107 protein-coding genes (2 of these 107 only partly in view) are annotated in these 115,343 nt (G+C 39.7%); 8 read left to right on the forward strand and 99 right to left on the reverse strand.

Annotated elements, in window-relative coordinates; translation table 11 throughout:
- The 3 genes in view from bhn_RS09300 to bhn_RS09310 are tightly spaced (at most 31 nt apart) and all read right to left on the reverse strand, a layout consistent with a single transcriptional unit that may run on beyond the window.
- Positions 1–733, reverse strand: the start of a protein-coding gene (locus tag bhn_RS09300; protein ID WP_071176438.1) for an ABC transporter permease. 1,589 nt of this gene lie to the left of the window's left edge; only the first 733 of its 2,322 coding nucleotides appear in the window; it begins with the start codon at positions 731–733; its stop codon lies off the left edge, out of view.
- An 11-nt stretch (positions 734–744) separates the two neighbouring features.
- Complete coding sequence (locus tag bhn_RS09305; RefSeq protein WP_071176439.1) at positions 745–1,443, reverse strand: ABC transporter ATP-binding protein; 699 nt, start codon at positions 1,441–1,443, stop codon at positions 745–747.
- Between the two features lie 31 nt (positions 1,444–1,474).
- A complete protein-coding gene (locus bhn_RS09310) occupies positions 1,475–2,026 on the reverse strand; it encodes a DUF3793 family protein (protein ID WP_071176440.1) in 552 nt (183 codons plus the stop codon).
- 133 nt (positions 2,027–2,159) lie between these two features.
- On the opposite strand from bhn_RS09310, the gene bhn_RS09315 reads away from it, so the two are divergent.
- Positions 2,160–2,591, forward strand: coding sequence for a flavodoxin (locus bhn_RS09315; RefSeq protein ID WP_071176441.1), 432 nt, complete (start codon positions 2,160–2,162; stop codon positions 2,589–2,591).
- A gap of 97 nt (positions 2,592–2,688) precedes the next feature.
- Here bhn_RS09315 and bhn_RS09320 read toward each other — a convergent pair whose 3' ends face one another.
- Complete coding sequence (locus tag bhn_RS09320; protein ID WP_071176442.1) at positions 2,689–3,210, reverse strand: hypothetical protein; 522 nt, start codon at positions 3,208–3,210, stop codon at positions 2,689–2,691.
- 194 nt (positions 3,211–3,404) lie between these two features.
- Between bhn_RS09320 and bhn_RS09325 the strand changes: the two genes are divergently transcribed.
- Entirely contained in the window at positions 3,405–4,160 is a 756-nt protein-coding gene (locus bhn_RS09325; protein ID WP_071176443.1) for a LytR/AlgR family response regulator transcription factor, read from the forward strand.
- Positions 4,160–5,488, forward strand: coding sequence for a sensor histidine kinase (locus tag bhn_RS09330; RefSeq protein WP_071176444.1), 1,329 nt, complete (start codon positions 4,160–4,162; stop codon positions 5,486–5,488). Before bhn_RS09325 ends, bhn_RS09330 begins: the two co-directional genes overlap by 1 nt.
- Before the next feature lie 738 nt (positions 5,489–6,226).
- On the opposite strand, the gene bhn_RS09335 is transcribed toward bhn_RS09330, so the two are convergent.
- Positions 6,227–6,583, reverse strand: coding sequence for a hypothetical protein (locus bhn_RS09335; RefSeq protein ID WP_071176445.1), 357 nt, complete (start codon positions 6,581–6,583; stop codon positions 6,227–6,229).
- A 256-nt stretch (positions 6,584–6,839) separates the two neighbouring features.
- Here bhn_RS09335 and bhn_RS09340 point away from each other — a divergent pair, with 256 nt between their 5' ends.
- Entirely contained in the window at positions 6,840–8,354 is a 1,515-nt protein-coding gene (locus bhn_RS09340) for an autotransporter outer membrane beta-barrel domain-containing protein (protein WP_071176446.1), read from the forward strand.
- Positions 8,355–8,429: 75 nt separating this feature from the next.
- Here the strand turns inward: bhn_RS09340 and bhn_RS09345 are convergent, their stop codons facing one another.
- The 3 genes from bhn_RS09345 to bhn_RS09355 form a co-directional block, all read right to left on the reverse strand.
- Positions 8,430–9,431, reverse strand: coding sequence for an asparaginase (locus tag bhn_RS09345; protein ID WP_071176447.1), 1,002 nt, complete (start codon positions 9,429–9,431; stop codon positions 8,430–8,432).
- Positions 9,424–9,783 (reverse strand): hypothetical protein, encoded by a 360-nt coding sequence (locus tag bhn_RS09350; protein WP_071176448.1) that lies wholly within the window; start codon positions 9,781–9,783, stop codon positions 9,424–9,426. Before bhn_RS09350 ends, bhn_RS09345 begins: the two co-directional genes overlap by 8 nt.
- A gap of 129 nt (positions 9,784–9,912) precedes the next feature.
- Positions 9,913–10,533 (reverse strand): zinc-ribbon domain-containing protein, encoded by a 621-nt coding sequence (locus tag bhn_RS09355; protein WP_071176449.1) that lies wholly within the window; start codon positions 10,531–10,533, stop codon positions 9,913–9,915.
- Between the two features lie 295 nt (positions 10,534–10,828).
- Here bhn_RS09355 and bhn_RS09360 point away from each other — a divergent pair, with 295 nt between their 5' ends.
- Positions 10,829–12,493 (forward strand): methyl-accepting chemotaxis protein, encoded by a 1,665-nt coding sequence (locus bhn_RS09360; RefSeq protein ID WP_083385876.1) that lies wholly within the window; start codon positions 10,829–10,831, stop codon positions 12,491–12,493.
- A gap of 166 nt (positions 12,494–12,659) precedes the next feature.
- Here the strand turns inward: bhn_RS09360 and bhn_RS09365 are convergent, their stop codons facing one another.
- Positions 12,660–13,811 (reverse strand): glycosyl hydrolase family 8, encoded by a 1,152-nt coding sequence (locus bhn_RS09365; RefSeq protein WP_071176451.1) that lies wholly within the window; start codon positions 13,809–13,811, stop codon positions 12,660–12,662.
- Between the two features lie 226 nt (positions 13,812–14,037).
- Here bhn_RS09365 and trxA point away from each other — a divergent pair, with 226 nt between their 5' ends.
- On the forward strand, positions 14,038–14,355 hold the full coding sequence (trxA, locus tag bhn_RS09370; protein ID WP_071176452.1) for a thioredoxin: 318 nt from the start codon (positions 14,038–14,040) through the stop codon (positions 14,353–14,355).
- A gap of 76 nt (positions 14,356–14,431) precedes the next feature.
- Here the strand turns inward: trxA and bhn_RS09375 are convergent, their stop codons facing one another.
- The 71 genes from bhn_RS09375 to lepA all read right to left on the reverse strand — a co-directional run bounded on the left by bhn_RS09375 (position 14,432) and on the right by lepA (position 89,734).
- Complete coding sequence (locus bhn_RS09375) at positions 14,432–15,472, reverse strand: hypothetical protein (protein WP_071176453.1); 1,041 nt, start codon at positions 15,470–15,472, stop codon at positions 14,432–14,434.
- An 8-nt stretch (positions 15,473–15,480) separates the two neighbouring features.
- On the reverse strand, positions 15,481–16,266 hold the full coding sequence (locus tag bhn_RS09380; RefSeq protein WP_071176454.1) for an FIST N-terminal domain-containing protein: 786 nt from the start codon (positions 16,264–16,266) through the stop codon (positions 15,481–15,483).
- A 17-nt stretch (positions 16,267–16,283) separates the two neighbouring features.
- Entirely contained in the window at positions 16,284–18,347 is a 2,064-nt protein-coding gene (locus bhn_RS09385; RefSeq protein ID WP_071176455.1) for an oxidoreductase, read from the reverse strand.
- Positions 18,347–19,183 carry a patatin-like phospholipase family protein gene (locus bhn_RS09390; RefSeq protein ID WP_071176456.1) on the reverse strand — a complete coding sequence of 279 codons (837 nt, stop codon included), beginning with the start codon at positions 19,181–19,183 and terminating at the stop codon, positions 18,347–18,349. The genes bhn_RS09385 and bhn_RS09390 overlap by 1 nt, the downstream gene beginning before the upstream one ends.
- A gap of 91 nt (positions 19,184–19,274) precedes the next feature.
- Positions 19,275–21,125: an EAL domain-containing protein gene (locus bhn_RS09395; RefSeq protein ID WP_161487316.1), complete on the reverse strand. Its 1,851-nt coding sequence runs from the start codon at positions 21,123–21,125 to the stop codon at positions 19,275–19,277.
- A 411-nt stretch (positions 21,126–21,536) separates the two neighbouring features.
- Positions 21,537–22,265 (reverse strand): glycoside hydrolase family 25 protein, encoded by a 729-nt coding sequence (locus bhn_RS09405; RefSeq protein ID WP_071176459.1) that lies wholly within the window; start codon positions 22,263–22,265, stop codon positions 21,537–21,539.
- Between the two features lie 63 nt (positions 22,266–22,328).
- Entirely contained in the window at positions 22,329–22,886 is a 558-nt protein-coding gene (locus tag bhn_RS09410; RefSeq protein ID WP_071176460.1) for a GNAT family N-acetyltransferase, read from the reverse strand.
- A 22-nt stretch (positions 22,887–22,908) separates the two neighbouring features.
- The gene (locus tag bhn_RS15780) at positions 22,909–23,076 is read right to left on the reverse strand and encodes a hypothetical protein (RefSeq protein WP_162493382.1); all 168 of its coding nucleotides are present in this window, start codon (positions 23,074–23,076) and stop codon (positions 22,909–22,911) included.
- A 49-nt stretch (positions 23,077–23,125) separates the two neighbouring features.
- Entirely contained in the window at positions 23,126–23,605 is a 480-nt protein-coding gene (locus tag bhn_RS09415; protein ID WP_071176461.1) for an AAA family ATPase, read from the reverse strand.
- On the reverse strand, positions 23,598–24,059 hold the full coding sequence (locus bhn_RS09420) for an NUDIX domain-containing protein (RefSeq protein WP_071176462.1): 462 nt from the start codon (positions 24,057–24,059) through the stop codon (positions 23,598–23,600). Before bhn_RS09420 ends, bhn_RS09415 begins: the two co-directional genes overlap by 8 nt.
- Positions 24,060–24,179: 120 nt before the next feature.
- Positions 24,180–24,899 carry an SAM-dependent methyltransferase gene (locus bhn_RS09425; protein ID WP_071176463.1) on the reverse strand — a complete coding sequence of 240 codons (720 nt, stop codon included), beginning with the start codon at positions 24,897–24,899 and terminating at the stop codon, positions 24,180–24,182.
- 149 nt (positions 24,900–25,048) lie between these two features.
- Entirely contained in the window at positions 25,049–25,564 is a 516-nt protein-coding gene (locus bhn_RS09430) for a P-loop NTPase family protein (protein ID WP_071176464.1), read from the reverse strand.
- A gap of 55 nt (positions 25,565–25,619) precedes the next feature.
- Positions 25,620–26,072, reverse strand: a complete 453-nt coding sequence (gene tsaA / locus bhn_RS09435) for a tRNA (N6-threonylcarbamoyladenosine(37)-N6)-methyltransferase TrmO (RefSeq protein ID WP_071176465.1) — start codon at positions 26,070–26,072, stop codon at positions 25,620–25,622.
- A 184-nt stretch (positions 26,073–26,256) separates the two neighbouring features.
- On the reverse strand, positions 26,257–27,843 hold the full coding sequence (locus tag bhn_RS09440; RefSeq protein ID WP_071176466.1) for a GDSL-type esterase/lipase family protein: 1,587 nt from the start codon (positions 27,841–27,843) through the stop codon (positions 26,257–26,259).
- On the reverse strand, positions 27,830–28,366 hold the full coding sequence (locus bhn_RS09445; protein WP_071176467.1) for a GNAT family N-acetyltransferase: 537 nt from the start codon (positions 28,364–28,366) through the stop codon (positions 27,830–27,832). The genes bhn_RS09440 and bhn_RS09445 overlap by 14 nt, the downstream gene beginning before the upstream one ends.
- A 75-nt stretch (positions 28,367–28,441) precedes the next feature.
- Positions 28,442–28,885, reverse strand: a complete 444-nt coding sequence (locus tag bhn_RS09450; RefSeq protein WP_071176468.1) for a GNAT family N-acetyltransferase — start codon at positions 28,883–28,885, stop codon at positions 28,442–28,444.
- Complete coding sequence (locus tag bhn_RS09455; RefSeq protein WP_071176469.1) at positions 28,882–29,295, reverse strand: GNAT family N-acetyltransferase; 414 nt, start codon at positions 29,293–29,295, stop codon at positions 28,882–28,884. Before bhn_RS09455 ends, bhn_RS09450 begins: the two co-directional genes overlap by 4 nt.
- A gap of 279 nt (positions 29,296–29,574) precedes the next feature.
- On the reverse strand, positions 29,575–30,777 hold the full coding sequence (locus bhn_RS09460) for an MFS transporter (RefSeq protein WP_071176470.1): 1,203 nt from the start codon (positions 30,775–30,777) through the stop codon (positions 29,575–29,577).
- 83 nt (positions 30,778–30,860) lie between these two features.
- Positions 30,861–31,424, reverse strand: coding sequence for a histidine phosphatase family protein (locus bhn_RS09465; RefSeq protein WP_071176471.1), 564 nt, complete (start codon positions 31,422–31,424; stop codon positions 30,861–30,863).
- A gap of 54 nt (positions 31,425–31,478) precedes the next feature.
- Positions 31,479–32,669 (reverse strand): ATP-binding protein, encoded by a 1,191-nt coding sequence (locus bhn_RS09470; protein ID WP_071176472.1) that lies wholly within the window; start codon positions 32,667–32,669, stop codon positions 31,479–31,481.
- Between the two features lie 192 nt (positions 32,670–32,861).
- Positions 32,862–33,308, reverse strand: a complete 447-nt coding sequence (locus bhn_RS09475) for a C15 family peptidase (protein ID WP_071176473.1) — start codon at positions 33,306–33,308, stop codon at positions 32,862–32,864.
- 46 nt (positions 33,309–33,354) lie between these two features.
- Positions 33,355–34,221, reverse strand: coding sequence for an NAD-dependent epimerase/dehydratase family protein (locus bhn_RS09480; RefSeq protein WP_071176474.1), 867 nt, complete (start codon positions 34,219–34,221; stop codon positions 33,355–33,357).
- An 89-nt stretch (positions 34,222–34,310) separates the two neighbouring features.
- Positions 34,311–34,907 (reverse strand): histidine phosphatase family protein, encoded by a 597-nt coding sequence (locus bhn_RS09485; RefSeq protein WP_071176475.1) that lies wholly within the window; start codon positions 34,905–34,907, stop codon positions 34,311–34,313.
- A gap of 98 nt (positions 34,908–35,005) precedes the next feature.
- A complete protein-coding gene (locus bhn_RS09490; RefSeq protein ID WP_071176476.1) occupies positions 35,006–35,602 on the reverse strand; it encodes a DUF1349 domain-containing protein in 597 nt (198 codons plus the stop codon).
- Positions 35,603–35,650: 48 nt separating this feature from the next.
- On the reverse strand, positions 35,651–36,529 hold the full coding sequence (locus bhn_RS09495; protein ID WP_161487317.1) for an alpha/beta fold hydrolase: 879 nt from the start codon (positions 36,527–36,529) through the stop codon (positions 35,651–35,653).
- A 53-nt stretch (positions 36,530–36,582) separates the two neighbouring features.
- Positions 36,583–36,966, reverse strand: a complete 384-nt coding sequence (locus bhn_RS09500; protein WP_071176478.1) for a VOC family protein — start codon at positions 36,964–36,966, stop codon at positions 36,583–36,585.
- A gap of 11 nt (positions 36,967–36,977) precedes the next feature.
- Positions 36,978–37,514, reverse strand: a complete 537-nt coding sequence (locus tag bhn_RS09505) for a histidine phosphatase family protein (RefSeq protein WP_071176479.1) — start codon at positions 37,512–37,514, stop codon at positions 36,978–36,980.
- A gap of 16 nt (positions 37,515–37,530) precedes the next feature.
- Positions 37,531–37,782 carry a TIGR04076 family protein gene (locus bhn_RS09510; RefSeq protein WP_071176480.1) on the reverse strand — a complete coding sequence of 84 codons (252 nt, stop codon included), beginning with the start codon at positions 37,780–37,782 and terminating at the stop codon, positions 37,531–37,533.
- Positions 37,783–37,838: 56 nt separating this feature from the next.
- Positions 37,839–38,456, reverse strand: coding sequence for a class I SAM-dependent methyltransferase (locus bhn_RS09515; RefSeq protein WP_071176481.1), 618 nt, complete (start codon positions 38,454–38,456; stop codon positions 37,839–37,841).
- Positions 38,457–38,596: 140 nt separating this feature from the next.
- A complete protein-coding gene (locus bhn_RS09520) occupies positions 38,597–39,217 on the reverse strand; it encodes a DUF4309 domain-containing protein (RefSeq protein ID WP_071176482.1) in 621 nt (206 codons plus the stop codon).
- Positions 39,218–39,360: 143 nt separating this feature from the next.
- Complete coding sequence (locus tag bhn_RS09525) at positions 39,361–39,798, reverse strand: cytidine deaminase family protein (RefSeq protein ID WP_071176483.1); 438 nt, start codon at positions 39,796–39,798, stop codon at positions 39,361–39,363.
- Positions 39,799–40,248: 450 nt separating this feature from the next.
- Entirely contained in the window at positions 40,249–41,070 is an 822-nt protein-coding gene (locus bhn_RS09530) for an ornithine carbamoyltransferase (protein WP_071176484.1), read from the reverse strand.
- Positions 41,071–41,127: 57 nt separating this feature from the next.
- Positions 41,128–41,727 carry a 5' nucleotidase, NT5C type gene (locus tag bhn_RS09535; protein WP_071176485.1) on the reverse strand — a complete coding sequence of 200 codons (600 nt, stop codon included), beginning with the start codon at positions 41,725–41,727 and terminating at the stop codon, positions 41,128–41,130.
- A 56-nt stretch (positions 41,728–41,783) separates the two neighbouring features.
- Entirely contained in the window at positions 41,784–42,437 is a 654-nt protein-coding gene (locus bhn_RS09540; protein ID WP_071176486.1) for an HAD-IA family hydrolase, read from the reverse strand.
- Positions 42,438–42,567: 130 nt separating this feature from the next.
- Positions 42,568–43,149, reverse strand: coding sequence for a histidine phosphatase family protein (locus bhn_RS09545; RefSeq protein ID WP_071176487.1), 582 nt, complete (start codon positions 43,147–43,149; stop codon positions 42,568–42,570).
- Positions 43,150–43,171: 22 nt separating this feature from the next.
- Entirely contained in the window at positions 43,172–44,089 is a 918-nt protein-coding gene (gene rsgA, locus bhn_RS09550; protein ID WP_071176488.1) for a ribosome small subunit-dependent GTPase A, read from the reverse strand.
- Positions 44,090–44,096: 7 nt separating this feature from the next.
- Entirely contained in the window at positions 44,097–46,136 is a 2,040-nt protein-coding gene (pknB, locus tag bhn_RS09555; RefSeq protein WP_071176489.1) for a Stk1 family PASTA domain-containing Ser/Thr kinase, read from the reverse strand.
- Positions 46,129–46,890 carry a Stp1/IreP family PP2C-type Ser/Thr phosphatase gene (locus bhn_RS09560; protein WP_071176490.1) on the reverse strand — a complete coding sequence of 254 codons (762 nt, stop codon included), beginning with the start codon at positions 46,888–46,890 and terminating at the stop codon, positions 46,129–46,131. The genes pknB and bhn_RS09560 overlap by 8 nt, the downstream gene beginning before the upstream one ends.
- A gap of 46 nt (positions 46,891–46,936) precedes the next feature.
- Entirely contained in the window at positions 46,937–47,977 is a 1,041-nt protein-coding gene (gene rlmN / locus bhn_RS09565; protein ID WP_071176491.1) for a 23S rRNA (adenine(2503)-C(2))-methyltransferase RlmN, read from the reverse strand.
- On the reverse strand, positions 47,974–49,362 hold the full coding sequence (gene rsmB, locus bhn_RS09570; RefSeq protein ID WP_071176492.1) for a 16S rRNA (cytosine(967)-C(5))-methyltransferase RsmB: 1,389 nt from the start codon (positions 49,360–49,362) through the stop codon (positions 47,974–47,976). Before rsmB ends, rlmN begins: the two co-directional genes overlap by 4 nt.
- Positions 49,363–49,379: 17 nt before the next feature.
- On the reverse strand, positions 49,380–50,750 hold the full coding sequence (locus bhn_RS09575; RefSeq protein WP_071176493.1) for a sodium-dependent transporter: 1,371 nt from the start codon (positions 50,748–50,750) through the stop codon (positions 49,380–49,382).
- 7 nt (positions 50,751–50,757) lie between these two features.
- Positions 50,758–51,465 (reverse strand): zinc metallopeptidase, encoded by a 708-nt coding sequence (locus bhn_RS09580; protein WP_071176494.1) that lies wholly within the window; start codon positions 51,463–51,465, stop codon positions 50,758–50,760.
- 32 nt (positions 51,466–51,497) lie between these two features.
- Complete coding sequence (gene fmt / locus bhn_RS09585) at positions 51,498–52,430, reverse strand: methionyl-tRNA formyltransferase (RefSeq protein ID WP_071176495.1); 933 nt, start codon at positions 52,428–52,430, stop codon at positions 51,498–51,500.
- Between the two features lie 107 nt (positions 52,431–52,537).
- On the reverse strand, positions 52,538–53,413 hold the full coding sequence (locus bhn_RS09590) for a transporter substrate-binding domain-containing protein (RefSeq protein ID WP_071176496.1): 876 nt from the start codon (positions 53,411–53,413) through the stop codon (positions 52,538–52,540).
- A gap of 45 nt (positions 53,414–53,458) precedes the next feature.
- Positions 53,459–54,199: an amino acid ABC transporter ATP-binding protein gene (locus bhn_RS09595; RefSeq protein ID WP_071176497.1), complete on the reverse strand. Its 741-nt coding sequence runs from the start codon at positions 54,197–54,199 to the stop codon at positions 53,459–53,461.
- A 12-nt stretch (positions 54,200–54,211) separates the two neighbouring features.
- Complete coding sequence (locus tag bhn_RS09600; RefSeq protein WP_071176498.1) at positions 54,212–54,886, reverse strand: amino acid ABC transporter permease; 675 nt, start codon at positions 54,884–54,886, stop codon at positions 54,212–54,214.
- Between the two features lie 40 nt (positions 54,887–54,926).
- Entirely contained in the window at positions 54,927–55,433 is a 507-nt protein-coding gene (def, locus tag bhn_RS09605; RefSeq protein ID WP_071176499.1) for a peptide deformylase, read from the reverse strand.
- A 140-nt stretch (positions 55,434–55,573) separates the two neighbouring features.
- Positions 55,574–57,820, reverse strand: a complete 2,247-nt coding sequence (gene priA / locus bhn_RS09610) for a replication restart helicase PriA (protein ID WP_071176500.1) — start codon at positions 57,818–57,820, stop codon at positions 55,574–55,576.
- Positions 57,821–57,839: 19 nt separating this feature from the next.
- On the reverse strand, positions 57,840–59,327 hold the full coding sequence (locus bhn_RS09615; RefSeq protein ID WP_071176501.1) for a UDP-N-acetylmuramoyl-L-alanyl-D-glutamate--2,6-diaminopimelate ligase: 1,488 nt from the start codon (positions 59,325–59,327) through the stop codon (positions 57,840–57,842).
- Between the two features lie 157 nt (positions 59,328–59,484).
- Positions 59,485–61,281: a single-stranded-DNA-specific exonuclease RecJ gene (gene recJ, locus bhn_RS09620; protein WP_071176502.1), complete on the reverse strand. Its 1,797-nt coding sequence runs from the start codon at positions 61,279–61,281 to the stop codon at positions 59,485–59,487.
- A gap of 1,118 nt (positions 61,282–62,399) precedes the next feature.
- Positions 62,400–64,685, reverse strand: a complete 2,286-nt coding sequence (secD, locus tag bhn_RS09625; RefSeq protein ID WP_071176503.1) for a protein translocase subunit SecD — start codon at positions 64,683–64,685, stop codon at positions 62,400–62,402.
- Between the two features lie 20 nt (positions 64,686–64,705).
- Entirely contained in the window at positions 64,706–66,142 is a 1,437-nt protein-coding gene (scfB, locus tag bhn_RS09630; protein ID WP_071176504.1) for a thioether cross-link-forming SCIFF peptide maturase, read from the reverse strand.
- Positions 66,143–66,227: 85 nt separating this feature from the next.
- Complete coding sequence (scfA, locus tag bhn_RS09635) at positions 66,228–66,374, reverse strand: six-cysteine ranthipeptide SCIFF (protein ID WP_013281386.1); 147 nt, start codon at positions 66,372–66,374, stop codon at positions 66,228–66,230.
- Between the two features lie 85 nt (positions 66,375–66,459).
- Positions 66,460–67,740: an HlyC/CorC family transporter gene (locus bhn_RS09640; RefSeq protein ID WP_071176505.1), complete on the reverse strand. Its 1,281-nt coding sequence runs from the start codon at positions 67,738–67,740 to the stop codon at positions 66,460–66,462.
- Between the two features lie 23 nt (positions 67,741–67,763).
- On the reverse strand, positions 67,764–68,078 hold the full coding sequence (gene rhaM / locus bhn_RS09645) for an L-rhamnose mutarotase (protein ID WP_071176506.1): 315 nt from the start codon (positions 68,076–68,078) through the stop codon (positions 67,764–67,766).
- 23 nt (positions 68,079–68,101) lie between these two features.
- Entirely contained in the window at positions 68,102–69,367 is a 1,266-nt protein-coding gene (gene hisS / locus bhn_RS09650) for a histidine--tRNA ligase (protein WP_071176507.1), read from the reverse strand.
- A gap of 73 nt (positions 69,368–69,440) precedes the next feature.
- Positions 69,441–71,393, reverse strand: a complete 1,953-nt coding sequence (locus bhn_RS09655; RefSeq protein ID WP_071176508.1) for an EAL domain-containing protein — start codon at positions 71,391–71,393, stop codon at positions 69,441–69,443.
- 2 nt (positions 71,394–71,395) lie between these two features.
- Positions 71,396–73,282, reverse strand: a complete 1,887-nt coding sequence (locus bhn_RS09660) for an EAL domain-containing protein (protein ID WP_161487318.1) — start codon at positions 73,280–73,282, stop codon at positions 71,396–71,398.
- A gap of 89 nt (positions 73,283–73,371) precedes the next feature.
- On the reverse strand, positions 73,372–73,632 hold the full coding sequence (locus bhn_RS09665) for a hypothetical protein (RefSeq protein WP_071176510.1): 261 nt from the start codon (positions 73,630–73,632) through the stop codon (positions 73,372–73,374).
- 90 nt (positions 73,633–73,722) lie between these two features.
- Complete coding sequence (locus bhn_RS09670) at positions 73,723–75,930, reverse strand: beta-galactosidase (protein WP_071176511.1); 2,208 nt, start codon at positions 75,928–75,930, stop codon at positions 73,723–73,725.
- 25 nt (positions 75,931–75,955) lie between these two features.
- Positions 75,956–76,954 carry a LacI family DNA-binding transcriptional regulator gene (locus bhn_RS09675; RefSeq protein WP_083385886.1) on the reverse strand — a complete coding sequence of 333 codons (999 nt, stop codon included), beginning with the start codon at positions 76,952–76,954 and terminating at the stop codon, positions 75,956–75,958.
- Between the two features lie 29 nt (positions 76,955–76,983).
- Positions 76,984–77,868, reverse strand: a complete 885-nt coding sequence (locus bhn_RS09680) for a sugar ABC transporter permease (protein ID WP_083385889.1) — start codon at positions 77,866–77,868, stop codon at positions 76,984–76,986.
- Positions 77,868–79,268 carry a carbohydrate ABC transporter permease gene (locus bhn_RS09685; protein WP_071176513.1) on the reverse strand — a complete coding sequence of 467 codons (1,401 nt, stop codon included), beginning with the start codon at positions 79,266–79,268 and terminating at the stop codon, positions 77,868–77,870. The genes bhn_RS09680 and bhn_RS09685 overlap by 1 nt, the downstream gene beginning before the upstream one ends.
- A gap of 95 nt (positions 79,269–79,363) precedes the next feature.
- Entirely contained in the window at positions 79,364–80,689 is a 1,326-nt protein-coding gene (locus tag bhn_RS09690) for an extracellular solute-binding protein (protein WP_071176514.1), read from the reverse strand.
- Between the two features lie 259 nt (positions 80,690–80,948).
- Positions 80,949–82,106: a DNA-processing protein DprA gene (gene dprA, locus bhn_RS09695; protein WP_071176515.1), complete on the reverse strand. Its 1,158-nt coding sequence runs from the start codon at positions 82,104–82,106 to the stop codon at positions 80,949–80,951.
- A complete protein-coding gene (locus tag bhn_RS09700) occupies positions 82,096–83,676 on the reverse strand; it encodes a YifB family Mg chelatase-like AAA ATPase (protein WP_083385893.1) in 1,581 nt (526 codons plus the stop codon). Before bhn_RS09700 ends, dprA begins: the two co-directional genes overlap by 11 nt.
- Positions 83,677–83,839: 163 nt before the next feature.
- Positions 83,840–84,901 carry a type IV pilus twitching motility protein PilT gene (locus tag bhn_RS09705; protein WP_071176517.1) on the reverse strand — a complete coding sequence of 354 codons (1,062 nt, stop codon included), beginning with the start codon at positions 84,899–84,901 and terminating at the stop codon, positions 83,840–83,842.
- A gap of 18 nt (positions 84,902–84,919) precedes the next feature.
- Positions 84,920–86,041 (reverse strand): HD-GYP domain-containing protein, encoded by a 1,122-nt coding sequence (locus bhn_RS09710; protein ID WP_071176518.1) that lies wholly within the window; start codon positions 86,039–86,041, stop codon positions 84,920–84,922.
- Positions 86,042–86,114: 73 nt separating this feature from the next.
- Complete coding sequence (yfbR, locus tag bhn_RS09715) at positions 86,115–86,711, reverse strand: 5'-deoxynucleotidase (RefSeq protein ID WP_071176519.1); 597 nt, start codon at positions 86,709–86,711, stop codon at positions 86,115–86,117.
- Positions 86,712–86,741: 30 nt separating this feature from the next.
- A complete protein-coding gene (gene hemW / locus bhn_RS09720) occupies positions 86,742–87,920 on the reverse strand; it encodes a radical SAM family heme chaperone HemW (RefSeq protein WP_071176520.1) in 1,179 nt (392 codons plus the stop codon).
- Positions 87,920–89,734, reverse strand: coding sequence for a translation elongation factor 4 (gene lepA / locus bhn_RS09725; RefSeq protein WP_071176521.1), 1,815 nt, complete (start codon positions 89,732–89,734; stop codon positions 87,920–87,922). The genes hemW and lepA overlap by 1 nt, the downstream gene beginning before the upstream one ends.
- Positions 89,735–89,939: 205 nt before the next feature.
- On the opposite strand from lepA, the gene rpsT reads away from it, so the two are divergent.
- Positions 89,940–90,203, forward strand: coding sequence for a 30S ribosomal protein S20 (gene rpsT, locus bhn_RS09730; RefSeq protein ID WP_071176522.1), 264 nt, complete (start codon positions 89,940–89,942; stop codon positions 90,201–90,203).
- Between the two features lie 73 nt (positions 90,204–90,276).
- Here rpsT and bhn_RS09735 read toward each other — a convergent pair whose 3' ends face one another.
- From bhn_RS09735 to bhn_RS09800, 14 genes are all read right to left on the reverse strand, one after another.
- Complete coding sequence (locus bhn_RS09735) at positions 90,277–91,290, reverse strand: putative ABC transporter permease (protein WP_071176523.1); 1,014 nt, start codon at positions 91,288–91,290, stop codon at positions 90,277–90,279.
- 29 nt (positions 91,291–91,319) lie between these two features.
- The gene (locus bhn_RS09740; RefSeq protein ID WP_071176524.1) at positions 91,320–92,279 is read right to left on the reverse strand and encodes a TIGR03943 family putative permease subunit; all 960 of its coding nucleotides are present in this window, start codon (positions 92,277–92,279) and stop codon (positions 91,320–91,322) included.
- Between the two features lie 6 nt (positions 92,280–92,285).
- Positions 92,286–93,482, reverse strand: coding sequence for a GTP-binding protein (locus bhn_RS09745; protein WP_071177494.1), 1,197 nt, complete (start codon positions 93,480–93,482; stop codon positions 92,286–92,288).
- A gap of 85 nt (positions 93,483–93,567) precedes the next feature.
- Complete coding sequence (locus tag bhn_RS09750; protein ID WP_071176525.1) at positions 93,568–95,442, reverse strand: hypothetical protein; 1,875 nt, start codon at positions 95,440–95,442, stop codon at positions 93,568–93,570.
- Positions 95,443–95,628: 186 nt separating this feature from the next.
- Entirely contained in the window at positions 95,629–96,123 is a 495-nt protein-coding gene (locus bhn_RS09755; protein WP_071176526.1) for a Gx transporter family protein, read from the reverse strand.
- 19 nt (positions 96,124–96,142) lie between these two features.
- Positions 96,143–96,535, reverse strand: a complete 393-nt coding sequence (locus tag bhn_RS09760; protein ID WP_161487319.1) for a NusG domain II-containing protein — start codon at positions 96,533–96,535, stop codon at positions 96,143–96,145.
- A 90-nt stretch (positions 96,536–96,625) separates the two neighbouring features.
- A complete protein-coding gene (locus bhn_RS09765; RefSeq protein ID WP_071176527.1) occupies positions 96,626–97,411 on the reverse strand; it encodes a CheR family methyltransferase in 786 nt (261 codons plus the stop codon).
- Between the two features lie 153 nt (positions 97,412–97,564).
- Complete coding sequence (gene rpsA / locus bhn_RS09770) at positions 97,565–98,707, reverse strand: 30S ribosomal protein S1 (protein ID WP_071176528.1); 1,143 nt, start codon at positions 98,705–98,707, stop codon at positions 97,565–97,567.
- A complete protein-coding gene (ispH, locus tag bhn_RS09775; RefSeq protein WP_071176529.1) occupies positions 98,688–99,542 on the reverse strand; it encodes a 4-hydroxy-3-methylbut-2-enyl diphosphate reductase in 855 nt (284 codons plus the stop codon). The genes rpsA and ispH overlap by 20 nt, the downstream gene beginning before the upstream one ends.
- Positions 99,543–99,550: 8 nt before the next feature.
- Positions 99,551–100,210, reverse strand: coding sequence for a (d)CMP kinase (gene cmk, locus bhn_RS09780; protein ID WP_071176530.1), 660 nt, complete (start codon positions 100,208–100,210; stop codon positions 99,551–99,553).
- A gap of 19 nt (positions 100,211–100,229) precedes the next feature.
- Entirely contained in the window at positions 100,230–101,495 is a 1,266-nt protein-coding gene (locus tag bhn_RS09785; protein WP_071176531.1) for a BaiN/RdsA family NAD(P)/FAD-dependent oxidoreductase, read from the reverse strand.
- An 11-nt stretch (positions 101,496–101,506) separates the two neighbouring features.
- Positions 101,507–102,448, reverse strand: a complete 942-nt coding sequence (locus bhn_RS09790) for a MurR/RpiR family transcriptional regulator (RefSeq protein WP_071176532.1) — start codon at positions 102,446–102,448, stop codon at positions 101,507–101,509.
- Positions 102,445–102,996 (reverse strand): TetR/AcrR family transcriptional regulator, encoded by a 552-nt coding sequence (locus bhn_RS09795; RefSeq protein ID WP_071176533.1) that lies wholly within the window; start codon positions 102,994–102,996, stop codon positions 102,445–102,447. The genes bhn_RS09790 and bhn_RS09795 overlap by 4 nt, the downstream gene beginning before the upstream one ends.
- Before the next feature lie 119 nt (positions 102,997–103,115).
- Positions 103,116–103,814, reverse strand: coding sequence for an MgtC/SapB family protein (locus tag bhn_RS09800; protein WP_071176534.1), 699 nt, complete (start codon positions 103,812–103,814; stop codon positions 103,116–103,118).
- A gap of 317 nt (positions 103,815–104,131) precedes the next feature.
- Here bhn_RS09800 and bhn_RS09805 point away from each other — a divergent pair, with 317 nt between their 5' ends.
- A complete protein-coding gene (locus bhn_RS09805) occupies positions 104,132–106,690 on the forward strand; it encodes a bifunctional diguanylate cyclase/phosphodiesterase (protein ID WP_071176535.1) in 2,559 nt (852 codons plus the stop codon).
- Here bhn_RS09805 and bhn_RS09810 read toward each other — a convergent pair.
- The 5 genes from bhn_RS09810 to bhn_RS09830 all read right to left on the reverse strand — a co-directional run.
- The gene (locus bhn_RS09810) at positions 106,676–107,206 is read right to left on the reverse strand and encodes a M48 family metallopeptidase (protein ID WP_071176536.1); all 531 of its coding nucleotides are present in this window, start codon (positions 107,204–107,206) and stop codon (positions 106,676–106,678) included. The genes bhn_RS09805 and bhn_RS09810 overlap by 15 nt on opposite strands.
- A 1-nt stretch (position 107,207) precedes the next feature.
- A complete protein-coding gene (locus bhn_RS09815) occupies positions 107,208–110,288 on the reverse strand; it encodes a DEAD/DEAH box helicase (RefSeq protein WP_071176537.1) in 3,081 nt (1,026 codons plus the stop codon).
- A gap of 59 nt (positions 110,289–110,347) precedes the next feature.
- A complete protein-coding gene (locus bhn_RS09820) occupies positions 110,348–110,848 on the reverse strand; it encodes a shikimate kinase (protein ID WP_071176538.1) in 501 nt (166 codons plus the stop codon).
- 133 nt (positions 110,849–110,981) lie between these two features.
- A complete protein-coding gene (locus tag bhn_RS09825) occupies positions 110,982–113,933 on the reverse strand; it encodes a carbohydrate-binding protein (protein WP_071176539.1) in 2,952 nt (983 codons plus the stop codon).
- Between the two features lie 464 nt (positions 113,934–114,397).
- Positions 114,398–115,343: the final stretch of a glycoside hydrolase family 2 TIM barrel-domain containing protein gene (locus bhn_RS09830; protein ID WP_071176540.1), read on the reverse strand. 1,385 nt of this gene lie beyond the right edge of the window; the window shows 946 of its 2,331 coding nt (coding positions 1,386–2,331); its start codon lies off the right edge, out of view; its stop codon occupies positions 114,398–114,400.

The following is a 115,343-nucleotide window of genomic DNA, read 5'->3' on the forward strand; positions in this document are numbered from 1 at the left end:
AGGTGATAGCCTGATCAAGATATCTTGGAATGAAATTCTCCAAAGTAACTTTCTTGGCCATGTGCTCCATGAGATCATCGGATACTTCTTTTTCCTTTTCTTCTGTAGTAGGTCTAACATCATAGATCCAACCGTAATTGTACTCAACATCATCTTCGTTATAAGTATTAAACTGATCCTTAGAGACTATTGCTACTCCAAAGGCTGATGAATCAAACATCATATCGTTGTTACTATAAAAAAGTGCACTGTAGTCAGATAGTGCCACAAGTCCTACGATGCTATAGTTCTTGCCCTCAGATACAAGACTGTCTCCAACCTTTAAGTCATTATTATCTGCATACATTCTGTCTATTGCTATTTCCTGCGGTTTCTCAGGAAGACGGCCCTCCATAACACAGACCTTATCTATTTCTTCTCTGTTTGCAAAGATCCTAAGCTTTGTCTCATTATCAAAGTTCTTTTCCACATAGAAATTCTCATAGACAGTAACGTTTTCTTTTTCTATCCAGTCTTTTTCAGTATCTGTGAGTTTATCTTCTGCCCTAAAATTACCATCCTCTACGTTGTACTTATCAAAGCTTTCGTTATATGCAGTTATCATACTGTCACCTGCAACCAAGAAGCCTGATACAAAACCGATTGAAAGTACCAGCAATATGAAGATGACTATGTATTTTCCAACATCGCTTCTAAGCTCTCTAAGGAGCCTTTTATTTAATGGATTCTTCATAAAATGCTCCTTTACCAGTCAAGTTCTTCAGCTGTCATCTTATTTTCATTTCTGTAGCTCTTTCTAATGACGCCGTCTCTTAGCTTCACCACAAAGTCAGCCATATTCTTGATGGCATCGTTGTGAGTAACCATGATGACTGTATTTCCATACTTTTGATTGACCTGTTCGATAAGGGCCAGGATTTCTTTTGACGTATTATAATCAAGGGCTCCTGTTGGTTCGTCGCATAAGAGGATATCAGGATTTTTTACTATAGCTCTTCCTATGGCGCATCTTTGCTGCTGTCCGCCAGATAACTGGCTAGGAAGCTTATTCTGGTGCTCTTTGAGTCCCAGAATTTCTATAATCTCATCGATATTAAGTGGATTGTGGGAAAGATATGCTCCCACCTCGATATTTTCTCTGACAGTAAGATTTGGGATCAGATTGTACATCTGAAAGATGTATCCCAGGTGTTCTCTTCTGTAGGACGTAAGAGCCTTTTCATCCATATCCGCCATGCTCTTACCTCGTATTACTATCTTGCCGGAATCAGCGTTATCGATTCCTCCAATGATATTAAGGAGTGTGGATTTACCAGAACCAGATGGTCCAAGAAGTACTACAAATTCCCCCTGCTCGATTCCAAGGCTTATATCCTTTAGTACTTCTATTCGGCTTCCACCTTCTCCATATGATTTTTTGATGTTTTGAAGTTCAAGTTGCATAGATTTTTTCTCCTCCTATCTGCTCATAAGATCAGCACACAACAGCAAGCTCTTCCAAAGTAGCCCCCTTTCTATGAGCATCGCTGTATATCTCCGTGCACTTTTTGTATCTGTCAAAGGTCTTAAGAGCTGACTCTTTATCACCATAAACTTTCCAGAAGCCTGTATACATGACGCCTTCTGCGGAACTGTTCATGAATCCCTTTACGTCTTTTACCGGATATCCCAGGAAAAGACCTATCTCATGAGGAAAATCCTGGTCCTCATTAAGGTGTCTTGCAAGCTCTGCAACGCAAAGGTCAGCGTTGGTACAAGAATAACCTTTCTCCTTAAGAATCTGGCAAACCTCTTCATTGGCAAAATCCCTTTTTAGAAATGATGGTCTGTAGAGATAAATAAGAGCATGGTCCTTGGTATACTTTACCGGAATCATTCTAAGACCTTTTTTGCATAGTCTTTGATTAAATTCCCTTACCTCCTGGATGAACTTTTGTCTGTCATCCATATCCACGTTGAATAGATTTCCTGTCTTGAGCCCTGCCAGGGTTGGTGAGCATAGGCTAACAACTAGTTGGTCCCCCATTGCTGTCCTCCGGTGTTTTAGTTTTTTGTGATAATTATTGTCATTTAAATTCCTTGATTTGAATGTTAGCATATGCTAACTTCTTTTTCAAGAGCACTACTATTTATTTGTTGCTCAGAAAGGATGAAACAGTATGAATAAAGTTAAAGTTGTTTTTTGGAGTGGAAGTGGAAATACACAGGCAATGGCTGATGCCGTTGCAAACGGAATCACAAGTGCTGGCGGTGAAGCTGAAGTAACTACCTTTGATGCACTTAGCCCATCTGAGGCTTCTAAGGATTCTGTAATTGCTTTTGGATGCCCAGCTATGGGCGCAGAAGTTCTTGAAGAAGGAACTGTAGAGCCATTCATGGCGCAATACGAAAATGTATGCAGCGGTAAGAAGATTGCCCTCTTTGGTTCTTACGGCTGGGGCGATGGCCAGTGGATGCGCGACTGGGTAGACCGCCTCAAATCAGCTGGCGCTACTATCATCGGTGGCGAAGGCGTCATTGCCAACAACGCCCCAGATGATGCTGCAATCTCCGAGTGTGAAGATCTAGGCAGAATGCTTGCCCAGGCTTAAGTCAAACTAAACAGGAAAGTGAGCCCCAGGGAGGTCGGTTAGGGCTCATTTTTACAAAAGTGAGCCCTAACCTCCGTCCCTGGGGCTCACTTTTTTGTTACTTCATGTAACGTCTTCTACAAACAGCAAGTCCCAAGATTCCCAAGACTATGAATATTCTTGAAATATTAGCTATCCATGCGGTATCGATATAATACCCTGGTTCAACCTGTTTTTTATCTGAAAGTTTTAGATTAACTGTAATGGGAATATCCGTGTAATTATCTGTCATTGCTGTAACAGTTATTGTTCCAGTCATGTCTTTTGGCCCAGCATCTACTGTATATAAGAGTTTGTCATCTATGACAGTGGGTGCTGAATGGAATGTCACATCCCCTACATAACTAAGTGCATAGCTTGTAAGCTCGCAATCTTCAGGCAAAAGTGCCATAAGATTTATGGTATCTGCTCCCCCTGTTGCATAAAAGTAAGTCTGTGTAACTGATGGAAATTTATCCAAGGTCTTTTTCCCATCTGAAGTTGCGTAAGTCAAAAAGCTTGTATCCTTAAACAAAAAAGCTATAACTCCAGCTAGTAACACAAATCTGCATAACATTTCCCAATTCTTTTTCATACTCATAAAGTATCTCCCTATACTTTTTCTAATCTCTTTTCGCCTCGATACATTTTATTGCACTAAATTGTTTTTTCAATGAATTAGGGATGAATGTCTAAAATTATGGGATGAATGATATCATTATTTCTTGAATATCGTTTGCAAGATGATATTATTAAAAAAGCTGTACGAAAAGACATTAAAAAGGGAATTAACGTATGAATATTGCTATTGTTGATGATATTTCTTTGGAAATAGATCGTTTGACCACAATGATTGAAAAATACATGGAAGAAAACCACCATTCTGTTAAGATCAGCTCTTTTAACAGCGCTGAAGAGTTCCTAGCTGACTACAGGCCACTTAAATATACGTTGATATTCATGGATATCTACATGGATCAGATGTCTGGTATAGAAGCTTCCAAAAAGATACGCGAAATGGATAGCGATACTCTCATCGTTTTCCTTACTACAAGCCTTGATCATACCTTTGATGCCTTTGGTGTACACGCTTTTCAGTATCTCATCAAATCGCCTGATGACGAGGCTTTGAAGTTTTCCGTTTGCAAGGTTCTTGATGAAGTCATCTCTCTTCGCTCAGCAGAGGGCAAAAAGATCTCTATTGTAGTAGATGGCGAAAATATCGACATTGCTTTTTCTGACATTGTATATGCTCAGAGTCAAAAGAACTACATTCAGCTAACAGACAGATTACAAAACGGATATCGTACTCGCATGACCTTTTCTGATATCTGCGAGCTTTTAAAGGCCGACAGCAGATTTTTGCAGATAAACCGCGGTATTATGATCAACATGGACCACATCACAAATTGGGGCAAGACAACCTGCGAACTAAAAGGCGGACACATGCTTCCTGTAAATGTAAGGGAACAAAAGACCTTGAACCAGATCAGGCAGAACTATGTGTTTGCCAAATTACATAGTAAAGGAACTATGGGAGGAGCAAAGTAATGGGACTAAAGGACTTTCTTCTACCTTTTATCAACTTTATGCTCTTTTTGCCAACAACTCTTTTGTGCCTTGCACCAGCTCACAATCACCTTAGAGAAAGGTGGTCTCACGCTGTTATAAGGCTTTCTATCCTGATCACATGTACTGCTGTAGCTCTCTCATTCTTTGCTTTGTACATTTCAAGGGATTGGAGCTTTTTATATCTTCCAGCGTTTATAATAATCTTTTGTGGATATCACTTTGCAATGAACGTGCACATATCACAGTCCTTTTCTATTTTCCTTTTGGTATGTGCATTTACCACTTCCATCAGTAACTTCTCTATAGTGTTTGATGCTTTCCTTCATCCAGACGGAAATCTCGCTGATTTTAGCTTCACAGCCAGTATCTTTGAGATTACTCTTGTGCTATTATTCTGTAGCTTAGCCGCTTATCCTGCTGCCAAATTTGGAGGCTACCTTATAGATCACCTGCAGCAACATGATGTATGGTGGTCCGCTGGAATTGTATCTACACTATTTTTCATCTTCAATCAGGTCATGGTAGTCCGTAAGTACTCTACTCTTCATACCAATATGGTTGGAGCAGCTTATATTGCCGTTATGTCCATTATGTTTATACTGCTAATATTCCTTTGTATTGTCTTTTACTTCATGGTAAGCGCCATCATCAAGAAGGCTGAACTCGATGATAGAAACCACATCTTAGAGATGCAGGAAAAGCAGTACGAGTCTCTTCAGCAGTACTTAAATGAAGATGCCAAGGTTCGTCATGACTTTAGGCAGACTATATATACGTTAAAAGAGCTCTCTTCTGCCAAGGATTATAACACTTTAGATGATTACTTAAGCCGTTATATCAACATTGTTCCTCAAAAGAACACTCAATCCTTCTGCCAGGATAATGCACTTAACGCCCTTTTAAATCACTACTATCAAAGAGCCTTAAAAGACAATATAAAAACTGATATTGAGGTATCACTTCCAGGTAAGCTCCATATGGACAGCATTTCCCTTTGCTCCATAGTTGGAAACATTTTAGAAAATGCCATTATTGCCTGCTCAGAGCTTCCAGAATCTAAACGCTTTATTCACCTCGTAATCTCCAAAGAGCAGGGACAAGAGATCTACATCGCTGTCTCAAACTCTTTTAACGGAAAAACAAGACAAAAAAATGGCCGCTACCTCTCCACCCACAAGGGAGGAAACGGCATCGGCCTTATCTCCGTTACAGCCACCTCAGAACAGCACGGCGGCTCAGCATCATTCACTCATGACGACAAAGTCTTCTATTCAAATATCATGCTTGTAGACAAAAATGAGCCCTAGGGAGGTCGGTTGTGACTCATTTTACTGTGATAGGGAGCATGCTATGGGGTGCCCGACCGCAGACCCACAGGCAGCTATCCTACAGTATATTATTTTCGAATCTCTGAGAATTTTGCTTATTTCATGAGCTTTTATTTTTCTTTTGAAATTCTGTTTTTGAAACACTGTCTGAGTCTTTGATGCCATTTTTGCTGTAAAGTTTTGTTTTGCCCTCATCAAGAAAACGATACTTTTCTATATGCTCATGCAGTTTTTGTTTAATACGCATGCTCTTGCTACAGACTTGCAGGGCGGAATTTATAATAAGTGGTCATAGGAGCTACTCTCCAATAACAGGAAAAGAGGTGATCTCGCAAGCTAGCTTGCAGAGTCACCTCTTATTCCTGTTTACAAAGCCCGCCAAAAGCGGGCGTGACCACTTATCATAAATTCTTTACGCCCTGCTTCAAACAACGCAAACCGCATGCGTGTCAAAAACTGCTTATGAGCATAAGAAAATGGCGTTTTCTTGACAATCGTTCAAACCCAAAACTTTACAGACAAAAATTTGCTTCAAAGACGAGTTTGTTTCAAAGAATTTCAAAAGAAAAATAAATGCCATGAACTACAAAATTCGAAGGAAGAGAAAAAATATACTGTAGGGTAGCTGCCTGTGGGTCTGCGGTCGGGCACCCCATAGCATGTTCCCTACCACTAAAAAAGTGAGCCCCAACCGACCTAGGGCTCACTTTTTCTCACTCAGTCTTTTTTGTGTCCAACTTTTTCAAGTGCACTTTTGATGATGAGTCCTGCTCCAAGAACGATTGGAACAAATACTAAAAGTACATCGATGAGTGAAACATAACTAAAGTAAATTTCGGTGCCAAGCATTAGTGCAAGAACAAAAACAACTAATGATGCGATAAGGCATCCGATTGTGAATTTATTTTTCTTTACTACAACTGCAATGGCAGAAAGAATAAGAAGCACCAGAACTATAGCTGCTGTATTAACTCTGCCTATGCTGTAGAATCCGAATGATGATATTCTCATCATCTTGAAAAGCATAAATAAACCAATACATACAAGTGCCCAACCAATATTTCTTTTTGTCATCTCACAGTACCTCCATATCTGTAAATATAAGTTTTCCCCTCAATAAAAAGTATAGATGAGAAACAACTATAACATAATACATAACCATGCAAATTAAAGTCAATATATACCGTTTTGTGCGCAAAATATAAGCGATAAAACGCAAAACTATACCCAAAAGCTGTTTATATACATTTTATTATACTTTTAAGTTGAATTTAGGTTGGCCATTCATAATGCACTCATAGCAAACAATTCATTTTTAAGGAGAAAAACTATGAAAAAAACAGAAGTAAAAAAGTTAATCCCATATGTAGGACTTATGGTTATGTGTGCAACTGTTACAGGCTGTGTTCAACAGGCTGCTACGCAGTCAACAACAGATACTACTATTTCTACAGAAGATATAAGTAGCAAGGAAATAAATGAGGTGCCTGAAGGCGAAGCTCCTGAGGATGCTCCTGAAAAGCCTGACGGAGAAGCTCCAAATGGAGAAAGGCCTGATGGTGCCCCAGAAAAGCCTGACGGAGAAGCCCCAGATGGTGCACCTGGAGGCGGTTTTGGTGGAGGCGGAATGAGTAGTGCTGATATAGATTATTCAGGTGCTGTAGAGATTACAAGCAGTGACTCTCAGATAGGAAAAACTTATTCAAGCACCACAGCTGACGAATCAGCTCTTTTAATAGAAACTTCTGAAGACGTTACTATCACAGATGCTACTGTTACTAAGACTGGCGACTCAGACGGCGGTGATAACTGCAACTTCTATGGTCTTAATGCAGCTGTTCTGGTAAAAGATGGCTCAACAACCACTATCACAGGTGGCACTATCACATCTGACGCTGACGGAGCAAACGGTGTCTTTTCCTATGGTGGTAACGGTGGTCAAAACGGGGCTACCGGTGATGGAACAACAGTTAACATATCTGATACAGCGATCACCACAACTGGTGATGGTTCAGGCGGAATCATGACAACAGGCGGCGGTGTTACAAATGCCAAAAATCTTACAGTTACTACAAGCGGTCAGTCATCTGCTGCCATTAGAACTGACAGAGGAGGCGGAACAGTCACTGTAGATGGAGGAACCTATACTACTAACGGTCTTGGCTCTCCTTCTATCTATTCAACTGCAGACATTACTGTTTCAAATGCAACACTAGTTTCAAACCTCTCAGAAGCAGTTTGTATTGAAGGTATGAACTCTATCACACTCACAGACTGCGACATGACTGCAAACAATACTCAGATGAACGGAAATGCTACTTTCCTAGACTCTATCATGATCTACCAGTCAATGTCAGGTGACGCCGACAGCGGTACATCAACCTTTGATATGACAGGCGGCTCACTTACAAGCAAAAATGGTCATGTATTCCATGTAACTAACACTAATGCTGTTCTCAACCTTGAAAACGTAAAGATCACAAATAAAGACTCTGACAATATTCTTCTTTCAGTATGTGACGATGGTTGGAATGGTGCTGATAACATCGCAACATTAAATGCAGTAGATCAGACACTTGAAGGAACAATCCTTGTAGGCGATAATTCTACTCTTACACTTAATCTCACTAAGGGATCAAGCTTTACAGGAACAATAAGTGGAAAAATCACTAATGCCAAAGGTGACACTGTTTCAACTGAGATTGGAGAAGTCAACGTAACTCTTGATAGCACAAGCACATGGACTCTTACAGCTGATACATACATCACATCATTTGATGGAAATATCTCAAATGTTGTATCTAACGGATATACTCTCTACGTAAACGGCGTAGCAATGAACTAAAATATATAACACAAAAGGGGTCGGTACTGTAAGTACCGACCCCCTTTTGTGAGCCCTAACCGACCTCCCTAGGGCTCATTTTCTGACAGTCATTTCGCCTGCCATATTTATTGAATAGTAATCCCTGATCTCTGAGCTGTTATCTGTCATGCCAAGGATCCACATGAGTTTGGTAAGAGCTGCTTCACTTGTCATATCGTGAGCTTCTAATGCTCCGATCTCGAGAGTTCTTTTACCAGTTTCATAGACATCCATCTTGGAGCCTTCGTATCTGCACTGGGTTCCCACAACTACTGTCATACCGCCCTTAATTAGCTTATCAAGGGTTCCGATGAAGTCGTGCTTAACAAATGGCATACCGCCAATTCCATAGGCCTCAATATAAAGACCTTTGTAGCCCTGATCAGCAATACTTTCAAGGAAGCTCCTGTGAATACCTGGGAACATCTTGATCATGCAGACTTTATCAGAAAAAGTATTGGAAAGCTTGAAGATTCCGCTTCTTTCTGGAACTGCTTTCTCATCTATTGTCATACCAAGGGAACTGATAGTAGCAATGTTCGGATAATTGATACTTTCAAAGGCATCAAAGCTAAGGGATCTTACTTTTGAAGCTCTGCAGCCCAGCATTACTTTACGATTAAATGCCACAAATACGCCTGGGATCTGGCTTGCTGCCATATGGATTGCACATCTGCAGTTCTCCATTGCATCGGCAATAGGATCAGTGATAGATAGCTGAGAGCCTGTGATCACTACCGGTATACCAATGTTTCTGAGCATAAATGATAGCATTGATGAAGTATATGCAAGTGTATCTGTTCCATGGATCACAACTATTCCGTCGTAATCATTTCTGCATTCGCTGATACGCTCTGCAAGTTTGCACCAGTCCTCTGGGAAAATATTGGCACTATCAAGGCTACAGAAATCTTCTATCTCGATGTCAGTATCACCTGATACCATCTGTAGTTCTTTTTGCATGTCATAAATGGATAAGCCTGGGATCAGACCATTACTCTTCATGACTGCTGACAATGTGCCGCCTGTATTTATTATCAAGATCTTTTTACTCACGTTTATATCCCCTTAAAAGTTCCATAGCTTTTTTATAAGATGCCGCCATATCTGACGGTCTCTGCACTTTATATCCTGAAATATTACTATCTGGTGAATAATCGCCAATGACTAATGCTTCATTTACTGAGACCTTAAAGTCTTCGCAATACTTCTGTATTGTAGTAAAAGATGCTCCCTCATTGCAAGTCAAAAACTCATCAAAGATATTTCCTAAAGAAGGTGCTGCCACCGCTTCTACGCTCCTTACCCCGATAACCCTAGCTTTATTTCTCTCTTTTAACATTCCAAGCTGCATCATCAAAATATCGTCTGGAGCCTTATCTACATCAACAAATATAAGTTTATACATCCGGTAATTACCTCTTTGACTGTATTCGATCAGCCATGTCAGCTTTGCTGCTAACACAGATTCCCTATTGTATAAAAAAAGAATGCCACAAAGGGCATCCTTTTTCAAATCTTATCTAATGATCAGAACTTAGTTTACAAATACATTTGCACGGTTATTGAAGTAATAACGGTTTACAAAGAACATAACAACTGAAACTAACAGCTGGATTATTGTGCTTGATGTAAATCCTGGAATTGATGTCATTACAGTAACAAGTAATGCATAGATAAGTGATAAAGCAAAGTTCAAAGCATAAAGTGCACAAACAAGCTTACCTGCATTAGCTTTGCGCTTGATGATAGAAATAGCTGCCATTACACCAACAACTGCAGTACCAAGTGTAAGAACACCTGCGATAGTATCAATTGGCTTAAGCGCGCTAAAGTATGAATATACATCCTCTGCTGAAACCCCTACAGTGCTATAAACTGAACCTGTTAAAAATGCTATACCAGAAACAAGATTTATAAGTGCTCCAACCCAAAGAACGAAGTATCCGAGGAAGTTAGCCCACTTCATTCCAAGTGGCTCCTGCTGAGGAACGTAGTTAAATGCTGAACCATCAACTGGTGCTCCCATAGGCTGACCGTTGTTTACAGGTGTCTGCTGAACTGGTGTTGCATTAACTACTGGTGTTACTGGATTACCGCAGTTTGGACAAACCTGTGATCCTTCTGGAATCTGTGCTCCACATGTGTTACAATTCATAATTTTTCTCTCTTTCCTATTTATAAGTTTCCTTTTGTTACGCTAATCGCAACATGTTTATCATAACGGAAATAAAATATTTTTTCAAGCAAAAACACAGTATCTGCATGCGAATGAACGCAGCAATACCATATATTGAAACATTATTTTATATTCACTCTTTATTTATACAATTTTAATTTCAGGCCATTTTGTCGGTATGTTAGTATATTTATTGAGAGTTTTTCGTTTTATTTTGCATAATTTTTCATTACACAAGTCGCACTTATCAACCCATTTTTCATGGAGGTAACATATGGAGGAAAAAAGTAGAATAACCTCGTTGCGTGTAATAATGAGCGGACTTGTAATGCTGGCTCTTATTCTTGTAGGTTCTATTGCTACTCTTATTGGCGTCATCAATCTTCGCCGTGGCATGGAAACCGAGGTCGAAACAGGTGTTAAGGCTGCATGCCAATCTTATGCCATGGTACTTCAATATTCCACAGAAAACTTAGATAATCTTGAAAAGAACTTGAGTGATCAGACAGGTTATGACTATACCTTCTTTAAGGGTGATACCAGAGAAAGATCAAGTATCTCAGGCGTAGTAGGTACTAAGGCAGGAGATGCTGTAATTGCTTCTGTTCTTAAAGGAAAGCAGTCCTATCAAGCTCAAAACGTTGTGATCAATGGTGAAAAATACTATGTAGCTTATGAGCCACTGATTGACAATGAAACTGGTGACGTTTATGGTATGGCTTTTGTAGGACTTAAGAAGATCAACATTTCAACTTACATTAATGACAGGATAAAGACCATGATCACTGTTGCTGGTCTCATTATCATTGCCTTTACTATCGCTACAGTAATCTACGTACTTCAGATCATCAAGGCTATTGATGAAAATGTACAGGCTGTACGCCAGATGTCTACAGGTAATCTTGAGATTCATTTAAGTGATAAGGTTAAGAATAGAAAAGATGAGCTTGGTGAAATGTCCAGTGCCCTCTTTGATATGGCTGAAAAGATAAGAAGCGTTATCGGAAATGCCAGAACATCTTCTGATGAAGTTGATGATTCAGCTGGATATCTTAGCGATACCGTTAATACAATATCTGAAACTGCAGAGCATGTAACTGTTGCTGTAGCTCAGGTTGCTACAGGAGCTTCTAGCCAGGCTGAATCCTTACAGGATGCTGTAGGTAGCGTAAGTGATATCAATGATGCGATCGAGCTTATCACAGCTAATACAAAGGAAATGCAGGGACTTGCTGATTCAATGCAGCAGAATTCTGTAGCCAGTCAGGAAAAGCTGGGTGAACTTAGAAAATCCACAAGAGAAAGTATTGAAGCCATCGATGGAATCGTTGAACTTATTGGTAATACCAATACTGCTGTAACAACCATTTCTGAAGCTGTTACTATCATCGATGCTATCGCTGCCCAGACCAATCTGCTTTCTCTCAATGCTAGTATCGAAGCTGCAAGAGCTGGTGAAGCAGGAAAAGGCTTTGCTGTAGTAGCTGAAGAGATCCGTCAGCTGGCAGATCAGTCTGCAGAAGCTGCTAGAAATATTCAGGAATCTATGAAGGGACTTGCTGCTGATTCTAATAAGACTATGGAAGAAGCTGGAAGTGTTCAGGAGATCATCAGTAATCAGCGCAGTACTATTCACAGAACAATTGAGCAGGTTGATGCACTTATTGAAGACATCAACAGATCTATTGCTCTTACAGGTGAGATCGTTACTAACGTTGATAAATCAGATCAGGCCAGCAAAGTTATCAGTGATGTTATCACTAACCTCTCTTCTATCTCTCAGGAGAATGCTGCAAGCTCAGAAGAAACAAGAGCTTCAATGCAGGAGCTTTCAGAGACAATGGAAACAGTATCTCAGAAGGCAAGTAGCCTGAACAAGATAGCCAAGATCCTGGACGAAGAAATGGCGTTCTTCCAGATTGGAGCTACAACAGCCTAACGGCTGTTGTAGGCGGAAGTGGACCTTGGGGACGGGGGTAGTGGGTAAGTGGACCTGGGGGACGGGGTTAGTGGGCCATTTTTCGAAGAAAAAATGGCCCACTAACCCCGTCCCCCAGGTCCACTTACCCACTACCCCCGTCCCCAAGGTCCACTTTCGCTTTTTCTTACCACACCCTATAGTTTCCAGAAAGTGCCAGCAGAGCAAACATATAGAGGCAGTTGTCATAATATCTGCGTACGCCTTTTCTAAGTGGCTGGTTCCAGAACCAGTTTACCCATCTTCTGGCTATTTCATAGTCGCTATCCTTTTCATCGCTATAAGAAACAGTAAGTGCGCTCTGAGCAATAGTAGCTACAAGTCCCACAGGATGAAGAACCGGTCTGTCTACAGGCGTTCCGTCAACTTTGTAGGTGCATCTTACAGCTTCAAGATCTGTTCCAAAGAATTTCATCATCTTAAGAGGAATAGACAAAAGCTCTTTATCCTCTCCAAACCACACTGCTTCAAGCCCAATATTTGCAGCTGTTCTGTAGGCATCGCTAAAGAAATCCCCATAATATCCCCAAGACAGCTCTTTATCCATAGGCGAACCATCAAAATTACCATATTCAGGACTAAGTCCTGTTTCCTTGTGGCAGGCTGTCTTCAAGTACTCTCTGCTGGCTTTTGCTGCTTCCTTAAAGAATTCTCTGTCCTCTTCATAAGCCCAAAGAGCAAATAATTCATAAAAATGTGGCAGATGATACGATGGATCCGTAAATGGACTTCCCGGCACAAATAAAATCTGCTTATTTTCATGATTCCACATTGGACAGCCTTCTCTTCCATTTTCACCCTTGTGGATGCAAGCCTTAAGTATCTCTTTGGCTTCTTTAGAATAGTTCATGATGCCTTCACCATCTCCCCATCTGTGGGAAGCGAAGAAAAGAGCCATTGCAAAAAACTCTTCTCCATCAGGAGCTGGTCCATATGCATTCTTGGTGCCATCAAGCTGACATGACCATGCAAAATAGCCTTCATTCTCGCCTTCTTCCATATACATGTACTTCTTGGCCCATTTCCAGATGCGGTCAAATTCCTCTTTCATATCAAGCTGAACACACATCATCATGCCATAGGACATTCCCTCTGTTCTGGCGTCATTATTACCGGTATCAACAAGATAACCCATATCCTTGTCTTCATGGTATATTCTCTCATTTTCATCATAAAAAAAGGTATTAACTGCCTCTTTTATCCTGGCAGCTATCTCTTCATCTGTCTTTCCTATCTCTTTAAAGAAATTTCTATAATTCTTACTTTCAAATGCCCCCATATTCTTTTCCCTTCCTATATATCATTTTGATTATCTTCGCATTTTACCCAAAAATAATCTTCCCTTTATTTGCCATATTCTAGCCACTTTTTGCGGTTTCAGATCACTATTTTAAAAATAATAAAATTTAATTGTTGACAATTTAAATATATTGTGTAAAATATAATTGTAATCAAAATTCAAACCACTACATATCATAATTAAGTAGACAAAGGAGATTATCGCTATGGAATATAAATTTACAGAAGCTAATTTCAATGAAGAAGTACTCGGCAGTGACATTCCAGTTTTAGTTGATTTCTACGCAGACTGGTGCGGACCATGTAAGATGATGATGCCTGTAGTTGAAAAGATGGCAGAGGTTTACGACGGCAAGATCAAAGTCGGAAAGATAAACTCTGATGAAGAAAATGCTCTCGCTGCAAAATACGGCATCATGTCAATTCCAAGCTTCCTTATCTTTAAAAATGGCGAAGTTGTAGACAGTGCAACTGGTGCAATGCCTGCAGACGCTCTTGCCAAGAAGCTTGACGCAGTTTTATAATTTGCCTTTTCCTATCTCCCCTTTATAAACATATAAAAAGAGCTGGCGCGCATTTTATGCACGTCAGCTCTTTGCTTTAGTCTTCCTGAACAATAGGTCTTATCTGCTCTAACAGATCTCCTATCTTTTCATAGATACTCTCATCAGTACTTACGTTACTGATCGCAGTCTTCATCTTATCCTGCAGTTCCTGAAAATCTTCATCTGCTTTTTCCATATTTACAAAGACTTCGCCTAAGCCCTTTAGCTTGGCATCTACGTTTTCACTGTTTTTCCTTGCTTTATCCCTGATACTCTGGGACACATCATCAAGAACAGCTCCTGCTCCAGCTAAGCTATCAACCTTATCCCTGCTTGTTTTTACCGCTGCATCTATCTCTCCAAGCTTTACCTCGACCTCTTTTGAGAAGTTTTGAGCTTTATCATTTATTTCTACAGCTTTGTCATCGATCAGCTTATCAATCCTCTCGTCAATGGCTTTTGTCCCCTCAGACAGCTCACAGACCTTGTCATATACTGCTCTTATATCTGATACGATGCCTCTAAGGTCTCCTGCCACATAGGCAATTGGAATAGCTGCGTCTCCTATCTTGGAGGATTCAATGGTTGCTGTAAGTGCCAGCACATCTCCTCTTGATGCTATGTTCTTTAGTGAAAGAACTTCCTCCATTATGCTATTCTGGGTTTTTCTGATATTTTCAAGCTCTGCCTTGATATCTGAAAGTGATGACTTTTCAGGTGCCGCTGGAATCGATGTATCAACAGTTTCAAGGCTTTCAGCTGCCTTTTTCACACCTTCAGTAAGCTCTTCTTTTACTTTAGAGAGCTTAAAAGGTTCCACATCGAACTTTTCCAAAAGGCTTCCAGCATCACCTACATCAACACTTTCCACTATCTTTTCCTTGGCGGGTCCAGCCAAAAGAGCTCCTTCAAGATTCTTTAGAGCCTCATTAACGCTTTTTTGCTGTCCCTTAAGGTCATCTGTATATTTTTTTAAGGAATCAGAAATGTAGATGATGGCTTCGTCTTTTTCTGCCCTTGCTCTTCTCTCGTTTATAGCTGCTTCATCAAAATCTTCCTGATCGCTTAACTTTTTTTTGCCAAACACATCAAACATAGCCCACCTCACTCAAAAACAATGCATGACATAGCGCCCTTTAAATACTTGTCCTTAAAATGTACTCCGTAGCCAACAATGCCACACAAGTCCCCGAGCATTTCAAGTTTTTTAAGATATGAGTCCAGCTCTCCATTTTCTTTAAAGGTCTGATACCTTGAGAAGTTGTTAATGGCAAGAACCGAAGGAAAAGAAGGAAATTCGAGATGTATCTTTTCCATAATCTGTGAAACCTGCTCTGTTTCAGCCACGTCACTGCTCTCGCTGTAGGACTTTATCTTGCCTGATAGGTTCTTGATAACAGCATAAACTGTTGCTTCTTCATAGATAACGCCATTAGCTGAAACTAGGCTTTTGTTTGTTCCTGCGCCTATTGAATGAATACCCTTACTTTCTACCTCATAGGAGATAGTGTTTAGCATCTTTTTATCTCCACCGGTACAGAAGTTAACAAGAGCAGTGTCATCATTACCAGGAGAAAGAGCTTCCACATCATCTATAAGTCTTTTTATGAATCTTGCAGGAGCTGTCTTCGTCTTTTCCAAAACGCCTGTAGCTATGGAAACACCGCCTGTAAAAGCAATTACAGACGCGCCATTTTCCACAATCTCAGATCCGTAGGACATCAAAGTACATCCTATACTGGGTATTCCAGGATAGAGTCTTTCTAATGTCTCAACATTTACTTCAAATTTCTCCTCACAGCTAAGAAGGATAATAAGCTTTGGTGCTGTAAGGCCATTTAAAGCCTCAGCCAGACTACCTGTTGAACTTTTCCCGTAAAAGATATTCATAAAGCACTCTCCATCTGTCAGATTCTCATGGCAACTTCATATGCTCTCCAAATAACTGTCCTTAAGTTTCCAACGCTTCTGCAGTCGCCTACAAGGTCGATATTACTTGTTCTCTCGCTATCTTTGATAATAGGATTTGAAATATAACCAGCAGAACTGATAACTGAATCGCAGCTTATCTCTATTTCTTTGCCATCCTTGGTAGTGCAAAGGATGCCGTCTATCCTTACTTCCTTAAGGCTTGTCTCAAGGTAGACCGGTACCTTATGAAGCTCAAACCACTCTCTAAGATATGAGCTGTTTGCAAGGCAAACGCCAGGCTGGGATACAAGGTCATCCTTCATCTCTACGATGATCGGCTTCTTGCCCTGAAGTGCCAACTCATAAGCTATTTCGCAGCCTGTCAGGCCTCCGCCTATTACAGCTACTGTTTCGCCGACTTCCTTACCTCTAAGGAAATCGCAGGCTTCTATCATGTGCTCATAGCCTGGAATGCTTCTAAGGATCCTTGCTTTGGCTCCTGTAGCCATGATTATGTCGCTCTTACCAAAAGACCTGACGTCTGTGATCTCAGTATTATAGTGGATCTCAACACCAAGCTCCTCCATCTTTTTCTTATACCAGGAAAGAAGATCTCTGAGCTTACCTTTATAAGACTCAGCTGAAGCAGCTATAAATGCTCCGCCAAGTTCAGAACTCTTTTCATAGATAACCGGCTCATGTCCTCGTAATTTAAGGACTCTTGCAGCCTCCATTCCGCCTATACCACCACCAATGATGATGACTTTCTTAGGGTGCCTAGTCTTTTTGATGAAATGCTTGTCTTTTTGCATTGTTTCTGCATTGACAGCACATCTGGCAAGGTGAAGGCTATCACTAAGCTTCTGATCATTTGGAACACCTTTATAATGGCACATGTTAAAGCATCCGTTGTGACATAGGATACAAGGTCTGATGTCATCTTCTCTGCCTTCCATAAGCTTGGTGATCCACTCTGGATCTGCAAGGAACTGTCTGGCAAATCCGGCACCGTCAAGCTTGCCCTTTGCTATCTCATCTGCTGCCACTCTTGGATCAAGTCTACCTGCGCAAACTACTGGAATATCCACGAAGTTCTTGAGGTTCTCAACATCCTCAAGGTTACAGTTTTCTGGCATGTAGATTGGTGGATGTGCCCAGTACCAGGCATCATAAGTACCATTATCGCAGTTGAGCATGTCATAGCCTGCATCCTGAAGGTACTTAGCTGCCTTCTTGGACTCTTCAAAGTCTCTTCCAGCCTCTACATAGTCTTCTCCTGGAAGTGCGCCCTGCCTAAATCCCTTAGTCTTAGAGATCACACTGTATCGTAGTGATACCGGGAAGTCTTTTCCACAGGTTTTCTTTATCTCTTTTACGATATCCACAGCAAATCTGTACTTATTCTCAAAGCTTCCGCCGTATTCATCAGTTCTTTTATTAACATAATCAAGTGTAAACTGGTCAAGAAGATATCCTTCATGAACCGCATGAACTTCAACGCCGTCAACTCCTGCATCTTTAAGGAGCTTGGCTGTCTTGCCAAAGGCAACCACGTACTCTTTTATCTCTTCTACTGTGAGAGCCCTTGAAGGGAGCTTGTCTGACCATCTGTTAGGTGATGGGCTTGCAGTAGCTGTAATCTTGTCAAGGTCCATAAATGGCTTGGACAATACTCTAAGAGCCTTGTTATTGTATAATGTCTCCATCATTGAGCTTACGGTAAAAGACCTGCCAAAGCCGGCTGTAAGCTGAACAAAGAGCTTAGCTCCTGTCTTGTGGAACTCAGGCATCCACTTTGCAAGGTCTTGATACATCTTCTGATTCTTGTAAAGCCACTGACCAAACATTGGATTGTAAACCGGCTGGCATCCTGGAAGTACAAGCCCTGCGTTATTCCTTGCAACCTCCAGAATAAAATCTGCTCCAGCCTTGTCAAAATGATTCTTTTCCATCCATCCAAAAAGATCTGTTCCTCCCATGGATGTCATGACAAAGCGGTTCTTGATCTCAACATTTCCAATATTCCATTTAGTAAATAATGGATCTAATCTCTTTTCCATTATGCATTTCTCCTACCAATATATTTTTTACCTTCAGCTCTGCCCAGCTGATAAACTCTTTCCAGTTCCTTTGGGTCCTTTTCTATTGCACTGATATTAAGAGGCTCTAAAGGTCTTATTACCTCTATCTCGCCTTTTTCTTCCTTTTCTCTTATGTATCTCTTTTCCTCATTGTACATAAGATACCTGTCTTCCATAGCCTTGATCATACCTGGATATTTTCTGAGCATGAGCCTTACAAGGGGCATGTATTTTTGCTTGCCCTTCACGTAGTCCCTGGGCTGAGTCTCGATAACCAGAATCTTGTCATAGCCTTTTTCCTCCATGAATTTAAGAGGAATTGAATCTGAAATGCCACCATCAAGATACACGCCGCCGTCTATCTCTACAGGTCTTGAAACAAGCGGCATAGAGGCTGATGCCTGAATCCACTTGATGTCCTTTCTATCGCCATTTTCACATTTGTAATAAACAGGTTTGCCTGTCACTGCATCAGTAGCAACGCAGTAAAACTCCATTGGATTATTCTGGAAGGCCTCCAGATCCCACTTATCCAGCTCATAAGGAAGCTTCTCGTAGCAAAAATCTACGTTATATATGTCTCCTGTTGCTATAAGTGAGGAAATGCTGTGATATCTCTTGTCAGTGCAGTACTTCTTGTTATATCTAAGTGCTCTGCCTATCTGACCGGATTTAAGATTGCAACCAAAGGTTGCTCCTGCTGATACCCCAACTGCTCCGTCAAAGGTTATCCCCTCTTCCATGAGCACATCCAGAACGCCGCAAGTGAACATTCCCCTCATTGCGCCGCCTTCCATTACAATACCCGTTTTCATAATATCTCCTAATGCCTTGATTCTTACGTAAAAATAGGAGCAGTCCCTAAGAGACTGCTCCTTAATAGACTACTTATATTATACTACTAATTTAGGAATATTTAGCCACAAATTCGTCCATTGTGATAGGTTTGGAAAAATAGAACCCCTGAAGATAATCGCATCCAACCTTGCTCATCGCTTCATCCATCTTTTCATCTTCTATTCCCTCTGCCGTTATGCTAAATCCCATGCTTTTGAATGTATTGACCACATTAGGAAGCATAACATCAGGCTCTCTCATATATTCCCACACAAGGCTCATATCAAGCTTAATATTGATAAATGGGCACTTCTTTACGCGTGACAGATTAGAATAGCCCTTTCCATAGTCATCAAGCACAAAGTAAAGTCCACTATTTTGCAAAAGTTCTATCTGCTTTGTGAGCAGTGACTCCTCAACCATGATATCTTCAGTGATCTCAAAATGGATCTTTTCAGGGTTAACGTTATATTTTTTCATAATGGCTAAGAGCTTATCACCGATATCAGGTCTCATAAACTGTATAGGTGACAGATTTACGTTGATCCATTTAAGTCCCATCTTCTTTATGTCATTTTCATTTATAAACTTACATACTTTTTCAAAGACCTGTTCTCCAAGTTCAACGACGTGTCCGCTTTTCTCAGCAAGTGGAATGAAGATTGTAGGAGAAATGATCTTTCCTGAAGGATCTTTTATCCTTGCAAGGGCTTCTGCACCAATGATTTTCTTTGTCAGGCTATCGATGATAGGCTGCAGGTAAACTTCAACAAGATTGTGATCAATGGCGTATTCAAGCGATCTCTTTGCCTCAGTCTCTTTTGCATTATCTCTAAACTCCTGCTCACCAAGGATTATAAGATCATCAACTGTGCTCTCAGCCTTACCAAGAGCATTAGTAAGCATGTTCATTACTACATCCGCAGATCTGGAGCTTTCCTTTGGGTCCATATAGATATAGCCTGCATCAAGATAGAGCTCTGCCCCATTGTTCTTCCAAGGTTTTTCGAACCTTTCAGATATTTCCCTTCTCATTCGATCATGATTGAATTTATCATGTCCAAGTACTATGAATCTTCCACTTCTGTAGTAAAAGACCAGTGAATTAGAATATTTTTTTTGAAGGAAATTGCCTATCATCTGGATACCCAAAGCCATCTGCTGGGCGCCATAGATCTCGCGAACATCTTTGTAGTTTTTTATAACAACTGCAAACATGTTATATTCCTTGTATTCACTTATTTCTACCAAATATTCCTTAAGTGCTTTGCTGTTAAAGAAAGATGTCCGGCCTTCCAGGTAAAAGTCTGGATTTTCAAAGGACAGATAGATTATGACTATAGCTATGAGGCAGAACGTATCTTCAAGTAAAAGAGTCGGGAATATATATCGTAAGATAAATCCTATCATCAATATAGTGTTATACCAGAAGATTCCTGCTACTTCCCTTCTTCTGACAAGTCTGTTCTTGCAAATAAAAAATATTGCATAAGTTCCAATAAGATAGATAGCCGTTGCCACATAAATATAGTTATACCATGGTCCACTATGATATCCATTTGCGTCCATGTAATAGATTTTTTTGATCCACGGACTAAGTATAGTCACAAATATTCCAAAAACAGCGGGGATCCTTACAAGCAAATGCATGATCAGCTTCCTGCTACTATCAGTTCTAAGTACGTTTGCAGTAAAGCTATAGAATGCGTAAGTTCGCAAAAAGAACAGTATAAAATAAAGGCTATTGGTAAAATACTCAATAACCAGAGGGTAAACCACATGATTCATGTCTACCCAACTGGATACTATGTCCATGATAACGCTACCACACTCGATAACCAAGAGAGATACGAAGGTCAGGTTTCTCTTAGTTGGGATATGTGGCAGGACATAGTAATACCCAAGATAAATTAAAAGCAATAATAAACTTGGCAAGGCATAACTTAAATCCCACATATATAGTCCTCTGGAAAACATGTTAAGAGCTTAAGTTACAGTGATACTGATTACGTTATTTAGTGTAGTTTTCCTTTTAATTTTATAATTCAATATTACTATATTTAGGGATATGAAAGTATAAATAAACTATTAAAGTATTATATATACATGAGATTATGCAGTTTAGAATCACCTGAAAACCCATATTTTAAGCTTGAACAAGCTTATTCATATCGCCACGCGCCGTGTTACTGCGCTATTTTTGGGGTTTTTACGCTTGCTATTTCTGATGGGCGTTGGTTTGTTTTGGGCGAGCTTTAATCTGCATATTTATACCTTTTTTCTGGATTTTTTCTATTTTTATGCTTATTAAGCTTCAACAACTAGCAAAATTCAATTGTAGGCTGAAAATGTCTCTTCATCCCCATAAAAGACATTCATATCAATGTATCTTTCAGTTCCAGAGTAGCCTGATAACACATGCCTGTTGGAATACTGCCAAAAAGTCCAGTTAATTGATGGATCCGGCTTGCCGTAAACATTTCTGATCCAGACATCGTAGTCTGCAAGCCTTTCCTGTATCACAGGAAGCCACTCCTTAGTAGTATAGATAACCGGCTTCATAGAATAACAAGTCTCTACTTCATCCAGGAAAGCTCCAAGTTCCGTCAGCATCTTGTCCTTATCAAGCATATCTGGCTCTCTGTAGCCACCATAAGGCTCCACATCTACTACTGGTGGAAGCATGCCTGGAACAGGTGTCACTGTTTTGCAGAAATTCTCAGCTTGAGTCACACCAGATGAATCAAGGCTAAAAAAATGATAAGCTCCAATCCTAAGATCTGTATTTTGCGCTTCGTTCCAGTTCTTTTCAAACTGCTCATCTACGGAACTAGAGCCTTCTGTTGCCTTTATATATGCAAAAGAAATATCCTCTTTTGACAATACTTCCCAGTCAACCACTCCCTGATAATGAGCAACATCAACGCCTCTGATAGGATACTTTCTCTTGGAAGGATTATTTATGTGAAGCACTCCAAAATAAAATAAACCAGCTGTTAAGCCCATCAGCGCTACAATTATTACAAGCGCCGCAGCTGAAATCAGTAATTTCTTTTTCATGACACCCTCTCCTCTTATCTAGCACATTTTAGGATGCGACATATCTTCTAAAAAGAACTTTCATCATTTGTTCTCCAGCTTTTTCATCATCCAGTATGCATCACGGTATGTTCCGTCCGCATATTTCATGTTGTCAGGGAAAGTACCGTATTTTTTGAAGCCAAGCTTCTCATAAAGAGAAATTGCGGCTTCATTTCCAGCCACTACTTCCAATTCAGCCTGCTCATATCCAAGCTTAGTTGCTACATCAAGTACTGTTTCCAGCATAGCCTTACCAATTCCACAGCCGCAATAATCCTGATACAGTGCAATAGCAACGTCGCATCTATGCTGATATCTTCTGTATGAAGCAATGCTCATAAGTGAGCAATTGCCCACATGTTTGCCATCGACAAATGCAAGTAGCATAAGTTCACGGTCAGATTCAATCTTACTCTTAAGAAAGTTCTTTTCATCTTCCAACGTAATAGTAACTTCATCAGGTTCCCTTATAAGATATGGAGTTTCACCACAAGTAACCTTAAGATACTGAATCAAGTCTTCTGCATCTTCAAGCCTTGCTGACCTTAATTCAACAGTTCTTCCAAGCTTATCCGTTATAGTAATTGGTTCTAATGTCATAGTCTTCTCCTCTAAGCTTTATTTAACTTCTTTTTACCGTCTGTATGTCACTCCAAACATGAACTTCCACATATCGTTCTGGTCCATATTTTCCATCCGGGTTCCAGTCCTGAGGTAGTCCGTATTTATCAATGATTTTCAGTATTTCCTCATAGGTATAAAGTTTTTTTTCGATACTCTTTTCCATCATTTAACTTCCGATATATCTTACTATCGCCTTATCCCAACAAATTGTAGTTTTAGGAATTGACCCAGACATCTATTTCGTCCTTCGTTGGAACTTCAAAGATGGATTCAAATTTTTCAGCAAGTCCTTCATCAACGTAATATGTATCAGATTCGTGATTTAAAACATCCTGATTTCTTTTTTGAATTCTTCTGTTCCACTCATCAGGATCAACATTCAAATAATAAAACTCGTAATCGATATTTCTTGAGGAGTAAAACTCTTTCGCATAATCACGCTCTTTCTTGGTCCAGAATCCCCAATCCAAAACTACGTTAATTCCGGTTTCTGCAATCTCAACAGATTTTGCATATTGATATTCTTTTATTCTTTCAACATAGTAGTCATGTTTTTCTCCGGCATCCTGTCCAAACACTGACAACATTACTTCATCTATTGATAAAACCACTGCATTTTGTGCTTTTCTAATTCTTTTGGCATACGTACTTTTTCCGCTGCACAGCTTGCCACACATAATAAAAACCTTAGACATTTGTTCCTCCATAAAATTCGATTGCGAGTTTAATCGCATCTTCTATCATTTCATTTCCCGCCAAATCGGAATAGTTCAGATACTCTTTAACCTTTGTCGCCGGCACCAGCTCTTTCCCATACACTTTTCCTGTAGCCGGATCAATATGACTCTCATAAATATCTTTTATCTTCGCTATCATTCTTACCTGAGCATACTTATCCGAATTATCCTCCACCAATAAATACCCAAGATAATGGATATCTTCCAGTTCAATATTTAATTCTTCAATATATTCCCGTTTCAATGTCTCTTCAAAAGTTTCAGCATTTTCAGGCTTTCCACCGGTCAATTTGTATTTTCCGTCCTCAATCCTCAAGACAACCTGGTTATCTGCTGAAAATGCTATTCCATAAACCTGTTTTACCGGTAACTGGTCAGGAACAGAATCCTTAAACCATGTAAAGTCAGCCATAATGCAATCCCCTATATACTTCGCCGATTATCCTGGAAGTTAATCGCTCTACAAATTTGAATTTGTGCGATTAACTTCCGATATAACTCACTATCACATTATCCCGACAAACGGGATTTATCATTTCCCTTTCCTGACATAAATAAGCAAAAAATTCAGAATGTCGTACAAACCTCTATCCAAAAACTCCTTATCTCTTACACCGTATTCATGCCCCGATTCAAACCATTCCTGCCATGCTATGTCATAACACTCTGCTTCTTTGACATCGATCCTGCAGCGATCACCGCATTCTTTTATTAACAGGCTCTCCCACCATGTAGCGGTTTTAAAGAGCTCGGAATCGTCACCTTCAGCCCATGTTTCAAATAGCTGCTTTAGCTCACCCTGCGGTCTCTCTTTCAATCCAGGGATGGCAATCATCACATAACCGTTCTCCTTGACAAATGGCAGAATCTTCTCTGCAAATACGCATTCCTTACATCCAAAATAATGGTAAGAGTCCACGCTGACAATGCTATCAAAATAGTCTTCGGCAAAAGGCATATCCATTGCATCACCATGAATCGGTATAATCTTATCCACCTGCCCATTGGCCGTTATTCTTTTATAGTTTTCAGTTGCAGAAACCCAAAGATCAAACGCATAAACGTGCTTAGCATCTGTTTCATTGGCAATAAATAGCGATGTTAATGCAAATCCGCATCCCAAATCCAAAGTGCGATCAAATTTCACATCTTCAGGGCATCTTCTGATCAATTCATCAAGTAGCCTAAAAGAATTCGGCCCCATCAAGTATTCCTTTGTAAAGTATTTCTTATACTTTTCTATACTCCCCATACACTTCACCCTCCATAGCGAGTTTTACTGAAATATTAAAAACTTATTGTTCAAAATCTCCAATCTTCCCGAGCATCTTGCCAAAACTATGATACCGACCTGAATAGATGACAGGATCAAGTGCTGTTAGATCAACATCAAATATGTCTTCACAATTCCCTCTTTTCATACTCCATGCGAATAAAATCTTTTGCATCCCCAGAAGTTGTAAATCTTTTATACTTCGAACCATGTTCAGACAGATACCCAATGATTTCTTTCCTGTCTCTATCATATTCAAACACCCACTTTATGTTGTACCAAAGGAACTTGAACGTAGGTTTTGAATTGTATTCTTCTTTTCCTGCTCTCTGCCTTAACCAACGCTTTATTATTCTTACCAATCTTTTACAGAGTGGTACATCAAACAGTATGATGTAATCACATTTTCCAAAGCTCTCACGCAACAGCTTTCTTGGTGATCCTTCTACAATCCAGTTATCACCATTTATTATTTCTTGGAATAGTTCGTCACGATCTTTGTCACTGCGCTTTTTATCTCCTTCTGGAGTGCGCTCCCAAACAATATTGTCTTTCTGATAAAACGGAATGTTATATATTTCTGATAAGTCTCTTGCAAGTGTAGTCTTCCCACTAGCAACAGATCCTATGATATCTAGTTTCATTATTACTCCCCCAAAAAACTGGAATTTAATCGCTCTACAAATTTGAAGTTGTTTATCAAAAATAATGTTCCATCAAACGATCAACCCATTCTGGAACGGATGCTTCTTTCTTATCATATACTGGATAATATGGTTTTATATCTAAAACTGGGGTGCCATCTACAGCATCAAGACCTTCAACAACAATTCTGTCTTCAGAAACGGAAACTATTTTTACAGAGGTTATTCCGATACGATTAGGTCTATCTTTTCCACGCTGTGAAAAAATCCCAACTAATGGCATGTCATCTCGATTCTGAGGCCTTCTTTGAAGGTGCTTGTCCTTTTCATACTTCGCTTTATCAAGATGATAAATGATATTCACATGAGAAAAATCTTCAAGTCCTTTCAAACCGGAGATATACTCTTCATCCAATATTATAGAAGAAGTATCTTCTCCCCAAGAAACATCTTTTCTGTCCTTTACTTTATTTCTAACATAACCAATTGGTTCCATTTCGATTTTCATAGTTGTATCCTCCCCCCGATTTGCTTATTTCATTATCCTGGAAGTTATTATTTTCTTATTTCCTTAAATACTTCTCATCAGATTCATATTCATCACTCACAAACCGTTCCACTGTCATATGAAGATCATACTTATTGCGAAGTTCGGCAAGCTGCTTCATCATTGGTGATGCATGATGCGCATCTTAATCCCCATTATCTTCTGGAGTCTGACCGCTGGATCCTTCAGACTGGCTGGTGGGCGCTTCATTTCCGTCCCCTGAACCATTATCGCCGTTTCCTTCATTATTTTCGGTGGAACCACTATTTAAGGACTCTTCTTGCTTTTTTCTTTCTTCCTCTTCAGCTTTCTTCCTTGCCGCTTCCTCTTCTTCAGCTTTCTTCCTTGCTGCTTCCTCTTCTTCGGCTTTCTTCCTTGCTGCTTCCTCTTCTTCGGCTTTCTCCTTTGCTGCTTTTTCTTCTTCGGCTTTCTTTTTTGCCGCTTCCTCTTCTTCAGCTTTCTTCTTTGCCGCATCCTCTTCTTCAGCTTTCTTCTTTGCCGCTTCCTCTTCTTCAGCTTTCTTTTTTGCCGCTTCCTCTTCTTCCTCTTCCTGTTTCTTCTTCTCTTCTTCCGCTTTCTTCTTTGCTTCCTCGTCTTCTGTCACAGTACTACTCTGAGAAGAAGCATCTGAAGCATTCTGATCTTCTGTGATTCCCATTATGTCCATAAGGTCACCAAAGTTACCTTCGTTAATTCCTGATTCATCACCAGTTGTAACCTTGACCTTGTTTGGATCAGGCTTAACATACTTAACTACATATTCACCATCATCAGATATTCCAGGCACTGGGTGCTCTACTATGTAATTGAATATGGCTTCGCATCCTTTTCCAGAATAATGAAGTCCGTCTCCACCGTTATACTCAGATTTTACCTGTCCATCAGATCCTTTGAGGACTTCAGAGATATCAAGATAAAAAATGTGTTTCTCCTTTGCTATCTCCAAAAGAAAATCATTGTATTTGTCTATCAATGCGTTCTGCACATAGTCTTTGTACCTTCCGTTATCATCTACGGGACCTATAGACACAAGTACAATATTGGAGTTAGGCGCCAGCTCGGCCACTCTGTCTATAAGAGAAATAAATGTATTCTTGTAATGATCCTCGCTGGAATCATTGATTCCATTTACACCAAGAAGAATATATATAACTTGAGCCTGATGAGACTCCAGGTAAGATTTCATAGTATATTCTTTTCCAGCATTGTTCATGAATTTATTGGATGCAAATGCTGGATGTGATATTCCAATCTGCGCAAGTGCAGAATCATCGTTAAAAAAGCCGTAGTTAACCATGGCTACGGTTCTAGAATCGCCCAGGAATACGCATCTGTTAAGATATCCCTCCTTAGCACCTTCTTTTTTAACAAGTACAGTTGTATCCGGAGTAGATTCAGTCTTGGTTTCTTTGCTTGCAATCTCGACTACAGGCATGTTTCCGTCACCAGATGCTCCCTCGTTTGCAATCTGGTTTTCTCCATCGTTCTCACTCAAAGAATTTTTCTTAACACCACTTATGTGCGCCATAACCAAGATGACAGCAAAGGCAATCACCACTATCCCCAATGAGATGGCAATCAGCTCCTTTGTACCAATGTGCTGCATTATATTATCAAGTTTTCTCGCTGTATTTCTCTTTATTTTCCTAAGTTTCTTAAATATATCATTCCACATGTGGATTCTTTTTTCCTTCAATGTAATCTTCGGTAATGGACCCTTAAATCTGTTCATTTGCTTCTGTGAGAAAAACAGAATCTGCGATCCTATCTAATTTCTTTTCCATCAAAAGAAATCTACCCTTGCGCCAATCCGCATATCCGCGTTTAACATATCCATTTTTATCATAAAGCCTTAGTGCATACGGATTCTTAGTAAACACATCAAGTCTTACCGAATCATATCCAGATTCGATAAGCTGCTTTTCAATATGATTTAGTACAGTAGCTCCTATCCCTTTATTCTGAAAGAAAGGAGAAACACAGAATCTGTGAATGATACAGGGCTTTTTATTTTCCCACTCACACTTAAGATACTCATCATCGCATTCTTCGCTGATGACGTATATAGCAGCAAGCTGAGCATCATCCATAACCACAAACATGGTTTTCTTATTTATATCTTCTTCAAAATCCTCACAAACGGGATATATATCGTCCCACTGTTCTATACCCTGTTCTGACATAAGCTGTTTTGCAGCTTCTATCATATTACATATTTCTGTCAAATCATCCATTGTAGCTAATCTATAGTGCATCTATCTTAACCTCCTCAGACACTCCTTCGTACGTAAAATTGGAAGTTGTGCGATTAACTTGCTAACATACTCCAATTATCTGCTTTGGTATTCGTACCATTCTTCATCTATCTTTTTGAATCCAACAGCCTCAAACATTCGCCTACTCTGCCCATTAAAGGAATAGATATTTGCCTTAACAGTATCCATACCCTTTTCTTTAGCAAGTTTAAGCATATCTTCAACGCATCGTCTTCCAATGTGCTGATTTTGGTATTCTTTGCACACTACAATAGCGACTTCTGCATTGTCTCTTAACGAAACATCCCCTACCAATGTCCCCTTATATTCTATGTAGTAGCAATCCCCATGAGAGCTTAGATAATCATACATAGCATGTAAAAGATCTAAATCATATGGTTCATCTCTGTTATCTACCTGCTTACATACATCCAAATCCTGATACCAAGGAAGTGAAGCCTCGTCATTCCTGTAATATGGAATCAGTTTTAATTCTTCATCAATGATTCGCTCTGTCATTCTCTCCACATATCCATTCCTGGGCCATCATTGTCATTTGGGCGGGCCTTGAAGCCAAGCTTCTCGTAAAACGCCTCTTTTCCCTTTGATGCCACAATAACTATCTTTATACGCCAGCCTTCCTTGAGCTGGTTATCAATATACTTGATACATTCCTGCACCATTTTCTTGCCGATACCCTGCCCCTGATATTCCGGATTTACAATTACATCCGCAAGGTAAGCTATATAACCCTTATCCCAAAATATCCTTGCGCAGCCAACAGTTTTCCCTTCATCCACACAGGAAATAATAAAATCTGAGTTGTCCAATCCAGACTGCGCCTGATCATCGCTGATGAACGGCCAGCCAACAGATGTCCGAAGATCACAGTAATCCTTTACCGATAGATTATTACAATATGTTAGCATTCCAATTCTCCCAACTGATCATTTAATATTTTGTATTTATTTTGTCACAATTAAAAAGGCTGGTACTTACCTTAAGTAAGCATCATGCCTTCATGATATCATAGCCACAATGGCTATTCCACTGCTTTTTAACTCTATTTATTATCCAGTACATGGATTTCTACAACCTTATCCCACAGATTTTTCATCTGCGAAAAGTGGCTGATCAAAAATCCCCGATAAATTTGAATTTATGCGATTAACTTCCGATATAATGCTCATTCCAACAAACTGGAATTGTTAACACTCTGTCTTATTGCACCGGAGGCATAAAGCATAAAATGCAATCGCCAGAAACTGTGATACCACAGACACAGTGACAAGATACACAGGATTCAAATCATACAGGGCACCGAGAAGCCAACTGCCCAGAAACCACGCAATACCAAATCCTGTCTCAAATATTCCGAAACCGGTGCTTCGCATGGAACGCGGGACGATTCCGCTGACAGCTGCTTTCATAATACTTTCCTGCGCACCCATTCCAATCCCCCACAGAATTATCCCAGCTCCGATCAACCAGGCATTTCCAGTCATAAAAACAAAACATGAGAAGAATGTGCTGCATAGTGTGGAAATGATCAGAGCCTTCAGCCCGACCTTATCATAAAGCCAGCCAAAGAATAGTGCAGCAAAGGCATCCACAGCCATTGCCCCAGCATATAGCAGGCTGAGCATGGATTCATTAAATGCTCCGGTATTAGCCGAATGAAGTGTGATCAGGGTGAAGTCTGCAAAGCCAAAAGCAAAAAAGCAGATGGCCGCCATGAACAGAACAAATGACTTCCTGAATTCAAAGCTTGCCGGTTTATCTTCCTGCTTTTCAAAGATCTCCGGATCAGGGTATCTTATCTTTGCTGTCAAAACAAGAGCTATGGTGATCATTGCAGGAACAAGCAGTATCGCAAAAGAGATCCTATACGTTGTAAAAAGGTCGTCTGTACCTTTTACAAGAGCTGTTACAAAAAGCAGTACCGGTCCGAGAAACGCGCCAAGCTGATCCAGAAACTCCTGATAGGCAAAGCCTTTTCCGGTTCCGATCTCGCTTGCCGCAAAACTTACCAATGTGTTTTTGGCAGGCTTTTTTATCGCTTTTCCGATACGCTCCAGGATCACAAGACCGCAGGCCCAAATCCAGCCATGTTCAGGTACGAGTGCCAGTGCAGGAATCGCCAGAGCCTGTATTACATAGCCTGTGATAACAAGTGTCCAGTATTTCTTCGTTTTATCTGCTATAAATCCGGATATGAGCCTTAGTGAATACCCGCACAATTCTCCTATACCGGACACAAATCCGATGGTTGCAGCGGATGCCCCTGCGAGGTTCAGATATTCGCCCAATATGCTTCTGGCGCCTTCATGAGTCATGTCCGAAAACAGACTTACGATTCCCATCAGGGTTATAAATATTATGGCGCCAGACAAAGCCCTTTTTTTATCCATGTTCTACTCCACTAATCCCGATTTGTCATCGTCTATAAAACTGTAATATAAAATATTCCACATCCTTAGTACACTTATTTCAATCAAACAGAATGACGTTTGATACCTGTACAATTTCCTAACTCATCAAAACTAAATTCCACAATCCATGGCATCAGAAATCTTATGTTTTCAAAATCATCATAGCCAAAAGATTTATCATAATAATTTATGATGGTGCTTAATGCTGTACCATGACTTCCAACTACTATATTTTTCCCTGAATACTGCTCCAGAACAATATTAAGCGCAGATATATTTCTATCCTGAACTTCTTTAAGACACTCTCCATCTGATAACTTGAAAGAAAAATCGCTCCATTGCTTTTTGGAAAAAGAAGTAAAATCTTCTATCCAACCACTATCGACCTTTCTCTCTCTAAAATCCTCAACTATCTCAACAATCATTCCATTTTTATCTGCAAAATCCTTAACTGTATCAACAGCTCTCTTAAATGGGCTTGAAACAACTATATCTATGTTTTTATCAGCTAAAAACGCTGTAACTTTTTTCCTATCTTCCATTCCACGAGGACTCAACTCACGAATTCTGTCATCATGATTTTCATAATTGGGCTCTGCATGCCTTACAAAAAATACTTTTGTCATTTTATCCCCTTAGTAATTTATGCTGAAATACAATTTGCCTCTAAAAATTCCGATTTATCTCATTAACCAATTAGTTAAATCTAGTACTTTTATTCCTTCTATGTCATAGTCATCATGCTTTGTATTCGCTATCAAAATCTTAGGATATGCATCTTTTATCGCTCTTAGTGGAGACAGTTCTCTTTCCAATGTATCTGAATCAGAAATATTATCTGATACTTGGATATACAGCTTCTCATTTTGTTTCATAGCTACAAAATCTATCTCCTTCTGATACAACTTACCAACATAAATCTCGTAGCCCCTCCTGAGTAATTCTAAGGCAACTATATTTTCATATGCTCGTCCATAATCCATATTTCTTGTTCCAAGCATTGCATATCTAAATCCTAAATCGCTAAGATAGTATTTATCTGATGTTTCTAAATACTTTTTTCCACGAATGTCGTATCGTTTTACTTTGTAGAACATAAATGCACTGCAGAGATACTTCATATAATTTCCTATTGTTATATGATTCGTCTCAACCTTATTTTGCTTAAAAACATTACTAATCTTACTAGCAGATGTCAGATTGGAAATATTATCCATCATATAATCTGTTAAAGAATCCAAAAGTGCCTCTTCCTTAATACCATACTTATCTACAAGATCACGTTTTATAATTGTAGTGTAAACATCCTTTATATATGATGCCTGATCCTCTTTTTCGCTGTATACGTATGCCCCAGATAAACCACCACTCATAACATATAAATCCAATACATTTGCTGTATTAGAATCATATCCATAGTACTCACAATATTCAGCAAAACTAAATGGATAAACAGGAATTTCTATAAATCTCCCAGTAAATAACGTCGATAAATCTGAGCTTAACAAAAATGCATTGGAACCTGTAATATAGATATCATATTTTCGGCTGTTATATAAACTATTGATAGCAAGCTCAAATTTTTCACACATTTGAACTTCATCTACAACAACGACATTTGTTTTACCATCAATGTATTGTCCTTCGCAAAAATTATAGAGTTCCTTATATGTTTTTAAATCATCGAATTTTAAATCTGCAAAATCAACGTATATTATATTTGTATCTTCGTTTGTGCGTATTAGTTCCATATATGCTCGCACCAACTCAGACTTTCCAGAACGTCTCAATCCTGTTATTATCTTTATATCAGGAGTATCCTTTAATCGAATGAGTCTATTCAAATAATTTTTTCTTTCAATAATCTTCATATAAAACCCGCTTTCAAAACTTCAATTTCTTTTCACTTTTGAAATCATTGTATCATCCACTTTCAAAACTTACAATATTTCTCTTTTTCGAAAATACAAAAAGAGCAGCTACCTCAATTTGAGATAACTGCTATATAACGTTCAATATTCAATTAGATCGACAAACTTGAATTTATGCGATTAACTTCCGATTTATCTTCCAAACGCAGACTTCATTTTGTTGAGAAAATTTTCATCTGCATACTTGACCGTCGGAATATGAATAAAGACAGCTCTTCCGTCAAATCTAGTAAGCCCATACCAATATGCTTCATTACACAGGCTATTTTGAGGATTATCCGATATCTCCGCCTCTACTCCGGTATCCATTAGCGATTTAGCAAGCTTAGATATTTTGAGATTTGAATAAACTCTTGTATTGTCCTTAGCTGCAGACTCCTCGATTCTTACTGTGGATGTCAAATACTTGTCCACGCCAAACATCACTATATATTCATAGTCGTTAGTAATTGAATAGATATCCTTTTGTATCCCGCCAAAAGAATTAGTCAAGAGTATATGTTCATGCGAAATCAATTCTACCAATTTGCCGGAAGCATTATTTTTCCCTTTAAATCCAACAAAAAGAATTCTCTCCATATTATATCCTTCATTTATGAATCGTCTACAAAACTGGAATATAAAACTAATTTGATGTTGCCGTCCTGAAGTCAATCAACGGGTACAGCCATTCTTTAAGCTCACGGAATCTATAACCAATTGATTCAGCCTTTTCAGTGCTAAAACTGAGTGTATCTTCAATTCCATTATATGGGGCATTATCCCCCGTCTGACTAATCACAGCTTTCTTCCCAAGACGTTTTTCTATGTACTCAATTATATCTGATATCTTGACCGCTTCTTTTGAACATCCATTTATTGGTCCTGGAACAAAGTGTTCCGCAAAATATGCAATAAAATCACCAGCATCTTTCTCGTATATGAATGCCATCTTAGTATCAATATCATCAATATTCATCGGTTTCTGATCTCTGATATGCTCAATGTAGAAATCCAGTCTGCCTGTATAATCATTCTCCCCCATGACAATTGGATATCTAACAAAAGAAATATTGTCAGGATTCATGAACTCAAACACTGCTCTTTCCGCCTGCCTCTTGGTTTCTTCATAATTCTCGATTCTGTCTATCCAGTGAAGTTCATATTCTTCAGGTTTAAATTCATCTTCCGTAATATCAGCATGTTCTTTAGGATAAACAGAGCATGTAGACATCTGTATATATCTGTCACAGCTTACGTTTTCCAAAAGTGTCTTAACATCATTGGAGCTATAGGCAATCTTATCTATTATCAAATCAAAATGTCTTCCACCCAATGCCTCTTTAACACTTGCAGAACTCATCCTATCCACAACAACATATTCTACAGAACCATAAAAGTTAGGCTTGGAATTACCTCTTGTTGCAATAGTTATTTCATGCCCATTATGAAGCAAGGCATTAACCATAGGTATTCCAAAATAACGCGTTCCACCAACAACAAGTATTTTCATACTCATCCCCCATTCAATCCCGTTTTTCTATTGTGTGTAATACTGCAATTTTAAACATCTTTATCATAATCCTAGTCATACCATCTCCATTAAAGCCGTGTTCTTATATCTTTCAGTTCCTCGATACTGAATTCTATAGGCGATGCATTATCAACCTCTATCGTATGCGACTCCTCAAATGGTATATTTCTTTTCATAGCAAGAAGCGTCATGATTACAGCTCCGTGTGATATTATCAGGAGGTCCCTATCTGAAGAAGTGTTGTGCTGACCAAGAATATAATCAAGTGCTTTAAACAGTCTTTCCATAACCATTTGATATGATTCGCCGTCAGGGGTGCAATTATATCTCTTATTTGAAAGCCACAGCTTATGCTCTTCATCATATAAAGAAAGAATCTCATCCCAGGTATGCCCTTCAAACAATCCCAGATTCATTTCTTCCAAGCCTCTAACTATCTCATACCCTGTATGGAAGTGTTCATCTATTATCTGCGCAGTTTTTACAGCTCTAGCCTGATAGCTGGTGTATATCTTTTCAAAAGAAATATCTCTATCTTCAAGATTCTTGCAAAGAAGTTGCGCCTGCGCTATTCCATTCTCATTCAAAGGAATATCAGTCGTACCTTGAACTTTTCCTAATATATTCCAATCTGTTTGTCCATGCCTCGCAAAATATATCTTCACAATACGTCCTCACCCTTAGTACACTTATTGTCTATCACACAGAATGGCGTTTGATGTCCAATTTTCTTCAGTTCCATTCAGGTTTATCATCCTTCCCGTCAGTCCGGTTGCTGACCGTCATGCGCCTTCCAGGCACACTCCGTAATCTTCAAATCAGTAAACACCGCCTTAAAAGATGAATTCTCCGGGCTACAGGCATAAATACCAAAGCGGATTTTTCCTGCACCCTTCCACACATGGCATACACGCATTTGTGAGAAAAACACGCCATCCTCGGAGCACTCGATGCAATAATCATCTTCCCTGCGACTAAACCGATACCACATGTTCTTCACATCAGCTGGAATCGCAGTTGTTGCCCAATCTGAATATCCGTGATTGGTCACAACAGATCCCAGATGCTGAAACTTATCATTTTCATATTCCACGGATGCTTTCAGCCAATTCTCAGAGTCAAGATACATAACTATCCCGCACTGGTCGAAGCGATGATGGCTCTCTGAAAAATCAGTCTTCACAACGAATGAAAAAAACTTCTCTTCCGTCTCCATCTGTAACACAGGTGCATTATCATTTTGGAAATGATAGTATGTCCTTTGCCAGAGATCCGTATGCGGTTCTGTTGTAATTTCTATTCTGTCCTCGTTAAGAACAAACACTCTCGGAGTTCTTGTCCATTTCATCTTTTCAATCATCGCGTACTCCTCTTTCTTCTTAGTATGTTATGCTGTAAGTTATTTCCGTTACGCATTCTTAAAGAATTCCTTCGTCCGTTTACATACATCGATCATCGTTTCTTCTGATGGTAAGTGTTTACTGTCTATCTCAACTGTAGTAACGGGTCCTGCAAAGATTTCTCTTGCTTTACAGAATACTCTGCTTGCCGGAAAGAATATGTCATTTTCCGATGCGATTATCAGAAGCGGAGATGTAAACGATATCATTTCTTTCTTTTTATATTCCCTGGGTGGCCTCATCTCCATCTTATAAGATGACATCATAATATCGAAGAATTCTCTCCATACCGGATCACCTTTTCCGCCCATAGATTCAATCACCGCATCAAGTGTTTTCTCAGAAGGGTAAAAAAAGTATTTCATAAACGGAACGACCATCTTGCCCATCATAGGCAGTATCGGGCCATGGGCTATTCCAGACGGGACCAGAAGTAAGGCACTTTGAACCATCTCCGGATACCTCTTAGCAAAAGAAAGGAACATGGCAGAACTATAGGAAGACACGACAAAGGATATTCGTTCTTCCTTATAGTGATCCAGTACTTCCTTGATCCACAGTCCGTACTCATCCTTCTTGCTGCTTATATTCCTGTATGGATCACTTTTCCCAGGCATCCCGATCACATCCGGAGCAATGATACTGTATTCTTGAAGCAACGGAAGAAACAGTTTCAGATTCAGTGTTGTGATTCCATTTCCCCCATGTATTGTGCATATCCTTGGCTTTTCCGGATCACCGACGAGAAGACAATGAGTTTGACCGAAAGATGTATCAAAATAATCTTCCGAATATGGTACCTCAAGGGATACAAGAGTCTTATCGTAAAACTCATTCATCTTCTTCATGCTGTCTTCATTTTTATAAACAAACTTTCCGTTTTTCACACTGCTCATGATGAATTATCCTGAAATTAAATATCCTTGCTAAACTCAATTTTTCAGACAGTGATCTCTATCTGATTGCCTTCGATCACAACTACGCAGCTCTCGTAGTACCCGTCTCCTGTGGTACGAGGTCCACTAACAACCTGATATCCAGCAGATTCCAAGGTTTTAGTCAGCTCATCAACACGCTCTTTGCTCCCCACAGAGAAGGCAATATGGATAAGTCCAGTACGATTCAGCTCTTTTTCTGGATCTGCCAGCTCAGGCTTATTCATTATCTCAAGTCTTGCTCCGTCATCAAAAGAGATAAAGTAGGACCTGAAGCCTGTTTTTACATTGTGATAACCATCGTTTGATCTGCCTCCAAGAAAGCTCACAAAGAAGTCTCTGGCTTTTTCTAGATCATTAACGTTCATTGCAACATGTTCTATTCGCATATGACCCCCAATTAGTCGAAACTATATCTTTTGATCTCGCAGTTCTTTATACCACATGAAGAAAACTCTTCGTTAGTCATTTCCCTAAAGTAGGACTCCACCATTCTAGTGATACCGTTATGTGCCACTAGGATTACTTCTCTATCTCCAACCTTTATATCATCTAGAAGATTGTATATCCTCTGAGCCAGATGCAGCATAGATTCACCTGTTCCAAATCTGCTTGCCATATCTTTTTTGGCTTCATGGAACTCTGCGCCATCTCTTGGAGTAGACTCATATCTGCCAAAATTCTGCTCAGTAAGTCTTGGCTCTACTTCCATAGGAATTCCTGTTATCTCAGAAATATGTCTTGCTGTTTCTTTTGCTCTTACAAGTGGTGACGTCAAGATAACATCAGCAGTAATTCCCTGTTCCAATATCTTTTTTCCTGTCTCTATTGCCTGCTCGTGGCCTTTCTGAGTAAGCTCTATATCTGTTGCTCCGCAGATCTTATTTTCAACATTCCAAACAGTTTCCCCGTGTCTGATGAAATAAAAATGATCCATATAATCTCCTTTTAAACTACATACTTTCAATCTCAAATACTACTGCTTCGTTGCAATCCACACATTGATATGGACCTTTCTTTAAGTCTCCACCTCTACGAAAAGCATAGATAAATGGATAGATTGCATTCATAGCTACCATACATACGTTGTCGCTATGTTCTTTATCTAGCATACTTCCTTCAAAACAGATAACGTCACCCACTTTGTATTTGGGGCACTTGCTCTCTATTACTGTAACTTTAACTTTCTTGTCTGTGTAACTCATTTTAGTCTCCTTAATCTCCTACGATGTCTATACTATGTTGTCACTTCTAAAACTACTTACCTTTCAAAATCAAGCATAACAAGTTTCTTTCCATTAGGAAGTGAGAACTCCTCAGTTTTTATATGTTCGTACCCGATTCCTTCCATCGCTTGCATTAGCGCTTTTTCTTCCATCTGATGATGAACTTCATCAAGACCATCAAAAGAGTGAAGGTATGGTGAATCAGAAACCCAGGTTGATTCATCTAAATTTATCTGAATGATGCAAGAAACATACTTTGCTTCAGATTTCAAAATAGCTTTCGTAAAAGCTTCGTATCCTACATATTCAATAAACAAATTTGCTATAACAAGTTCTGCCTTAGGTAATGCCACGATACTTCCTAGAAGGTCAACTATGCGGCATTCGAGAATATCTTTCATGTCAGAATATCGCTCTTTTACTGCAGCAAGATATTCTTCGTTAATATCTATTCCGTAAATTTTCTTATACTTCTCCTGATTCACATGCTCCAAGCCATTTCCACCCGCAATACCAAACACCATCGCAGTGTCTACCGGATAAGCTTCAAACTGCTTCTTCATCATTACGTTCATAGCCTGAAGCTGTTTGACTGAATCAAGGCTCATATGATTTTCATAATCAGATAAACTGATTTCTTTCCATGGGTTCATATCTCTTCCCCCATATACCTTGGTTATCTACATATTCAAGATGATAACACATCAAGATATAGTAAAAAAAGAGACTTTTCAAAGAATTACCTTGATAAAGTCTCTTTCTATGCGATTATTTTTTATTGTTTAACGTTCTATCAGCCGCGTCCAAGAACCATAACGAAGTAAGTCACTTCGTTGTTATCGTTAAGTGTGAAGGAAATGCTAAAGCCATCCTCATAGAAATAGTTCAGGCAATGCTCTCCCTCTTTGGATTCAGTTGATGGCTCGCCATAAGCATTTACGATCTCATCATATGTAGATCCTATTGTAATACCTTTGCTTGTCTTCCATGCGTCGCTGTAGCTCTTGAACTCAATGATTTCTACCTTATCGCCGTCTTTGCTGTAAGTTACTTCTGCAGAGCTGTAATAAGTGTTTGTAAAGAAGTCACCGCTTTCTGTCTCGCTTGCAGGATCTCCAAGCTTTTCAAGAACAGTCTTGCCATCATCTAAGATTGAAAAGCTGATTCCTTCATTTGGATTCTCAACAGTAGTCTCTAACATGTTGTCGTCTGCATCGATAACTCTAGCGCCACCTTCTTCATTACCTTCTGTTTCATTAGATCCGTTATCCTCTGAAATAGTCTCAAAAGACTCAGCCTCTGAAAATACCTCAGAATCATTGTTATTGCTACCAGTACTTTCTGTCTTAGCACAAGCTACAACAGATAAGCCCATTGTCATTGTTAAAATAAGTGTTATAAGTTTCTTTTTCATTTTTGTCTCTCCTCGCTGTATTGATTAGTGTACTACACGTAGTAATACAGTTGTAACACCATCTTTTTATTATGTCAACATCTTTTCTCTACAAAAAAGCTTGTAGTCATGCATGTAGACTACAAGCTTTTTATATATCCTATTTAATTATTTTTCTTTGCTTCTGCGTAGCGCTCTTTCCCCCACCAGTTTGGCAACAGCTCTTTTAACGTGATGGTCTCTCTAGTTTCATAATCAACTAGAATTTCCATATCTTCATTGGCTTCATCAAGCTGATAATAAAACTCTCTACATGCGCCACATGGCATGCCGCTTCCTCCACCATTTGGAGCCTTGTCACGAAAAGCTATAAATCTCTTAACCTTTGTCTGGCCGCTGCTAGCGTACATGTTAAGAGCTGCCATTCTGTCTGCGCACAGGTCCATTACACCGCTACAACTCTCGATGCAAAATCCGGTATAGATCTCACCATTTTCAGCTTCTATGGCACAAACAACATTGTGTGCATATATGAAAGGTGACACATCCTCAGGATGGTACTGCACCTTTGCCTTTTCATACATTTTTTCCCAAATATCCATAATTTCTCCTATATTCTAAATTTGTTTTTTAAGTAAACTGTTTTCTAACCATTTCAGAATAATTCTAGCTTTTGGTATTACTTCATTTTTCTTCAGTAATACCATTCTGGTATTTTTTCATTTTTTGGTATCAGCCAAAAAAATTTCAATAATACCACTTCTGCTTATTTTTCTTCTTTGGTATTACCGTATTCTATTCCTGTAATATCATTTATAACTTTTTTATTTGTTTAGTATTACCGCAAGAAATTCAAGTAATATCATTTACTACCTCTTTATCTCTTTGGTATTACCCTATAAAATTCCTGTAATATCATTTCTGCTTATTTTTCTTCTTTGGTATTATCGCAAGAAATTCAAGTAATATCATTTCCAACTTATCAGACTCTTTGGTACCACCGCAATCAAATCAGATAGTACCATACCCTTTCATTTCGTAATTTGGTATTACTATCCCATACAATAGATCATTATCCCCTGCTGGACTTTAAGTAAATCTTTCTTGAAATCATATCCTACAAAGAAATCAGAATCGATCACGTCTCCTGTCACCTCTTCGCCTCTGTAGAAAGGCGGACAAGGATTTAAGATAGCACCCGCATTTGCCAAACTCATAATCTCTCTTGTGATCTGATAATCTTTAAAGTCATCAAGCTCATCTTTTGGATGCGAGTCGGTACATATTATGTCTTTTCCTAGGATTGCATCTTCAAGACTGCTAACACACTCTGCTCCAGGAATGCAGTACCCATCAGGGCAGGCCTGGGTAAAAGAAAAGCCGAAGGCATCTGCTGCCTCTTTCCATGCTCTACCTATGTTCCCATCAGCACCCACGAAAAGATATCTGTCCTTAAGATAATCCGTTCTTTTCTTAGAAAGCGCATACAGATCCGCCATCATCTCACATGGATGGTTATCATCAGTAAGGGCATTGATAACAGGAACCTTCATAGACTCAGACATTTTCTGAAGCAAATGAATATCTTTGTGCCTTACAATGACCGCATCGGCCCAGTTCTGAAGATATCCACAAACATCGCGAATATCCTCCTTCTTATCCAGAGCAGTCGGATCAAAAAGAATGGATTGTCCACCTAGAAGATATATTCCTTTTTCAAAAGATACTCTGGTTCTGATACTGGATGCCGGAAAGAACATAACTACTGTCTTTCCCTTCAAAAAGTCAGAGTACTCCTCAATTGAATCAGCAATCCTAAATATCTCAAATAATTCTTCCTTAGTAAAATCTGTAAGTCTAATAAAGGATTTCATGTCTAATCTCCTAGTAGGCTTGTATCGAAAATGAGCCCTAATCTCCGTCCCTAGGGCTCATTTTCGGACCTGTTCTCGTATGTATTTCCAGTCTACGCAGCGAGTAAAGTTATCTCCAGGGAATTCTGCGTCCCTATTCCAAGGCCTGTCAAAGACCATGACCTTCAGGTCAGGAAGATGATCAAAGAACTTGAAAGCCATAGGAGAATCCTCTACTGCATAATCAAACTTCATCTTGTAATAATCATCTAATGAAAGGTTAAACTTACTATTCTTGATAAAAGAGTCTCTTCCGTATTTATCAAGAGAATACAGAGTCACTCTCTTTAGATTGTGCTCATCAAGCCACTGTCTAGAAGCATCATAGGCACTAAATGGACGCCCGGTTATGATATAAACTTCATGACCAGCATCTATCCACTCATTTATTGTTTCAGAAGCCCCTGGCGTCTCCTTATAGGATAAAAGAACTTCTGGCTTATGACCTTCAAGCATGAGTTTTTCATACTCTTCATCATTAAGGTCAAAAGACTTCTGAAGGTTAAAGAATCTAACCTTCTCATATGGAACATCCCTATTAAACAGTTCTTTTGCTATTACTGTAAATGATTTAGCTGTCTCGCAAAGACAGTCATCAAAATCAACGTAAAATTTCATTTCTTTCCCCTTTTTCTTATGCTATAAGTACCTTAACACCTTCTGTCCACTTTTCCCTATACTATAAGTGCCTTAACATCTTCTGGCTTCTTAGCAAGATATACAGCTCCCGCATCAGTCAGCTCTTTTTCATCCCCATATCCGTAAAGAACACCTATAGAATCCATTCCCAGCTCTTTTGCCGCCAAAATATCATTTTCTCTATCACCGACCATTACTACGGTTGAAAGATCAGTAACGCTGCACTCTTTGAGGGCGTACCTGATGACATCTATTTTTTCAGGTCTAAGTTCATCGTCAGAAGTAGCCACAAAATCGAAGTATTTAATGAGTCCAAAGTGCTCTAACACTTTATTGGTTCCAAAGGCATTCTTGGAAGTTGCAACAACGAGTTTCTTGCCAGCGTTCGTTAAATCTGCAAGGAGATCTTCAATACCGGGATAAACCGTGTTTTCAAGTAAGCCGCCCTTGTTGTGGTAATAGTCTCTATATATTTTTATTGCTTTATCTGTATCTTCAGGGGAATATCCAAGGATCGCGCCAAAAGAGTGCTTAAGTGGTGGTCCTACAAATCTTTTAAGGAACTCTCTATCAGGGACCTCACCGCCCATCTCCTTTATGGCATAGGCAAAGCCGTTTAATATACCGGGTCCTGAATCTGTAAGTGTTCCATCCAGATCAAAAAAGACATAGTCATAGATTTTTTTCATACACTCCCTCCGAGTTAGCCAATTTACAACAGTATAACACACTAAAGTTAAAAAGCAGGTCCTAAATTCAATTAGGACCTGCTTCTACATTCATTAGCTTACAATGAGCCACAAACCCCGTCCCTATGGCTCACTTTATGTCTTCAACAAGTTTGTGTTTGCCATCAACTGACTCATATACAAATACTTCGCAGTTTTTTGGTCTTGGACGCCATATAAAGCCTTTTTTAGAATCTTCTAGGTATCCACGTATTACCCTTATGATACCGCCGTGGCACACAAGGAGTACGTTTTCGTAGTTCTGTTTCTCAAGCTCAGAAAGAAATGAATTAATCCTTGATACCATAGAAGGAATATCTTCTACGCCATTTTTCTTTGGGCATGGGAAAATCTCTGGAAATCCCCAATAAAGAAACATCGGTATGCTTACTTTAAAGTAACCAACACCCTCAAAATCACCGAAGGCTGCCTCGATTATTCTTTCATCCTTAACAACTTCATCTTCTGGAACTCCAGAAATAAGTGAAGCTGTAGTAACTGCTCTTCCAAGTGTTGAAGCAAATACCTTATCAAACTTAACACCTGCTAATTTTTCTCCTACGGCTCTAGCCTGGCTCTTTCCTTTTTCATTAAGAGGAATATCTATTTGGCCCTGCATGAGCTTTGCCGCATTATAATCTGTCTGTCCGTGTCTGGTTACATATATCTTCATAGGATTACTCCGTCACTTCAGTTTATCTTTTAGGCTTCTTGGTATAAACAGGTCTCATGTTCCTAAGTTCTTCGTATAAAAGCTTGTAGTTATCGTAACGTACTTTAGAAATAAGACCTTTTTCAAGAGCATTCTTAACGCCGCAGTCTGGCTCTGCAATATGAGAACAGCCGCCAAATCTACACTCCGGTTCATAATCTTCAAATTCTGGATAATACTGCATAAGAGTATCAACTGATACATTCCTAAGCTCAAGAGATGTAAAACCAGGAGTATCGATGATAAAGGTATCAAAGCCTTCATCCGATAGCTCTTTTACGAAAAATAGTTCTGAATGCCTTGTGGTATTCTTGCCCCTTTCTATCTTGCGGCTAAGCTCACCTATCTGCATATCTGCATCAGGAACAAGCTTATTTAAAAGAGATGACTTGCCAACACCGCTTGGACCTGCAAGAGTTGTAGTCTTACCCTTTAATAGTGCCTTAAGCTCATCAAGACCTTTATCCTCTTTGACGCTTATGAAAAGAACCTTGTATCCACAATTCTCATAACTCTCTGTGAGTTTCTGCTTCTCTTCCTCGGATGCTATGTCCTGTTTATTAAAGCAGATGATAACAGGAAGATTCTGCTGCCTCATCATGATAAGGAACCTGTCCAAAAGGTTGTAATTTGGATCTGGCTTGACAATGGCAAACAAAATAACCGCCTGATCCACGTTGGCAACAGGCGGTCTAAGTAACTGAGCTCTTCTAGGTAGGATCCTGATGATATTACCTATCTGTTTTTCTTCATCAATGATGTCTATTTCAACATCATCTCCTACCATAGGTTTAATATTATCTTTTCTAAAGATGCCTTTTGCCTTACATTCATAGATTTTCTCATCGGAGGTTTCTATGTAGTAAAACCCGGCAATTCCCTTTAATATCTTTCCCTGCATTAAATGATCAGTTCTCCTGATTAAATGTTACTGCTCTTGTGACTGTATACTCTACAGCCTGTCCTCCAGAAGTCTCACCAGTCTCAGGATTGGTGGTTGTAGGAGTTGTTGCAGTATAAACAAATGTTAATGTTCCTGTAGGAGAAGTAATTCCCTTGTATGTAGCCTGAACCGGGAAATCTGATGTTGTTGTGCTAAGAAGTGTTGTTCCATCAGATGTTACCAAGGTTACCTTAACAGGGATTCCAAAGGTGAAGTTTTCTCCTTCTGTTGGAGCTGTAATATCTGCTGAATAGCTATAAGTTACGCTGGCAGGTCCAATAGAAAGCTCCATATTGATAACAGTTCCCTCAGAAACAGATGTGCCAACGGCAATACTCTGTGCACAGATAAGACCTGTAAGATTCGAATCCTCATTGTTGGTCTCAACAATTGTTCCAGCCACAAGGCCAGACTCTACAAGAGTGATAACAGCATCCTCTGAAGTCATACCAATGATATTTGGAACAGTTACCTGTCCGTCTGCCTTGGCATTTGAAACCTCAGCAGAAGCTGAAGCTGTATAGTTAGATCCGTTACTGATGTAAACTGTGATCTTTGAACCACTAGCAGCTCTACTTCCTGCGGCAGGATTAGTAGATACTACTGTATCCTTAGCTGCTGTATTAGATGTATCATCAGCTTTTTCTACTGCAAAACCTTTTTCGCTAAGAAGTGACTTAGCTTCTGCATAAGACTTACCAGTTACATTTGGAATCTCGATTCCATCTGCTGATTCCTCAGTAGTTAATGAAGAAGCTGCACTGGAAGCGTCTGCACTTGCATCAGAGGAACCAAATAATCCCATGCCTTTAGCAATAAGGATGATAACGATAAATCCAATAAGTACAGCAGAAACAATAGCCATGACTATTGTCATCTTCTCGATCTTGGATGGTTCCTGTTTATTATCTTTAGATGATGAGCCTCTCCTTCTATTCTGCTCATAGTAGAAATCGTCATCATCATCATATTCGTCGTAATCTCGTCTAGGTCTCTTATGATCTCTATCATAATCATCATGTCTCTTGCCCTTATCGTAATCTCTTGAGAAATCACGATTAAGACGCATCTGCTCAGTATCAGACATCTTGCCTGTACCGCCCTTAACTGAGCTAAGTTCCTCATCAGAAGCTACTCTTGTAGCACCCTCTTCATCAGGATCAACAAGAGAAACGAAATCCTTATCAGGGGTGATAAGTGACTTCTTGAGGTCTGTGATAAGCTCGGCAGCACTCTGATATCTCCTGTCAGGACTCTTTTGACAGCACTTAAGCACGATCTTCTCAACACTGATAGGAATATCCTCGTTGTAATCCGAAGGAGTTGGAAGTTCTTCCTGAATATGCTTGATAGCAATAGCTACTGTTGTATCGCCATTAAATGGTACTCTTCCAGTAAGCATCTCGAAAAGTGTAATACCAAGTGAATAGATATCACTCTTGGCATCACTGTATCCACCTCTTGCCTGCTCTGGAGAAGTGTAATGCACAGATCCCATTACATTGGATGTGATAGTGTTGCTGGTTGCAGCCTTGGCAATACCAAAGTCTGTTACCTTAACCTTACCATCCTTAGAGATCATAATGTTCTGTGGCTTGATATCTCTGTGAATGATGTTGTTGTTATGAGCTGCCTCAAGTCCCATAGCTACCTGAATAGCTATGCTGACTGCTTCCTTAACAGAAAGACGTACCTTTTTCTCAATATACTTTTTGAGAGTGATACCATCAACAAGCTCCATAACGATGTAGTTAACACCGTCTTCATCGCCTACATCATATACATTAACAATGTTTGGATGCATAAGTCCAGCTGTAGACTGGGCCTCAACTCGGAACTTAGAAACAAAATTCTCGTTCTCTGAGAATTCCTGTTTGAGTACCTTCACAGCAACAAGTCTATTAAGTTTATGATCTTTTGCTTTATATACATCGGACATTCCGCCAGTGCCGATCTTCTCAAGCACTTCATAGCGATCGCCGATCACCATTCCTATCTTAATCATTCAGTCCTCCATCGTGTGTCAGTTCTTCTGCAAAGGGCTCTATCAGGATAACAGCTATATTATCCTTGCCTCCGTTGTTATTAGCTGCCACAACAAGTTTTTGGGCCTTCTCTATAATATCTTTCTGACCGCTTACTATCTCTCTGATCTCTTCATCTTCAAGCATATTGGTAAGTCCGTCAGAGCACATGAGAACAATGTCCCCACGTTTTAATTCCACGTTAAAAAAGTCGATGTCTACCGTATCTGTGGCACCGATTGCCCTGGTAATAATGTTCTTGTCAAGATGAGTTCTTGCAGTCTCTCTATCAATTCCGCCCATCCTGACCATTTCCTCTACCAAAGAGTGATCTCTGGTAATCTGTGTTATCTTGTCATTTATGACATAGAGCCTGGAATCTCCGACATTTGCAACCTGCAAAAATCTTCCAAGCACTGTACACGCTACAACAGTGGTTCCCATTCCGAATAGGCTAGGGTTCTCAGAAGCCTTTTCTCTGAGTTTGCGGTTAGCGATCTTGATAGAATTCTCAAGGATCTTAACAGGGCTTTGCTCAAAAGACTTCTCGATTTCCTCAACCATAGTATCTACTGTAAAGCGTGAAGCATAATCGCCGGCATTATGACCGCCCATGCCATCAGCAACAATAAATACATTTGAAAGATTACCTATCTTTCTATCGGATGAAAAAACGTAATCTTGATTCAGTTTTCGTTTTTTACCTATATCCGTTATAGAAAACGTTTTTAACAAATCTTGCCTCCCGAGCAAACTCTTTTCATGCAAAAATAAGCAGGTATCACTTTTCTTGCTGTAAATGGCGCCTTCTAAGCTGTCCGCAAGCACCATCTATATCCCTGCCCATTTCCCTTCTAATAGTAACATTTATTCGACTTTTTTCAAGTTTATTTTTGAAAGCCAAGGCCCCAGAACGATCTGTGGGTTTAAAGTCTCTTTCCTTGATAGGATTGACGGGAATAAGGTTAACTACGGCATTTATGCCCTCTAATAATTTGGACAGTTCGGCAGCATCCTCATCAGTGTCATTTACTCCGCTTACAAGGGAATATTCAAATGTCAGTTGCCTTCCGGTCTTGTCAAAATATGCTCTGCAGGCATCAAGTACTTCATCAATGCTGTACTTTTCAGCTATAGGCATGAGTTTTTTACGCTTTTCGTTATTGGATGCATGAAGAGACAATGCCAGGTTGATAGACAGCTCTTCATCAGCCAGTCTGTAAATATTTGGAACGATTCCACAAGTAGAAACTGTAAGATTTCTCTGTCCCATGTTCATTCCGTTTTCATCAGTCAAAAGCTTGATAAACTTAAGGAGATTATCGTAGTTATCAAGAGGCTCTCCACTTCCCATAACTACTACTCGTGAAATCTTTTCACCAGTCTCCCTTGAAATAGCATATATCTGATCCAGCATCTCTGATGGACCAAGGTTTCTGACTACACCATCTATAGTTGATGCACAGAATCTGCATCCCATACGGCATCCTACCTGAGATGATATGCACACGCTATTTCCGAATTTGTACCTCATAAATACGCTCTCGATAACGTTGCCATCAGAAAGTCCAAAAAGGAATTTCTGTGTGCCATCAATCTTGGATTTCTGAACATCCACAACCTGAAGCGCTGTATAATCGTAATGCTCAATGCACTTTTCTTTTAAGCTCTTGGATATATTGGTCATCTCGTCATAACTTCTGGCCTTCTTGACGTGCATCCATTCATAGAGCTGCTTTGCTCTAAACTTTGGCTCGCCAAGTTCTTTGATACTATCCTCAAGCTCTGAAAGTGAAAGAGACTTAATATCTATCTTTGTCACTTCTCTTTTCTCCTTAGAAGCTTTGCTATAAAAAATCCATCTGTTCCAAACTCTCCGGGAAGAAGCTGAATATAGCCTTCCTTAGAGCTCTTTTTATCTATACTTGCTGGAAGAGCATCTGTAATATCCACTCTGTCAAAAGGAAGTTCTTTGCAGATCCTATCGATCATGGCCTCATTTTCTGCCTTGTTGACAGTACAGGTTGAATACATGAGTATTCCGCCTGGTCTTACATAGTCATAGGCTGCCTTTACAATCTCCCACTGAAGATCGGACAGCTCTTTTAAGCCTTTTTTAGTGGTGTTCAGCTTGATATCGCTCTTTCTGCCTATAATGCCAAGTCCTGAGCAAGGTACATCAAGATAAAGAATATCCGCCATATCCTCAAGGTTTCCATCATGGATCCTAGCGTCAAAGGCCTCAACTTCGATATTTGAAAGTCCAAGTCTCTCGGCGTTTTCTCTGATGATGTCACATTTTCTATCAGAAAGGTCTCTGGATATGACTCTTCCTTCTACTCCAACTCTCTCAGCTGCGTGAAGAGTCTTGCCTCCAGGAGTTGCGCAGACATCTATAACAGTCTGGCCTTCCTTTGGATCTGCAACTTCAGTGACAAGCATTGAGCTTACATCCTGAACTGTAAACAGTCCCTCATCAAAGCCAGGAAGAAATTTGATATTATCTGTCTTTTCAAGGTCTATAGCATAGTTAAGAATTGGATTTTTCTTGGCTACTGCTCCTGCCTCATTTAGCTCTTTTACATAAGCATCCACCGATGCATCAAGGTCTGAAGCCTTATTCATCTCCATGAGCTTAGGTACATTGAGCCTTATAGTTGTAGGTCTAGCCTGTAAAAAGAACTCCAAAATGCTCTCAGTCCTGTCGTAGCCATACTCAGATACCCACATTTCGCAGAGCCACTTTGGTGTTGAGTAAAACACTGAAAGATACTCACAACCATTATCTATAGCTTTGTCAGGGTATTTGATATTTTCTTTATTTCTGGAAATGTTTCTAAGGACTCCATTTACAAAGCCTTTGAGTCCGGAGAACTTGTGCTTGTCAGCAAGCTTAACTGCCTCATTACAGGCTGCTGAATCTGGAACCTGGTCCATAAACATGATCTGGTAGGTTCCCATTCTCATAAGGCTTCTGATAAGAGGTTGCATCTTCTGAACCTTGACCTTTGAGAACTGATCCAAACAATAGTCTATCTGGGTCTGTCTCTCAAGGCACCCATCAACTACTCTTTTTATAAACGCCTTATCTCTTGTTTCAAGATAGTCGTACTTTTCCAAAGAATCTTTTAACAAGGACATCTTACCAGCCTTGTCCTTGTCATATTCCATTAGGATATTTAAAACAATCTCACGAATATTAGCCAATTACTTACCCTCATAAATCATTTAAAATACGTTACTATTCCATATATCATCAAGAATGTGATGAGCGCTGGAAGAACATATTTAAAGTACCAGCTAAGTTTGCGGCTTACCTTGATCCCAAGACCGCTGTTTACTTCTTCTAAATAATTATCAAAGCCCCATCCATACTTTGTTGTACAGAACAGGCAGCAAATTAGTGATCCTATAGGCAGGATAACGTTACTAACAATGAAATCCTCAAGGTCCATGATGTTTGTGCCTGGCTTTAATGGTTCAAAGCCTTTGAGTACGTTAAAACCAAGGGTACAAGGAATAGAACCAAGTGTGATGATGATTCCTGCAATAAGAGCTGCCTTTTTGCGCTCACTTCCAAATATATCGATTGAGAAGCTGACTACGTTCTCAAACACACCAACCATGGTAGAAAGAGCTGCAAAATACATAAACAGGAAGAATAAGCTTCCCCAGACTCTTCCAAGAGGAAGTGCGGTAAATACATTAGGAAGTGTAAGGAATATGAGACTTGGTCCACTGTCAGGAGATACGCCGTAAGCAAAGCAAGCAGGAATTGTAATAAGTCCTGCGACAATAGCTACGAAAGTATCAAGTCCTGCAACAAGTATTGCCTCTCCTGCAAGGCTTCTTTCTTTTTTGATATAGCTTCCAAATATCTCCATGCTGCCCATACCAAGACTAAGGGTAAAAAAGCTCTGGTTTAAGGCTGCATACATAACATTTCCAATACCAACTTTTCTGATATTGTCTACATTTGGCATCAGGTAGAAAGCAACGCCCTCAGATGCACCCTGAAGTGTAAGGGATCTGATTCCTAAAACTATCATGATGCAGATAAGAGCTATCATCATGATCTTGGTGATCTTCTCAACACCGTTCTGAAGCCCCATGGAGCAGATGACCATAGTTATCAGCATTGTGATGACCATGTATGCTATGAGTATTTCATGGCTGCCCATCATAGTGTTAAATGCCTCTTCTATACCAGCTGTAGTCTTTCCTTCAAAAGAGCCAGTGAGCATCAGCACAAAATATCTAAGTATCCATCCTGAAACTACTGAATAGAACATAAGAAGCAGGTAATTACCAAACATTGCCATAAATCCTGACAAATGCCACTTTGTCCCATCTTTTTCCAATTTCTTATAAGCCGGATAAATACTCATCCTGCTGGCTCTACCTATGGAATATTCCATAGTCATAACAGGGACACCTAATATAAGTAAAAATAGCAGATAAATAACTACAAAAATGCCTCCGCCATACTGACCTACCATATATGGGAAGCGCCATACGTTTCCAATGCCGATCGCACAACCTGCTGACAGCAAAATAAAGCCTAATCGGCTACCGAGTTTTTCTCTTTCTTTCATTAACTGATTACCGCCTACGATTATTTAACATAACTAGTCTAAGAAGCTGAACTACAGCTGAAGCTGCACTTGCCACATATGTCATTGCAGCTGCAGTCAGAACTTTTCTTGAGTCAGCTACTTCTTCGTGTCCGAGGATACCATATTCTTCAAGCATCACGAGAGCTCTGTGAGAAGCATCAAACTCAACCGGAAGTGTAACAAGCTGGAACAATACTGCCAGCGAAAATACAACGATTCCAATGCTTATAAGTGGTGAAAAACCAAGAAGCATTCCAAGGATCAAAAGAGGTATTCCAGCCTTTGATCCGATATTTGCAGCTGGAAGAAGTGCTGTTCTAAAGGACAGTGGTGCATATCCAAAGTGATGCTGCATGACATGTCCGCACTCATGAGCTGCAACGCCAATGGCTGCTACGCTTGTTGAATCATACGTTGCATCAGAAAGGTTAACTACCTTGTTTCTGGGATCATAGTGATCTGTAAGTTCTCCTCTGACATGGCAAACTGACACATCAGTAATACCATTTCTGCGGAGGATCTCCATTGCAGCCTGTGCTCCAGTCATACCGCACATGCTACGAATCCTTGCGTATTTTTTGTAAACAGATGAAACTCTGTAACTGGCTACCATACAAAGAATAGCCATGAGAATAACTAAAAAGTACATGGGATCCATTCCGTACCCAAATGCTCTACCATAACCGTAATACATATGTATCGCCTCTTTTCTTATTGTTCACTTTATTATCCAAGTTTTGTTCCAGCTTCAAGCTTATATCCAAGAAGGAAGTCTTTGACTGCCATTCTCTTTTTGCCTTCAAGCTGAACCTCTGTAATTTCTAATAGACCATCACCTGTTGCCACGGTAAAAGAATCTTTGGAAACAGATACTATGCTTCCTGGTTCTTTTCCCTTTGATGACTCGGATAATGCCTTGGCTTTCCAGATTTTAAAGCTCTTGCCATCTAAACTTGTAAAGGCTGATGGCCATGGATTAAGACCTCTTACAAGATTTCCGATTGTCTTTGCATCTTTACAAAAATCGATCTTACCCATGTTCTTGGAAAGTTTGCCACACTTAGTAGCCTTTTCTTCATCCTGAGGAACAGGAATAAGCTCGCCTTTTTCTATCAAAGGAAGGGCATCTACAATGAGCTCGCCACCTAGGATTGACAGCTTATCAAAAAGTCCGCCTCCAGTCTCTTCCTCATCGATTGGAATCTCTCTCTGGATCAGAATATCTCCAGTATCCATTCCAGCTGCCATCTGCATGATAGTAACGCCTGTAACCTTCTCGCCATCAAGGATTGCCTGCTGGATAGGAGCAGCTCCCCTATATTTTGGAAGGAGGGATGCGTGAATATTAACACATCCAAACTTAGGAATATCAAGGATCTCCTGTGAAAGTATCTGTCCAAATGCAGCTACTACGTAAATGTCTGCTTCGATACTCTTTAAATATGCTACATGCTCAGCCTCTTTTATCCTGACTGGCTGAAATACCGGAATATCATGCTCTAAGGCGCATGCCTTAACATCAGATATCTGAAGCTCTCCACTTCTTCCCTTTGGCTTATCTGGCTGAGTTACAACCAGAACTACTTCGTGACCTGCTTCTATGATCTTTTCAAGGGCTGTCCTGGCAAAATCAGGAGTTCCCATAAAAACTATCTTCATTTAAATATTTCCTTTCATATAGGCGTAAATTATTCAATAAAATAAGTCCTAAAAGGACACTCTTAAGTGTACCATTTTAGGACTTATTTGTACAATTTAAGGCGATATCATTCAGCAGTGATATCTGCGCCAAAATATTTAACTGAGATCTCTGAAAGTGTACCATCAGCGCGAAGTTCTGCGATAGCCTGATTGATTGCAGCTCTAAGGCTGTCATTGTCAGAACCCTTTGCAAGAGGAACCGCATACATAGTAACTTCTGAATCTACAGCTGCAACCTTAAGATCAGTTGTTCCTGTAGTATTGAAGTAGTCCTGCGCTGATGTATTGGCATTGATAGTAGCATCAACAGTTCCGTTTAATACAAGTGTCATGGTCTCGCCAAGTGTATCTACGTTAGATACTACAGCGCCGTACTTGATGCCCATTGCTTCATATGTTGATCCAGCAGAGTTAGCTGTTGTCTTGCCATTTAAATCTTCAAAAGAACTGATCGAATCATTTGAAGCAAGAGTTACAACTACTGCATGGTCGTAAGCGTAAGGATCTGTAAAGTCGTAAGTCTCTGATCTGTCAGGTGTAACGTCTACACCGTTAGCCATCATATCAAAAGTTCCGGTAGTTACACCAGTAAGTCCGCCATCAAAAGCAACTTCCTTGAACTCAGGCTCTACACCAAGCTTTTTAGCTATTGCTGCTGCAACTTCAACATCAAAGCCAACAAGCTCGTCTGTCTCTGGATCATGATAAGTAAATGGTGACCAGACACCTTCTGTTGCAATAGTGATCTTGCCTGCTGCCTTAATACGTGCAAGGTGATCTTCTGTAGCGCTTTCATTTTCTGCATCTGTAGCATCAGCCTGTGCTGTTTCTGCTGCTGGAGCTTCATCTGCATTCTCTGTTGCTCCGCCCTGTGAACCACAGGCAATAATAGAAGCACTTACAAGAACTGTTGTTAGTAGCATAGATAGTTTTCTTTTCATAATATTCTCCTTGTCTATCTGTAAACTAGTTAGCAGTTTCCAAATTTAGTTTTCTGTGAGCCGCAGGAACTCTTTGGTCCTTGCCTGTTTTGGTGCTGTGAAGAATTCCTTTGCAGGTCCTTCCTCCACGATATTTCCATCTGCCATGAAGATAACATGGGAGGAAACATCCCTGGCAAAGCCCATCTCGTGAGTTACAACTATCATAGTCATACCCTCAGAAGCAAGATTTCTCATTACTTCAAGTACCTCTGCTGTGAGCTGAGGATCAAGAGCTGACGTAGGCTCATCAAAATAAAGTATCTCAGGTTTTGTAGCAAGAGCTCTTGCAATAGCTACTCTCTGCTGCTGTCCACCCGATAACTGGCTTGGATAATAGTCTTTAAAGGATTCCATTCCAACCTTGGTTAAAACGTCAATTGCAATGGCATCCGCTTCTTTTGAATGGATCTTCCTTGCTGATGTAAGGCCCAGTGTCACATTTTGAATTACTGTCTTATTGGCGAATAGGTTATAATTCTGGAACACGAAGCCAGTTTTTTTTCTGATAGCAGCTATATCCCTTTTGGAAATATCAGAAAGGTCATATTCTCTGCCATCAAATACAAATCTTCCGCCATCAGCTTTTTCCAGAAAATTGATGCATCTAAGAAGAGTGGTCTTGCCTGAGCCAGATGGCCCCAAAACTGATACAACATCGCCTTTATTAACTTCTATACTAACACCCTTAAGGACTTCGTTATCCCCAAAGGTCTTCTTAATGTCTTTTACCTGTAATAGTGCCATAATATGCCCTCTTTACTTGCGCTGGCCATAGTTTCCAAGAATCTTTTCACCCTTCTTTTGAATGAAAGTCAGGATCGTACAAAAGATAAGGTAAACAAAGGCTACCTCGATATAAAGAGGCAGATAGTTATATGATTGTCCTGCAAGCTGCTTGGTCTTGGTAAACATCTCTACTACTGTGATACTTGATGCAAGTGATGTGTCTTTTACCATACTGATAAGCGCATTAAAAAGTGATGGAAACGCTGTTCTGAAAGCCTGCGGAAGGATGATATGCCACATGATCTGCATATAGTTCATACCAACGCAGTAGCCAGCCTCCAGCTGCCCCGCAGGAACAGCCTCCATGGCGGCCCTCATGGTCTCAGCACTATACGCACCTTCATTTATAGAAAAAACTATAACAGCCATAACAAACGGATTAGAATGGATTCCCAGAAGTGGAAGTCCATAGAAAGCTACCATAAGCTGAACCAAAAGAGGTGTGCCCCTTATGATCCAGATATAGAGCCTGCAGATTTCTTTGATAATAGGTACATCCGCATACTGCACCATTGCCACTAGTACTGCGATCACAGTTGACAAGATGAATGCCAGTGCCGCAAGCGGAAGTGTTACCTTTAAACCATATTCTAGTATTTTAGGAAAAGAGCTCATAAGAAGCTCTAAAGTCTTTTCATTTAACATCTGATATCCTGCTCATATATGGTAGTGAGCAGATCAAAGATCATTCTTTTTCGTGATCCTCTTCTGCTTCTGCCATAAGTTCTTCGTTATCTACAAGGTCGCCTTCAACCTTTTCTACATACATATGTCCATCGAGATGATCAAGCTCATGGCAGATAGCTCTGGCAAGAAGCTCTTCGCCTTCGATGATATATTCATTGCCTTCAAGATCTACGGCTTTAGCCTTAACGTAATTTGGTCTTGTAACTATACCTGACTTACCTGGAAGGGAAAGACATCCTTCGTAGCCTGTCTGCTCACCGCTTGTCTCTAAGATCTCCGGGTTGATCATAACGATTGGCTGGTCTCCTTCTGGAGAACAGTCGATAACCACAACTCTCTTAAGGATTCCTACCTGAGGTGCAGCAAGTCCAACACCGTTAGCTTCGTACATAGTCTCAAGCATGTCTGCTACTAATTCCTGTATTCTAGGAGTGATCTCTTTAACGTCCTTACACTTCTTTGCAAGTACATCATCACCATATTCTCTTATTGTTCTAAGTGCCATTTTGGCCTCCTTTATTATAAATAATCTGATTCAATCTATATTATCATATAATAAAGCATTTTTGATATATTGTACTCGCAATTAAGTTTTGTACAATTTTATTATATGATATCTTATTTTTCAAAAAAGTCAACTACTTCTTAAAATCCATTGACTGGATCAAAGTCAAACTGAACTGAAATATACCTGAGTTTCCCTTGGTCTTCAAGGCTTCTGATATATTTTTCCATTAAATCTTTGTAATAAATAAGTCCCTGGTAATCGCTCATCTTAACATAAACAGCCATCCTGTAGATGTCGTTTATCCTGCCTATTGATGCCGCTGCAGGTCCAATAAATACTGATCCTTCAAGTTTTCTTTGTTCCATAAGGGTTCTGAGCTTTGTAGCAAAAGCCATTCCCTCTTCTTCGTCCTTACTCATGATCTGAACTGACATCATGTGCGACACAGGAGGATAGCTCAAAAGATCTCTGTATGCGATCTCTTCATCATAAAACTCCTTGTAATCCTGCTTGGATGCCGCAATTATGCTGTAGTGATCAGGCTGATAACTTTGGATTATGACATTGCCTTTTTTGTCTCCTCTGCCTGCTCTTCCCGCTGCCTGAGTAAGTAGCTGGAAGGTTCTCTCACTTGCTCTGTAGTCACTGGCGTAAAGAGACATGTCAGCCGCAAGTATTCCAACCAAAGTAACGTCAGGAAAATCGTGACCTTTGACTATCATCTGAGTTCCTACAAGTACATCAGCTTCTTTGTTGGCAAAGGCCGAAAGGATCTTTTCGTAACTGCCTTTGGCTCTGGTGGTATCAGCATCCATTCTTAGCACCTTGGCCTGTGGCCAGAATTTCTTGACCTCATCTTCTATCTGCTGAGTGCCTGCCCTAAAGGATGAAACATATTTTGAAGAACATTTTGGACAGATCTTTTTCACTGGTTCCTCGTAGCCGCAGTAGTGGCACACAAGCCTTCCGCCTCTGTGCTCAGAAAGAGCCACATCGCAGTGTGGGCACTTAAATACATGTCCGCAGGATCTGCAGGATACAAATCCTGCCAGTCCTCTTCTATTGATAAAGAGCATTGTCTGCTCGCCTCTACTTAATCTGTCCTCTATAAGTTCCTGTAGCCTAAGTGAAAAGATGGATCTGTTGCCTTTTCTTAGCTCTTCTCTAAGGTCAGCTATCTCAACTGTTGGTAGCGTTCCGCCTGTGAGTCTTCTGTTTAGCTCAAACAACTTGTACTCTCCTGTCTGAGCTCTGTAATAGGACTCCAGGGAAGGAGTTGCCGATCCCAGCACTACAGCTGCTCCATCCGGAAGAAGCTTAGATAACTCTATAGCTGTTTCCCTTGCGTGGTATTTGGGCATAGTCTCGCTCTTGTAGGCAGACTCATGCTCCTCGTCAATTATTATGATTCCTGTATTTGGAAATGGTGTGAAAAGAGCTGATCTTGGCCCGATAATGATATCTATATCGCCAGTTCTTGCTCTCTCCATCTGGTCAAATTTTTCTCCTGGAGAAAGTGTAGAATTCATTACAGATACTCTGTCTCCAAAGTGTCTGTAGAATCTCATCAGAGTCTGATAGGTAAGGGCTATTTCTGGAATCAGCACGATAGCCTGTTTACCTCTCTTGATAACATCATCAATAAGGGCAATATATACTTCTGTCTTGCCGCTTCCTGTGATACCGTGGATGAGATAAGTATTTCTTTGGCCCTCATCGTAATCTTTTTTGACAGTATCAACGATATGCTGCTGCTCATCACTAAGGACCGCTTTGCCATATCTTGAACTCTCCGCCGCTACCGGCTTTCTATAATATTCTTCGCTCTCAACCTTGATGATTCCCTGGTCAGAAAGAGCTTTGATAGTCTGAGACGCTATATTAAGCTTACCTGTTACAAATTCATAAGGAATCCTGTCTTCAGGGTTTTCTAAAAGTTCCTTTAAAAGCCTTTCTCTGGCCTTTTGCTTTTTTCTAACGCATTCGTTATAAAGATCTCTTGCCTGCCTTAAATCCATTCTAAGAGATATATACTTGTGGACCTGTCTGTTCTGCTTCTTGGCTGCAGGAAGAACTGTCCTAAGGGCAGCTATCATGGTTGAGCCGTAATGTCTTTTCATCCAGGCTGCAAGCCTCATTGATATATCCTGAGCTGAAACCACTTCGTCAGATACATCGATTATCTCTTTTATCTTGGCAGGATCCCAATTAGGCTCATCTGTAAGCTCAATAACAAAGCCCTTTCTGGTAGTATTCCCTCTACCAAAGGGAATAACTACAGGGCTTCCTATGTCAATCTTACCCGTAAGCTTATCGGGCACCTTATATTGAAAAGGCTTGTCCACCTTCTCATGTGAAATATCAATGATTACGTTAGCGTACATATATATAGTTTACAATGATTTACTTTCTCTCGTCGAGAATCTCCTGGATAAGTTCACGTTCATCCATGTGATACTTTACGCCCTTGATCTCCTGATAGTCCTCGTGGCCTTTACCTGCAAGCACGATGATATCCCCCTGCTCGCCGTGATCAATGGCGTAAGCTATAGCTTCTTTTCTATCTGTGATCTTGATGTACTTACCATCTGTCTTTTTCATGCCAGTCTCAATATCATTTATGATATCCTCTGGCTCCTCAAAACGAGGATTGTCAGATGTGATGATAGTAACATCAGCATATCTTCCACTTACTTCCCCCATCTCAAAACGTCTGAGCTTACTTCTGTTTCCGCCGCAGCCAAAGAGACAGATAAGTCTGTTTGGATGATAATCGCGAAGTGTTGTAAGAAGGCTCTTAAGGGCCATTGCATTATGAGCATAGTCGATCATAAGTGTGAAATCATCAGACACCTTGACCATCTCAATTCTTCCTTTGACCTTAGCCTCTTTAAGTGCAGGTGCAATCTCTTCTGGGGTGCATCCAAGATTATGTGCAACAGCAATAGCGCAAAGAGCGTTGTATACACTGAATTTTCCTGGTGTCTTGATCTCTGCATGCATGTTAAGGAATCCATCAGTATCGAAGAACACGCCAAGTTCACCTGGCTTGTGGATATATGCAAGGTTTATTGCTCTAAGATCGCAGTCCTCATTAAATCCGTAGGTCTGAACCTTACAGGTATGTCCCTCTAAGATATCATCAACATGAACATCATCACCGTTTAAGATACCAACCTTACACTGCTTAAATAGAAGGCTCTTGCAATGCATATAGTCTTCAAAGTCAGTGTGCTCGTTTGGTCCAATGTGATCTGGCTCAATATTTGTGAAGATACCAATATCAAAAGTAAATCCCTGGGTTCTGTGAAGCATAAGTCCCTGAGATGATACTTCCATTACTACGCTATCGCATCCAGCTTCAACCATCTTGGCCATATATTCCTGAAGTGCAAATGACTCAGGTGTTGTATTCTCTGCATGAATGTGCTCATCACCAATGATAACTTCGATAGTTCCAATAAGACCAACCTTGTGTCCCGCATTTTCAAGCATGTTTCTGATAAGGTAAGTTGTTGTTGTCTTACCCTTTGTTCCTGTGATACCGATAGTCTTGAGCTTGCTTGCCGGATTACCGAAATACGCAGCAGAGATAAAGGCCATTGCATATCTGGTATCCTTTACTCTTATTACTGCAATATCAGAGCCTTCTGGAAGCTCCACATCCTGGCTTACAACGATTGCTGCAGCTTTCTTTTCAGCAGCTTCTTTTGCGCAGCTATGTCCATCAAAATTTGCACCCTTGATGCAGATGAAAAGAGATCCTTCAGAAATCTTTCTGTTGTCGTTAACTACGTCCTTTATTTCGACAACTTCTGGATCAATCCTCTCTCCAGAATTCCCTCTAGTAACCTCAAATTCCAGTTTTTCCAGTAAATTACTTAGTTTCATAACAACCTCTCCATTTTTTATTTTTTCGTCACATTTTATTCACAATTTTGCAGTATTATATACCTATAGATGTGAGCAATAGCTCACAATCTCCCCCTCATAAGAAACCGCAGACACACGCTTCGCGTGTGTTTTTGTGGTTTTAGGGGTATTTTTTTTACACAAAATCATTCATTATTATCTGAATGCTATCCCTTCCCTGATAACTATTGATATCGGGATAATATGCTATATTAACCTTCATATTTTCTGCAGTTCCGGCATATAGTTCATCAAGTCCATCCTGACCGTATTTCTCAGTAAGGAATCCATGCCATTTATCCATATCACCAAAATACATCATATCAAGGATCTTACCAGTTCCGTCTGACACTTTGTATTTGCCGCAGTTCCTGTTCTTTCCAAGTATCCTTCCGGATAACAGATAAACATCTCTTTGTGCAAAGCTTGGCTTGGAGTTTCCTGTTCCAAAAGGTTCAAGATACTTAAATTCTCTAACAAGATCCATAGTAGCGTATTTTAGAGGCATTACCATATCAAGATGAACTATTTCCTGAAAATCTTCGGGCTTTAGTTCACATTCATCATTAAGTCTTTTTCTTAATATCTCGATATTTTCTTCAGGAAGCGAAAGTCCGGCAGCCATCTTGTGTCCGCCAAATTTTGTAAAGAGCTCTTTGCACGCAGATAGATGTTCAAACATGTCATAGCTCTCAATTGATCTTCCTGATCCCTTGGCACCGCCATCTAAAGCCCTGGTTAAGATGATCGTAGGTCTGTAATATTTCTCTTTTACCTTACCAGCAATGATACCTGCTATAGATTCATGAACCTTTGGAAGGTACAAAACGATGACCTTTGGAAGATTTCCTTTCTGGCTCTGTTCCTCAACCATTTCTATGGCTTCGTCAACGCCTTTCTTGGTGAGGTCCTTGCGGTCGTCATTCATAGCCTTAAGATCTCCAGCTATCTTGGCAGCCTCTGCCTCATCCTCGCAGGTAAATAATGAAAGTGCCCTTGTAGCAAGATCAAGTCTTCCTGTCGCATTAAGGCATGGTCCGATGACAAATCCATAGTGAAAACTAGACATCTCATGAGCATTAAGACCATTTACGTTTATAAGCGCTTTTAAGCCCTTATTTGATGTATAAGGAATTCTTTTTAGGGATTCCTTCACAATGATCCTATTTTCGTCTCTAAGCTCCATTACGTCGCATACAGTAGCAATTCCTGCAAAAATGATCTTCTCATCAAAAAAAGCTTTAAATTCATCTTTTTTGTCATCTAAAAGACCTGCCATGACCTGAAGGAATTTGTAAGCTACTACTGCTCCGCAGATCTCTTTAAAATGATATGTGCCATCCTGTCTCTTTGGATCTATTACTGCGTCTGCAGGAGGAAGTATCTCTTTGTCTCCATCCTTTGGAACCTCATGATGGTCTGTAACAACAATAGTCATGCCATTATCCTTGGCATGCTGAGCCTGATCATAAGCTGCAATTCCATTGTCACATGTAATGATAGTATCAATGCCATCTGCAAGAGCATCATCCACAAGCTTGATACTAAGTCCATAGCCATCCTTGATTCTATCAGGAAGGACACAATCTACCGTTGCTCCCATAAGAGAAAGTCCTGAAACCAAAATGTATGACGAACAGATCCCATCAACATCATAGTCTCCTATTACTCTTATCTTGTCACCAGCCTTGATCCTCTCAAGCATGACCCTTGCTCCCTTTTCCATATCCGCCATTCCAGCTGGATCATGGAGCATTGAAACATCTCCGTGAAGATACTCATCAACAGTCTGAGTATTGCACTTCTGGTTCTCATTTTCTCTACTATCTATAAGCCTGTTAGCAATAAGCCTTGCTGTAATATTTGTGATTCCAAATTCCTTTGCAATCCCATCAAAATCAGCTTTCTTATTTGCTATCATCCATTTTGCCATAATTACCTAAATCCTTATATAAAAAAAATTGTGTTCTTCTATGAAAAAAATGCGAACACTCACTTGATATAATACCATATTTTTCCCGATAGTTCTTGGTACCTGACATATGACAAGAGGAAAGATTCATCCTTCGCTCCGATATTTTTTGCAGTTCATAAGTGTTGAAAACGAACAGATTACGCAATTACTGCAAAAAATAAATCCCTCAGGCTAAATCTTTCCTCTTGTCATATTGGCAGTTATTTAGAAAATATAGGAAGTATTGAACGAATCAAACAAGAGTAATACCATTCCAACTATTTTGCTAATGTTTAACATGACTCTATTAATTGTCGATGATACTTTTCTATATTTTATCTTCTTTTTGGTATTACTAGGCTATTTTTAGATGATACCATTTTCATATTTTTCCTCTACTTAGTACCACTAGACTAAATTCTTGTAATACTATTTTCATATTTTTCTTCTACTTAGTACCACTAGACCAAATTCTTGTAGTACCATCTTCATATTTTTCTTCTACTTGGTACCACTAGACTAAATTCTTGTAATACCATTTTCATTTTTTCCTTCTACTTGGTACCACTAGCCTTAATTCTTGTAATACCTTTTTCTTGTTTTTCTTCTTTTTAGTACCACTAGGCCAAATTCTTGTAGTACCATTTTCATATTTTTCTTCTACTTAGTATTACTTAGCAAATTTTAGATGATACCATTTTTATAAATACTTTTAGCTTGGTATTAGTGGGGCAAATATCAATAATACCAATATATCTTTTATTTAAGATTTGATATCATTTATACTCAGCGCTGTGATACTAACTGCGCAAATATTACTATGTTGGTATTATCAATGTCATAGAAAGCTTTTTAGTCTTTCCTAAATAGCAGATAGCATGAACGAGCATTATTTTTTAGTTTGAGCGTTTTATTTTTTGTAGTAGATACATAACATGAAAATAACCCTAGTAGATCTACATTCTGAACGAATGCGAAGTAAATCTACTAGGGTTATTTGAATGTTTAATGTATCCTACAAAAAATACTACTAAGCGAACAATGAAAAATAATGCCGTTCATGCGTCCGTTTTAAGAAATTGTCCGCCATCAGTACCTTAAGCCTTCTTCTTGAACTTTGTCTTAAGGTCGTACCAGATTGGTGATGCGATGAAGATTGATGAATATGTTCCGCAGATAACACCAACCATAAGAGGAAGTGCAAATGCTTTGATATCAGCAACACCAAAGATGAAAAGTGCAAGTACTGTGAAGAATGTTGTAGCAGATGTGAACAAGCTTCGTGTAATTGTCTGTGACACTGATCTGTTAACAAGATCTGCTGTTTCTCTTCTGTTAGTAGCGTCATGAAGGTTCTCACGGATACGGTCGAATGTAACGATTGTATCGTTGATTGAGTAACCGATGATTGTAAGTACTACAGCAATGAATGTGCTACCTACTGAAAGGTATCTAATAAGTGCATAAGCTGTGATAACTACAAGTGCATCATGTGCAAGAGCGATGATAGCTGCAGCACCAAACTTGATGTCCTTGAATCTTACCCAGATGTAGATAAGCATAAGTACAAGTGCTACGATAAGAGCTTTGACAGCTGCGCCTCTCATCTCACCTGAAATAGTTGAACTGATTGTCTCAGCAGCAATGTTTTCAGCTGTTACACCGTAGTTATTTTCAAACATTTTTTCTACAGCTTCTCTCTGTGCAATGTTGAGAGTAGTTGTCTTAAATACTACCTGATTTGTTCCTGCAACTTCGTTAAACTGAACTTCGCTTACTTCAGCTGCTTTCTTGATATCAGGAACAATTGTATTTTCAATCTCTTCACGAGTGTAATCTTTGTCAAAAGTAACTGTTGAAGATGTACCACCAATGAAATCAAGGCTGTAATTGAATGCGCCAATACCCTTTGCAGAGTTGATTCCCATTGTAGCAATACCAACTACAATTATAAGAGCAGAAATTGCATAGAAAATCTTTCTCTTTGAAACAAAGTTGATTGTCTCAATCTTCTTAGCCTTTCCATAGAAAGCTACATTCTCAAATCCAAGTCCGTAGAAGATAGAAGTAATGATTCTTGTAACTACGAGAGCTGTGAACATTGAAAGGATGATACCAAGGATAAGTGTTTCAGCAAATCCCTTGATAGAACCAGTTCCGCCAATCTTAAGAACAACTGCTACGATAAGAGTTGTGATGTTACCATCAAGGATTGATGAAAGAGCTTTGTTATATCCGTTCTTTCTAGCTTCATCAACAGACTTACCAGCTGCAAGTTCCTCTTTGATTCTGGAGAATACAAGCACATTAGCATCAACCGCCATACCAATTGAAAGGATGATACCTGCAATACCAGGGAGTGTAAGTGTCATCTCAAATGCTGAGAGCAGGAACACTATAAGTCCGCAGTAGAATGCAAGAGCAAGTGTTGCTGAAAAACCAAGTAATCTAAAGAACACGATCATGAAAATTGCGATAAGAACAAATCCTACTGCTGCTGCAATAAGTGAGGTCTTAATAGCATCTGATCCGAGCTGAGCACCAACTACACTAGAACGAAGTTCTGTGAGCTGAAGCTTAAGTCCACCGATTCTTATAAGTGAAGCAAGGTTCTGAGCTTCTTCATATGTGCTCTGACCTGTGATAACAGCCTTACCATCTGTAATCTCTGCCTGAACACGAGGAACACTGATGAAGTGGCCGTCATAGTAGATACCAATTGTCTCACCAGCAGCATATGCCTTAGCTGTTGCATCAGCAAATGCCTTAGCACCTTCTTCTGTAAACTCAAGAGAAACTACTGGCTCCTGAGCACCATAAGAATCCTGCTGTGAAGCAGCCTGTGAACTAGCTACCTGATCACCTGTAAGAACAATTGAACCATCTGCCTGAAGGTCTTCCAATGATTTATCAAGAACATAACCCATAAGGAGGTTACCGTCCTCATCTACTTCCATAGTGCCATCAGCATTGATTCCATAGTGATATGAATAGTTCTGATTGCCTTCGCTGTCTGTCTGAGCGATGAAATAAAGGTTACCAGGCTGTCCGAGTTCCTCAAGTATCTTGTTTGCATCTGATACGCCAGGAATCTCGATGTTAATTCTATTTGAACCTTCCTGATATACTAAGGCTTCTGTGCTATACTGCTCTACACGCTGCTGGAGCTTGTAGATTGTATCGCTCATATCCTCTTTATCAGGATTCTCTTCTCCTGATACTTCATAGGTGATACTTACGCCACCTGCAAGGTCAAGACCAAGATTGATACTTGATAAAGATCCTGACTTGTCCGCACCAAGTCCGTTAACTGCTGAATAACCAACTCCCCCAAGCAGTAAAAGGACTACGATGAGAGCTAAAAATGATTTTAGCTTTTTCATTGATATATCCTCCCGTTACATTAAGCTTCTTCGGCCATAGCCGCTTTTATCATAATCGCACATTCGATTCGCTTTCTCTGAAGCTCACATCCGTGCTTATATGTTGTATTGATATCGCCGTTAAAATTATAGGCATTTGCAGCACAACCACCGCTGCAATAATATCTAGCAAAGCATTTCTCACACTCAGGTCTTGAGTATACATTACTCTTTTTGAACATTTCCCTGATATCGTTTCTGGTAATACCTTCGTATACATTACCCATAATAAAATCTTCATTACCAACAAACTGATGACAAGGATAAAGGTCTCCCCATGGTGTAACACCAAGATATTCACATCCTGATCCACATCCAGAAAGCCTCTTGGCTACACAAGGGCCACCTTCAAGGTCGATGTTGAAATGGAAGAAGTTGAATCCTCTTCCCTCTTTCTGTCTTTCAAGATATAACTTAGCAAGCTTATCATATTCCTCGCAAAGCTTTGGAATATCCTCATCCTTAAGAGAGTACCAATCTTCTGGCTTGGCTACTACTGGTTCTACAGAGATCTGCTTGAATCCAAGATCAGCAAGATGCTTAACATCCTCTGAAAAATCAAGGTTATTGTGAGTAAATGTTCCTCTTACAAAGTATCTGAGCTGATGACGGCTCTCTGCTACCTTCTGGAACTTAGCAACTATGTCATCATAGCTACCCTGTCCACCACGTCTAGGACGCATAAAGTCATGAACTTCCTTACGTCCATCGATGGAAAGAACGATGTTACCCATCTCTTTATTTACATATTCAAGAATCTCATCATTGAGAAGAGTTCCGTTTGTAGTAATTGTGAAACGAAAATTCTTGTTATGCTCTTTCTCGATTGATCGGCCATACTCGACAATCTTCTTGACTACTTCCCAGTTCATAAGTGGCTCGCCACCAAAGAAGTCAACCTCTAAGTTTCTACGATTTCCTGAATTAGCCACAAGGAAATCAAGAGCTTTTTTACCAACTTCTTCACTCATGAGAGCTCTTCTGCCGTGGTACTCACCCTCATCAGCAAAACAATACTTACATCTGAGATTACAATCATGTGCGATATTGAGGCAGAGAGCCTTGACTACAGTCTCTCTGTTCTGGAAATCATCAACATAGTTCTCGTATACATCATCTGTATAAAGAACCTGTGCCACACGAAGCTCTAAAAGTTCCTCAACTGCTTCACGGATCTCTTCCTGAGAATATTTATCAGAAATACCGTCTAAGGAAAGAGCTTCCTTAGAAAGCCACTCTAAATCTTCTTTCTTTATTTCCTGTTCGTCATCAGCGGCTGCAGCACTGCCATACTTGCCACTGAGCTTGTCCTCAACAAAACTAACTAGATCAAAAACAACATCATCAACTACGTGAACTGACCCGCTGTTAACATCTAGAACAATGTTGTAACCGTTGTTCTTATAAGCGTGAATCATAAAATCTCCTAAACAAGTTTTACACAAAGCAGGCAGCGACCTCGGCCGCTGCCCGAAATAATTACATTTTCCTAAATATCAAGAATTACTTGCTAAGCTGCTCGCAGCTCTGGTTACCTACTGTGCAAGATGTCTTGCAAGCAGACTGGCATGATGTCTGGCACTCACCGCATCCGCCCTTCTTCATTGACTCTTTAAGATTTCTTGTAACTAATGACTTTACGTGCTTCATAATTGCCTCCTACTTGAAAATGATAACTAATTTTCCACTTTCGAGTTTTTTACATCGTCCTAGTATAACATATTTTGTAAAAAGATTAAAGTGTTTCTTTTTCTTCGTTTTCCATAGGTGTGTTGACTGTCATGAGGACTTTAGTGATCCTGTTCCTCTTAACGCCCCTTGCAGTAAGCGTAATACCGTTATCCAGCGTCACTGTCTCACCGTTTCCAGGGAGTCTGTCAAGGTTTTCGATCATAAGTCCGCCTATGGAGTCATAGTCCTCAGAATCAAGATCTGTTCCAAGGGCATTGTTGATATCGTCAAGTTTCATATTACCCTCAACAAGATATCTCTTTCCACCTACATTCTTAATGAGCTCTGCTTCATCAAGGTCATACTCATCTCTGATCTCACCAACGATCTCTTCCAAGAGATCTTCCAAGGTGATCATTCCCACAGTAGCGCCATACTCAGATAAAACAAAGGCTACGTTCTGGGTCTTTTCTCTCATTTCCATGAGAAGATCAGCTGTCTTTTTAAACTCATAGGTATAATAAGCTTTTCTGATGTAGTCCTTTATCTTGAAGTTTTCTTTATCTTCAACAAGAATAAGGTCTTTTACATTGATAAGACCTATTATATTGTCCTGTTCATTGCCTTCATACACCGGAATTCTGGTGTACATGTCTTCTTTGAAGGCTTTCATGACCTCGTTGTAATCGGCATCTGAGCTAACACAGCTCATATCTATCCTTGGGATCATGATATCTTTGGCAAGAGCATCACTAAAATCAAAGACATTGTAGATGATCTGCTTTTCACCACTTTCGATGACGCCGTCTTCATGGCTTACATCCACATAGGTCTTGAGTTCCGTCTCAGTCATGGACTGCTTGTTATTAGTGTCTACTCTTATGATCTTAAGGATGATAGTAGCAATTCCGTTTATTATAAAGCTAAACGGCATCATGATATACATGATAGCTACGATTAGTGGCGCATACCACAAAGCCAAAGTCTCAGCATAAGCTGTTGCTATAGTCTTTGGTATGATCTCACCAAAAATAAGAACAACAAGTGTCAGTATTCCTGTACCTACACCAATGAGTTTACTTCCAAAAACATCTGTCACATATACTGTCATAAGTGCAGAAGCACTAAGATTGACAATATTATTGCCAATAAGTATCGCAGAAAGAAGTTTCTGTGTGTCCTCGCATATATTAAGTACTGTACCAGCGCCTTTTTTGCCATCGTCAAGCATAGCTCTCATCTTGACCTTATTGACTGTCATAAAGGCTGTCTCAGCAGATGAAAAGAATGCTGATAAAAATACAAGTACGATCAATATAGCGAGCCGTATCGCGTGTGTGTCCACAATTTCCTCCTATAAGAAAACTCTTAATCCAAGTGAAATACCGGATGAAGATCTACAGCCACAGGGCTGTTATCTGGATTGGTATCCATAATATCTGCCATAAAATCCCACCATTTGCGATTGATAGGAGTATCAGCACTCTTTGCCCAAAGCTCTTCATCTTCTATCTCGATATATCCATACAACACATTAGTCTCTTCGTCTAAATAGATACTGTAATTGTGTCCCCCGTGTTCATGGATCATTTCCTGCATCTCAGGCCAAAGCTCGTTGTGACGCTTCTCATACTCTTTTGCCATTCCTGGATACAATTTCATCTTAAAACCTTTTCTTATCATGTCTATGCCCTCTCTAGTTTATATTAGTTCAAAGGATTAAGATAAAACTCCTTTGTCTCCTCATATCCCTGTTCAGAAAGCTGCTGCTTCTGGAACTTTTTATTTTTATTCATACGTACTACAAGTACCTGCTTGCCTTCCGCTCTTTCTTTCTGAGCTTCTGCAATGATGTCTGACAATCTCTGTCCCTTAACACCCTTCTCAATAAGATATGCCACCTTGTCGCTCTCTCCAGGAATCTTGAAGCCTTCATCCATCATGATCATGATGATACGCTCAAATCCGATTGAGAATCCGCAGGCTGGTGTGTCCTGTCCAAGGAACTTACCGACCATCTTGTCGTAACGTCCACCACCGCCGCAGCTTCCGCCATACTGTGGCATAGCAACTTCGAAGATAGTTCCTGTATAATATGACATTCCACGTACAAGTGTAGGATCAAATACCATTTCAAACTGAGCTGACTTAGTAGTCTCTACGCTGCTGATGATCTCCTGAAGTCCTTCATTAACTTCTGAAGAAAGGAAATCTCCGAGCTTCTCAGCAATAACCTTAAGTCCATCAACACCACTCTTACCTTCTACTGCTCTGAAAAGATCAAGATACTTGTCGATGCTCTCCTTGGCATATCCACTCTTTTCAAGTTCCTCCGCAACGCCATCGATACCGATCTTGTCCATCTTATCAAGTGTGATGAATACGTTGTCATAATCATCTTCAGCAAATCCGCTGTATGCAGCCATTGCCTTAAGGATCTGACGATCGTTGATACGGATCTTGAAGTCCTTGAAGCCAAGTCTTCCAAGAGTTGTTGTTGTAGCAAGAATAAGCTCTATCTCAGCAAGGTTGGAAGCTTCGCCTAAAATATCAATATCACACTGCATGAACTGACGATATCTTCCCTTCTGAGGTCTGTCTGCTCTCCATACATTTCCCATCTGAAGTGCCTTGAATGGTGATGGGAGTTCATTGGCATGGTTAGCATAAAAACGAACAAGAGGAACTGTAAGGTCATAGCGAAGACCTGAATCAGTAAGATCATTTTCCTCTTTAGCAGTCTCTAAATTAAGCTTCTCTCCTCTTTTCATAACCTTGAAGATAAGCTTTTCATTTTCGCCGCCCTGCTTACTATTAAGGTTGGCAAGTGACTCAACACAAGGAGTCTCAATAGAAGTAAATCCAAATTCCGCATAAGTCTTCTTGATAATACCTATGCAGTAATCTCTAAGTTTCATCTCTGAAGGCAAAATATCCTTCATACCGGTAACAGGTTTCTTAATAAGTGCCATAAAATCCCTTTCTATATGCAAAAATAAACATGAAATATTGTACACTTAATACAAGGCCTTTGCAACGTTTTCCCTACTTGTTATGTTCAGCGATAAACTCAACAAACTTATCTGCGGGAAGAGGTCTTGAATAATAAAATCCCTGGATGTAATCACATCCTAATTTCATGATCTGTTTTGCCTGTTCTTCTGTCTCAGCACCTTCAGCCACTATTTCTTTTCCAAGGGACTTTATGATCTTGATCATATTGAGCATGACCATATATGAAGTCTCAGAATCAAAGGCAGATTGAATGATACTCTTATCAAGCTTGAACACATTAACAGGAAGATTTGATATCCTGGCGATATTGGAATATCCTGTTCCAAAATCGTCCATAGAAAACTTAACTCCTGCCTTCAGGAGCTTATCAATATTTTCATCAACTACTGTAGTTATATCTTTTTCCCATGTCTCTGTGAGCTCAAAGTTTATCTTGTCAGTGCCAACTCCATGCTTTTGCAAAATACCAAGAATGTTGTCTGCCATGTTAGTCTGAATGCAGTCCACAATTGAAAGATTAACTTCAATAAAGTCTATTCCCATGTCACAGATGCCAGTTGATGTGATCATCTTGCAGACAGAGTTGATAACAAAATTGTCTATAGCAAGAACCGCTCCATTGCGCTCAGCAACAGGCATAAAAACAGCAGGCGAGATAAAACCAAGCTGCGGATCTTTAAGTCTTACCAGTGCCTCACAGGTTGTATATTTACCTTTTTCAGGGCAATAGATCGGCTGATAATAAACATCAAGGAGCTTATCTTCAAGTGCATGCTTTACGATGTTATCTATCTTTTTGTCATGCTCAACATACTTAAGATTAAGATCTGTAACTCTGATCATATCTCTGCTAAGTCTAGCAAGAGCCTTTCTGATGACGCCTCTTATCTCGTTGTACCTCTCAAGCGAATCGATCTCATTAGGAAAGCTTATTGCACAGGTGCTCACAAAGAGCTTGATCTGGTCATCCTTAAATGCCCAAGTATCTTTAAATCTTTTCTTGACCTGATCAGAGATCTTGCCTATAACAGGATCATCCGCGTTCACATCTGGAATAATAAGGGCATAGCTGCCGTCTTCAATATAAAAAACATTTGAACCATCAATAAATGACTTAAAGTATCTTGTAAGCTGCGTTAAAAGGCCTGATGAAACCTCCATCTGCTCACTTCCTATTATCACAGCCAGCTTATCAACGTAGACCAGCAGGACGGTAAAGGATTTTTTCTGCAAAAGATTCGTAGAAATTGAGAAATCAAGTGCCTTTCTGGTGCCTGTTCCAGAAAATCTGTCCATAAACTCACTTGGATTCTGGAAAGTGTATACGCAAAGAAGCATAGCGATAGAAACATTAAATTCAAATATCGAGCTTGATTTAGTCAGGATCCTTACAGGAATACCAGCAAACATCAGCATATAATATATAAGGATTGCCAAAAACTTCTCAGTGCTAAGAGTCTTGGCGTATTTCACAAGCAAATATGCTCCAAATATGAAATAGAGCCATATTCCAAGATTGATCGTTCCTGCCTGAGGATAGTGATACTGAAGTTCTCCTCTGCTATCAAATGAATAGAAAAAATCCGAGAAAAATCCACTGGCGATGACCATTAAGGGATATGCTGCCGGAAGAACTAATATCAGTTTCCTTTTTAAATTAGGTGGTTCAATATGGAAAATAGCCAGTACATAGGCCATACTGTAATATGCCATGATATAAATACAGATTCTCTCTATAATCTGAGCTGCACAATTTGTGTCATAGGAAACAAGAGCACTTCCTTCACCAAAGGACCATAAATTATGCAATAGTCCCATAACATTCATTACTATTCCATTAAAAATGAGCACACCAAAAATAGCACTTTGTTTTCCGTAGTAATAATCCTCCGCCAAATAGATGATCAGGATTACCACCAGCAAAATAAGTGATGCAACAGAAAAGCACGCAGTATAATGTTGAGGATTGATTATGAATTCCATATTTAGCCCTCGTCAAAATATGCATCAATAAAGTTTACGTAAGAACTATCCTTGATAGGTGCGCACAGATAGTCTCCGATAAGATAATCACATCCAAGGCTCTCTGCCATTTCCATGTCATACTTGGTCATAATATCAGTCGCGCATACAAAGATACTGATGTCATGGAAAAGGTTTACTATGCCCTGTGCCACTTTTTTCATATCCTCTGATTCAGCAGCAGCCCTAAGGACTGAAGAGTCGATATTTACCTGCATTACAGGGAGTGACAATATCTTTTCAAGGTCTCCATAACCGCTTCCGAATTTATCAACGATTATGTAACATCCAATATCCTTGAGCATCTTGATATTTCTTTCTGCTATAGTATTCATGGTAGTAAGGGTTGTCTCTGTAAGCTTAATACTAACCCAGCTTCCATCAGCCTTTTCTTCTCTAAGGATCCTCTTTACCCTCTTTACGAAGTCCGTTTTGGAGATCTCACCCTGAGACATCGCTACAACTGCTCTATACTTACCATTTTTATCTCCGGCATTCCAGAAAGCCAGAGCTCTGCAGGCACGTCTAAATACATATTCATCCGCATCCATAAGGGTCTGTGTCACAGTCCTCTCAGGAATACGGCCTCTCATATCTATCTCATTTCCAACTTCATCCCGCAAATATCCCACTACATCTGCGTTGTAATTAATCTTATAGATCTTGGACAAAAATGGCTGGAACTTGATGACGATCTTCTTTGCTTCCAGATTGTCTCTTGCAAGATTGTCGTAATCTCTTTCTTTTTTGAGCTGAATAAAATTGATGCTATCAATATCAAATACAGGACTGTGGATCTCGGCAATATCCTCTGTCACAAGATCTACCTTGGTGATGAGTTCTGCTGAGCTAAAATAGTGCCTTGGATAGCTCATAAGGAAGCAATGTCCAGAAACTCTGATAGCCATTCCATCATGTTTCCAGGGTTCATGAAGTCTGTAAGATATCTTGTACATCAAAGCCTTAACCTTTGCTTCATCATCAGAATGAACAGTTATAGCAAAGACATACTCTGAATATCTGTAGGTATAGGTAGTTAGTCCAAATTCCTTGAAGCCAACATTCTTGAGGTATTTAGCAATTCTTTTCAAAACGCCAAGCCCCTTCATGTAGCCAATCTCTGAACTAATTGCTCTGACATTATCTATTGTCACAAAAATGGTGTTATGCTTGCTATTACGCTTAGTCTTGAGATCAAGACCTTCCATGAAGGCTTTGCGATTTAAGATATTTAAAGTCTCATCAACCATCTCGCTTGGATTCTGAAGAGTAATAAAGATAAACGTAATACTGATGGTGTTAAAAAAGTTCTCTATAAGAAATGTAGGGTATAAATACTGCAAAATGATACCTGCATACACAAGAAGAATATATGAAGTAATGATAACCGCAGTCTTGAGCCTCATAAGGTGTTTATATTTAAAGATAAGAACTATACCATAAAAGATATAGTAACTGGCAATAACGTAAAAGATATAAAGAAATCTTCCTCTGTGATAAGCACCATCAGGTGAATAATAGAATAATATCGGGGAAAAGAAATTAATAATAATGGCAAAAAAGCCAATAGCATATCCTAATCTGAGCAGTAAAAAACCTTTGAGCGATCTAACAGGATAATAGATGTCAAGAACTGACATAATATAAAAAAGATAAGCAAAAGCAGACCCTAAATGTGCAAGGAAAAACAAAGACCCCATGATCATTTCCAAAGTATTGTACCAGGAAGCATCAATAGGATTGATCTGAAGATAAGTCTCTACACGTTCAAAGGCAGTGGAAAGAAATACTGTCAAAAACAGCAATGTAAAAGCTCTCTGTCTATAGGCAGGAACTCGTCGCCTTGACAAAGAGGTCAATGCTATCGTTATTAAGATGCACAACGCACAAATATCAAAATAAATATTATAATGCATCAATACTCTCCAGCTCGAATCAGTTATAGCCACTTAAGCGGATTACTGATTATTTTAGCTCTGGCAATAATATCGTCAGAATTGTCCATCAAGTATTTCTCCAAGCCTCTCACCTCATCAGGTGAATATCCATTCTGTTTAATTATTCTACCTTCAGGCAAAACACCCTCTGCCACTTCTAAAATCGTACCATTTTGTCTCTCGAACTGGACTCTGACAACCTTTTTGTCATCCTTGTCCCTCAAAATCGCAGAGTATGTCATTTTCATTTCGCCATCTGACATTTTATTTACCTTGATCTCAAAATAAAAAAGTGTTGTTAAAACCAATTGTCCTAACAACACTATTTTACCACATATAAAGTACAGGTTAAATCAAGAAATAACTTCTTTGAACTGCGCAAGAGAACTTATTTTGTCAATTTTGCAGATAGCACCATCTTTAAGCTCAGGCCAGTTCTGAAGATATATTGCCATTCCCTCTTTAAGAGGTCTGATATTCATCTCTGCACTAAAGCCATCTTTTGGGCTACCTACAAATCTCTTAAGTCCAATCTCCCACTCCTGTCCGGTGTAGAAATTATCAGCAATGACATCTCCATTTCTAAACATCTCTGCGTCACAGCCCTTGTAATCAATGTGAATGAATACTTCGCTCGAGTTTTCAGGCATGTCAGATACTGATATCTCATATTTTGAGCTCTCTTCTGACTTTTCCTTTGCTTCAAAGGCAGCTACAGTAGTATTTGTATACTCATTCTTACCTTCGTAAATTGCAAAAACATCTGATGAAGCAAAGTTTTCCACTTTTCCAGCCTCTTTTAACCTATTAAAGCTTGAAGGAGTATGCTCAAGAGTTGGGAATGCCCTAAACATAGGCTTCATACTGCACTTATCCACAATCTCAAAGTAAAGTTCCACATTGCCATCAGCAGCTGTAACTGCTTCGCCGTCAGACACGATAAGGTAATCTCTGCCTCCAATGTTCACCTTGGTTGAGTGAACAGCTTCTTTTCTGGTGATAGTCACGATATTATTGCCGTCAAGGTCGCCCTGAACGTCACTCTTTGTATCTTCATCAGAATCGGTGTAAAAGACGTAAGCACTATGGCCTTTTCCATCATAATTATCCAGCTTGCAAACAGGTGTCGCATCAATTGTTAAAAGAGCTTTATCGCCAATTGGCATGTTAAATGGATAAAAGAAGAAATCGCCATCCTTAAGGTCTCTTTTTGGGAACTTGCAGATAACTTCTCCATTATCTGCATATGCTGTAAGCTCAACATCGCTGTGATCTGCCATCTTGTATCTTCTCTGATAGTTATTTACAAAAAGATATCCGGAATAGCACTCTCTTCCGTCTGCGAGATTTCTCTTTTTGCATCTCACTGATGTTCTGATGTCAGTAAGGTTATTTGGCTTAAGTGGATTACCTGGCTGAGCCACATATGGCATGTCACACATATCAGATCCAAAATCATGAACAAAGCTGGAAATAAGCCTTACTTCTCTGTAAGTATCCTCCATCTGTCCGTACTCACGAAGAGGAGCATTGAAATCATAGGAATATGCAGGAAGATCATTAGGATATCCTGTTTCTTTGGTCTCCTGAAGAGTTGTAAGTTTGCCCTTTGGATTAGTTCCGCCATGGTACATGTAGTAACCAAGAAGATTAGCCCCGGATCCCATCTTGACCATAGTCATAGCTGCTGTATCAAGTCCTGTTGCGATAGGTCTTCTGTGATGTGTTACCTGAAGTCCACCGCCAAGCTCAGCAGTAAGGAATGGGAACTTAGACATATCAAATGTAATACCAGCTCCAAGTCCATGGTCAGAGCCAATATTATGGTCATTTCTCTCTTTTGTAAAAATGTAATTTCCGCTTGGCTCGATCTCTGTTGTTCTAGGATCCCAAGGAGCCTCGCAGTATCCACCCATAACAGGAAGCATGCCGCCTGTTACAGCGCCGCCCCATCCAGTTGCTGTGTAAAGCGGAGCATCAAATCCGATAGAAAGAGCCATGTCTCTAAGAGTTCGCATGTGCTGCTCACCCTCTTCGCCGTTCTTGCCACCAACATGACCATATTCATTTTCTATCTGAATACCAATTACTGGACCGCCATCCTTGATAAAGAAGCCCTTTGCCTGTTCATAGGTCTTTTCATAAAACTTCTTAACATGCTCAAGGTATCTTGGGTCATCTGTTCTTACTTCGTATCCCTTATCCTTGGCATCTAAAAGGAGCCAGTCTGGGAAGCCACCGTTTCTAGCTTCGCCGTGGGCCCATGGGCCAATTCTAAGGATTGAATAAAGCCCGCATTTCTTGACTGTAGCAAGGAAATCTCTAAGGCATCTGTCGCCAGTGAAATCAAACTCGCCCTGAATCTCTTCATGGTGGATCCATATAACATAAAGAGATACGATGTCGATTCCACCAGCCTTCATCTTGCAGAGCTCTTCTTCCCAATATTTCTTTGGGTATCTGCTAAAGTGCATCTCTCCCATCATAGGGAAAACGCGCTTTCCATCAACTATAATGCTGACTGGGTCAAAAGAGATTTTGGACTCAGGTGTTATTATCATAAAAAACCCTCATTTCATAAGCTTATTATTTGGTGCTCTCTTTAAGGATTACTTCGTAATTCTTGAGAGTTCGGCTTGCAACCTTCTCACCATCAATCATTTCAAGAAGCATTCTTGCAGCCACAGCCCCGAGATTTCTCTCATCAAAATTAAGGCTTGTCACTGAAGGAATGGCATTCTCTAGTATTGAACTATTGTAGAAAGATGCGATCCTTATATCATCAGGAATCTTGACGTGTTCTGTTCTGCACCTTGCCATGACAGCGTTAGCCACATTGTCGTCCATACAGACGACTCCGTCAATACCTTTTTTTAAGAGTTCCATAAAAGCATTGCCTATCTTTTGAGCTTTTTCGCAGTCAAGGTATATCAGTGATGGATCAACAGTCAGGCCTGCTTCTTTAAATGCTTCCAGAAACGCATTAAGCCTGGTCTTTGTGATAATATGATCTGTTGAACCACCGATTATTGCAAGTTTCTTGAGCCCTTTTGCTATCAAAACTGATGTAAGTTCCTTGCAGGCTCCATAGTTGTCATTGTCCACAGTGACTATACTCTCATCAGTGGTTGTTCCCACAGCAACAAAGGGTATTCCTGCTTCTTTGAGGTATCTGGAAGGTTTGTCATCAACTAAAGTTCTGGTGAGAACAAAGCCATCAACCTTGTGGTTATCTATTATTCTCTTAAGAGCAGACTGATCATCTGAAGTAATAAGAGAGACCACAATGTCATACCCATAATTTGCAGTTACTTCGCTCATGCCAATCATGCACTTCTGAAAGAATGGCAGATCAACAGCGTTATAGTCATCAGGCCATACCACGCCTATATTAAAAGTTCTCTGGCCAGCAAGAGCCCTGGCTACAACATTAGGCGTATAGTTATACTTTTCAATGTAATCAAGAACTTTGATCTTGGTGTCATCACCTACTCTGCCTTTTCCTGAAATAGCTCTGGAAACTGTAGTTTTGGAAATGCCAAGTGCTTTAGCAATATCATCAATGGTAATCTTTCCGTTTGGCATAATCGCGTTCTCCATAACCTACCGGGAGGTTAACCCTTAACAGCGCCTCCGGTAACACCCTCAACATAATATTTCTGCAAGAACATGAACAATAAAGTTACAGGAATAGCTACTACTATTCCACCTGCACAGAACCTTGTAAAATACCCCTGATAATCTCCAACAACCATCCATCTTTGCATGGCAACAGCTACGTTATAGCTCTTATCATGACCAAATGCGATATATGAAGCAAATACATAATCACACCATGGTCCCATGAATGCTACAAGGGCTGTGTAGATGATGATAGGCTTGGACATAGGAATAGTCATTGTAAGGAATACTCTGGCACGTGAAGCCCCATCAATTCTTGCAGCCTCATCAAGAGCCTTAGGTATTGTATCAAAATATCCTTTACAAACATAGTACCCCATACCAGAACTTGCAACAGATACAAGAATAAGTCCTGGGATAGCACCTGCCTGTGTAAGTCCAACCTGCTTTAGCAGGAAATACAGACAGATCATCGTAAGGAATCCTGGGAACATTCCAAGTACGAGCCAAAATCTCATAAGAAGTGTTCTGCCCTTAAATCTCATTCGTGAAAGAGCATAACTTACACAAAGTACATTTAATGTATTAAGTACAGCAACACAAAGTGAAATGATAAGTGTATTGAGATACCATCTTGTGTAGTTATTCTGCGTAGTATCAAAAAGGAATCTGTAATTATCAAGTGAAAATGTATGAGGAATAATGTAATCAACCATTCCGCCATACTCTACGCTAGCATCAAAAGATCTGAAGCTGGCCATCAAAAGACCAAAATATGGAAATAGCCAGATCAAACTTATAAGTATAAGGACAATGTAACCAATAACATTTCCTACTGCTCTTTTTCTTTTCATTGAACCTTGATTTATATTAGCCATTATTGGAAGCCCTCCTCATCTTTAACTGATGGTAACAGGTTGTATACCACAAGGCTGACACCAGCTGTAACGATAAATACCATGATACCTATTACTGCGGCCATACGATAGTTCGTATCGTTGATAGTCATCTTGTACAGCCACGTGATCAGAAGATCTGTTCTTCCAGCGCCTCCTACAAGGTTACCGGTCTTTGGTCCGCCCTGTGAAAGAAGGAAGATTACGTTAAAGTTATTAAGATTTCCTGTGTACTGTGTAAGAAGGAATGGTCCTGTTACAAACAGCATATAAGGCATTGTTATGTGACGGAACATCTGCCATGGAGTAGCTCCATCAATACGAGCACTCTCATAGAGATCTTCCGGAATATTCATAAGAAGTCCAGTTGCAATGAGCATCATGTACGGAATACCGATCCAGATGTTTACTACAACAATAGTGATCTTTGCAAGAACTGCATTTTCCCAGAAAGGAATAGCTGAAGTGATGGCACCGATCTTTAAAAGATATCCATTGATAAGTCCATCTCTTGCAAAGAGCTTAGATACATAAAGCAGTGATACAAACTGAGGTACAGCAATAGTTACAACAAGGATTGTTCTCCAAAGCTTCTTGAATCTGATGCCTTTTTTGTTGATAAGCATTGCAACTGCTATACCAAGGAAATAGTCAATAAATGTCGCAAAAAGTGCCCATAAAAGTGTCCAGATAAGCACTGATACAAACGTACTACCAAACCCGGCAGATCCGAATGAAAAGAGCTGATGAAAGTTCTCAAGTCCTACCCATGTAAAGAGATTGGATGGTGGCTGATGGTTCGCATCATAATTGGTAAAGGCCACGCATATCATGAATATAATTGGCAAAACAGTAAATACGAATATTCCAATAACTGGAAGTGCAAGAAGTGTCTTGTCAAAATTAGAATCAAAGAGTGATAAGAAATCATCCTTGTTAGTTGGAAGCTTTCTACCATTCTTGAGAATAAGCTGCTCTGTGCGGTTTATTCTAACGTTGATCCTCCAAACTGTTATAAATGCAATAACAGCAAATAATGTCAAAAGGCCAAAAAGAAGTATCAGGAAAGAGTTATCTCCATATACAGTCTTTCTACCTTTTTTGCTTGTAGCAATTGTTCCAAGCGTGGATAATTTGGACAGATAATTCCATCCAAATCCAAATACAAAATATAAAAGTCCTGCTTCTACAGCTAAAAGAGCTAACCCCCTGAGCCATAATCCCCTAAGTAAAGAACCAAATCCAAAAATTAAAAATGATATTCTTGTCTTAAAGTCGCCTTCTTTAAATGTAACACCGATCTCCTTTAAGTCGCTCACAAGAATACTGAAGAAATTTGCTAATGCATTTTTCTTTTTTGGGCCGCTTTTTTTATTAGCCATACCGCATCCTCCAAGTTTTATATACAGTAAATTCTTCCGGCAAAGTTACATACTTCGCCGGAAGAACCTTTTACAACATCGTTAATTAACAAAGATTATTTTGCATATGACTCAAGATCAGCCTGATATGTCTCAAGAGCCTTTGTAAGATCTTCGTCAGAAGCCTTCTGGAAATCACCCTTTACATCACCTGCAAGTGACTCTGAACGTGTCCAGTAGTCTCCAGGATAGTTGCCCTGAGGAATAGTGTATGCAAACTGCTCTGAAAGAGCTGCAAGAGCTTCGTTAGACTGTACTGCATCTGAAGCCTGTGCATTTAAGTTAGCTGGTCCCCACTGAACTGCTTCGAATCTAGCAAGCTGAACCTTCTCGCTTGTAAGATAGTAAGCAAGGTCATCGCAGATCTGGAGCTTATCTTCATCTTCCTGAGGCTTAACACCAAGAAGCTTGCATCCGTTGAATCCGCTCATCTGATACTCTTTTCCATCAGAACCTGTGAATGTAGGAAGCTTAGCACATGCATAGTTGTCACCAAGAACTTCCTTAACTGTAGCTGCATCCCATGTTCCATCGATGATTGCAGCGTAGTTAACAGCATCACCAGCTGATGAACCAGCCTGGAATGATGATGATGAAGCAAGTTCAATCATCTCCTTAAGAGCTACAAGACCCTTATCTGAAGCATAGTCAACGTTGCACTTTGTAAAGTTACCTGCATCATCTGTATCATATGTAAGCTGGCATCCTGTTCCAAAGAAGAATGCTACCTGATACCAACCTGTAAGATCCATGTAGAAGTTCTTGCCTGCAGCTTCGCACTGCTCAACAATACCTTCAAGAGTTGAAGGATCTGTAACAACACTCTTATCATAATATAAGAAGTATCCGTTATCAGCTGTCATAGGATATGCGTATAATGTACCGCCAACCTTACCAGCTTCTACAACACCTGCTGAGTTAGCTGACTCAACATCTGCAAGAAAATCAGGATTAACTTCCTCAAGAGCGTTAGCTGTAACAAGTCTTGTAAGCTGATCCTGTGCAAATCCGTATACATCAGCACCTGATGTTACGTCTGTGATCATGTTACCAGCAGCATCACCCTCACCTACAGGCTCAACAGTGAATGTAACGCCTGCGTACTGAGGATACTCAGTCTTGAAGTTCTCGATCTGCTGATTTGTGAAATCTACAACGTTCTCAGCCACCCAAACTTTAACTTCTTTTCCATCGTAAGCAGCTGGATCAACTGCCTCTTCCTTTTCCTCTTCAGCTTCTGCCTGATCAGCAGTTGTGTCAGCAGCTTCTGTCTGCTCATTTGTGTCAGTTGTTGTTTCCTGTGCAGCCTTCTCACCACAACCAGCAAGAAGAGTTGCTCCACAAGCAACAGTTAATAAAACAGATACTAATCTCTTTTTCATTTTTTTCCCTCCGTTTTCACGTATCCTTTGATTGCGCAACCTACGCGCAATCGGTTGCTCTATAAAAAAGTGTATTTCTTGTGCACTTTTTTGTCAATAAAGCACTTTACATGATAAACCATTGATAGTTTTATACAAAATGCATATTGACTTTTTGAACCGGAAACGTTTTCGGTATCGTTGCCGGTAACGTTTTGCGCAATCGGTGGCGCTTCCGTATCGGTAAAAATTACCAAAAACGGCATTTTCAGTTAGAATCTTATAGAAAACGTTTCCGGTAATACACTCCATCCTGAATGATCTCTCCCTTAAAAGTAAGTTCCATAAGATTACTCATTAGCATCGGGATAGATATATCTATTTCTTTTTGATGGAGTTTTTCCATTATCTGAGAGGTTGAGATAGGGATAATATCGATCATATCTGCAATTTCTTCCTCAAGGCTCCTCTTTGGTTCCTCTTCAAAATCATCAGGGTACTCCTCCTTAGTATCTTGATGTTCTTCGTCCTTGTTCCTTTCCTCTACCTGTTTTTTGGTCAATGTTCCATGGTGTCCCCACAATCTGTCTAAGACATCCTGAGTGCCAAGAGCAACACCAGCTCCCTGACTAATTAAATAGTTACAGCCATCGCTTAACCTGTCTGTTGTTCTTCCTGGAATCGCAAGGACTTCTTTTCCCTGCTCAAGAGCCTGATCTACAGTTATCTGAGTTCCTGACTTCTGTCTTGCCTCTACCACCAGCACTATATCAGCCAGACCGCTGATTATCCTGTTTCTCTGCGGGAAAAGACCTGACATAGGAAGCATATCAGGATAATACTCAGAAATAAGGCCGCCTTCATTGCAGATAACATCAAACACATCCCTGTTTTCGTCCGGATAACAGATATTTACGCCGCATCCAAGGATTCCAAAAGAGCTTCCTCCTGCATCTATTGCTGCTTTCTGACTAATACCGTCTATTCCTCTTGCCATTCCGCTTATGATCTGAACTCCAGCAAGAGATAAGTTTCTTCCAAATTCTCTTGCCATGAACCTGCCATAATCAGAGCACATCCTTGCTCCAATTATTGCAACAGATGGTTTATTCTCATCTGGAAGCTTCCCCTTTACGTACAATCCAAATGGCGGATCCGGGATATCTTTTAATTTCTTTGGATAGTCCGGGTCAAAGAAAGATACAAATCTTATTTTCTTTTCTTCAAGCTTTTTTCTCTCAAGTTCGAAATTCCAATTCTGCCTATGCCTTATAAGAGCATTCGCCTTCTTAGCAGTAAGAAGTGTTCTAAGCTCTTTATCAGGGCATTTGTAAATTTCTTCACAGCTATAGCCTTTATCAAGAAGCCCAAAGACTCCTTTACTTCCAAGTCCCGGTGTGTTAAAAAGCCATTTAGCATAATCATTTTCAGTTAGCATAGGTTTCCTCCTTCTGATGCCAGTACTTGCCATCGGTCATGCGATAACTTACAGCTTCCATGATATGGAGCTGGTCTATATTCTGCTCACCCTCAATATCAGCTATAGTTCTGGCAATCCTTAATATCTTGTGATAGGCTCTGGCACTTAGCTCCATCTTGCAAAAGACATTTTCTAAATATGCCTGTTCCTTAAGTCCAAGCGGGCAGTATTTCTCAATATCTGATGGAGACATCTCTGAATTAAACCTAAGTTTTGTGCCTTTAAATCTTTCTTCCTGCATTTTTCTGGCTGCAAGAACTCTTTTCCTAATGATCTCAGATGACTCGTTCTTGCTCCGGATCTTACTGGAGAGGTCGGAAATATCTACTCTTGGAGCTTCTACGCATATGTCGATCCTATCTAGAATAGGGCCTGAAATATGGCCGAGATATCTTCTGATCTCATTACTGGTACATTTACACTTATTTCTATCGGGATAGTAGCCGCATGGACAAGGATTCAAAGCGCCTACAAGCTGGAAATCAGCTGGATATGAGAATGTTCCTCTGCTTCTGGCAATGTGGATATACTTATCTTCCATTGGTTGCCTTAGCATATCAAGTTTGGCCCTTGGAAATTCAGGCATCTCATCAAGGAAAAGAACTCCTCTGTGAGCAAGGGATATGACTCCCGGTCTTGGAATTGTGCCTCCACCTGTAAGAGCCGTCTCTGTGATCAGATGATGCGGACTCATGAAAGGTCTTTTGGTAATAAGGGCCTGATCTTCTTTTAGCATTCCTGCTACAGAATAGATTGTTGATACCTCAAGGCTCTCATCCAGAGAAAGCTCCGGAAGTATTGATGGAATGCGCTTGGCCACCATGCTCTTTCCTGAACCTGGCGGTCCCACAAGAAGTATATGATGAAAGCCTGCTGCCGCTATCTCCACAGCTCTTTTGACTGCTGCCTGACCGTTTATATCCGCAAAGTCTAACGTTTCCTCATATTGGGCGGCGTTCCTGAATATAGCTTCGATGTCCACTTTAGTCGGTTTTATCAGCATGTCTCTTTCATACAAAGGAGCTGTAAGATAACAAACAGCCTCTTGAAGTGATCCAACTCCAACTACCTTGACGCCTTCTACTACTGCCCCTTCACAGGCATTAGCCTTTGGAAGGATAACTGTCTTTATTCCCATCTCCTTTGCCTTATTGACTATTGGCAGGATTCCTTTGACGGCCTTTATCTCGCCATCAAGCCCAAGTTCCCCAAGGACTACTGTATCTTTTACGTTTTCCTCAGAAATCTCGCCCATGGCTATCATTATCCCCAGAGCAACGGGCAAGTCCACAACTATGCCTTCTTTCTTGATATCTGCTGGAGAAAGATTCACTGTTATCTTGGATGCAGGGATCTTTACTCCAATATTTTTAAGGGCGACCTTTACTCTTGCGCCGGCTTCTTTGACATCGCCGCTCATAAAGCCCACCATGTTAAAACCAGGAAGCCCACTGGAAACATCAACCTCTACATCAATAAGATAAGAGATTATGCCCCTGACAGCTCCTGAAGTAACTGAACTGAACATAATAATTCCTTTCTTGTTCTAAGTTTCTTATGTAATTTTTCCTGGAAAAAACTGTAGAAGAATTCCACAGCTATTATTTGAGCATTAACAATTTGAGATTATACATCAAAAGATAAAAAAAATCATCCTATTTCAAAAAGAATTTGAAATAGGATGAAAGTTATCATCTAAGCATCTTATTTTGCATAGTTTCTGGATCCTGTGCAAATTGAAGTGCAGCCTCTCTAGTGATCTTTTGCTGTCTGTAGAGCTCGAGGATTGCATCATCCATAGTGATCATACCCTGTTTCCTATAAGTCTGCATATAAGTAATGAGCTGATGTGACTTGCCTTCTCTGATAAGATTTCTGACCGCGCTGTTAACGTGGAGAACCTCGAAGGCTGCGATCCTGGATACGCCATCACTTGCAGGGATCAGCTGCTGAGAAATAACAGCCTCTAATACTCCAGCCAGCTGAATCCTTATCTGTTGCTGCTGATGAGATGGGAATACATCAATAAGTCTGTCTACAGTATTGGATGCTCCAATAGTGTGAACAGTTGAAAGAACCAGATGTCCTGTCTCAGCGGCTGTAATAGCTGTACTGATAGTCTCAAGGTCTCTCATTTCTCCTACAAGTATAACATCAGGATCCTCACGAAGTGCCGCTCTTAAGGCGTTGGCATAGGAGTTTGAGTCTGTCCCGATCTCTCTTTGGTTAACAATAGACATTCTGTGCTGATATGTGAACTCAATAGGATCCTCAAGGGTTATAACATGAGCTTCTCTATTGTTGTTGATCATATCGATAATAGAAGCCAGTGTAGTTGACTTACCACTTCCCGTTGGTCCAGTAACCAAAACAAGGCCGCGTTTCTTTTGATAAAGATCTATTACAGTCTCAGGTATTCCAAGACTCTCCGCTGTCGGGATCTCTGTTGCTACAACTCTAAAGGCCATAGCGATAGAGCCTCTTTGCTTGAATACATTAAGTCTGTATCTGCCTATTCCTGGAATAGAAAAAGACATATCATGCTGACCATTTTCATCAAGTTTCTCGCGCTGCTTGTCATTCATGACCTCATTTGCAATGTTCTCTGTATCAGCAGGCATCATCTTGTCATAATGATCCATAGCGATGAGCTTACCATTAAGTCTCATCTTTGGAGGAAGTCCGACAGTAATATGTACGTCTGAGGCTCCCCTATCTTTTGCTTCTTTGAGAATATCTTCGATCTTTGACATAATCACCAATCCTTGTTTTTAAACATATTCTGGTTCCTCGACAGATATGCCAAGTGCTTTAACTTTGGCCGTATCCATCACATAACGATTATCCATGGTCTTCATGATATCCATGATCTCCAGTTCACCATAAGCTGATCTGTTAGAAAGATCTATTATAGAATTATCCCTGAAGCTTAACACTGTAGGCCTTAGGAAATCTTCCTCATTGGTCCTGATAACAAGTGCCTTCTCTCCAGTATTAAGTTCAACGCTGGATCCTGGCGACAAAATGTTGATAGAATCAATAAGTCCCTTAACTACTCTTTGATCAAACACATCGCTTCGCTGCATCATCCTGCGGATTACCAGCACTTCAGATACCGGTGAATCCTCAGATCTAACCGCAGTCTCTTTATCGAATATACCTGCAACTACAAGTATCCTTGCAGTTAAAAGAGACTTTTGAATCTGTACATCTTCATTCTGCCAGTAATCAAGCAGGATCTTTCTGGCCTGATTACAAGCTCTTTTTATATTTGGTAAAAAAGAAAAAGCTTCATCAATGATAGGATATCCCGCCATCTCATGGGCATCTATCATAAGCAGTTCCTCATTGGTACACCTTGGCTTTGCCTGAAGGGCCGGATCAAGTGAAAGCTTGCCGATATCGTGGATAACTGCTGCCATTACCGCTTCATTTTGATCAGCAAGTGAAAGGTTCATGCTGTGAGCTATCATAGCTGCAAGTATTGCCACATTAAGGCTGTGCTTATAAATATAATCCTCGTTACTTCTAAGTCCCTGCTGGAAATTTATCTTTTTCCTGAGATTACCGTAATTCTTGATGATCTGAGCACAGATACTAGGAAATCTATCCTGCTTATGCGTCTTTTGTATATATGCGAGCTCATCCATGATCTCGTTATACATAACAGTCTGAAATCTCTCAAACTCTATATCTTCCTTGGTCATTGGCGGAACAGGCTCTGCTGGTTCCAGAATAAATACTCCTATAAGTCCAAAACTCTTAATATTTTCGATGCTTTGCCTATCTTTGAGCACAGTTGCCCTGTCATACAAAAGGACACCCTTTTTATTGTAAATAGGCTTAGCAAGTCTCATCCCCGGCCTTAGCTCATCACACTTTATAAATAACATTTATAGTCTCCCGTCAACTAGTTTTCCACATTCCCCTAATTTATATTATGGACGTAATAATGCCAAAAATCAATTAAGTAAGCTCGTCCAATGTGCTTCCATAAGAAGAAAGAAATTCATTTACAAAATCTAAGACCTCAGGAAGATCCTGATACATGGTTCTAACAGTCTTCTCTGTGCTCTCCTTGGCTGTTCTAAACTCATTGTTTCCTGCGTTTAACTCACTTATGCACTTAATAAGAGCTGAAAGCTTGTCTGCTGCCTTTACAAGCTTTCTCATGTATTTCTCGTTTTCGTCATCAGCCTTTGGATTAAAAACATCATCATAAACAGGCCTAAGATCATCAGGAAGCTTTTCGAGGAGCTTTTCATCTGCAACCTTCTCAACCTCTTTGTAAGCGCTCTTAAGCTCAGCGTTAAAGTATTTAACAGGAGTTGGCATATCTCCAGTAATGATCTCAGATGCATCATGATAAAGACCTATGAGGGCTGCCTTGTTTGCATCAAGATTCTTGCCATACCTCACATTTCCTATAGTGCAAAGCGCATGTGCGATCATGGCTACTTCCATTGAGTGCTCGCAGAGATTCTCCGCTCTGGTATTTCTCATAAGAGCCCAACGGTCTATGTACTTCATTCTGGAAATAAGTGCAAAAAAATTGTAATTCATACTATGATCCCCCAATTCCCTAGATAAATATTATTCTATCAAAAAATCTGCCATAACAGTATTGCTTACATCAAGACCTTTTTCCGTAAGGCAAAGATATTCGTGGCCAGACTTTTTTTCCACATATCTATGCAAAAGCCCCATCTCTACATACTTGTGGATTACTTCTGCGTAAACTTCTTCGGCAGTTCTTTTAAAAAGAGTCTCGAATTCATTGAGGTCTACGCCTCGCACAAGACGAAGCCCCAGGAACATGAACTCTTCCATCCTGCCCTCTATTGATAGATTTTCAACATTTTCTCTTATTCTGTCAAAAGAGCTATCATCTGCCATAAAGGCTATGTAATCCTTAATGTCTTTTATGTTACTCCACCTTACATCATTGATCATTGAAGCTGCTCCAAGCCCGAGTCCAAGGTAGTTGCTCCTGATCCAGTAGACCTTATTATGAAAACACTCATAGGTGTCATCAGACTGCTCTCCAAGGGCATAATTAGAGATTTCATACCTGTGGTAGCCGTTTTGGGCCAGATACTTCTTGGTTTCATGGTACATGAGCCTGTCTTCTTCCTCATCAGGAAGCTCCAGGTCCATATCATAAAATGGTGTACCCTCTTCAATAATCAGACTATAGGCTGAAATATGCTCAGGCCTTAACTCTATTACCTTCCTGACCGTATCCATATAGGATTCAAGGCTCTGTCCTGGAAGGGCGCTCATAACATCTATATTGATATTGTCAAAGCCGGCTTTTCTGGCATTTTCGTAGGTTTCAAAAAACTGTCTGGAATCATGAATTCTTCCAAGTCTTTTTAATTCCTCGTCATTTAATGACTGGGCTCCTATGCTAAGTCTGTTAAATCCGGCATTTCTGTATGCCTGAAGTTTATCATATATGGCTGATGCAGGATTTGCTTCTATGCTGATCTCACAATCATCATCCATGGTAAAAGACTCTTTTATCTGATCCAAAGTGTCGCAGATCTTGCCATGATCTGGAAAAGAAGGTGTTCCTCCTCCAAAGAAAACAGATCTGACAATATAGTCTTTATAGACCTTTCCGCTTAGCTGTATCTCTTTTGACAAAGCCTTAAAGTAGCTGCCCATGAGTTCTTTTTCGGCATTAAAAGAAAGGAAGTCGCAATATAAGCACTTCCTTTCGCAAAACGGTATATGAATATACAGTGATAGCTCTTTTCCCATATTCATCAATCAGTGCTGTCAAGCTTAAGAACACTAAGGAATGCTGCCTGTGGAACTTCAACATTTCCAATCTGGCGCATCTTCTTTTTACCTTCCTTCTGCTTCTCAAGAAGTTTCTTTTTACGTGATATGTCACCACCGTAGCACTTGGCCAATACGTCTTTTCTGTAGGCCTTAACAGTTTCTCTGGCAATTATCTTGCCGCCAACTGCCGCCTGAATAGGAATTTCAAAAAGATGTCTTGGTATCTCATCCTTGAGCTTCTCGCACATCTTACGGCCTCTCTCATATGCCCCATCCTTGTGGACGATAAATGAAAGGGCATCAACCTCTTCTCTGTTAATGAGAATATCAAGTTTAACAAGCTCTGACCTCTCATAACCCTTAAGTTCATAATCAAAGGAAGCATAGCCTCTTGACCTTGACTTAAGTGCATCAAAGAAATCGTAGATGATCTCATTAAGCGGAAGCTCATATTTGAGGATTGCTCTGGTCTGCTCAATATAGTCAGTACTGATATACTTGCCGCGTCTTTCCTGGCAAAGCTGCATGATAGCTCCAACATAATCAGTGGTAACCATGATCTCACCGTTAACTACAGGCTCTTCCATGTATTCGATCTCAGAAGGATCTGGAAGGTTTGAAGGATTAGTAAGGTCAAATACTGTGCCATCTGTCTTGTGCACCTTATAAACAACGCCAGGCGCTGTAGTTACAAGATTAAGGTCATATTCTCTCTCAAGTCTCTCCTGGATAACTTCAAGGTGAAGAAGTCCAAGGAAACCTGCTCTAAATCCAAAGCCAAGGGCCTGTGATGTCTCTGGCTCATAGAAAAGTGAAGCATCGTTAAGCTGGAGCTTTTCAAGGGCATCTCTAAGGTCTGAATAATGAGCTGAATCTGCTGGATATAATCCGCAGTAAACCATTGGCATAACCTTCTTGTATCCAGGAAGTGCCTCTGCACATGGTCTTGCAGAATCTGTAACTGTATCACCAACTCGTGTATCCTGAATATTCTTGATAGAAGCCGTAAAATATCCAACATCTCCTGCTGAAAGCTCATCACTGGCTATAAATCTGCCAGGTCCAAAGTATCCAACCTCTACAACATCAGCCTCAGCACCAGTTGCCATGAACTTAACCTTCATGTTCTTTTTGATGACACCGTCTCTGACTCTTACAAATACGATAACGCCTCTGTAGGAATCATAGATACTATCAAAGATAAGGGCTGTTAAAGGCTTATCTGAATCTCCAGTTGGAGCTGGAATCTTGTGAACTACAGCCTCAAGAACATCCTCGATTCCTATGCCGTTCTTGGCTGAGATCAAAGGAGCGTCCTGAGCTTCTAATCCAATAACATCCTCGATCTCATCCTTAACTTCCTGTGGCTGCGCACTTGGAAGGTCGATCTTGTTGATAACCGGGAATACATCAAGGTCATGATCGAGCGCCATATATACATTAGCAAGCGTCTGTGCCTCTACACCCTGTGTTGCATCTACAACAAGAATTGCTCCATCACATGCAGCAAGGCTTCGTGATACCTCATATCCAAAGTCTACATGACCAGGGGTATCTATCATGTTAAAGGTATACTCCTCTCCGTCCTTAGCCTTATAGATCATTCTAACGGCCTGCGACTTGATGGTAATACCTCTTTCACGCTCTATATCCATGTTGTCCAAAACCTGGTTCTGCATCTCTCTGCTTGTAAGAACACCAGTCTTTTCGATCATTCTGTCAGCAAGAGTTGACTTGCCATGGTCGATATGAGCAACAATACAAAAATTTCTAATCTTACTCTGATCCACGTTTATTTCCTCAATCCATTAATAATGTATCAGAGCCTAGTATAACATATTTTTACTGTGTGTTGAAAGTAGAGAAAATCAAAAAACTATTGACAGTTTGCGGAATTTCATCTAAGATATTTAACGTATGTGACATTGACTGTCCGTGTCCGGCTCGATGATCACACTAACATGATAAATACTAATAAGTTTAATTATTTCGGAGGTAATTATGGCAAATATTAAATCCGCCAAGAAGAGAATTTTAGTTAATAAGAAAAAGGCTGAGAGAAATCAGATCATCAAGTCAGCTGTAAAGACAGAGATCAAGAAGGTTAGAGCTGCTATCGAGGCAGGCAACAAGGAAGAGGCTGCAAAGGCACTCCTTAGCGCAACATCTGTAATCGATAAGGCTGAGTCAAAGGGCGTATTCAAGAAGAACACAGCTTCTAGAAAAGTTTCTCGTCTTGCTCAGGCTGTTAACAAGATGGCTTAATCGTTTTTATAAATTTATAAAAAAAATAAACCTCATGTCTTCTCACCGACATGAGGTATTTTTTTACTCTTTTTTATTTCTTATTGCGAAGGCTGGCTGCCTTCTCTTTTACTTCTTCCATACTGGTCTTGAACTTAACTGATACCATATTAGGGTTGCCCAAGATGGTACGGTTTCTGTACCAATCAAAGAAGCTCTTTACTGGTGATGGTGTAAGTCTGTCCATCATGATCCTGTACTTAGCGTAGAGCTCTCCTACCTCATCTTTGACACTTTGCATGTAAGAAGATGGATCGATAGTGATCTTTTCCTTGATGCTTGCAAAGGACTTTTCAAGAGAATCACTAAGATTATCTACACGATTTCCAAGTCCGTTACTGATGCTATCTACTCTGCTACCAATTCCATTACTGATACTATCAACTCTATTGCCGATACCAGTACTTATATCATCAACCTTCTGACCGATCGTTTCGCGAACTTCCTCACCCTTAAAGGCAACAATGACATCCAGACGCTTTTGCATCTTGCTCATTTCTTCCTTAGCCTTCTCCATGTATACAAGGACATCTCTAAGATCAAGGGCTGTCTTGAAAGCTACCATAAAGTCACAGCTAATGTAAACAGTAAGGATAATTGTAACAATAGATAAGATGTTATAAGGAATTGAAAGCAGCATCTTCTCTATAGGAATCTGCAAAAAGTGAGTAAAGATAACTGTCAGAAGTCCCCAGACGAGGGTTGATTCCAAACAGATCTGTCCCTGAAAGTTCAAGAACTTATCAGAATAATCCCAGTATCTGACTTTGAACAAAGCCTCCATCAAAACGCCAGTTACGTACTCAAGAAGCGTAGCTCCTATGCATCCAGCAATATATACCAGAATGATATTGTCATAAAACGGGCTTGATACCAGCAGCATCATTATTCCGCCACTGCCATATAACGGTAAAAAGGGGCCTCTCATAAAGCCCCTATTTACTGGTTTCTTTTGTAAAAAAGATACATATGTTGATTCAAAGCACCAACCAAAAAAGCTATAAAAATAAAACAAGAACAGCCACTGAAGCGGCAAATAATTAAACATAATAAATCCCCCTATTAGTATCCAATCATTTACTGTTCTGGATTAGAAAAATCAATTACAGGGTTATTTGGTTCAGTAGTCTTCTCAACTGAGATTGCCTGAAGAACAGGGCCTTCGCCCTGATATTCTTCTACGTACTGCTTGGTAACCTTAGCAGTTACTAATACCCATTCTTTTTCTTCTAGCTCTGATGTCTTGTCATATTCACATGCAAAGCCAAGGAACTGCATATCCTCTGCACAGCATGTCATAGCAAGTCTTCCTGGAACAAATCTGTTGTCAGGAAATTCTGTTGGCTTAAGAACCATTCCCTTAAAGCGAACTGTCTTTCCTTCATATCTGTCAGCATGATCAAGTGCATCCAGATAAAACATTCCATAGCCATAGTTATTAAGGTCAATAGGATTCGCATTAAGATCAAATGGAAGATCCTCATCAAGAGTTACATCCACTTCACCATTCTGATCTTCAAAGATAATGTCAGCCTTCTGATTAATGGCTTTAACATTTCTCTTAAATGATGCAAGATCCTCGATTCCGTCACATCTGTTAAAGAGAATAAGATCAGAATTTCGGATCTGCTCAGCAAGAAGTGACTTCATATTGCTGAAATAAAGCTCAAAATTAGAAGCATCAATAACTGTGATCTGCTGTTCAAGCTTCCACATCACTGGAAGGCGCATATTTCTATAATTCCACATGCCATTGTACTCAACAAGAATTCTCTCAGGATTGTACTTGGCATCAAGAGCGATGAGATTATCAGGATTAAAATCCTCTTCATCCTCGATCTTTTCAAGGATCGTGTTAGTAGATTTAAGGAGTTTTTCCTCGTAATCATTCTCACCCTCTTCGCAAACTATAAGAAGAGTTTTTCCTTTTGTTCTAAAGTATGGCTGACCTATAGTATATCTAAAAAAGTCAGTCTTACCACTATCAAGGAATCCATTGATAATATATACCGGTTTCAATTTAGTTCTCCTTATCATAACAACTTACGCAAGCCTTCTGAAAAGCTTCTCGAGATTTTCTTCAACAAGTCCTGAACCAATTACACAGAACTTACCTGTTACATCTGCGCTTCCAGTTCTAACATCAGCTTCTCCTGGAACATAGTCAAATTCGATCCATGAACCATCAGTAGAAGGAACAACACCCTTTGTACGAAGAACGATACCATACTTTTCCTCATCCTCAAGCTTAGAAAGCATGCTTTCGATTTCTTCCTTAGTGTACTTAAGAGGTGTTTCCATGCCCCAGCTAACAAATACATCAGCTGCGTCGTGGTGATGGTGATGATGCTCATGTTCATGTTCATGCTCATCCTCGTCATGGTGATGATGGTGCTCGTGCTCATGCTCATCCTCATCATCGTGGTGGTGATGATGGTGCTCATGCTCATCCTCATCATCGTCATGGTGATGATGGTGGCAACTGCACTCTTCATCGTCGCACTCTTCATCATCGTGATGTGCGCTATATACTACAGAGCCATCTTCTGCTACAGTCTTGTGACTTCCATGGTGATGATGATGGTGATGATGTTCACTCTTCTCTTCCATGATCATCTTAAGAAGCTCTGCTTCAATATCGTTATTTCCTTCGAAGGTATCAAGGATCTCTTTTCCTGAGATCTCATCAAGAGGTGTTGTGATGATAGTAGCCTTTGCATTGTGCTCACGAATAAGAGCTACTGCCTCTTCGATTTTCTTCTGATCAGCTTTATCAGTTCTTGTAAGAATGATAGTTCCGGCATTCTCGATCTGGTTAAGGAAGAACTCACCAAAGTTCTTGATATAAACCTTAGCCTTAGATACATCTACAACAGTAACTGCACTGTTAAGCTCCATGTTCTCAGAACCTTCTGCAATGTTCTGGATGGCCTTCATAACATCTGAAAGCTTTCCAACACCTGATGGCTCAATAAGAATGCGCTCTGGTGCATACTGATCCATAACCTGCTTGAGAGATGTCTCGAAGTCACCTACAAGTGAACAGCAGATGCAGCCTGAGTTCATCTCTGTGATCTCAATGCCTGATTCCTTAAGGAATCCACCATCGATACCAATCTCACCAAATTCGTTCTCGATAAGAACAACTTTTGTACCATTTAATGCTTCTTTTAAAAGCTTTTTAATAAGAGTTGTTTTACCAGCTCCTAAGAAACCTGAAATAATATCTATCTTTGTCATTATGTCTCCAATCTGCATAGTTACCTATGCTATAACCACTACAACAAACTATATTCTATGCAGACATAAATAAAAAGTCAAGAAATCACATAGAGGCTGAATTTGCGGCGCCCTGCGGATTTTCAGCACCATTTTCTTCCATAGACTCGCTGTTTTCTTCTTCACAAGCACCAGCTTCTTCTTTAGAGCTTTCACTTGCCGAAGATTCATTTGTCACAGCTTCATTTGTAGGGGCTGTTTCTTCATTTTTATCCTCGTCGATCTGGTTTTTATCTATCTGATCTGTTTTTTCTGTTTCAGAGGTTACACCTCCTTCTTCAGTTATATCGCTTGTATCTGCCTCTTTTTCCATATCAAAGTCTCCAAGAAGGGCACCAATATCGATCTGTCCGGGATTTTCTACAGCCATATGAGATGTCTCTACATTAGTAACTGGAAGGTTATGATCATATGATGAATAGTCAGGGCCAAAGGTAATATGCGCTGTAACAACCTGTCCATGAACATATCCACATGAAGCTCTATAGCCCATTAGCTGTCCTTCTCTTTTCCCGCACCTAAGATCTCTTTTGGTCTCTACATCCAAAAGATGTCCATTTCTCTGGCGCACAACATCTGCGCTACCTGCATATTCAAAATGGTCCGGACTATGTCCTATCTTGTCATATCCGCAGTAATCACAATGCCACCTAAAGAAAGCTTCCCCATCTACATCATAGAGGTAACCTGCATTATTTGTACTCTCAGAGGTCCAGTATTTGTAAACAAATCTTGTACTATAGCAATCGCTTGTATGCTTGTGATAGTAGCTTTCTGTGTAGCATCCGCCTTTCCTATCCTCACTCACATACTGATCATTGCATTCATTTCCAGTGCCATCAGTGTGAAAGTGGTATTCATACTCAACCTTTCCGGCAACATCTCCATTATCAAGCACTATCTGCTGTGGAATATTTCTGATAGCTTCGCTAAACTGCGCGAATGTGGCATCCTCATTTATGGCCACGCCTTTTGTGAGCAATGCGGATGCCAATAGTTTTTTGCCATCACTCACACGCTGAAAAACCTGATCAAGCTTTCCATTGATACCGTTTATCTCACCGGTTAGGTAATCCATGATCCCCGAAAAACTATCGTTTGATACGTCCGATATTTTCTCAAAGTTCTCAGCAATACTGATATTTAGCTCATTGAACTTATTATTTGTATTGTTGTTGACCTCGGTAAATCCTTTATCCGTAATACTAAGCATCTCTTCCAGCTTACTATTGGTCTCATTTATAAGCTGATCGATATTTGTAGAAAAAGCATTATCAAGCTCTGTAAGTTTTTTATCAAGGCTATCAAACTTATCAGAAAGAGTTTTATTCATGTCAGTATTATTCTTATCAATAAGCTCTTTTATCTCCCCAAGAAGAGCCTTATTATCGCCTTGTGCCTTGTCAAAGCTTGTTTGGATATCCTTGATGCTTTGAGTTACGCTGTTAAACTCCTTTGTGATCTTCTCGCTGTTTTCACCATTGTTTGACTCTATCAGCTCTTTTAACTCCTGAAGCTGAGTCTGGGTACTTGTTACCGAAGTCTGTATCTCTTTTAAGTTCCCACCGATAGTTGCTACTTTTTCAGTTATGGTCTCGTTTGACTTATCTTCTTTTGTCAACTTATAAAAAGAGTCAAGACCTTCCTGGCTGTCTGAAATCGACTTGTCGAGCTGAGATAGATACTCGTGAAGCTCGTCTAATTTGTCGTTTGTCTGCTGCTTACTTTCTTTTTCACTTTCTGCAAACTCCTCCTTGGCACTTGCCGCAACCACAGGAGTGCTAAGATAAATAAGCCCTCCGCACAGGACAAGAGCAATGACTACAGCCACTGCCACCACCATAGTGTCATGTCTTTTAAGCTTTTTCAAAAGAAGCTTAACCGAATTGTTTTGTTTTTCCCATTTTTCCCTTAATTTCATATAGGATCCTTTCTGTTTTTACCCGCAGAAAAGCCCAAAACACTCTTACTGCGAGCGTATTATAAAATAAAAGTGGAAAATCATCGGAAGAACATCCGTGATTATCTGTCAGCTGAATGCCGACAAGTGAAAATTATACAGAAAAGAAACTAAAAATCAATACAAGTCAAAAAAAATAAATAAAATTCATTCTTTGATCACAATTCGACTGCACACTAGTGCCCCCACTATTCCTATAACAGCACCACTGATAATTCCAGAAATCCACAAAACTGGCAGATACCAAATTATTGCCTTTGTGTTTAATAAGATCATAGCTACGATTATCTGACCAACATTATGAGTAATACCGCCAGCAACGCTAACTACAGTCACACTAAAGCGTGAAGTCTTCTTTAACAGGATCATTACTAATGTACTGAGCATTCCTCCAGCTATGGAAAAAGCAAAGCCCATGATATTCCCAAAAAGTATTGAGACAACTACGATCCTGACAACATTTATGAAAAACGCATTCTTTTCCCCAAGAACATAGAGAGCAACCAGAACAACTATGTTAGTAAGTCCAAGCTTAACTCCAGGCACAGCAAAAAAAGCCGGAATCTGCATCTCGACATAGCTTAAGATCATGGCAAGAGCTGCCAATGCACCATTTAATGCCACCTTCTGTGTATTACTCATTTTTGTCTCCAATTATTATTTAGCCAACTACAGTATCGTAGTCATCTTCACTCTTTATCTTGCCAGCGCTTCTTATTTCCACCACCACTCTATTTGGAAGGCATATTATGGACTGGCCATCTTTGTTTATCTTTCCCATGTGAACACACAGTTTGTCAGGGCATGAGGCCTCTTTTAAATAGGCATATCCATTCTCGATGATCAGAAGGTTTGTTCCGCCGTCATACCCTGTTATTTCAAACTCAAGATCTTCATCAATAGGAAAAGAGTATGCTTCTACACCATCAATACTGACCACAACCTCTGTGCCACCTTTTTGAGTGAGTTTTACTCCACCTAAAATAAGCAAAAAAATAATAAGGAGTATCCCTATCAGGTATATGTCATTTTTCCTCAAAAGTGTTTTTTCCAAAGCAATGCTCCCTAAAAAAATCCTTGTACTGTTTAGATTATACTCTAATCAGCACAAGGATTGATATTTTTATTTACTTATTTTCTCAGATCATGCCTTTGGTTTCTCGTAATAGAATGAATTCTTACGGATAAATCCAATATCTTTGTAGTTTACGATCTGCTCAGTACTTCCAATAAAGAGGATTCCGCCAGGCGCAAGGTGCTCATAATATTTTCTAAATACTTCATCCTTAGCTTCTTCTGTGAAGTAAATGAGAACATTTCTACATACGATAAGGTGGCAATCCTTTGGATATGGGTCTCTTAAAAGATCTGCCTGCTTAAAGGTAACTCTCGATGTGATCTCGCTAGAAACCTTCATTCTGCCATCTTCTGTCTCTGTAAAGTATTTCTTTTTAAACTCGTCAGGAACATTAGATATCTCTTTCTTGTCATAAATAGCAGCTTTAGCCTTAGCAAGAACCACTGCGTCAAGATCTGTTGCATAAATGTTTATCTGATTAAGTGGAATGTGCTTGGAAAGAAGCATAACAATAGTATATGGCTCATCACCTGTTGAGCAGGCAGCACTCCATATCTTAAGATTCTTACCAAACTTGCCCATAAGCTCAGGAACCATTTCCTTATCCATTAAATTCCACTGGTCCATATTTCTAAAGAACTCAGAAACATTGATAGTAAGATATGTAACAAAAGAATCAAGAGCTTCTCTATCTTTCTTGATAAGACCAAGGAATCCATCATATCCCTTAACTTCATACTTACCAATAAGAGTATCGATTCTTCTCTTCATCTGTTTTTCTTTATACGCATTGAGATCAATCTTAGTTAAATCATATACGCCTTTTTTAAACCACTCGTAATCGTATTCCATAAGTGTTTCTTCCTCCTGGTAAATGATTATTTGTTACGTTCTTATTTAATTTTATAGTGGATAGAATATTCTGACAAATTAAATTATTATAAAGCATTGAGAAACAAAAAAGAGCGGTGGTCCATAGACCACCGCTCTAAGTAATAGTCTTTATCAATTCTCTTCGTTCTGCTCTGCGATAACCTTATCGATATCTACTGAAACAACATCTGAATCATCAGCAGCTGCCTCTTCGCTAGGCTCTGGAGCAAACATAGCCTTAATTGAAAGGCTGATCTTCTTCTCATCCTCGTTGAAGTCTACGATCTTAGCTTCAACTTCCTGACCTACCTTAAGTACGTCTGCTGGCTTCTCAACATGCTCTTTAGCGATCTGAGAAACATGAAGTAAAGCGTCAATACCAGGCTCAAGCTCTACGAATGCGCCGAAATCTGTCATTCTAGCAACTTTACCCTTTACTACATTTCCTACAGCATACTTGTCTGTAGCATCCTTCCAAGGATTCTCGTTGTCAAACTTTCTTGAAAGAGCAATCTTGCTACCATCAATTGACTTAACAAGAACCTTAACTGTATCTCCAACCTTGAAGACTTTCTTAGGGCTCTCAACACGTCCCCAGCTCATCTCTGAAATATGGAGAAGTCCGTCTGCACCACCAAGATCGATGAATGCACCGAAATCTGTAACATTCTTAACAACACCGTCAACTACATCGCCAGCTTTGATTGTATCAAAAAGCTTCTTAGCCTGCTCAGCCTTCTCAGCTGTAACGAGCATTCTTCTGTTTCCGATGTATCTTCTTCTCTTAGGATTGTACTCAGTTACTACGAACTGGATCTCCTGATCCTGATACTTTGAAAGATCTTTCTCATAGCTGTCTGATACAAGGCTAGCTGGAATGAAGATTCTAACCTCATCAACTACTACTGTAAGTCCACCCTCAAGTACCTGAACAACCTTAGCTGTAAGTACTTCTTTGTTGTTGAAGGCTTCTTCGATTCTCTTGTTGCCTCTGTCGATGGCAAGTCTCTTGTATGAAAGAATAACCTGTCCGTCAGCATCGTTGGTCTTAAGGACCTTAACGTCCATTGTGTCACCAACTTTAACGGCGGTTGTAAGGTCAATGCTGTTGTCGTTGCTATATTCGTTCTTGGTTAAAATACCGTCGGACTTGTAACCAATGTTAAGGATTATCTCGTCAGGCTTAACGTCAATAACAGTTCCCTCAACAACCTCCCCTGTGTGAATTGTTTTGAACGATTCGTTAAGCATCTGTTCAAAAGTTTGTTCTGACATAATTCTGAACCTCCTCAATAATGTTCTTTGGGGTTGACGCCCCGGCGGTAATACCCACTAATGATACATCCTCTCCTAATTTAAGATGCAGATCATCAAGGGTTTGAATAAAATATGTTCTGGCACATTTCTGACTGCATATTTCATACAGCTTTCTTGAATTAGAACTGTGCGCTCCTCCAATCACAATCATGACATCAGCTTCAGATGCAATCTTCTCTGCTTCTGACTGACGTTCATCCGTTGCATTGCATATAGTATTCACAATATTAATATTGTAACCGTTATTTTTAAAGATTTCAACGGTTTCTTGAAATTTCTTCTTGTTGAATGTAGTCTGTGACACAACTGTGTATTCCAGTTCCCTGTTTTCGCTGAATTTTGCTGCATTTTCAGGACTGTCTACAACATACACTCTATCTCCGGCATAACTGACAATTCCTTCAACTTCAGGATGGTTAGCACTGCCCACCACTATAATGCCCTTACCGTTTCCACTCTCTTCCTGAACGATCTTGTGAATTCTTTTTACAAAAGGACATGTGGCATCGATCACCTCAAGTCCAGTCCCCGAAAGCTTCTCATGTACCTCTTTGGTAACGCCATGAGATCTGATAACAATGATCCCATTTTCAAGACCTTCGATCTCTTCCGGGCTCTCTATGACCTTCACGCCTTTTTTCTCAAGATCTCCAACAACGATCTCATTGTGGATTATGGGGCCATATGTATAAATATTCAAGCCGGTCTTTTTTTCGATCTGTTCATAAACAGTATCAACTGCTTTTGTTACACCAAAGCAAAAACCTGCATGTTCAGCTACTACTACATTCATATAATAACTCACTTTCTGAATAACTGAATTATCTTTTCTGCCACTTCATTTATTGACATATCTGATGAATCTACAAGAACAGCATCATCTGCCTGCTTTAATGGAGAAATCTCTCGGTGCATATCTCTATAGTCACGATCGATGATATCCTTCTCGATAGTATCGATGTCACAATCAACGCCCTTTGCAGTAAGCTCCTTATATCTTCTGTCAGCTCTTACCTTAGAGCTTGCTGTAAGGTAAACCTTAAGCTCGGCATTAGGAAGCACTACTGTTCCAATGTCTCTTCCATCCATAACAACATCTGTTTCGCTGGCAAGCTTTTGCTGAAGTTCAACAAGCTTCTTTCTAACATCAGCATTTACACTGCTGGCAGACGCCATATTTCCAACTTCCTCAGTTCTGATGAGGCCGTTTACATTTTCACCATTCAGATAAACTACCTGTTCGCCATTTTCATGTTTGATGGTGATATCAGCTTCTACGCAGGTCTTACTGATCTTGTCTGATTCTTCCGCCTTGATACCTTTTTTTATCATAAAAAGAGCCATTGCTCTGTACATTGCACCTGTGTCAACGTATATAAATCCAAGTTCCTTAGCTACCATCTTAGCTATTGTGCTCTTTCCTGCTCCTGCAGGTCCATCAATTGCGATTGCTTTTCCCATATCATATCTCCTAAAAAAATTAAATAACAGCAGATTTACCTGCCAAATGTCCAGTAGACCAAGCTACCTGAAGGTTATAACCTCCAGTCTCAGTATCCACATCAATAACTTCTCCAGCAAAGAAAAGTCCGGAAACAAGCTTTGATTCCATAGTGGATGGATTTATTTCCTTGACGTTTACTCCGCCTTTTGTGATGATGGCTTCATTAAAGCTTCTGGTTCCAGTAATGGTCATAGGAAGGTTCTTGATAAGCTTCACAAATCCAAGCCTTTCTTCCTTGGTGATCTCATTTACTTTTTTGTCTGGATCGATTCCTGATAATCTTATCATTACAGGAATTAGTTTGGAAGGGAACAATCCTCCCACAACATTTTTAAAACTCTTATTGAGGTTATCTTCAAAATCTCTTAAAACTCTTTTATCAAGCTGTTCATCTGTAAGAGCTGGCTTAAGATCAAGAACAAGCTTGTAGTTCTTCGTCTTTTGATAATAACAACTGCTTGTGAGAACTAAAGGTCCGCTTACTCCAAAATGAGTAAAAAGCATCTCTCCAAAGCCGTCGTAAACCGGTTTTACTTTCTTCTTTTTTGCTTCGCTGTTCTGATCGTCAAGAAGCATCTTAAGTCCAACATTTTTCAGCGACAATCCCTGAAGCTCTTTGCACCATGGCTCTTTTATCTCAAATGGAACAAGGGATGGCTCAGGATCAACAATGGTGTGCCCCATGCTCTTTGCGAATTTGTATCCATCACCAGTTGATCCTGTTGAAGGATAGGACATTCCACCAGTGCAAACGATAACACTGTCAAACTCTTCCCTTGTAATAGGCTCATCATCTCTGCCATAGGTGACAGCACTTACAGCCCCTGCACTGCTCTCTATCGAAAGGATTTCTGTTCCAAACTCAACTTTTACACCTGCTTTTTTGACAGCATCAAACAAAGTTCTGATGATATCGGATGAGTGGTCGCTGACAGGAAATACCCTCTCTCCACGCTCTGTTTTAAGGTGACATCCGTTATTTTCAAAAAAATCCATAACTGCAGTATTGTCAAAATCATATACCGCGCTGTACAAAAATCTTGGATTTCTCCTGACATAATTAAAATAGTCAGATACATCACAGGCATTTGTTACATTACATCTTCCTTTTCCTGTGATATAGATCTTTTTGCCAGGTTTTTCATTTTTCTCAAAAATAGTGACGCTTCCGCTGCCCTGTGCAGCAGCAAGCGCCGCCATCATACCAGCTGCCCCGCAGCCAATAACTGCAATTTTTTTCATTAAAAATCCTCTTATGCTTCCTCTTTATCTTTATTTTTACCAAGAGGATAGCCGATCATCGGTGCATCTGATGCAAAATCTATCTCATCATTTAGATACACCTGATAATTATTCCATGTCTCTTCCAGCATCTTAAGGTCAGCCGCAACTTCATTTGGTCTCTTCATACAAAGAGCTACAACAAGCGCATTTATAACACTAAGCGGCGCAACTAATGAATCAACAATAGACGCCATCTCGCTCTTAGCCAAAAGATTGCAGGATGAATACAGGTTCATAGGTGAATGAACAGAATCTGTTATGGTAATAACCTTGGCATTTCTGTCATTTGCAAATTCCATGCACTTAAGTGTCCTCATAGAATAGCGTGGAAAGCTGATTCCTATGATACAGTCTCTGTCATTTATCCTGATCATCTGCTCAAACATCTCAGAAACACTAGTTGTCCTGATAAGAATGTTATTGCCTCTGATGATATTAAGATAAAAATGTAAAAAGTCAGCTAACGGTTCACAGCTGCGAAGGCCCACAATGTATACTGTTCTAGCCTTAAGTATTATATCAACTGCTGTTTTAAAAGCTGCCACATCAATATTATTGATGGTATGCTCTATATTCGCCATATCTGACTGCAGGATAGTTGAAAGTATCTCGCCTTCATTACTCTTTCCAAATTTCCTTCCGACCTTCTCAACGGAACCAAATTTGTCACTTACCCATACAGAAAGAGATTTCTGAAACTCAGGGTATCCTTCATAACCAAGACTCATTGCAAATCTTACAACTGTTGATTCGCTCATTCCAACCATCTTGCCCACTTCTGCAGCAGTCATAAATACAGCCTGCTCATAGTGGTCACATATATATTGAGCAATAGATTTCTTTCCTTTGCTCATTCTGGAGTAGCACTCGTTAATTCTGGTGATTACATCAACATCTTTTTCGAACTTCATAGACTAAATGCCTTATATGCTGACTCAAGCATAGCTACAGATGTCTCTTTGTCGAGATCATAATCTCCTGTTGCAGCCATACATCCAGCACCATGAATGAATATCCACATCTGCATAAAAAGCTGCTGCGCATTGGTAGCCCCCTTAGCAGCTGCCTTATTTATCTCTTTAACAACGTTCTCACTAGAACCATTTACAAGATCGTACATGCTCTTGCTCTCAGGTCCCTGCTCTGAAATAAAAAGAAGTCTGAAAAGATGAGGATATTTCTGAGCAAAGCCAATATAAGCAAGTCCAAGGTCAACAAATGGAACTTCATGAGACTTTTCATAATCGTTATAATAACTCTCGTAATATTCTGCCGCTTTATCATAAACGTCCTTTTTGAGTGCATCCATATTCTCGTAAATACGGAATATAGGCTGAGTCGAACAACCTGCTGCAGCTGCGAGCTTTCTAGAAGTAATCTGCTCAAAGCCTTCTTTTCTTGTGATCTTAAATGCCGCATTTACAATTTCTTTCTGCGTAATTGTAGCTTTTCTGGACATTGGTATCCCTCCCAAACAAAATTTGCGCATGCCTCTAAAAATAAAAAGCACGCGTTATTATTTTACAAAAATAGCGGGACTGTGTCAACACAGACCCGCCACAAAAAGCTTAAGTTTTCTTAGATTTCTTCTACATAGCTGACATATTCAAGTTCATTTAACATAGCCATTATTTCCTGGTGTGAACGCTTTTTATCAAAATCAATATCAATGATTATTGCTGCGTCTGATGACTGAAGAGTTTTCTCTTTGCTCTTGGTCATACTATTTACAGAAAAGCCCTGAGTAGTTATCCACTTTGTAAGCTTTCTGACTCCGCCATCTTTATTAACCTCAATATACAAGCTGATATATTTGCTATACTCTTCAACCTTCTTACTAAGCTGCATAAGTACTATGTTAGCAAGCATGATCAATAAGAAGCAGATGATACCAACCACAAGATATCCGGCACCAATAGCCATTCCCATGCAGGATGTAACCCAAAGTGAAGCAGCTGTTGTAAGTCCTTTGATCTGTTTCTTTCCTGTTACAAGAATTGTACCTGCGCCAAGAAAACCTATACCACTTACAACACCAGCAGGTATTCTGCTGACATCAGCAGAAAGATCAGGAAGCATTGCCAAATAAATATTAAGTGCAGTTGCTACCGCCGATCCAAGACTCACAAGTGCGAAGGTCTTGATTCCAGCACTGTGTCTTTTGACAACTCTTTCCCATCCAATAAGACTTCCAAAAAATGTAGCCAACAATAATCTGATCCCTACAGCAATATCATTAGCACTTTCTAAGTAGTCTAGTATCATTCCAATACTCATCCCTTATCTCCAATCATATATATATTTCCCTATGCTAGGATTATACTCCACTACCAGCAAAAATGAATCATCCATTTACTTGCAAATCTTGTATTATCCACGAACAAAAAAGCATTTTTATTCATAAACTTTTGATTGCAAAGGATAAACATTTAATAAATAATACATTAACAAATTGGCAAGCGCAGACTACACCTGTATTTGATTGATATCACTTGATTTTCTTAAGTTTTCATAAACACGGTTATTTTTATGTTTTTATGCTAAAATATTTACAATAAATTAAATTTTCTGACTTTTCCGACGGAGGACACAACTTGTTTAGCGCAGCTGAAGACAAAAAAAGACTTGAACAATACTTCATCGATAATATCGACAAAGCAATTGCTAATGAATGGATAAAGGCTTATCACCAGCCTTTAATTCGTGCTGCCAGCGGTCTTGTTTCCGACGAAGAAGCCTTTGCAAGATGGGAAGACCCTGACGGCAGCTATTACACTGCTTCTGAATTTGTTCCTGCATTAGAAAAAGAAAAGATCACTTACAAACTCGACCTTTATATGGTAGAGCGCGTTCTCAAAAAGATGAAAGATCAGTCCAAGCATGGTCTTTTCATAGTGCCTGAATCAGTGAATCTTTCTAGCTCAAGTTTTCATAACTGCGACATGGTAAAAGAGATCTTAAAAAGGATTGATGCTTCTGGTATTCCAAGATCAAAGCTATCAGTTGAGTTGTCAGAAAAAGCCATCGCATCTGATCCTGATTTCATGAAAGAGCAAGTAGACAATTTAAGGCAAGAAGGAGTAAAAGTATGGCTTGATTCCTACGGTAATGGATATTCTTCGTTATTGTTGCTCCTAAAAATACAATTTGATCTTCTAAAAATTGATAAAAAATTTGTTGACCAAATAGGCAAAAACGAAAATGGACAGATCATCCTTACTGAACTTATCAGAACTGCAATGGCAATTGGACTTGATACTGTGGCTGAGGGTGTCGAAAATAAGATGCAGGCTGATTTTCTCATGGAAATAGGCTGTACCAAGCTCCAGGGATACTATTTCATAGAGCCTATTTCACTGGCCCAGATCATCGAGAGAAATAAAAACGGTATACAGATCGGATTTGAGAACCCAGAAGAGGTTGAATACTTTGATATTGTTGGTAAAGTAAATCTCTATGATCTCTCTTTCCCTAAAGACGACGATTCTACTTTGAATAAATACTTTGACACTATGCCTATGGCTATTTTTGAAATGGATAGCACTAAGGCAACTTTAGTCAGAAGTAATAAGAGCTATAGAGAATTTATGGCAACAAATTTCCCAACACATAAACCAGTCAAGGAATATATGTATGATGCTTTCAAGTCAAGACCAGGCCAGTATTCTTTTAACGCAGTAAGACAATGTGCTCTGGATGGCAAAAGAGTCATATTAGACGACAGATTGAAGGACGGAAGAATACTTCATCTTTTGATCAACCGAATAGCTGTAAATCCAGTAACTGGCGCAGCCGCAGTTTCTTTAGTTATACTTTCGATCGACGATTCAGTTGTAAAAGCAGGCCTAAACTATAACTATATTGCACGCGCCCTTTCTGAAGACTACATCAATCTGTATATGGTCAACATGGATGACGACACCTTTACTGAATATAAAGCAGATGGAATTAACCGCGATATTTCCTTTAACAAACATGGCGATAATTTCTTCGACATTTATAGAGACGAATTTGAATATGAGATGATGCCTGAAGATAAGGAACAGCTAAATAAAGTCTTCACAAAAGAAAACGTCATAGATAATCTAAAAAAAGAAGGCGTATACTCCATATTCACCAAGGTCGTGATCGATAAAGTTCCGACATATGTAAATATAAAGATGGTCCAGATACGAGGTGACGGAAATTATATCATTGTAGGAATCAACAACGTAGATAAACAGATAAAGACCAGAGAAGCTCTTGAAAAAGCAAAGGAAGAAAAGATCATATATTCACGACTTGGCGCTCTTTCCGAAGACTACATTTATATTTTTACTGTAGATCCATCGACATCAAAGTACAAAAAATATAATCCTTCGAACACAACTTCAGACCTTGGTCTTGCTGAAGAAGGCGATGATTTCTTTGGCGAAGTAATCAAAAAAGCAAGTAAAGGAATCTACGAAGAGGATGTGGAATTTTTCCTTACTTCTTTTACAAAAGAAAATGTCTTCAAGCAAATTGAGACAAAGGGACTATACGAAAATCATCATAGGCTAAAAATATCAGGTGTTCCGATTTATGTAGTAATGCGTGCTAATCTAGTCAATGAAGATGGACATGATAAGCTTATCGTTGGTATCTTCAATATTGATAACAAAGTCAAAAAAGACAGAGAATATGCTGAAAATCTCTATGCTGCCGAAAGCAAAGCCAACATTGACGAGCTTACAGGAGTCAAGAACAAGAACGCTTATTCCGAAACTGTGGCGACACTTAATGAGCTTATCGAAAGAGGCAGCATGACTCCATTTGCTATTGCCGTCTTTGATATCAACGGCCTTAAAGAAGTTAATGATACACAAGGACACCAGGCTGGTGATGAATTCATCAAAAAAGGCCGTGACATGATCTGTAGATTTTTTAAACACAGTCCGGTTTATAGAATTGGTGGCGATGAGTTTGTAGTCATCGTGCAAGGATATGATTTCCTGAACATCGATTCTATCATGACAAAAATACATAAGCACAATGTCAAAAACAAACTCAAAGGAGATATTGTCGTTGCTGCCGGTTGTTCCAAATACGCAGGCGATCCAAGCATAGCAACTGTTTTTGAAAGAGCAGACAAAGAAATGTATGATAACAAAAACGAATTAAAACAGATATGAGTTGGCTTTTAGCCAACTCTTTCTTTTTTTATAATCTGGTAGTATTTTTTCAACTTCTGCCCAAAATCTCGGAGAATGGTTCATCTCTTTTCTATGACAGAGTTCATGAACCACCACATAATCAATAACTTCATCAGGAGTCTTCATAAGAAGGCAGTTAAAATTAAGATTACCCTTTGCACTACAGCTCCCCCACCTGCTCTTTTGCATGCGGATAGTTATAGTCCCATAATCGACGCCTATTAGCTTGGCATAGTATTCCACCTTAGGTGGGATCACCCTCTTTGCCTTAGTCACAAGATACTTTACTTCCTGCTTAGAAATTGGCTCTGCTTTTTCTAAATGCTTAACCGCTTCTAAGTGCTTATCTATCCAATCAGCCTTTTCACCAATAAACCGGTTGATCTCTGATACAGGGTACCTGATAGGTGCTCTGACAACCACTCTTCCATCACTTGTAACCTGTATTGCAAGAGTTCTTCTTTTGCTTCGTATAAGTTCTATCTTTCTATCCATGTTATCCCAATAATTCCAGCAATTCTTCCTTTGATAGTTTTGGAGTACTAAGAGAATCAGAATTAAGAAGCTGATCTGCCAGTTCCTTTTTCTTATTCTGAAGAAGTATTATCCTCTCCTCTATTGTATCTTTCATAATAAGTCTGTATACAGTCACAACATTCTTTTGCCCAATTCTGTGAGCTCTATCCGTTGCCTGATTCTGTACAGCTATATTCCACCAATGGTCATAGTGGATCACTATATCAGCAGCAGTAAGGTTAAGACCTGTTCCTCCTGCCTTTAAGGAAATGCAAAATACCGGGGTATCATCCTCCTGAAATGCGTCCACCATCTTGATCCTGTCTTCCTTTTTGGTGGCTCCCGTCAGCAGATAATGGCTAATACCCTCTTTAGATAAGAGTTTTGATATCCTGTCAAGCATGGATGTAAACTGCGAGAACAAAAGAACCTTGTGTCCACTTTCTGCCGCGCTCCTTATCATTTCAAGCAAAAGATCTGCCTTGGCACTGCCTCCGTTATAGTTTTCATATATAAGTCCAGGATCACAGCATAGCTGACGAAGTCTTGTAAGCTCAGAAAGTATCGCAATCCTATCCCTTTTTATTTCCTCATCGTCTTTGGAATGAACCAACATCTTTACTCTCTGAAGATGGGCTTTATACAGCTGTTCCTGTTCCTTGGTCATCTGAGAAACAATGTTTTCCTCTAGTTTATCAGGCAGTTCCTTAAGGACATCCTTTTTTAACCTTCTGAGCACAAATGGAGCTATCATTCTCCTTAAATGCTGCATCTCATCGCTGTCTCCATCAGACACAACCGGAATCTCTATCTTTTCCTTGAAATTCTTGTAATTAAAAAGGTATCCCGGCATGCAAAAGTCAAAAATACTCCAAAGTTCACTCAGTCTATTCTCAATAGGAGTTCCTGTAAGAGCAGCTTTAAATCCAGCTTTAACTGACTTAACAGCTTTAGCCACCTGTGTTGAAGGATTCTTGATGAACTGAGCCTCATCTATTATCATGCACTCAAAGGAAAGATATCTGTACAGATCGATATCTCGTCTAAGAAGATCATAAGATGTTATGATAACATCCGTTTTTTCTTCATCAATCTCTGATGTAACCCTTTCTCTATCTGGCTTGATACCCACCGCCAGTTCACAATTAAGTTCAGGTGTAAAGCGCTTTATCTCATGTTGCCAGTTGTATACCAAAGATGCAGGACAAACAATAAGAGAACACCTATTATTTATCCCCTGCCTTTTAGCTTCCTCTTTCATTGATAAAAGAAGCGATAACACTTGAAGTGTTTTACCAAGTCCCATATCATCAGCAAGTATTCCGCCAAATCCATTTGCCTTTAAGGTTTTTAGCCAGTAATAACCTGATTTTTGATAATCCCTAAGAACATCTTGCAAAGACTCTGGTATATCATATTCTTTCTCATAACTTCCCGCAAAGGTGTTTACAAGCTTTTTAAATTCTCTACTTAGACTTATATGCGAGAATTCATAGTCTTTGCTCTTATCTGCAAGCTCATCCAGGAAAAGAGCTCTGAACTTAGGTATAGAAACGTGGCCTTCAGCAAGATCGTTTTTGGACAGTAAAAGTCCATCTCTAAGAGAGTAGAGAATATCCATCTCCTTACTTGAAAGGTCTAATACTTCCCCACTCTTTAGTCTGTAGTACTTTTTCCTTCTGTCATATCTGTTCAAAATATCATCAAGCTCTTTTACTGAAATATCTTCTGGAACAATAGACAGTTCCAAAAGGTCAGAAACCACTGATACTCCAAGATTTACCCTTGGAGCAGCTTTGATATTTATGGAATGGATAGCCTCCGAAAGATACACATCTCCCAGACCATACAAGATCTTAATATCCTGCGTTAAGAATGAATATATCTTATCTTCGCTACTTTCATCTGCTTCAATATATAAAACGCCTTTTTTATTATCCAAGTTATCAAAGAGAGGACTTATTGTCTTAGCGATCTTACTTTCTTTAAACAGATCTCTTTTTATGAATCCTCTGGCATCATTTCCGCCACTATTTATTCCATCATCGAAGCCTCTCCCAAAAATATGGAATATCTGCTCATCATATCTGTCTGCATAGTAAACAGCCTGCACGTCGCAGGTGATGGTATATGTTTCAGGCATATCAAGGTATATTCTAAATTTTGGTACATCCGGTGAGTATTTTGTGACATCAAATCCATCAATGCTCACATTCAGATACTCATTTAATACAGGCAAAAGACCTGACGAAAACAGTGGAAGATCCTTTTCCGCAATAAAAAGTTCATTTTCTGTTCTTCTAGAAGAAAGAAAAGTTAGAAATGGCAGAATTGGCGCACAATCTTTCCTTGGTATCACATGGATCTTTCTCTTTTTTTCAAAATAAATATTTGAATAACCCTCAAACATGGTAAAAGGGGCCGCTTCAAAGGTAACTCCATTTGCAGTTTTTTCTATTGAAAGATCTATCGGCGGAAAAGTTTCGTCTTTTTCAAGAAGTCTCTCGTCAATGTGCCTTGCTCTGAAATCTTTGTTCACAAAATAAAGACTGTTAACAGAAGCAAAAAACTCATCAATCTCATGACCTTTTAGTTCTATTTCCTTGTTATGTCCCTTTCCATAAGGGTAAGAGACTGTTCTCTTTTCTCTGAAATAATCATTTAAAAAACTTATGATATTACGAGTCTCTTCTGTGAATGCTTTTTTATCATGGGTAAAAGAAAGATGTTTGCCGTAGCTTACTGTTTCGCATTCATCTACAGCAGTCAAGAAGTCAGAAATATCTTTTAACACATAGCACGCACCAGACATTCTGTCACAGATATTAAAGCTAAGCGTCATCTTATCTCTATAGTAAGCCACATGGGGCTCAAGCTCTATAAGAGAAGCTTTTTTATACAATAAAGGGGCATTACTCTCTGGAGAGTATGCCCTTAATAATTTCTTGGTCTCAAAAGAAGTATAATGGAAGTCACTTCGAGCATCAGAAACAAACCTCCTACCTGAGGCCGTAATGAACTCACTTTTTGCGCTTTCATTCTGATTATGATCTGATATCATGGTACCCCTTTAACAATACAAAATCTTCAACAATGTATCATTAAATTATACCATATTCCTTATTTGAGTACACTCAGAAGCTCCGCTACAACCTCTTCCATTGTACTATTTTTCTCGTCTACTGTAATATCTGCGTATTTTTCATACAAAACGCTTCTCTCATTGTAAAGAGAAATAAGAGACTGTCCCTCTTTCATGACTACTCCGCGCTGCTTAACATCCTTAAGACGCTTTGTAAGTTCATCCATTGAAACCTTAAGATAAACAACGGTTCCAAGATTCTTGTAATGCTCCATGGCTTCTTTTCCGTAAACCACACTTCCACCTGTAGCAATTACGCTCTTTTCAACTTCAATTCCTGTATTTATCTTATTTTCAATATCAATAAAGCCGTCAATTCCTTCTTCTGCTATTATCTCAGAAAGCTTGCGGCCATCTTTTTCCTGAATAACAATATCTGCGTCCACAAAATTATAGCCAAGTATCTTGGCCAAAATAACGCCTACTGTACTTTTCCCCGAAGCAGGCATTCCGATCAGGATTATGTTGTTTTTTTTCATAATATACCTCCCAAAAGAGCTAAGCCCTTTTGCAACTGTCTAAGTATAACAGAAAAAGGATATAACTGCCATATGGCAGTTATATCCTTTTGTTTACTCATCCATCTAGAGATCAGACAAATTCAGCATATCATCACTCAAGGATGTACTCGATTGAATCACCGATTGAACCTGAACCAATGATACCAAACTGAGCTGAGCTGTTTGGATAGATTCTGTAGTTCCAATCAAGAGGAGTAATTACATAGTAATCGCCTTCTTCTGCTACGTTTACGCACCAGCTTGAATCGATCTTAACATCCTTCTTGCTGATCTTAACTTTCCAGCCTTCGATATTCTCGTTAGTATCGTTAACAACTGCAAAGTTTACAACATAACCTGTTCCCCAGCTGTTGATCTGATAATCAAAATGAGCATCTGAAGGAGATGGCTGATCTGGCTGATCTGGCTGATCTGGCTGGTCTGGCTGATCCGGCTGGTCTGGCTGATCCGGCTGTTCTGGCTGGTCTGGCTGGTCTGGCTGATCTGGCTTAGTTACCTTCCAAGAATCAAGATCAACTTCACCAACTTTACCTGTGATAGTGATATCCTTAGCGCCCTTAAGGTCAGCTACAGTGAACTCCTTAGTTACAAACTGTCCGTTTGTGCCTGTAAGTCTAAGTGTTGCAACAGTATTACCGTCTACTCCACCTTCTTTAACCTCAAGCCATCCTGCAGCATTTGATCTGTATGTGATAGCAAATTTATCTGCACCATCAAACTCAACGTTCTTGTATGTTATTGAGCTACCATTCTTGATGCTTGCAACATATGTTACATCGCCTTCTGTCTTAGTTTCTACATTTGAAAGTGCACCTGTCTCAGCCTCTACTGCATCATATGGATTATATGATGAAGGAATTTCTGGCTGTGTTGGCTGATCTGGCTGTTCTGGCTGATCTGGCTGTTCTGGAGTTGTAGCCTTGTTAGCCTTCCAAGAATCAAGATCTACCTCACCAACCTGAGCCTGGAATGTGATATCCTTAGCACCTGTGATCTCAGTAGTTACCTTGAAATCTTTTGTTACGAACTGACCATTTGTGTTTGAAAGTCTAAGTGTTGTAAGTGTCTTACCAGCTACTCCACCTTCCTTAACATCAAGCCATGCAGGACCATTAGTTCTGTATGTTACTGTGATTGTATCAACACCATCGAACTGAACATTCTTGAATCCAACAAGGTTGCCCTTCTTGATACCTGCAACGTATATTACATTGCCTTCTGTCTTAGCTTCTACATTTGCAAGTGTACCTGTCTCAGCCTCTACTGTCTCATATGGATTATATGAAGCAGGTGTTTCTGGCTGTGTTGGCTGTTCTGGCTGCTCTGAAGCCTTGTTTGCCTTCCAGGAATCGATATCTACTTCGCCCTTCTCGCCAAAGAATACGATTGTCTTTGCACCAGAAACGCTCTCTTTTACCTTGAAGTCCTTAGTTACAAACTGACCCTTTGTATCTGCAAGTTTGAAGGATGCGATAACCTTACCAGCTACGCCATTCTCCTTAACTTCTACAACTGACATACCATTTGCTTTGTATGTAAGTGTGAATGTATCAACACCATCGAACTCAACGTTCTTATATGTTATTGAACTTCCCTTCTTGATACCTGCAACGTATGTTACATCGCCTTCTGTCTTAGCTTCTACATTTGCAAGTGTACCTGTCTCAGCCTCTACTGTCTCATATGGATTGTATGAAGCAGGTGTTTCTGGCTGTGTTGGCTGTTCTGGCTGTTCTGAAGCTTTGTTTGCCTTCCAGGAATCGATATCTACTTCGCCCTTCTCACCAAAGAATACGATTGTCTTTGCACCAGAAACGCTCTCTTTTACCTTGAAGTCCTTAGTTACAAACTGACCCTTTGTATCTGCAAGTTTGAAGGATGCGATAACCTTACCAGCTACGCCATTCTCCTTAACTTCTACAACTGACATGCCATTTGCTTTGTATGTAAGTGTGAATGTATCAACACCATCGAACTCAACGTTCTTGTATGTTATTGAGCTTCCCTTCTTGATACCTGCAACGTATGTTACATCGCCTTCTGTCTTAGCTTCTGCGTTTGCAACAGCTCCGTTCTCAGCCTGTACTGTCTCATATGGATTATATGATGAAGGAAGTTCTGGCTGTGTTGGCTGTTCTGGCTGCTCTCCCTGTTTCTTGCTAAAGCTAAAGGAATCAAGATCGAATGTACCCTTCTTAGAGAAGATGTAAAGGTTCTTAGTACCTTTAACTTCATTCTTAACTGTAAATTCCTTTGTTACAAACTGTCCATCTGTACCATTAAGCATAACAGTTGCAACAGCTGGACCATTTAATTTACCATCTCTGATTTCTAGAGCAGCTGGTCCATTTGATCTATATGTTACTGTGATTTTATCTACACCATCAAATTCAACATTATTGAACTGAACGACCTTGCCAGGAGCGATGCCTGCAACATATGTTGTATCACCTTCCTTAGCTGTCTCAGCATTTGTTAGAATACCATTCTCAGCCTGTAATGTCTCATATGGATTATATGAAGCTGGCTGTTCAGGCTGTTCTGGCTGTTCAGGAGTCTCTGTTGACTCTAAAGGAGTTGCTCTCCAATAATCAAAATCAATGTTACCAAGCTTACCAACAAAGTAAAGGTCATGTTTTCCTGAAACTTCCTTAATATTTCCTGAATTAAACTCCTTGAAAGCTCCCTTTGTGTTTCCTAATCTAACAAGACCAAGTGACTCACCGTCAACTGAATCAATTCGTACATCAACAAGGGCTGCTCCACCTGTTCTTCCGTTAATATAGAACTTATCTACTCCCTTTGAAAAATCAACATCTTTAATTAAAATATAATCATCCTGCTCGAAGCTTGAAAGATACTGCACGTCTCCTTCTGTTTTAGCTTCTACTCCGGACATTCCAAAGTTTATTTCAGCCTGTGCAATTCCGTAAGGATTCTTCTTTGGAGCTGCAAAAGTAGTTACAGCTGTTGAATCAAACCCAATGATGGCAGCACTAGAAAGCAGAACTCCGCTTAACAAAGCAGCTAATCTTCTTTTCATACAAACCTCCTTGTGAATTTAGTGTTTAGTTTCTTTTCTGATACTTAAACGTTTAAGATTACTCAAGCAAGTACATACTAGCATTACCTCCCAAAACGTACTTCTCAAAAAATGCTCCATATTTATCAAAAAGTGCTATTATCAGAAAATTTGGTGATATTCTGTATTTTAACCAATTTTTTCTGAATATATTTGTAAACTTTTACTTAACATTTTAAGCATCCCATTTTCATTTACGGTCATATCCTAAATCCTCAGTGTTCATGCGCTCTTTTAGTTTTGCGAATATTGTGGAATACTTTATATCATTAATTTTATCATCTTCAAAACTAATTTATAACATTATTTTGAACTTATATATTTTTAATTAATTTCCTTTTTGTAACATCCAATGTAACATATTATGGTATTCTCATAACAAAAGCCCTTGAATTGTCTGACAATTCAAGGGCTTAATTCATTTTTTATTTTCTTGTTATCACCTGAGCTAATCCATGGAAGGTATTAACATATCCCGCTTTGCCAGGCGTATGATCAGAAGGATCACCATTCGACGCTCCAAGAAATTCTCCCCATTCCTTAGGAATATCGAATCTAACATCTGCATTTGGCACTAGATTTCTATTTTTATCTAAAAGAGCTATCTTACGAATCACAATATTTCCTTCTCTGTAATCCTCTGTTACTTCAAGCCTTGCAGACTTTTTATCCGCCGTTTCATTAACCTCTCTAGATACCTCTTTTCCATTCCTATAGCCAACCACTTCCATCTTACCATGCTCAGAAAGGATATTTTCCCAAATAAGATAATCTCCATCTTTCATAGCTTTTTTTCCGTAGCTCTTTCCATTTAGGATAAGCTCAACTTCTTCCGCATTGGAAAAAACATAATAGTCAGTAGGAACTCCGGTCTCCCCATTCATATCAGGATAAGCATGGATCACTTCATCTTTACTCCACCATGACTTATAGAAATAATAAAAGTCCTTTGGATTTCCACAAAGATCCATAGCTCCGAACTGACTACTAATAGCTGGCCATGCAAATGGAGTAGGTTCTCCATAATAATCAAATCCTGTCCATATAAAGAGTCCACTTATCCATTCAGGTTTGCAATGGCGCCACCTTTCTGCCCCAAACATGTACCAGTCTCTTTTCTCGTTGATAGCAAGATGACACTTTTGAGCATCAGTTTTATAACAACCTCTTGTTGACTTAAATGTGCCCTGCTCTGTACATATAAATGGTATATCCGGATATTCCCTATGAAATTTCTCATAGAGGTCACTGTGATAATTAAAACCTGCCACATCAAGTTCTTTAAATATTCCTTCAAGCAGCTTATAATCCTCTATCTGAGTATTAGTCTTCATGTCCAGCATCAAAAGAGCCATGGTAACAGGTGTATAT

Origin of the sequence: Butyrivibrio hungatei (assembly GCF_001858005.1) — a bacterium.
Taxonomy (GTDB): domain Bacteria; phylum Bacillota; class Clostridia; order Lachnospirales; family Lachnospiraceae; genus Butyrivibrio; species Butyrivibrio hungatei.

Bases quoted from the DNA above. Each gene is read 5' to 3' on its own strand.
- bhn_RS09305 (WP_071176439.1), bottom strand. From the start codon at position 1,443: ATGCAACTTGAACTTCAAAACATCAAAAAATCATATGGAGAAGGTGGA.
- bhn_RS09310 (WP_071176440.1), bottom strand. From the start codon at position 2,026: ATGGGGGACCAACTAGTTGTTAGCCTATGCTCACCAACCCTGGCAGGG.
- bhn_RS09315 (WP_071176441.1), top strand. From the start codon at position 2,160: ATGAATAAAGTTAAAGTTGTTTTTTGGAGTGGAAGTGGAAATACACAG.
- bhn_RS09320 (WP_071176442.1), bottom strand. From the start codon at position 3,210: ATGAGTATGAAAAAGAATTGGGAAATGTTATGCAGATTTGTGTTACTA.
- bhn_RS09325 (WP_071176443.1), top strand. From the start codon at position 3,405: ATGAATATTGCTATTGTTGATGATATTTCTTTGGAAATAGATCGTTTG.
- bhn_RS09330 (WP_071176444.1), top strand. From the start codon at position 4,160: ATGGGACTAAAGGACTTTCTTCTACCTTTTATCAACTTTATGCTCTTT.
- bhn_RS09335 (WP_071176445.1), bottom strand. From the start codon at position 6,583: ATGACAAAAAGAAATATTGGTTGGGCACTTGTATGTATTGGTTTATTT.
- bhn_RS09340 (WP_071176446.1), top strand. From the start codon at position 6,840: ATGAAAAAAACAGAAGTAAAAAAGTTAATCCCATATGTAGGACTTATG.
- bhn_RS09350 (WP_071176448.1), bottom strand. From the start codon at position 9,783: ATGTATAAACTTATATTTGTTGATGTAGATAAGGCTCCAGACGATATT.
- bhn_RS09355 (WP_071176449.1), bottom strand. From the start codon at position 10,533: ATGAATTGTAACACATGTGGAGCACAGATTCCAGAAGGATCACAGGTT.
- bhn_RS09360 (WP_083385876.1), top strand. From the start codon at position 10,829: ATGGAGGAAAAAAGTAGAATAACCTCGTTGCGTGTAATAATGAGCGGA.
- bhn_RS09365 (WP_071176451.1), bottom strand. From the start codon at position 13,811: ATGGGGGCATTTGAAAGTAAGAATTATAGAAATTTCTTTAAAGAGATA.
- trxA (WP_071176452.1), top strand. From the start codon at position 14,038: ATGGAATATAAATTTACAGAAGCTAATTTCAATGAAGAAGTACTCGGC.
- bhn_RS09375 (WP_071176453.1), bottom strand. From the start codon at position 15,472: ATGTTTGATGTGTTTGGCAAAAAAAAGTTAAGCGATCAGGAAGATTTT.
- bhn_RS09380 (WP_071176454.1), bottom strand. From the start codon at position 16,266: ATGAATATCTTTTACGGGAAAAGTTCAACAGGTAGTCTGGCTGAGGCT.
- bhn_RS09385 (WP_071176455.1), bottom strand. From the start codon at position 18,347: ATGGAAAAGAGATTAGATCCATTATTTACTAAATGGAATATTGGAAAT.
- bhn_RS09390 (WP_071176456.1), bottom strand. From the start codon at position 19,183: ATGAAAACGGGTATTGTAATGGAAGGCGGCGCAATGAGGGGAATGTTC.
- bhn_RS09405 (WP_071176459.1), bottom strand. From the start codon at position 22,265: ATGAAAAAGAAATTACTGATTTCAGCTGCGGCGCTTGTAATAATTGTA.
- bhn_RS09410 (WP_071176460.1), bottom strand. From the start codon at position 22,886: ATGACATTAGAACCAATTACTATAACGGATAAGCTTGGAAGAACTGTT.
- bhn_RS15780 (WP_162493382.1), bottom strand. From the start codon at position 23,076: ATGATGGAAAAGAGTATCGAAAAAAAACTTTATACCTATGAGGAAATA.
- bhn_RS09415 (WP_071176461.1), bottom strand. From the start codon at position 23,605: ATGTCTAAGGTTTTTATTATGTGTGGCAAGCTGTGCAGCGGAAAAAGT.
- bhn_RS09420 (WP_071176462.1), bottom strand. From the start codon at position 24,059: ATGGCTGACTTTACATGGTTTAAGGATTCTGTTCCTGACCAGTTACCG.
- bhn_RS09425 (WP_071176463.1), bottom strand. From the start codon at position 24,899: ATGGGGAGTATAGAAAAGTATAAGAAATACTTTACAAAGGAATACTTG.
- bhn_RS09430 (WP_071176464.1), bottom strand. From the start codon at position 25,564: ATGAAACTAGATATCATAGGATCTGTTGCTAGTGGGAAGACTACACTT.
- tsaA (WP_071176465.1), bottom strand. From the start codon at position 26,072: ATGAAAATCGAAATGGAACCAATTGGTTATGTTAGAAATAAAGTAAAG.
- bhn_RS09440 (WP_071176466.1), bottom strand. From the start codon at position 27,843: ATGAACAGATTTAAGGGTCCATTACCGAAGATTACATTGAAGGAAAAA.
- bhn_RS09445 (WP_071176467.1), bottom strand. From the start codon at position 28,366: ATGCACTATAGATTAGCTACAATGGATGATTTGACAGAAATATGTAAT.
- bhn_RS09450 (WP_071176468.1), bottom strand. From the start codon at position 28,885: ATGACAGAGCGAATCATTGATGAAGAATTAAAACTGATTCCATATTAC.
- bhn_RS09455 (WP_071176469.1), bottom strand. From the start codon at position 29,295: ATGCTAACATATTGTAATAATCTATCGGTAAAGGATTACTGTGATCTT.
- bhn_RS09460 (WP_071176470.1), bottom strand. From the start codon at position 30,777: ATGGATAAAAAAAGGGCTTTGTCTGGCGCCATAATATTTATAACCCTG.
- bhn_RS09465 (WP_071176471.1), bottom strand. From the start codon at position 31,424: ATGACAAAAGTATTTTTTGTAAGGCATGCAGAGCCCAATTATGAAAAT.
- bhn_RS09470 (WP_071176472.1), bottom strand. From the start codon at position 32,669: ATGAAGATTATTGAAAGAAAAAATTATTTGAATAGACTCATTCGATTA.
- bhn_RS09475 (WP_071176473.1), bottom strand. From the start codon at position 33,308: ATGGAGAGAATTCTTTTTGTTGGATTTAAAGGGAAAAATAATGCTTCC.
- bhn_RS09480 (WP_071176474.1), bottom strand. From the start codon at position 34,221: ATGAAAATACTTGTTGTTGGTGGAACGCGTTATTTTGGAATACCTATG.
- bhn_RS09490 (WP_071176476.1), bottom strand. From the start codon at position 35,602: ATGATTGAAAAGATGAAATGGACAAGAACTCCGAGAGTGTTTGTTCTT.
- bhn_RS09500 (WP_071176478.1), bottom strand. From the start codon at position 36,966: ATGCGAATAGAACATGTTGCAATGAACGTTAATGATCTAGAAAAAGCC.
- bhn_RS09505 (WP_071176479.1), bottom strand. From the start codon at position 37,514: ATGGATCATTTTTATTTCATCAGACACGGGGAAACTGTTTGGAATGTT.
- bhn_RS09510 (WP_071176480.1), bottom strand. From the start codon at position 37,782: ATGAGTTACACAGACAAGAAAGTTAAAGTTACAGTAATAGAGAGCAAG.
- bhn_RS09515 (WP_071176481.1), bottom strand. From the start codon at position 38,456: ATGAACCCATGGAAAGAAATCAGTTTATCTGATTATGAAAATCATATG.
- bhn_RS09520 (WP_071176482.1), bottom strand. From the start codon at position 39,217: ATGAAAAAGAAACTTATAACACTTATTTTAACAATGACAATGGGCTTA.
- bhn_RS09525 (WP_071176483.1), bottom strand. From the start codon at position 39,798: ATGGATATTTGGGAAAAAATGTATGAAAAGGCAAAGGTGCAGTACCAT.
- bhn_RS09530 (WP_071176484.1), bottom strand. From the start codon at position 41,070: ATGAAATCCTTTATTAGACTTACAGATTTTACTAAGGAAGAATTATTT.
- bhn_RS09535 (WP_071176485.1), bottom strand. From the start codon at position 41,727: ATGAAATTTTACGTTGATTTTGATGACTGTCTTTGCGAGACAGCTAAA.
- bhn_RS09540 (WP_071176486.1), bottom strand. From the start codon at position 42,437: ATGAAAAAAATCTATGACTATGTCTTTTTTGATCTGGATGGAACACTT.
- bhn_RS09545 (WP_071176487.1), bottom strand. From the start codon at position 43,149: ATGAAGATATATGTAACCAGACACGGACAGACAGATTATAATGCGGCA.
- rsgA (WP_071176488.1), bottom strand. From the start codon at position 44,089: ATGCAGGGAAAGATATTAAAGGGAATTGCCGGGTTTTACTACATAGAA.
- pknB (WP_071176489.1), bottom strand. From the start codon at position 46,136: ATGATTAAGATAGGAATGGTGATCGGCGATCGCTATGAAGTGCTTGAG.
- bhn_RS09575 (WP_071176493.1), bottom strand. From the start codon at position 50,750: ATGAAAGAAAGAGAAAAACTCGGTAGCCGATTAGGCTTTATTTTGCTG.
- bhn_RS09580 (WP_071176494.1), bottom strand. From the start codon at position 51,465: ATGTATTACGGTTATGGTAGAGCATTTGGGTACGGAATGGATCCCATG.
- fmt (WP_071176495.1), bottom strand. From the start codon at position 52,430: ATGAAGATAGTTTTTATGGGAACTCCTGATTTTGCCAGGACAGCCCTT.
- bhn_RS09590 (WP_071176496.1), bottom strand. From the start codon at position 53,413: ATGAAAAGAAAACTATCTATGCTACTAACAACAGTTCTTGTAAGTGCT.
- bhn_RS09595 (WP_071176497.1), bottom strand. From the start codon at position 54,199: ATGGCACTATTACAGGTAAAAGACATTAAGAAGACCTTTGGGGATAAC.
- bhn_RS09600 (WP_071176498.1), bottom strand. From the start codon at position 54,886: ATGTTAAATGAAAAGACTTTAGAGCTTCTTATGAGCTCTTTTCCTAAA.
- def (WP_071176499.1), bottom strand. From the start codon at position 55,433: ATGGCACTTAGAACAATAAGAGAATATGGTGATGATGTACTTGCAAAG.
- priA (WP_071176500.1), bottom strand. From the start codon at position 57,820: ATGTACGCTAACGTAATCATTGATATTTCACATGAGAAGGTGGACAAG.
- bhn_RS09615 (WP_071176501.1), bottom strand. From the start codon at position 59,327: ATGAAACTAAGTAATTTACTGGAAAAACTGGAATTTGAGGTTACTAGA.
- recJ (WP_071176502.1), bottom strand. From the start codon at position 61,281: ATGGCAAAATGGATGATAGCAAATAAGAAAGCTGATTTTGATGGGATT.
- secD (WP_071176503.1), bottom strand. From the start codon at position 64,685: ATGAAAAAGCTAAAATCATTTTTAGCTCTCATCGTAGTCCTTTTACTG.
- scfB (WP_071176504.1), bottom strand. From the start codon at position 66,142: ATGATTCACGCTTATAAGAACAACGGTTACAACATTGTTCTAGATGTT.
- scfA (WP_013281386.1), bottom strand. From the start codon at position 66,374: ATGAAGCACGTAAAGTCATTAGTTACAAGAAATCTTAAAGAGTCAATG.
- rhaM (WP_071176506.1), bottom strand. From the start codon at position 68,078: ATGATAAGAAAAGGTTTTAAGATGAAATTGTATCCAGGAATGGCAAAA.
- hisS (WP_071176507.1), bottom strand. From the start codon at position 69,367: ATGGCACTTATTAAGAAACCTGTTACCGGTATGAAGGATATTTTGCCT.
- bhn_RS09655 (WP_071176508.1), bottom strand. From the start codon at position 71,393: ATGGAATTCATAATCAATCCTCAACATTATACTGCGTGCTTTTCTGTT.
- bhn_RS09665 (WP_071176510.1), bottom strand. From the start codon at position 73,632: ATGTCAGATGGCGAAATGAAAATGACATACTCTGCGATTTTGAGGGAC.
- bhn_RS09670 (WP_071176511.1), bottom strand. From the start codon at position 75,930: ATGATAATAACACCTGAGTCCAAAATCTCTTTTGACCCAGTCAGCATT.
- bhn_RS09675 (WP_083385886.1), bottom strand. From the start codon at position 76,954: ATGCCAAACGGAAAGATTACCATTGATGATATTGCTAAAGCACTTGGC.
- bhn_RS09680 (WP_083385889.1), bottom strand. From the start codon at position 77,868: ATGGCTAATATAAATCAAGGTTCAATGAAAAGAAAAAGAGCAGTAGGA.
- bhn_RS09685 (WP_071176513.1), bottom strand. From the start codon at position 79,268: ATGGCTAATAAAAAAAGCGGCCCAAAAAAGAAAAATGCATTAGCAAAT.
- bhn_RS09690 (WP_071176514.1), bottom strand. From the start codon at position 80,689: ATGAAAAAGAGATTAGTATCTGTTTTATTAACTGTTGCTTGTGGAGCA.
- dprA (WP_071176515.1), bottom strand. From the start codon at position 82,106: ATGCTAACTGAAAATGATTATGCTAAATGGCTTTTTAACACACCGGGA.
- bhn_RS09700 (WP_083385893.1), bottom strand. From the start codon at position 83,676: ATGTTCAGTTCAGTTACTTCAGGAGCTGTCAGGGGCATAATCTCTTAT.
- bhn_RS09705 (WP_071176517.1), bottom strand. From the start codon at position 84,901: ATGTCAAAGATCGAAGATATTCTCAAAGAAGCAAAAGATAGGGGAGCC.
- bhn_RS09710 (WP_071176518.1), bottom strand. From the start codon at position 86,041: ATGTTATTTATAAAGTGTGATGAGCTAAGGCCGGGGATGAGACTTGCT.
- yfbR (WP_071176519.1), bottom strand. From the start codon at position 86,711: ATGAATTACAATTTTTTTGCACTTATTTCCAGAATGAAGTACATAGAC.
- hemW (WP_071176520.1), bottom strand. From the start codon at position 87,920: ATGAATATGGGAAAAGAGCTATCACTGTATATTCATATACCGTTTTGC.
- rpsT (WP_071176522.1), top strand. From the start codon at position 89,940: ATGGCAAATATTAAATCCGCCAAGAAGAGAATTTTAGTTAATAAGAAA.
- bhn_RS09735 (WP_071176523.1), bottom strand. From the start codon at position 91,290: ATGTTTAATTATTTGCCGCTTCAGTGGCTGTTCTTGTTTTATTTTTAT.
- bhn_RS09740 (WP_071176524.1), bottom strand. From the start codon at position 92,279: ATGATAAGGAGAACTAAATTGAAACCGGTATATATTATCAATGGATTC.
- bhn_RS09745 (WP_071177494.1), bottom strand. From the start codon at position 93,482: ATGACAAAGATAGATATTATTTCAGGTTTCTTAGGAGCTGGTAAAACA.
- bhn_RS09750 (WP_071176525.1), bottom strand. From the start codon at position 95,442: ATGAAATTAAGGGAAAAATGGGAAAAACAAAACAATTCGGTTAAGCTT.
- bhn_RS09755 (WP_071176526.1), bottom strand. From the start codon at position 96,123: ATGAGTAATACACAGAAGGTGGCATTAAATGGTGCATTGGCAGCTCTT.
- bhn_RS09765 (WP_071176527.1), bottom strand. From the start codon at position 97,411: ATGGAATACGATTACGAGTGGTTTAAAAAAGGCGTATATGATTTAACT.
- rpsA (WP_071176528.1), bottom strand. From the start codon at position 98,707: ATGTCAGAACAAACTTTTGAACAGATGCTTAACGAATCGTTCAAAACA.
- ispH (WP_071176529.1), bottom strand. From the start codon at position 99,542: ATGAATGTAGTAGTAGCTGAACATGCAGGTTTTTGCTTTGGTGTAACA.
- cmk (WP_071176530.1), bottom strand. From the start codon at position 100,210: ATGGGAAAAGCAATCGCAATTGATGGACCTGCAGGAGCAGGAAAGAGC.
- bhn_RS09785 (WP_071176531.1), bottom strand. From the start codon at position 101,495: ATGAAAAAAATTGCAGTTATTGGCTGCGGGGCAGCTGGTATGATGGCG.
- bhn_RS09790 (WP_071176532.1), bottom strand. From the start codon at position 102,448: ATGAAGTTCGAAAAAGATGTTGATGTAATCACCAGAATTAACGAGTGC.
- bhn_RS09795 (WP_071176533.1), bottom strand. From the start codon at position 102,996: ATGTCCAGAAAAGCTACAATTACGCAGAAAGAAATTGTAAATGCGGCA.
- bhn_RS09800 (WP_071176534.1), bottom strand. From the start codon at position 103,814: ATGAGTATTGGAATGATACTAGACTACTTAGAAAGTGCTAATGATATT.
- bhn_RS09810 (WP_071176536.1), bottom strand. From the start codon at position 107,206: ATGGATAGAAAGATAGAACTTATACGAAGCAAAAGAAGAACTCTTGCA.
- bhn_RS09815 (WP_071176537.1), bottom strand. From the start codon at position 110,288: ATGATATCAGATCATAATCAGAATGAAAGCGCAAAAAGTGAGTTCATT.
- bhn_RS09820 (WP_071176538.1), bottom strand. From the start codon at position 110,848: ATGAAAAAAAACAACATAATCCTGATCGGAATGCCTGCTTCGGGGAAA.
- bhn_RS09825 (WP_071176539.1), bottom strand. From the start codon at position 113,933: ATGAAAAGAAGATTAGCTGCTTTGTTAAGCGGAGTTCTGCTTTCTAGT.